110 protein-coding genes and 7 pseudogenes (1 of these 117 only partly in view) are annotated in these 109836 nt (G+C 71.1%); 46 read left to right on the top strand and 71 right to left on the bottom strand.

Annotated features, from left to right (window positions below; genetic code table 11):
• The 7 genes from AB0N07_RS06205 to AB0N07_RS06175 form a co-directional block, all read right to left on the bottom strand.
• Positions 1–1017: the 5' portion of an ionic transporter y4hA gene (locus AB0N07_RS06205; protein WP_365832581.1), read on the bottom strand. 84 nt of this gene lie to the left of the window's left edge; only the first 1017 of its 1101 coding nucleotides appear in the window; it begins with the start codon at positions 1015–1017; its stop codon lies beyond the left edge, outside the window.
• Between the two features lie 60 nt (positions 1018–1077).
• On the bottom strand, positions 1078–1392 hold the full coding sequence (locus AB0N07_RS06200) for a hypothetical protein (RefSeq protein WP_365832579.1): 315 nt from the start codon (positions 1390–1392) through the stop codon (positions 1078–1080).
• Between the two features lie 126 nt (positions 1393–1518).
• Positions 1519–2520, bottom strand: a complete 1002-nt coding sequence (locus AB0N07_RS06195; RefSeq protein ID WP_365832577.1) for a TerC family protein — start codon at positions 2518–2520, stop codon at positions 1519–1521.
• Positions 2521–2747: 227 nt separating this feature from the next.
• The gene (locus AB0N07_RS06190) at positions 2748–4748 is read right to left on the bottom strand and encodes a TerD family protein (protein ID WP_365832575.1); all 2001 of its coding nucleotides are present in this window, start codon (positions 4746–4748) and stop codon (positions 2748–2750) included.
• A gap of 84 nt (positions 4749–4832) precedes the next feature.
• Positions 4833–5411 carry a TerD family protein gene (locus AB0N07_RS06185; protein WP_030933261.1) on the bottom strand — a complete coding sequence of 193 codons (579 nt, stop codon included), beginning with the start codon at positions 5409–5411 and terminating at the stop codon, positions 4833–4835.
• Between the two features lie 159 nt (positions 5412–5570).
• Positions 5571–7709 (bottom strand): excinuclease ABC subunit UvrB, encoded by a 2139-nt coding sequence (gene uvrB, locus AB0N07_RS06180; RefSeq protein ID WP_365832573.1) that lies wholly within the window; start codon positions 7707–7709, stop codon positions 5571–5573.
• Positions 7710–7749: 40 nt separating this feature from the next.
• The gene (locus AB0N07_RS06175) at positions 7750–8616 is read right to left on the bottom strand and encodes an MHYT domain-containing protein (protein ID WP_365832571.1); all 867 of its coding nucleotides are present in this window, start codon (positions 8614–8616) and stop codon (positions 7750–7752) included.
• Between the two features lie 279 nt (positions 8617–8895).
• Between AB0N07_RS06175 and AB0N07_RS06170 the strand changes: the two genes are divergently transcribed.
• The gene (locus AB0N07_RS06170) at positions 8896–9771 is read left to right on the top strand and encodes a glycerophosphodiester phosphodiesterase family protein (RefSeq protein WP_365832569.1); all 876 of its coding nucleotides are present in this window, start codon (positions 8896–8898) and stop codon (positions 9769–9771) included.
• 46 nt (positions 9772–9817) lie between these two features.
• Positions 9818–10372: a methylated-DNA--[protein]-cysteine S-methyltransferase gene (locus tag AB0N07_RS06165; protein WP_365832567.1), complete on the top strand. Its 555-nt coding sequence runs from the start codon at positions 9818–9820 to the stop codon at positions 10370–10372.
• A 118-nt stretch (positions 10373–10490) separates the two neighbouring features.
• Here the strand turns inward: AB0N07_RS06165 and AB0N07_RS06160 are convergent, their stop codons facing one another.
• Both AB0N07_RS06160 and AB0N07_RS06155 read right to left on the bottom strand, forming a co-directional pair.
• Entirely contained in the window at positions 10491–10919 is a 429-nt protein-coding gene (locus tag AB0N07_RS06160; RefSeq protein WP_365832565.1) for a VOC family protein, read from the bottom strand.
• A 65-nt stretch (positions 10920–10984) separates the two neighbouring features.
• Positions 10985–11779 carry a methyltransferase domain-containing protein gene (locus AB0N07_RS06155; protein ID WP_365832563.1) on the bottom strand — a complete coding sequence of 265 codons (795 nt, stop codon included), beginning with the start codon at positions 11777–11779 and terminating at the stop codon, positions 10985–10987.
• A 253-nt stretch (positions 11780–12032) separates the two neighbouring features.
• On the opposite strand from AB0N07_RS06155, the gene corA reads away from it, so the two are divergent.
• Positions 12033–13160 (top strand): magnesium/cobalt transporter CorA, encoded by a 1128-nt coding sequence (corA, locus tag AB0N07_RS06150; RefSeq protein WP_365832561.1) that lies wholly within the window; start codon positions 12033–12035, stop codon positions 13158–13160.
• A gap of 18 nt (positions 13161–13178) precedes the next feature.
• Here corA and AB0N07_RS06145 read toward each other — a convergent pair whose 3' ends face one another.
• The 3 genes from AB0N07_RS06145 to AB0N07_RS06135 form a co-directional block, all read right to left on the bottom strand.
• Complete coding sequence (locus tag AB0N07_RS06145) at positions 13179–13607, bottom strand: CBS domain-containing protein (protein WP_365832559.1); 429 nt, start codon at positions 13605–13607, stop codon at positions 13179–13181.
• 143 nt (positions 13608–13750) lie between these two features.
• Positions 13751–14164 (bottom strand): PPOX class F420-dependent oxidoreductase, encoded by a 414-nt coding sequence (locus AB0N07_RS06140; protein ID WP_365832557.1) that lies wholly within the window; start codon positions 14162–14164, stop codon positions 13751–13753.
• A 71-nt stretch (positions 14165–14235) separates the two neighbouring features.
• Positions 14236–14877: a uridine kinase gene (locus AB0N07_RS06135; RefSeq protein ID WP_365832555.1), complete on the bottom strand. Its 642-nt coding sequence runs from the start codon at positions 14875–14877 to the stop codon at positions 14236–14238.
• A gap of 131 nt (positions 14878–15008) precedes the next feature.
• Here AB0N07_RS06135 and AB0N07_RS06130 point away from each other — a divergent pair, with 131 nt between their 5' ends.
• From AB0N07_RS06130 to AB0N07_RS06120, 3 genes are all read left to right on the top strand, one after another.
• Positions 15009–15704, top strand: coding sequence for a DUF2293 domain-containing protein (locus tag AB0N07_RS06130; RefSeq protein ID WP_365832553.1), 696 nt, complete (start codon positions 15009–15011; stop codon positions 15702–15704).
• Positions 15705–16300: 596 nt separating this feature from the next.
• Positions 16301–16780 (top strand): anthrone oxygenase family protein, encoded by a 480-nt coding sequence (locus AB0N07_RS06125; protein WP_365832551.1) that lies wholly within the window; start codon positions 16301–16303, stop codon positions 16778–16780.
• Between the two features lie 150 nt (positions 16781–16930).
• Positions 16931–18418: a glutamate synthase subunit beta gene (locus AB0N07_RS06120; RefSeq protein ID WP_365832549.1), complete on the top strand. Its 1488-nt coding sequence runs from the start codon at positions 16931–16933 to the stop codon at positions 18416–18418.
• Between the two features lie 15 nt (positions 18419–18433).
• Here the strand turns inward: AB0N07_RS06120 and AB0N07_RS06115 are convergent, their stop codons facing one another.
• On the bottom strand, positions 18434–18913 hold the full coding sequence (locus AB0N07_RS06115) for a carboxymuconolactone decarboxylase family protein (protein ID WP_365832547.1): 480 nt from the start codon (positions 18911–18913) through the stop codon (positions 18434–18436).
• Positions 18914–18960: 47 nt separating this feature from the next.
• Here AB0N07_RS06115 and AB0N07_RS06110 point away from each other — a divergent pair, with 47 nt between their 5' ends.
• Entirely contained in the window at positions 18961–20322 is a 1362-nt protein-coding gene (locus AB0N07_RS06110; protein ID WP_365832545.1) for a PLP-dependent aminotransferase family protein, read from the top strand.
• A 31-nt stretch (positions 20323–20353) separates the two neighbouring features.
• Here AB0N07_RS06110 and AB0N07_RS06105 read toward each other — a convergent pair.
• The 5 genes and pseudogenes from AB0N07_RS06105 to AB0N07_RS06085 all read right to left on the bottom strand — a co-directional run.
• Positions 20354–20428: pseudogene (locus AB0N07_RS06105) on the bottom strand (SAM-dependent methyltransferase); the annotation flags it as partial.
• 175 nt (positions 20429–20603) lie between these two features.
• Positions 20604–20939 (bottom strand): SAM-dependent methyltransferase, encoded by a 336-nt coding sequence (locus AB0N07_RS06100; protein WP_365832543.1) that lies wholly within the window; start codon positions 20937–20939, stop codon positions 20604–20606.
• Positions 20936–21160, bottom strand: coding sequence for an SAM-dependent methyltransferase (locus AB0N07_RS06095; protein WP_365832541.1), 225 nt, complete (start codon positions 21158–21160; stop codon positions 20936–20938). Before AB0N07_RS06095 ends, AB0N07_RS06100 begins: the two co-directional genes overlap by 4 nt.
• A gap of 76 nt (positions 21161–21236) precedes the next feature.
• Complete coding sequence (locus AB0N07_RS06090; RefSeq protein WP_351469421.1) at positions 21237–21491, bottom strand: DUF397 domain-containing protein; 255 nt, start codon at positions 21489–21491, stop codon at positions 21237–21239.
• On the bottom strand, positions 21492–22352 hold the full coding sequence (locus AB0N07_RS06085; protein WP_365832539.1) for a helix-turn-helix transcriptional regulator: 861 nt from the start codon (positions 22350–22352) through the stop codon (positions 21492–21494).
• A 200-nt stretch (positions 22353–22552) separates the two neighbouring features.
• Between AB0N07_RS06085 and AB0N07_RS06080 the strand changes: the two genes are divergently transcribed.
• The 3 genes and pseudogenes from AB0N07_RS06080 to AB0N07_RS06070 all read left to right on the top strand — a co-directional run.
• Positions 22553–23395, top strand: a complete 843-nt coding sequence (locus AB0N07_RS06080; protein WP_365832537.1) for an ATP-binding protein — start codon at positions 22553–22555, stop codon at positions 23393–23395.
• Complete coding sequence (locus AB0N07_RS06075; RefSeq protein WP_115908792.1) at positions 23386–23826, top strand: hypothetical protein; 441 nt, start codon at positions 23386–23388, stop codon at positions 23824–23826. The genes AB0N07_RS06080 and AB0N07_RS06075 overlap by 10 nt, the downstream gene beginning before the upstream one ends.
• A 139-nt stretch (positions 23827–23965) precedes the next feature.
• Positions 23966–24428 (top strand): annotated as a pseudogene (locus AB0N07_RS06070) (hypothetical protein); the annotation flags it as partial.
• A gap of 26 nt (positions 24429–24454) precedes the next feature.
• Here the strand turns inward: AB0N07_RS06070 and tcuA are convergent.
• The 6 genes from tcuA to AB0N07_RS06040 all read right to left on the bottom strand — a co-directional run bounded on the left by tcuA (position 24455) and on the right by AB0N07_RS06040 (position 32105).
• A complete protein-coding gene (gene tcuA / locus AB0N07_RS06065) occupies positions 24455–25609 on the bottom strand; it encodes an FAD-dependent tricarballylate dehydrogenase TcuA (protein WP_365832534.1) in 1155 nt (384 codons plus the stop codon).
• Positions 25610–26034: 425 nt separating this feature from the next.
• Positions 26035–26427 (bottom strand): DoxX family protein, encoded by a 393-nt coding sequence (locus AB0N07_RS06060; protein WP_365832532.1) that lies wholly within the window; start codon positions 26425–26427, stop codon positions 26035–26037.
• On the bottom strand, positions 26424–28391 hold the full coding sequence (locus AB0N07_RS06055; RefSeq protein WP_365832530.1) for an acetoacetate--CoA ligase: 1968 nt from the start codon (positions 28389–28391) through the stop codon (positions 26424–26426). Before AB0N07_RS06055 ends, AB0N07_RS06060 begins: the two co-directional genes overlap by 4 nt.
• Complete coding sequence (locus AB0N07_RS06050; RefSeq protein WP_365832528.1) at positions 28388–29968, bottom strand: bifunctional 3-(3-hydroxy-phenyl)propionate/3-hydroxycinnamic acid hydroxylase; 1581 nt, start codon at positions 29966–29968, stop codon at positions 28388–28390. The genes AB0N07_RS06055 and AB0N07_RS06050 overlap by 4 nt, the downstream gene beginning before the upstream one ends.
• A 19-nt stretch (positions 29969–29987) precedes the next feature.
• Positions 29988–30926, bottom strand: coding sequence for a fumarylacetoacetate hydrolase family protein (locus AB0N07_RS06045; protein ID WP_365832526.1), 939 nt, complete (start codon positions 30924–30926; stop codon positions 29988–29990).
• 36 nt (positions 30927–30962) lie between these two features.
• Complete coding sequence (locus AB0N07_RS06040; protein ID WP_365832524.1) at positions 30963–32105, bottom strand: VOC family protein; 1143 nt, start codon at positions 32103–32105, stop codon at positions 30963–30965.
• A 134-nt stretch (positions 32106–32239) separates the two neighbouring features.
• Here AB0N07_RS06040 and AB0N07_RS06035 point away from each other — a divergent pair, with 134 nt between their 5' ends.
• The gene (locus tag AB0N07_RS06035) at positions 32240–32875 is read left to right on the top strand and encodes a TetR/AcrR family transcriptional regulator (RefSeq protein ID WP_365832522.1); all 636 of its coding nucleotides are present in this window, start codon (positions 32240–32242) and stop codon (positions 32873–32875) included.
• A gap of 2 nt (positions 32876–32877) precedes the next feature.
• On the opposite strand, the gene AB0N07_RS06030 is transcribed toward AB0N07_RS06035, so the two are convergent.
• A complete protein-coding gene (locus tag AB0N07_RS06030) occupies positions 32878–33648 on the bottom strand; it encodes a DUF2993 domain-containing protein (protein WP_365832520.1) in 771 nt (256 codons plus the stop codon).
• 35 nt (positions 33649–33683) lie between these two features.
• Positions 33684–34322 (bottom strand): TetR/AcrR family transcriptional regulator, encoded by a 639-nt coding sequence (locus tag AB0N07_RS06025; protein WP_365832518.1) that lies wholly within the window; start codon positions 34320–34322, stop codon positions 33684–33686.
• Positions 34323–34508: 186 nt separating this feature from the next.
• Between AB0N07_RS06025 and AB0N07_RS06020 the strand changes: the two genes are divergently transcribed.
• On the top strand, positions 34509–36122 hold the full coding sequence (locus AB0N07_RS06020; protein ID WP_365832516.1) for an MFS transporter: 1614 nt from the start codon (positions 34509–34511) through the stop codon (positions 36120–36122).
• Positions 36123–36849: 727 nt separating this feature from the next.
• Here the strand turns inward: AB0N07_RS06020 and AB0N07_RS06015 are convergent.
• From AB0N07_RS06015 to AB0N07_RS06000, 4 genes are all read right to left on the bottom strand, one after another.
• Positions 36850–37920 (bottom strand): PASTA domain-containing protein, encoded by a 1071-nt coding sequence (locus tag AB0N07_RS06015; RefSeq protein ID WP_365832514.1) that lies wholly within the window; start codon positions 37918–37920, stop codon positions 36850–36852.
• Positions 37803–38714, bottom strand: a complete 912-nt coding sequence (locus AB0N07_RS06010) for a protein kinase (protein ID WP_365832512.1) — start codon at positions 38712–38714, stop codon at positions 37803–37805. The genes AB0N07_RS06015 and AB0N07_RS06010 overlap by 118 nt, the downstream gene beginning before the upstream one ends.
• A gap of 102 nt (positions 38715–38816) precedes the next feature.
• Positions 38817–39443, bottom strand: coding sequence for a helix-turn-helix domain-containing protein (locus tag AB0N07_RS06005; RefSeq protein WP_365832510.1), 627 nt, complete (start codon positions 39441–39443; stop codon positions 38817–38819).
• Between the two features lie 102 nt (positions 39444–39545).
• Positions 39546–39773, bottom strand: coding sequence for a hypothetical protein (locus AB0N07_RS06000; protein ID WP_365832508.1), 228 nt, complete (start codon positions 39771–39773; stop codon positions 39546–39548).
• A gap of 214 nt (positions 39774–39987) precedes the next feature.
• Here AB0N07_RS06000 and AB0N07_RS05995 point away from each other — a divergent pair, with 214 nt between their 5' ends.
• Complete coding sequence (locus tag AB0N07_RS05995; protein ID WP_365832505.1) at positions 39988–40587, top strand: hypothetical protein; 600 nt, start codon at positions 39988–39990, stop codon at positions 40585–40587.
• A 103-nt stretch (positions 40588–40690) separates the two neighbouring features.
• Positions 40691–41095: pseudogene (locus tag AB0N07_RS05990) on the top strand (ABC transporter ATP-binding protein); the annotation flags it as partial.
• 21 nt (positions 41096–41116) lie between these two features.
• Here AB0N07_RS05990 and AB0N07_RS05985 read toward each other — a convergent pair.
• From AB0N07_RS05985 to AB0N07_RS05975, 3 genes and pseudogenes are all read right to left on the bottom strand, one after another.
• Positions 41117–41302 carry a hypothetical protein gene (locus AB0N07_RS05985; protein WP_365832503.1) on the bottom strand — a complete coding sequence of 62 codons (186 nt, stop codon included), beginning with the start codon at positions 41300–41302 and terminating at the stop codon, positions 41117–41119.
• A 165-nt stretch (positions 41303–41467) separates the two neighbouring features.
• Positions 41468–42667, bottom strand: coding sequence for a cytochrome P450 (locus AB0N07_RS05980; RefSeq protein ID WP_365832501.1), 1200 nt, complete (start codon positions 42665–42667; stop codon positions 41468–41470).
• Between the two features lie 99 nt (positions 42668–42766).
• Positions 42767–43345: pseudogene (locus tag AB0N07_RS05975) on the bottom strand (amidohydrolase family protein); the annotation flags it as partial.
• Positions 43346–43482: 137 nt separating this feature from the next.
• Between AB0N07_RS05975 and AB0N07_RS05970 the strand changes: the two are divergent.
• On the top strand, positions 43483–44436 hold the full coding sequence (locus tag AB0N07_RS05970; protein WP_365832499.1) for an endonuclease/exonuclease/phosphatase family protein: 954 nt from the start codon (positions 43483–43485) through the stop codon (positions 44434–44436).
• 48 nt (positions 44437–44484) lie between these two features.
• Here the strand turns inward: AB0N07_RS05970 and AB0N07_RS05965 are convergent, their stop codons facing one another.
• The 4 genes from AB0N07_RS05965 to AB0N07_RS05950 all read right to left on the bottom strand — a co-directional run bounded on the left by AB0N07_RS05965 (position 44485) and on the right by AB0N07_RS05950 (position 49612).
• Positions 44485–45468, bottom strand: a complete 984-nt coding sequence (locus tag AB0N07_RS05965; RefSeq protein ID WP_365832497.1) for a hypothetical protein — start codon at positions 45466–45468, stop codon at positions 44485–44487.
• Between the two features lie 160 nt (positions 45469–45628).
• Complete coding sequence (locus tag AB0N07_RS05960) at positions 45629–47518, bottom strand: FUSC family protein (protein ID WP_365832495.1); 1890 nt, start codon at positions 47516–47518, stop codon at positions 45629–45631.
• A 533-nt stretch (positions 47519–48051) separates the two neighbouring features.
• Positions 48052–48783, bottom strand: a complete 732-nt coding sequence (locus AB0N07_RS05955) for a hypothetical protein (RefSeq protein WP_344403934.1) — start codon at positions 48781–48783, stop codon at positions 48052–48054.
• A gap of 55 nt (positions 48784–48838) precedes the next feature.
• Positions 48839–49612, bottom strand: coding sequence for a nucleotidyltransferase domain-containing protein (locus tag AB0N07_RS05950; RefSeq protein WP_365832492.1), 774 nt, complete (start codon positions 49610–49612; stop codon positions 48839–48841).
• A gap of 113 nt (positions 49613–49725) precedes the next feature.
• Here AB0N07_RS05950 and AB0N07_RS05945 point away from each other — a divergent pair, with 113 nt between their 5' ends.
• From AB0N07_RS05945 to AB0N07_RS05920, 6 genes are all read left to right on the top strand, one after another.
• Positions 49726–50385 (top strand): class I SAM-dependent methyltransferase, encoded by a 660-nt coding sequence (locus tag AB0N07_RS05945; RefSeq protein ID WP_365832490.1) that lies wholly within the window; start codon positions 49726–49728, stop codon positions 50383–50385.
• 174 nt (positions 50386–50559) lie between these two features.
• Positions 50560–51351, top strand: a complete 792-nt coding sequence (locus tag AB0N07_RS05940; protein ID WP_365832488.1) for a GNAT family N-acetyltransferase — start codon at positions 50560–50562, stop codon at positions 51349–51351.
• Positions 51348–51572, top strand: coding sequence for a translation initiation factor IF-1 (infA, locus tag AB0N07_RS05935; RefSeq protein ID WP_365832486.1), 225 nt, complete (start codon positions 51348–51350; stop codon positions 51570–51572). Before AB0N07_RS05940 ends, infA begins: the two co-directional genes overlap by 4 nt.
• A gap of 183 nt (positions 51573–51755) precedes the next feature.
• Positions 51756–52172: a RidA family protein gene (locus AB0N07_RS05930; RefSeq protein WP_365832484.1), complete on the top strand. Its 417-nt coding sequence runs from the start codon at positions 51756–51758 to the stop codon at positions 52170–52172.
• An 8-nt stretch (positions 52173–52180) separates the two neighbouring features.
• Positions 52181–52780 carry a gamma carbonic anhydrase family protein gene (locus AB0N07_RS05925; RefSeq protein WP_365832482.1) on the top strand — a complete coding sequence of 200 codons (600 nt, stop codon included), beginning with the start codon at positions 52181–52183 and terminating at the stop codon, positions 52778–52780.
• An 11-nt stretch (positions 52781–52791) separates the two neighbouring features.
• Positions 52792–53262 (top strand): GNAT family N-acetyltransferase, encoded by a 471-nt coding sequence (locus AB0N07_RS05920; protein WP_365832480.1) that lies wholly within the window; start codon positions 52792–52794, stop codon positions 53260–53262.
• A gap of 22 nt (positions 53263–53284) precedes the next feature.
• Here AB0N07_RS05920 and AB0N07_RS05915 read toward each other — a convergent pair whose 3' ends face one another.
• The 3 genes from AB0N07_RS05915 to AB0N07_RS05905 are packed head-to-tail and all read right to left on the bottom strand — an operon-like array spanning position 53285 to position 56477.
• Complete coding sequence (locus AB0N07_RS05915; RefSeq protein WP_365832478.1) at positions 53285–54256, bottom strand: MBL fold metallo-hydrolase; 972 nt, start codon at positions 54254–54256, stop codon at positions 53285–53287.
• 5 nt (positions 54257–54261) lie between these two features.
• A complete protein-coding gene (locus AB0N07_RS05910; RefSeq protein WP_365832476.1) occupies positions 54262–55008 on the bottom strand; it encodes an aspartate/glutamate racemase family protein in 747 nt (248 codons plus the stop codon).
• Between the two features lie 5 nt (positions 55009–55013).
• Positions 55014–56477 (bottom strand): NCS1 family nucleobase:cation symporter-1, encoded by a 1464-nt coding sequence (locus AB0N07_RS05905; protein ID WP_365832474.1) that lies wholly within the window; start codon positions 56475–56477, stop codon positions 55014–55016.
• A 149-nt stretch (positions 56478–56626) separates the two neighbouring features.
• On the opposite strand from AB0N07_RS05905, the gene AB0N07_RS05900 reads away from it, so the two are divergent.
• Positions 56627–57298: a GntR family transcriptional regulator gene (locus AB0N07_RS05900; protein ID WP_365832472.1), complete on the top strand. Its 672-nt coding sequence runs from the start codon at positions 56627–56629 to the stop codon at positions 57296–57298.
• A gap of 121 nt (positions 57299–57419) precedes the next feature.
• Positions 57420–58112, top strand: a complete 693-nt coding sequence (locus AB0N07_RS05895; protein WP_365832470.1) for a hypothetical protein — start codon at positions 57420–57422, stop codon at positions 58110–58112.
• Here the strand turns inward: AB0N07_RS05895 and pip are convergent.
• The gene (pip, locus tag AB0N07_RS05890; RefSeq protein ID WP_365832468.1) at positions 58066–59067 is read right to left on the bottom strand and encodes a prolyl aminopeptidase; all 1002 of its coding nucleotides are present in this window, start codon (positions 59065–59067) and stop codon (positions 58066–58068) included. The genes AB0N07_RS05895 and pip overlap by 47 nt on opposite strands.
• Positions 59068–59104: 37 nt before the next feature.
• The gene (locus AB0N07_RS05885; RefSeq protein ID WP_365832466.1) at positions 59105–59797 is read right to left on the bottom strand and encodes a uracil-DNA glycosylase; all 693 of its coding nucleotides are present in this window, start codon (positions 59795–59797) and stop codon (positions 59105–59107) included.
• Positions 59798–59870: 73 nt separating this feature from the next.
• On the opposite strand from AB0N07_RS05885, the gene AB0N07_RS05880 reads away from it, so the two are divergent.
• The 3 genes from AB0N07_RS05880 to AB0N07_RS05870 all read left to right on the top strand — a co-directional run bounded on the left by AB0N07_RS05880 (position 59871) and on the right by AB0N07_RS05870 (position 61169).
• Positions 59871–60104: a hypothetical protein gene (locus AB0N07_RS05880; RefSeq protein WP_365832464.1), complete on the top strand. Its 234-nt coding sequence runs from the start codon at positions 59871–59873 to the stop codon at positions 60102–60104.
• Positions 60105–60143: 39 nt separating this feature from the next.
• Positions 60144–60572, top strand: a complete 429-nt coding sequence (locus tag AB0N07_RS05875; protein WP_365832462.1) for an SRPBCC family protein — start codon at positions 60144–60146, stop codon at positions 60570–60572.
• A 75-nt stretch (positions 60573–60647) separates the two neighbouring features.
• Positions 60648–61169: an RNA-binding S4 domain-containing protein gene (locus AB0N07_RS05870; protein ID WP_365832460.1), complete on the top strand. Its 522-nt coding sequence runs from the start codon at positions 60648–60650 to the stop codon at positions 61167–61169.
• A gap of 54 nt (positions 61170–61223) precedes the next feature.
• On the opposite strand, the gene AB0N07_RS05865 is transcribed toward AB0N07_RS05870, so the two are convergent.
• Together AB0N07_RS05865 and AB0N07_RS05860 are read right to left on the bottom strand one after the other, a co-directional pair.
• Positions 61224–61670, bottom strand: coding sequence for a DoxX family protein (locus AB0N07_RS05865; protein WP_365832458.1), 447 nt, complete (start codon positions 61668–61670; stop codon positions 61224–61226).
• Between the two features lie 99 nt (positions 61671–61769).
• Complete coding sequence (locus AB0N07_RS05860; RefSeq protein ID WP_365832456.1) at positions 61770–62669, bottom strand: acyltransferase domain-containing protein; 900 nt, start codon at positions 62667–62669, stop codon at positions 61770–61772.
• A 69-nt stretch (positions 62670–62738) separates the two neighbouring features.
• On the opposite strand from AB0N07_RS05860, the gene AB0N07_RS05855 reads away from it, so the two are divergent.
• Positions 62739–63020: a DUF6343 family protein gene (locus AB0N07_RS05855; protein WP_365832454.1), complete on the top strand. Its 282-nt coding sequence runs from the start codon at positions 62739–62741 to the stop codon at positions 63018–63020.
• A gap of 7 nt (positions 63021–63027) precedes the next feature.
• Here AB0N07_RS05855 and AB0N07_RS05850 read toward each other — a convergent pair whose 3' ends face one another.
• The 4 genes from AB0N07_RS05850 to rpsA all read right to left on the bottom strand — a co-directional run bounded on the left by AB0N07_RS05850 (position 63028) and on the right by rpsA (position 66752).
• Positions 63028–63408, bottom strand: a complete 381-nt coding sequence (locus AB0N07_RS05850; protein WP_365832452.1) for a tetratricopeptide repeat protein — start codon at positions 63406–63408, stop codon at positions 63028–63030.
• A 50-nt stretch (positions 63409–63458) separates the two neighbouring features.
• Positions 63459–64097, bottom strand: coding sequence for a dephospho-CoA kinase (gene coaE, locus AB0N07_RS05845; RefSeq protein ID WP_365832450.1), 639 nt, complete (start codon positions 64095–64097; stop codon positions 63459–63461).
• Positions 64098–64142: 45 nt separating this feature from the next.
• Entirely contained in the window at positions 64143–65081 is a 939-nt protein-coding gene (locus AB0N07_RS05840; RefSeq protein ID WP_365832448.1) for a PAC2 family protein, read from the bottom strand.
• A gap of 174 nt (positions 65082–65255) precedes the next feature.
• Complete coding sequence (gene rpsA / locus AB0N07_RS05835) at positions 65256–66752, bottom strand: 30S ribosomal protein S1 (protein ID WP_099928071.1); 1497 nt, start codon at positions 66750–66752, stop codon at positions 65256–65258.
• A gap of 395 nt (positions 66753–67147) precedes the next feature.
• On the opposite strand from rpsA, the gene AB0N07_RS05830 reads away from it, so the two are divergent.
• The 5 genes and pseudogenes from AB0N07_RS05830 to AB0N07_RS05810 form a co-directional block, all read left to right on the top strand.
• Positions 67148–67972, top strand: a complete 825-nt coding sequence (locus AB0N07_RS05830) for a class I SAM-dependent methyltransferase (protein WP_365832684.1) — start codon at positions 67148–67150, stop codon at positions 67970–67972.
• A gap of 4 nt (positions 67973–67976) precedes the next feature.
• Positions 67977–69452, top strand: a pseudogene (locus tag AB0N07_RS05825) (helicase-related protein); the annotation flags it as partial.
• Positions 69453–69603: 151 nt separating this feature from the next.
• Positions 69604–70368: a molybdate ABC transporter permease subunit gene (gene modB, locus AB0N07_RS05820; protein ID WP_365832682.1), complete on the top strand. Its 765-nt coding sequence runs from the start codon at positions 69604–69606 to the stop codon at positions 70366–70368.
• On the top strand, positions 70365–71450 hold the full coding sequence (locus tag AB0N07_RS05815) for an ABC transporter ATP-binding protein (RefSeq protein ID WP_365832680.1): 1086 nt from the start codon (positions 70365–70367) through the stop codon (positions 71448–71450). Before modB ends, AB0N07_RS05815 begins: the two co-directional genes overlap by 4 nt.
• A 144-nt stretch (positions 71451–71594) precedes the next feature.
• Positions 71595–71705: pseudogene (locus AB0N07_RS05810) on the top strand (hypothetical protein); the annotation flags it as partial.
• Positions 71706–71877: 172 nt separating this feature from the next.
• On the opposite strand, the pseudogene AB0N07_RS05805 reads toward AB0N07_RS05810, so the two are convergent.
• From AB0N07_RS05805 to AB0N07_RS05795, 3 genes and pseudogenes are all read right to left on the bottom strand, one after another.
• Positions 71878–72039, bottom strand: a pseudogene (locus AB0N07_RS05805) (PaaX family transcriptional regulator C-terminal domain-containing protein); the annotation flags it as partial.
• A 1-nt stretch (position 72040) separates the two neighbouring features.
• Complete coding sequence (locus tag AB0N07_RS05800; RefSeq protein WP_365832446.1) at positions 72041–72244, bottom strand: hypothetical protein; 204 nt, start codon at positions 72242–72244, stop codon at positions 72041–72043.
• 74 nt (positions 72245–72318) lie between these two features.
• Positions 72319–72777, bottom strand: coding sequence for a DUF6299 family protein (locus tag AB0N07_RS05795; RefSeq protein WP_365832444.1), 459 nt, complete (start codon positions 72775–72777; stop codon positions 72319–72321).
• Between the two features lie 225 nt (positions 72778–73002).
• Here AB0N07_RS05795 and AB0N07_RS05790 point away from each other — a divergent pair, with 225 nt between their 5' ends.
• Entirely contained in the window at positions 73003–73197 is a 195-nt protein-coding gene (locus AB0N07_RS05790; RefSeq protein ID WP_365832442.1) for a DUF5999 family protein, read from the top strand.
• Between the two features lie 9 nt (positions 73198–73206).
• Here the strand turns inward: AB0N07_RS05790 and AB0N07_RS05785 are convergent, their stop codons facing one another.
• Complete coding sequence (locus AB0N07_RS05785) at positions 73207–73605, bottom strand: RidA family protein (RefSeq protein ID WP_365832440.1); 399 nt, start codon at positions 73603–73605, stop codon at positions 73207–73209.
• On the bottom strand, positions 73602–74765 hold the full coding sequence (locus tag AB0N07_RS05780; protein ID WP_365832438.1) for an acyl-CoA dehydrogenase family protein: 1164 nt from the start codon (positions 74763–74765) through the stop codon (positions 73602–73604). Before AB0N07_RS05780 ends, AB0N07_RS05785 begins: the two co-directional genes overlap by 4 nt.
• Before the next feature lie 122 nt (positions 74766–74887).
• Here AB0N07_RS05780 and AB0N07_RS05775 point away from each other — a divergent pair, with 122 nt between their 5' ends.
• Both AB0N07_RS05775 and AB0N07_RS05770 read left to right on the top strand, forming a co-directional pair.
• Positions 74888–76480: an AMP-binding protein gene (locus tag AB0N07_RS05775; protein ID WP_365832436.1), complete on the top strand. Its 1593-nt coding sequence runs from the start codon at positions 74888–74890 to the stop codon at positions 76478–76480.
• A gap of 15 nt (positions 76481–76495) precedes the next feature.
• Entirely contained in the window at positions 76496–77308 is an 813-nt protein-coding gene (locus AB0N07_RS05770) for a PaaX family transcriptional regulator C-terminal domain-containing protein (RefSeq protein WP_365832434.1), read from the top strand.
• A 34-nt stretch (positions 77309–77342) separates the two neighbouring features.
• Here the strand turns inward: AB0N07_RS05770 and AB0N07_RS05765 are convergent, their stop codons facing one another.
• Positions 77343–79661 (bottom strand): bifunctional salicylyl-CoA 5-hydroxylase/oxidoreductase, encoded by a 2319-nt coding sequence (locus tag AB0N07_RS05765; RefSeq protein WP_365832432.1) that lies wholly within the window; start codon positions 79659–79661, stop codon positions 77343–77345.
• Entirely contained in the window at positions 79646–80473 is an 828-nt protein-coding gene (locus AB0N07_RS05760) for an enoyl-CoA hydratase family protein (RefSeq protein ID WP_365832430.1), read from the bottom strand. The genes AB0N07_RS05765 and AB0N07_RS05760 overlap by 16 nt, the downstream gene beginning before the upstream one ends.
• Before the next feature lie 300 nt (positions 80474–80773).
• On the opposite strand from AB0N07_RS05760, the gene AB0N07_RS05755 reads away from it, so the two are divergent.
• Positions 80774–81232 carry an ATP-binding protein gene (locus AB0N07_RS05755; RefSeq protein WP_365832428.1) on the top strand — a complete coding sequence of 153 codons (459 nt, stop codon included), beginning with the start codon at positions 80774–80776 and terminating at the stop codon, positions 81230–81232.
• Here the strand turns inward: AB0N07_RS05755 and argF are convergent, their stop codons facing one another.
• Positions 81233–82255: an ornithine carbamoyltransferase gene (gene argF, locus AB0N07_RS05750; protein ID WP_365832426.1), complete on the bottom strand. Its 1023-nt coding sequence runs from the start codon at positions 82253–82255 to the stop codon at positions 81233–81235. It abuts the gene before it with no gap.
• 62 nt (positions 82256–82317) lie between these two features.
• Positions 82318–83541, bottom strand: a complete 1224-nt coding sequence (locus tag AB0N07_RS05745; RefSeq protein WP_365832424.1) for an arginine deiminase — start codon at positions 83539–83541, stop codon at positions 82318–82320.
• Between the two features lie 131 nt (positions 83542–83672).
• Here AB0N07_RS05745 and AB0N07_RS05740 point away from each other — a divergent pair, with 131 nt between their 5' ends.
• Together AB0N07_RS05740 and AB0N07_RS05735 are read left to right on the top strand one after the other, a co-directional pair.
• On the top strand, positions 83673–84842 hold the full coding sequence (locus AB0N07_RS05740) for an SPFH domain-containing protein (RefSeq protein WP_365832422.1): 1170 nt from the start codon (positions 83673–83675) through the stop codon (positions 84840–84842).
• 166 nt (positions 84843–85008) lie between these two features.
• Complete coding sequence (locus tag AB0N07_RS05735) at positions 85009–85902, top strand: hypothetical protein (RefSeq protein WP_365832420.1); 894 nt, start codon at positions 85009–85011, stop codon at positions 85900–85902.
• On the opposite strand, the gene AB0N07_RS05730 is transcribed toward AB0N07_RS05735, so the two are convergent.
• From AB0N07_RS05730 to AB0N07_RS05715, 4 genes are read right to left on the bottom strand one after another with little or no spacing between them, the layout of a single operon-like run.
• On the bottom strand, positions 85882–86043 hold the full coding sequence (locus AB0N07_RS05730) for a hypothetical protein (RefSeq protein ID WP_365832418.1): 162 nt from the start codon (positions 86041–86043) through the stop codon (positions 85882–85884). The two genes, AB0N07_RS05735 and AB0N07_RS05730, sit on opposite strands and share 21 nt — an antisense overlap.
• Positions 86044–86092: 49 nt before the next feature.
• The gene (locus AB0N07_RS05725; protein ID WP_365832416.1) at positions 86093–88672 is read right to left on the bottom strand and encodes a polynucleotide kinase-phosphatase; all 2580 of its coding nucleotides are present in this window, start codon (positions 88670–88672) and stop codon (positions 86093–86095) included.
• Positions 88669–90132: a 3' terminal RNA ribose 2'-O-methyltransferase Hen1 gene (locus AB0N07_RS05720; RefSeq protein ID WP_365832414.1), complete on the bottom strand. Its 1464-nt coding sequence runs from the start codon at positions 90130–90132 to the stop codon at positions 88669–88671. Before AB0N07_RS05720 ends, AB0N07_RS05725 begins: the two co-directional genes overlap by 4 nt.
• Positions 90123–90494 (bottom strand): hypothetical protein, encoded by a 372-nt coding sequence (locus AB0N07_RS05715; protein WP_365832412.1) that lies wholly within the window; start codon positions 90492–90494, stop codon positions 90123–90125. Before AB0N07_RS05715 ends, AB0N07_RS05720 begins: the two co-directional genes overlap by 10 nt.
• Positions 90495–90631: 137 nt before the next feature.
• On the opposite strand from AB0N07_RS05715, the gene AB0N07_RS05710 reads away from it, so the two are divergent.
• Together AB0N07_RS05710 and AB0N07_RS05705 are read left to right on the top strand one after the other, a co-directional pair.
• Positions 90632–91306: a TetR family transcriptional regulator gene (locus AB0N07_RS05710; RefSeq protein WP_365832410.1), complete on the top strand. Its 675-nt coding sequence runs from the start codon at positions 90632–90634 to the stop codon at positions 91304–91306.
• The gene (locus AB0N07_RS05705; RefSeq protein ID WP_365832408.1) at positions 91303–92616 is read left to right on the top strand and encodes an FAD-binding oxidoreductase; all 1314 of its coding nucleotides are present in this window, start codon (positions 91303–91305) and stop codon (positions 92614–92616) included. The genes AB0N07_RS05710 and AB0N07_RS05705 overlap by 4 nt, the downstream gene beginning before the upstream one ends.
• A gap of 6 nt (positions 92617–92622) precedes the next feature.
• Here the strand turns inward: AB0N07_RS05705 and AB0N07_RS05700 are convergent, their stop codons facing one another.
• On the bottom strand, positions 92623–93294 hold the full coding sequence (locus AB0N07_RS05700) for an NAD(P)H-dependent oxidoreductase (RefSeq protein ID WP_365832406.1): 672 nt from the start codon (positions 93292–93294) through the stop codon (positions 92623–92625).
• Between the two features lie 137 nt (positions 93295–93431).
• Here AB0N07_RS05700 and AB0N07_RS05695 point away from each other — a divergent pair, with 137 nt between their 5' ends.
• Both AB0N07_RS05695 and AB0N07_RS05690 read left to right on the top strand, forming a co-directional pair.
• A complete protein-coding gene (locus tag AB0N07_RS05695; RefSeq protein WP_365832404.1) occupies positions 93432–94385 on the top strand; it encodes a LysR family transcriptional regulator in 954 nt (317 codons plus the stop codon).
• Positions 94386–94486: 101 nt separating this feature from the next.
• Entirely contained in the window at positions 94487–94774 is a 288-nt protein-coding gene (locus AB0N07_RS05690; RefSeq protein ID WP_365832402.1) for a hypothetical protein, read from the top strand.
• On the opposite strand, the gene AB0N07_RS05685 is transcribed toward AB0N07_RS05690, so the two are convergent.
• The 4 genes from AB0N07_RS05685 to AB0N07_RS05670 form a co-directional block, all read right to left on the bottom strand.
• The gene (locus AB0N07_RS05685) at positions 94761–95165 is read right to left on the bottom strand and encodes a nuclear transport factor 2 family protein (protein WP_365832400.1); all 405 of its coding nucleotides are present in this window, start codon (positions 95163–95165) and stop codon (positions 94761–94763) included. The two genes, AB0N07_RS05690 and AB0N07_RS05685, sit on opposite strands and share 14 nt — an antisense overlap.
• A gap of 5 nt (positions 95166–95170) precedes the next feature.
• Positions 95171–96094, bottom strand: a complete 924-nt coding sequence (locus AB0N07_RS05680; protein ID WP_365832398.1) for an NAD(P)-dependent oxidoreductase — start codon at positions 96092–96094, stop codon at positions 95171–95173.
• A gap of 28 nt (positions 96095–96122) precedes the next feature.
• Positions 96123–98882, bottom strand: a complete 2760-nt coding sequence (locus tag AB0N07_RS05675; RefSeq protein WP_365832396.1) for a non-ribosomal peptide synthetase — start codon at positions 98880–98882, stop codon at positions 96123–96125.
• 595 nt (positions 98883–99477) lie between these two features.
• Positions 99478–100401 (bottom strand): LLM class F420-dependent oxidoreductase, encoded by a 924-nt coding sequence (locus tag AB0N07_RS05670; protein ID WP_365832394.1) that lies wholly within the window; start codon positions 100399–100401, stop codon positions 99478–99480.
• A gap of 238 nt (positions 100402–100639) precedes the next feature.
• On the opposite strand from AB0N07_RS05670, the gene AB0N07_RS05665 reads away from it, so the two are divergent.
• Entirely contained in the window at positions 100640–100801 is a 162-nt protein-coding gene (locus AB0N07_RS05665; RefSeq protein ID WP_365832392.1) for a hypothetical protein, read from the top strand.
• A 23-nt stretch (positions 100802–100824) separates the two neighbouring features.
• Here the strand turns inward: AB0N07_RS05665 and AB0N07_RS05660 are convergent, their stop codons facing one another.
• The 4 genes from AB0N07_RS05660 to AB0N07_RS05645 form a co-directional block, all read right to left on the bottom strand.
• Complete coding sequence (locus AB0N07_RS05660; RefSeq protein WP_344401806.1) at positions 100825–101295, bottom strand: DUF6099 family protein; 471 nt, start codon at positions 101293–101295, stop codon at positions 100825–100827.
• Positions 101296–101492: 197 nt separating this feature from the next.
• Entirely contained in the window at positions 101493–101819 is a 327-nt protein-coding gene (locus AB0N07_RS05655) for a nucleotide pyrophosphohydrolase (RefSeq protein WP_344401805.1), read from the bottom strand.
• Positions 101816–103015 carry an ATP-binding protein gene (locus AB0N07_RS05650; protein ID WP_365832389.1) on the bottom strand — a complete coding sequence of 400 codons (1200 nt, stop codon included), beginning with the start codon at positions 103013–103015 and terminating at the stop codon, positions 101816–101818. The genes AB0N07_RS05655 and AB0N07_RS05650 overlap by 4 nt, the downstream gene beginning before the upstream one ends.
• Positions 103016–103090: 75 nt before the next feature.
• Complete coding sequence (locus AB0N07_RS05645; RefSeq protein ID WP_365832387.1) at positions 103091–103480, bottom strand: cell division protein SepF; 390 nt, start codon at positions 103478–103480, stop codon at positions 103091–103093.
• Positions 103481–103766: 286 nt separating this feature from the next.
• Between AB0N07_RS05645 and AB0N07_RS05640 the strand changes: the two genes are divergently transcribed.
• Positions 103767–105455 carry a hypothetical protein gene (locus AB0N07_RS05640; RefSeq protein WP_365832678.1) on the top strand — a complete coding sequence of 563 codons (1689 nt, stop codon included), beginning with the start codon at positions 103767–103769 and terminating at the stop codon, positions 105453–105455.
• Between the two features lie 6 nt (positions 105456–105461).
• Here AB0N07_RS05640 and AB0N07_RS05635 read toward each other — a convergent pair whose 3' ends face one another.
• Positions 105462–105977, bottom strand: coding sequence for a YceI family protein (locus AB0N07_RS05635; protein ID WP_365832385.1), 516 nt, complete (start codon positions 105975–105977; stop codon positions 105462–105464).
• A 146-nt stretch (positions 105978–106123) separates the two neighbouring features.
• Between AB0N07_RS05635 and AB0N07_RS05630 the strand changes: the two genes are divergently transcribed.
• Entirely contained in the window at positions 106124–106663 is a 540-nt protein-coding gene (locus AB0N07_RS05630; RefSeq protein WP_365832383.1) for a MarR family transcriptional regulator, read from the top strand.
• Positions 106664–106728: 65 nt separating this feature from the next.
• Positions 106729–109836: FAD-binding and (Fe-S)-binding domain-containing protein (locus tag AB0N07_RS05625; RefSeq protein WP_365832381.1), on the top strand; the 3108-nt coding region annotated here is incomplete at its 3' end.

Here is a 109836-nt window from a genome sequence, read left to right as displayed (position 1 = left end):
CACCGTCAGCGAGCTCACCACCACGGTCAGGGCGAGCAGCACCATGTGCGTGGAGCCGAGGCCGAGGACGAGCGGGCCGGAGAGCCAGACGGACGCCAGGGCGACGGCGGGGATGGTCAGGCCGATGCTGGCCATGGCGGAACCCAGGGCGAGGTTCAGACTGGTCTGCACCCGGTCGCGACGGGCGGAGCGCAGGGCCGCGATCGTCTCCGGGAGCAGCACCAGCAGGGCGATGATCACGCCGACGACCGCGTGGTGCAGTCCGGCGGCCTCCACTGCGGACTCGATCGTGGGCGACACGCCCTTGGCCAGTCCGACCACGCCGATCAGCGCGAGACCGAGCAGGCCCAGACTGACCCACGCTGCGCGGACGGCCGGGGTGTCCGCGTGGTCCTCCGACGTGATCACCCCGCCCTGGCGGCTGATGGGCAGGAAGTAGTCGCGGTGCCGCACGGTCTGGGTCGCGACGAACAGACCGTAGAGGATCAGCGAGGAGATCGCTGCGAAGGTGAGCTGTACGCCCGAGAACTCCGGGCCCGGCTTGCTGGTGGTGAAGGTCGGCAGTACCAGGCTGAGCGTGGCCAGGGTGGCGACGGTGGCGAGCGCGGCGCCGGTGCCTTCGGGGTTGAAGACCGCGGTGCCGTGGCGCACGGAGGCGACCAGCAGACAGAGGCCGACGATGCCGTTGCAGGTGATCATCACCGCCGCGAAGACCGTGTCCCTGGCCAGGGTCGAGCTCTTGCCGCCGCCGTCTGCCATCAGGGTGACGATCAAGGCGACCTCGATGACCGTGACGGCGACGGCGAGCACGAGCGAACCGAAGGGTTCGCCGACCCGGTGGGCGACCACCTCGGCGTGGTGCACTGCGGCGAGGACGGCACCGGCGAGGACGAGGGTGACTACAGCGACGACTGCGGCGGGCAGATCACGCCCCCAGGTGAAGGCAAGCAACACGATCGCGAGCACCGGCACTGCGGACGTCCACTGCGTCGTGACAGACCCGAGCCGAGCGATCATGCAGCGATCGTTGCAGAGGCGTATGGGCCCCGCACTCCGGCGGTGCGGGGCCCGGGCCGGTCACTTCAGCTCGGTCATCTCCCGTACATCGCAGTCGGTGAACGACGGCGGCCGGCTGCACAGCGCGGCCATCTGCTCCGCCATCCTGCTCGTCTCCGGGTCGCTGTTGTTGCGCATGGCCTCGTCGTACGAGTCGAACTCGAGGACGACGAGATAGCGGCCCGGCTGGTTCCTGTCCTGGAGGACCAGGCGGTGCGTCGGGCCGCCGCTGCGGCTCGAGGCACGCTTGTCCGCTTCCTGGACCAGCGCACGCATCTCCTCGATGCGCTCGGTTTCGAAGTCGATGATCTGCGCGAACTTCATCGGTGCTTCCACGATGCCTCCACCCGGCAGCGGCGCTCCCGGTCGGGAGCGCTCAGCACTCAACGAAGCACCGGGAGAGGCGGTCGGCAATTCGCCGCGCACCGCTCCCGGTGCTGGTTGTTTCTACGTCCGTCGCAGTCAGGCCTGGATGCTGTCCTTCGCAGCGCCTTCGCTCTCGCCCTGCGCCGCCTGGGCCGCCGCCTGCTTCTTCGACGCCCGCAGGCTGGTGATGGTGGTGACGACGAGGACCGAGCAGATCACACCGAGCGAGACCGGGATGGAGATCTCGGGGACGTGGACGCCGGACTCGTGCAGTGCGTGCAGCACCAGCTTGACGCCGATGAATCCCAGGATGATCGACAGACCGTAGCTGAGGTGGACCAGCTTCTTCAGCAGTCCGCCGATGAGGAAGTACAGCTGCCTGAGGCCCATCAGCGCGAAGGCGTTGGCGGTGAAGACGATGTACGGGTCCTGGGTCAGGCCGAAGATCGCGGGGATCGAGTCGAGCGCGAACAGGACGTCGGTGGTGCCGATCGCGAGCATCACGACCAGCATCGGCGTCATGACCCGCTTGCCGTTCTGCTGGATCCACAGCTTGGTGCCGTGGTAGCGGTCGGCGACGCCGAAGCGGCGCTCGGCGGCCTTGAGCAGCTTGTTCTCCTCGAACTCCTCGTCCTTCTCATCGGCCCGCGCCTCCTGGATGAGCTTCCAGGCGGTCCAGATGAGGAAGGCACCGAAGAGGTAGAAGACCCACGCGAAGCTGGCGAGGATCGCCGCACCGGCGGCGATGAAGATCGCCCGCAGGACCAGGGCTATGAGGACGCCGACGAGCAGCACCCGCTGCTGGTACTGGGAGGGCACCGCGAACTTCGCCATGATCAGGACGAAGACGAAGAGGTTGTCTACGCTCAGGGACTTCTCGGTGATGAAGCCCGCGAAGAACTCGCCGCCGGCCCGGCCGCCGCCGAAGAGGAGCAGACCGAGCCCGAAGAGCCCGGCCAGGGCGATCCAGACGACCGTCCAGATCCCGGCTTCCTTGATCGAGACGTCGTGCGGCTTGCGGCCGATGAAGAAGTCGACCGCGATCAGGGCGGCAAGGCCCACGATGGTCAGGACCCACAGGGTCGGGGAAACATCCACTGTGCCTCCGGCAATACGTAACGGCAGATGGCCAGCGTCGTCGCGCTGCCGGAGGTCTCTTCCACCCAGGGTGGGCCGACGCCCCGGGATCAGCTCTGATCCGTATTGACGGGCACGCCGCAGTCGACAGGGAGTACTCCCCTCCGTGAGGACTACAGTACCCCAATCACCAAGGGGAGGTAAAGCTATTAGTAAAAGAAAGGTCAAAGAGCCAGTTCAGGGCACCTTTACCGGTACTTGGTGCGAGCCATTGTCACCTGCGCGAGCACCTGCTGGAGCACCTGGCTGCCGGGCGGCACGAGGGCAGGTTCGTAGGTCCAGGCATGGCCGACCCACGGGTCGGCGAGATGATCGTCGGGCAGCGGGGTGAGGCGCAGCAGCGAACGCCACAGGGGGTCGAGCAGAGGCCCGTAGCCGACGGCCTCCTCGCGGTCCGCCACCATCATCAGATGGACGCCCACGGCCGGGCCCTCGTCCGCGAGGTAGCGCAGCTGGGTCACCGCCCGGTCGTCGAAGCCGTGCGGGAAGTCGTTGACGATCAGGAGCTGCTCGGCGGTGTCCAGGCCGGGCGGGAGCGCGTCGGCCGCACCGCCGCGCACCGCCATCTGCACCAGGTCGACACGCTGGGTGAGTCGGGTCAGGACGTCCGCCACGCCCGCCGCGCCCAGGGCGGGCGTGGTCGCCAGCACGCCGCTTTGCACCAGCGGTGCGAGCGCCTGAGCTGCGGAGCCGGCCGGGTCGATGACCTGCCCGGTGAACTCGCCCGCCGGGTAGACCGCGAGCAGTCGTGCCGCGAGCGCCACCGCCGTGTCCATCGCAAGGCGCGCCAGCTCATCGGCGTCTGCGGACGAGTCGTCGAGTGAGGCGGGACGTCCGCTGTCGATCCACAGGCCCCGTTCGAGCGGCAGGCGGACCAGCATCGGGATGCGCAGCAGCTCGCTCTCGGGCAGCGAGAGGTCGCCCACGCGAAGGGCCATCGGGATCTCCATCGGCACCCGGTAGCCGTGCCAGACGGGGTTGTCCCAGCGTGCGTACGCGGGCGGCAACGCGGGCTCGACGACCTCGGCCTCGGCGGCGAGCTGGGCGAGGTCCCGGTCGAGTGCCGCCCTGGCCTGGTCGACGAGTTGCGCATGCTTGGTGCGGGCCGCCTCGCACGCGGCCTCGCCTTGTCCGCCGATTCTGCTGCGCGGGTCGGACAGGGCCTGGTCGAGCTCCTTCTCCATGCGCGAGTCGGCGAAGTCGACGGCGCTGCGGTAGGCGGCCGTGGTACGCGCCAAGTCCTCGAACATGCCCCAGACCTGGTTGTACAAGCGCTCGTCCATGGACCAGCCGGTCGCGTCGCCTGCGACCGGCGGCGCGGGCTGCCCGGGCGGGGCCGGGGGCACGGTCGGGGGCGGCGGTGGCGGGGCGGCGGCGTGCCGGCCCGGGTGGCTGTAGTCGACCGGGCCGCCGGCGGTGGGCGAGGACGGCTGCGTGACCGCGGAAGGATCCGCCGGGTATCCGGGCTGGGTGCCCTGTGGTCCATACGGAGATGTGGGCTGCGGAGGTACGGGGCCGGGGGCGCCCTGGGGCACCGCGGGACCGCCCTTGTCGGGTCCGTGCGCCGGTGCGGCGGCCTGGCGTGTGCGGTCCCCTTCCGCGGTGCGCTGCGGGGGTGCCGGCACCGAGCGGGCCAGTCCCCGGGCCACTGCCTCGTTGATGGTGCCCGCCAGGCGGTGGGCCTCGGTCAGGCCCTGGTCGGCGAAGAGCTCGGCGAGGCCGCCTGCGTACCCCTGGCCGACGGCACGTACCTTCCAGGCGCCCTGCCGGCGGTAGAGCTCCAGGGCGACGACGGCGCACTCGGCGTCCAGACCGGTGATCGTGTAGCTGGCGACCTCGGTGCCGTCCAGGCCGGTGACCGCCACGAAGGGGGCGGCGACCGTGCCGAAGCGGACCGGGCCTTGCCCGCCCGCCGTGGGTAGGGCGAGCAGCACATTGACCCGGTGCACGGCATCCGGCATGGCGTCCAGGTCCACCGCGAGACGGTGGTCGGCGGCCGCCTGCCTGGAGACCTCGAGCCCTGGCAGGGTGGGCGCGCCCGGGTGCGCCACCCAGTCGACGCCGCGTGCCTTGCCGTTCTCGTCGCTGAGCGTGGCCGAGGCCACGAGCGGCGTGCCGGCCGCAACCCGGATCTCCAGACGGGACTGGGAGAGCGGGTGGTTCTGCCCCCGCACCAGCTCGGCCGTCATCGCCCTCGTCCCCCTGTGTCGCTGGTGTGCCGTGTCGTGTGCCGCCAGGGCCTGTCTTCGCGGCAGGCCCTGGCGGGGTGGGTTCTACAGGTGCGGCAGGATCGCCGGCATGAGGTCCTGGAAGGTGCGGCCGTTGGCCGGGGTGCCTAGGGCCGTCATCGTCCAGCCCGGGCCCGAGCGGTGCACCTTCGCCATGATCTGGGCCGTGTAGGCGCCGCCGCCCGCCAGCGTGTAGCGGGCGAGCTCCTGGCCGTTGGTCTCGTCGACCAGACGGCAGAACGCGTTCTGCACCTCCTGGAACGTCTGGCCGGTGAAGGAGTTCACGGTGAAGACGATCTGGTCGATGTGGACCGGGATGCGCGCCAGGTCCACGAGGATCGCCTCGTCGTCGCCGCCCTGGCCCACGCCGCCGACCAGGTTGTCACCGGTGTGGCGCACGGAGCCGTCGTCGCTCACCAGATGGCGGAAGAAGACGACGTCGACCGGCTGCTTGTCGGCGAACAGGACGGCGGAGGCGTCCAGGTCGATCTCCCGGGTGCGCGAGCCGAACAGGCCGCGCCGGGGAGCCGCCTGCCAGCCGAGACCCATACGGACCGCGGTCAGGCTGCCTCCGTCGTTCTTCTGCAGACTGATGGCCTGACCCTTGGTCATGTTGACGGTCACGCGCTGTTCCCCTCTCGAACTGTCCCCTGTTGCCGCAAAGTCCGCGGTTGCCCAAAACCCTACGCAGGGCCACCGAGACTGCCGCACCCCGACCCGGACTTTGTGTCGGTCTTGCAACACTGAGCGCATGGGCCGGGGCCCGGCGGCAGGAGCGGGAGGTCAGGCCAGGCCCGCCTCCTTCATCTGGCGCAGTTCCTTCTTCATCTCGGAGACCTCGTCGCGCAGCCGGGCCGCGATCTCGAACTGGAGGTCGGCGGCGGCGGCGCGCATGCGCGCCGTCATCTCCTCGATCTGCTCGGCGAGCTCGGCGGCGGGACGGTCCGTCGGGACCGTCTCCTTGGCCTTGCCCTTGGCGGACTTGGCACCGCCGGCCGCCTTGGAGCCGAGGGCGGGCACGGGTGCCTTGGCACCCTTGCCGTCCTTCAGCTTGCGGTAGCCCGAGCCGAGCAGCTGCTCCGTATCGATGTCCTCGCGGGCGATCTGGGCGACGATGTCGTTGATCTTCTTGCGGAGCGGCTGGGGGTCGATGCCGTGAGCCGTGTTGTACGCGACCTGCTTCTCCCGGCGGCGGTTGGTCTCCTCGATGGCCTTCTCCATCGCCGGGGTGATCTTGTCGGCGTACATGTGAACCTGGCCGGAGACGTTGCGTGCGGCGCGGCCGATGGTCTGGATCAGCGACGTACCGGAACGCAGGAAGCCTTCCTTGTCGGCGTCGAGGATGGCCACCAGGGACACCTCGGGCAGGTCGAGGCCCTCGCGCAGCAGGTTGATGCCGACCAGGACGTCGAACTCGCCGGAGCGCAGTTCGCGCAGCAGCTCGACGCGGCGCAGGGTGTCGACGTCGCTGTGCAGATAGCGGACCTGGATGCCGAGCTCCAGGAAGTAGTCCGTGAGGTCCTCGGCCATCTTCTTGGTGAGGGTGGTGACCAGGACGCGCTCGTCCTTCTCGGTGCGGGTGCGGATCTCGTGCACCAGGTCGTCGATCTGGCCCTCGGTGGGCTTGACCACGACCTCCGGGTCGATCAGGCCGGTGGGGCGGATGATCTGCTCCACGGCGCCGTCCCCGCGCGAGAGCTCGTACTTGCCCGGGGTCGCCGACAGATAGACCGTCTGCCCGATGCGCTCCTGGAACTCCTCCCACTTCAGCGGCCGGTTGTCGAGGGCGGAGGGCAGCCGGAAGCCGTGGTCGACGAGGGTGCGCTTGCGGGAGGCGTCGCCCTCGTACATCGCGCCGATCTGCGGGACGGTGACGTGGGACTCGTCGATGACGAGGAGGAAGTCGTCCGGGAAGTAGTCGAGCAGGGTGTTCGGCGGGGAGCCGGGCGAACGGCCGTCGAAGTGCATCGAGTAGTTCTCGACGCCGGAGCAGGAGCCGATCTGGCGGAGCATCTCGAGGTCGTACGTGGTGCGCATCCGCAGGCGCTGGGCCTCCAGGAGCTTGCCCTGCTTCTCCAGCTCGGCCAGGCGCTCGCCGAGTTCCTTCTCGATGTCGTTGACGGCCCGCTCCAGGCGCTCCGGTCCCGCCACGTAGTGGGTGGCCGGGAAGATGTACAGCTGCTGGTCGTCGCTGATGATCTCGCCGGTGACGGGGTGGAGCGTGGAGAGCGCCTCGATCTCGTCGCCGAACATCTCGATGCGGACGGCGAGTTCCTCGTAGACCGGGAAGATCTCGATGGTGTCGCCGCGGACGCGGAAGGTGCCCCGGGTGAAGGCCAGGTCGTTGCGTGTGTACTGAATGTCGACGAAGCGGCGCAGCAGCTGGTCGCGGTCGATCTCGTCGCCGACCTTGAGGGGGACCATGCGGTCCACGTACTCCTGCGGCGTGCCGAGGCCGTAGATGCAGGAGACCGAGGCGACCACGACGACGTCGCGGCGGGTGAGCAGCGAGTTCGTGGCCGAGTGGCGCAGGCGCTCGACCTCCTCGTTGATCGAGGAGTCCTTCTCGATGTAGGTGTCCGACTGCGGGACGTAGGCCTCGGGCTGGTAGTAGTCGTAGTACGAGACGAAGTACTCGACCGCGTTGTTCGGCAGCAGCTCGCGGAATTCGTTCGCCAGCTGGGCGGCCAGGGTCTTGTTCGGCGCCATCACCAGGGTGGGACGCTGAAGCTTCTCGATCATCCACGCGGTGGTGGCGGACTTGCCGGTGCCGGTCGCGCCGAGCAGGACGACGTCCTTCTCGCCTGCCTCGATGCGCCGGGCGAGCTCGGCGATGGCCTGCGGCTGGTCGCCGCTGGGCTGGTAGGGGCTGACGACCTCGAAGGGCGCCACCGTGCGTTCGATGTTGGAAACGGGCCGCATGGAACCAACCGTACGACCCGGCACTGACAACGCGGGCCGATCAGCGGTTTTGCGGGGTGCGGGAGCTGCGTCGGCCCGGCTGCCGGGCCGGGCGGAGCGGGGGGCGGTGGGGCTGGTGGTGGACGGCCGGGTGGGCCGGGACGCCCGGCTTGTTCTCGACGGGGCTCAGGGCGGGCGTGCCCATGACCGTCAGCGGGTCGAACATCACGACCACGGCGGCGAGCAGGAGGAAGGCGAGCGGGCCCACCAGCATGGGCCACAGCAGCGCGGCGGGCGAGTCCCCGGCGGCCGTGGCCGGCGTGTCGTGGAGGTGGACGCTGAGGGCCGCCATGCCCGTGTAGTGCATGCCGCTGACGGCAAGTCCCATGACGAGGCTCGCGCCCACGCTCCACAGGAATCCCCTGACCTGTCCGGCCGCCCACAGGGCGGCGGTCGCGGCCACCATCGCGATGACGACGGAGGCCCCGACGGTCACCGTGTTGTATTCCAGCCTTCCGTTCAGGCGCATTCCGGCCATGCCCAGATAGTGCATCGAGGCGATTCCCAGGCCGGTGATCGTGCCGCCGGTGAACAGGGCCGTTCCCTTCGCGCCCTTGTAACCGACGATGAAGATCCCGACACCCACCATGACAATGGCGACGCCCAGGCTGGCGAACGTGATCGGCTTGTCGTAGTGGATCGGCGCCTGTTTGACCGTGAACCCCATCATCGCGACGAAGTGCATGGTCCATATGCCGGAGCCGATGGCCGCCGACCCGAGGGCCAGCCAGCCGGGCCGCCAGGAGCGGGCGACGAGCATGGATCTGGTCGTGCAGCGCAGCCCCAGGGCGCCACCGAGGGAGGCCATGAGATAGGCCACCACCGGTGTGACGAGTCCGTAGCTGAATCCGTCGACCGTGCCTCGCATGCGCGGCTGCCCTTCCCGCCCTCTTACATCCCGGAAATCTCTGAAATGCGCCCCCTCCCAGCACCGCCCGAGCGGTCAGGGTTGAGGCAGAGAGTATGACTCCCACCAGAATGGTCGAACGATTTTCCGGCAAAGAAACACGGCGTTGCCCCAGTTGTGCGGCCGCAGTGAGCGGACTTGGGCGACTCCATTCAATGTGTGGTCGTTCTGCACCCCACCGTCGTTGACCCTCTGCTGTCACAGTTGAGCTGTCCGTGTTCAACGACACGAGGAGTACGCATGCACGCGCGCGCAGTCGCCGCCTTCACCACCGCGCTCCTGGGGACCGCCGGCCTCCTGCTGCCCGGCTCCGCCGCGCGGGCCGGCGACGTCGGCGAACGACCGCTGGTCATCGGGCACCGGGGGGCGTCCGCCTACGCGCCCGAGAACACCCTGGCATCCATCGACAAGGCTGCCCGGCTGGGCATCCCGTGGGTGGAGAACGACGTCCAGCGCACCAAGGACGGCGAGCTCGTCGTCATCCACGACGACAGCCTGCAGCGCACGACCGACGTCGAGGAGGTCTTCCCCTGCCGGAAGTCCTGGCAGGTGAAGGACTTCACCGCGGCCGAGATCGCCCGCCTCGACGCGGGGAGCTGGTTCGGCCGCCGCTTTGCGGGCGCGCGCGTGCCGACGCTCGACGAGTACATGCGCCGGGTCGAGCACAACCACCAGAAGCTGCTGCTGGAGATCAAGAATCCCGAGCTGTATCCCGGCATCGAACAGCAGACGCTGAAGGTGCTCGGCAACGACGGCTGGCTCGACCCGCAGCACCTGGCCGACCGGCTTGTCGTCCAGAGCTTCAGCGCGGACAGCCTGCGGATCGTCCACGACCTGAAGCCCGCCGTCAGGACGAGCTTCCTCGGTACTCCGCAGTTCTCGGACCTGCCCGCCTACGCACGCTTCACCGACGGGATCAATCCCTCCGCCGGCTCGATCTCGGCGGCTTACGTCGCCGCCGTGCACGCCTTCAGGGGACCGCACGGCAAGCCGCTCAACGTCTTCACATGGACCGTGAACGACGCGGACACCGCCCGGCAGGTCACCCGGTACGGCGTGGACGGCATCATCACCAACGAGCCGGACGTGGTGCGGGCTGCGCTGCAGGAGCCCTGAGCTCCGGTGTCCAGGCGTTGTCAGTGGCGGGTCGTACGGTGGGCGCATGGACAGCGATGGGCAGTACGAACAGCAGGTCGTGTGGGCGGTGGTCGGTACCGGGATCGGTCCCCTGCTGCTGGCCGCGACCCGCGAGGGCCTGGTCAACGTCGTGTTCCACGCCACGGACGCGGTGCATGACAGGGCGCTCGAGCGGCTGGCGTCCCGGCTGGGCCGCCAGCCCGTCGAGGCACCCGGCTCGCCCCTGCTGGCCGAGGCGATACGGCAGGTCGAAGCGTATTTCGCGGGCGAGCGGCGCGACTTCGAGCTGCCGCTGGACTGGTCGCTGATCTCAGGGTTCAACCGGCAGGTGCTGCGCGAACTGGCCTCGGGGGTGCCGTACGGCGCGGTCGTGGGCTACGGCGACCTGGCCGGGCGGGTGGGGCAGCCGGGCGCGGCCCAGGCGGTGGGGGTGGCGATGGGCTCCAATCCGCTGCCGGTCGTCGTGCCCTGTCACCGGGTGGTGGAGCGCGACGGGGGCATCGGTGGGTTCGGGGGCGGGCTGGAGACCAAGCGCAAGCTGCTCGCGTTGGAGGGGGTACTGCCCGAGCCGCTGTTCTGACACAGGCTCCGGAGGCGCGCGAAGGGTGGCCGGGGCGCGGAGGCGGTAGCAGACTCCGCCATGCGGATGGGGTGCCCACGCGCGCGTGGGCACCTCGCTGATCCGCCTGGGCACCTCGCTAGTCGTAGTGCCGGGCCTCGAAGACGTTTCCGTCCGGGTCGCGGAAGTAGAAGCTGCGCCTGGCCTTTCCGCGGGCGCCGTAGGAGTCGTAGGAGAACTCGGAGACGGGGACGGCGCGTTCCTCGAGGCGGCTGTGCAGGGCGTCGAAGTCGTCGCCGGGCAGGGCCAGGCAGACGTGGTTGACGGGGTGGCCCGCGCTGTCGGCGGCGCCGGGGAGCATCTTCATGTGCTCCGCGATGGAGTGGGGCATGAGGTCGAGGATGGTCTCGTCGTTGAGCCGTACCGAGGGGAACGACGCCTTCCCCGCGGAGAATTCGGTGATCCTCAGGGGGCGCAGCCCGACTGCCTTCTCGTAGAAGTCTGCCGAGGCGACCGGGTCGTGCACCCACAGGACGACATGGTCGAGACGTGTCGTGTTGTCCGTCATGTTCTTCAGGCTGGTACTACCGCCCCCGGGCCGCAAGGGTGTGACCGGAGCTCCCGGTGGCGGGACTACGCCTTGCTCCCCCATGCCGAGATCATCGGGGCCGTGGCCAGGTCCATGCCGCCGGCCTCGATGTTCGCCAGGTGGCGGTCGATGTCCTCGTTCGTGGCGAGGTTCGCGGTGACGAGGGTGTCGCGGATCTGGCGGATCGTGGCCGACTCGAGGGCGGCGCAGGCCGGGGAGGTGAGCGGGAAGTACGCATCGGCCTCGACGCCGTGCAGGCCGGCCTCGCGAAGCAGGCGTGGCAGGCGGCGGCCGTAGGAGAGGTCGGCGCCACGGTCGGCGAGCAGCCGACGGAAGCCGTGCCGCAGACGGTTGGCGAGTCGTTGCTCGGGGCCGTGCTCGTCGGGGCAGACCAGGGGCTGCAGGGCCGGATCGGCATCCTCGATCAGGAGTCGGCCACCCGGCCGCAGGGACTTGATCATCGACTGCAACGCCCTTTCGCGGTCCGGCACATGGACGAGGACCAGCCGGGCGTGCACCAGGTCGAAGCCCTCGCCCGGCAGCTCCTCGGCGCCCACGTCGTGGACGCGCACCTCCACCGGCGGGCGGGCCACGGAGGCGAGCAGCGACGTCTCGATGTCGGTGGCGACGACCTGTCCGGTCGGGCCGACCTTCTCGGCCAGCCAGGACACCACGGAGGTGCCGCCCGCGCCGACCTCCCAGCAGCGCCAGCCGGAGTCGATGCCGAGCGCTTCGAGGTGCCGGAAGGTGGTGGGGTCGAAGAGGGTGGCGAAGGCCTCGAAGCGCTGTCCCGCCTCGGTCTGCCGGTTGTCGAGGAGATAGCCGTCGGATCGCTTCATGACGCGATCATCCCAGTTGCCCGGCTTGCCGGAAGCGGTCGACGAGTCACCTCCCGCAAGTCGGGCAGACGTTCCATGGGCAAACCTCTTCGTCCACAGGCGGGAACCAAGCGGAATGCCCTGCTCCCACAGGCTCACCCACCGCTTACACAGACCTGGCACACTGGCGCGCCAAGGCACAGACAGGCGGCTCACCACGGGGGCGAACCGCGAACCGCGCATCGAGCCCGGAGATCCACGCAAGGAGATCCATATGTCCATGGCAGGGAATCTGCGCAAGGTCACCCACCTCAGCGGGGTCGGCGGCCTGCGCAAGGTGGCACGGCTGGCCAGGCGGCGGCCACGCGTCGACCTGAGTCACCCGGCCCGGTCCCCGCTGGGCTCCTCGGTGGTGAACTGTGTGACGTACCGGGACGGCGTGCGGGTGCCCGGAGGCAGTGATCTGGTCGACGCCGTGGAACGGGTGCGAAAAAAGGGTGACGGGTTTGTGTGGCTGGGGCTGCACGAGCCGACGGACCAGGAGTTCGCGGGCATCGCCGAGCTCTTCGATCTGCATCCACTGGCGGTCGAGGACGCGGTCGAGGCCCATCAGCGCCCGAAGCTGGAGCGGTACGGCGAGACGCTGTTCGCGGTGTTCAAGACGGTCTGCTACGTCGAGCACGAGGAGCTGACGGCGACCAGCGAGGTGGTGAACACCGGCGAGATCATGGTGTTCGTCGGCGAGGACTTCGTCATCACGGTCCGGCACGGGATGCATGGTTCGCTGGGGCCGCTGCGCGAGGGGCTGGAGGCCGACCCGCAGCAGCTCGCGAAGGGGCCGGCCGCGGTGCTGCATGCGATCGCGGACCATGTGGTCGACGACTATCTGCTCGTCACCGACTCGGTGCAGGCGGACATCGACCAGGTGGAGATGGACGTGTTCGCGGAGAACGGCGCGCGGGCCGACCCCGGCCGGATCTACCAGCTCAAGCGTGAACTCCTCGAGCTGAAGCGGGCCGTGGTCCCCCTCGGCCGCCCCATCGAGGACCTGGCGACCCGGCCCATTCGCGTGGTCGATCCGGAGATACAGGCCTACTTCAGGGACGTCCTCGACCATCTCATGCGGGCGAAGGAGCAGATCGCCTCCTTCGACGAACTGCTCAACTCGATCCTGCAGGCCCATCTCGCGCAGGTCACGGTTGCGCAGAACGAGGACATGCGCAAGATCACGGCCTGGGCAGCGGTGATCGCCGTACCGACGATGGTCTGCGGTGTGTACGGCATGAACTTCGACTACATGCCGGAGCTGCACTGGAGTTTCGGATACCCCCTGGTCATAGGCGTGATGACGGTGGCGTGCCTGGCGCTGTACCGCGGTTTCCGGCGCAGCGGCTGGCTGTGAGGCCCTCCGTCGGACGGGTCAGCGCGTCGTCCCCCGCGCGTACACGCTGTGGGCGAAGTCGGCGATCTGCTCCTCCGTCAGATGCCGGGCCACGTCGGCCTCGCTGATCATGCCGACCAGCCGCTTGTTCTCGATGACGGGGAGCCGGCGGATCCGGTGGTCCTGCATCTCCCGGAGCACGTCACCGACGTCGGCGTTCGCGTCGATCCAGCGGGGGGTGCCGTGGGCCATCTCGCCGGCGGTGACCTTGGCAGGGTCGTGGCCCATGGCCACGCAGCCGATGACGATGTCACGGTCGGTGAGGATGCCGCAGAGCCGCTCGTTCTGGTCGCTGATGGGCAGGGCTCCGACGTTCAGTTCGCGCATCAGCTGGGCCGCGCGGTCCAGTGTCTCGTGGGCGGGGATCCACTGGGCGCCACGGTGCATGATGTCTCCGGCGGTGGTCATGGAGTACCTCCCGGTGCCGGACGGCCGGCGCGGTGCGGGGACGCACCGCTAGTCCCGGCGCCCTACATTGTCGCCGCGCGGCCGGGCACCTGCACCCGGAACCCGGCGGTAACGGGCGGCCGGGGAACGCCGTCCCAGAAGCGTCAGACCGAGAAACCCACGATCTTCCGCGGGACGATGCGGATGATCACACGGACCTCTTCGTCCTTCTCGCCGGGCGGGTCGATGCCGAGGTACTTGTGCGCGAGCTCGTACGGGAGTTGCTTGCTCTCGCCGGGGAGGATCTCGGCGGTGCCACGGATCTCGACCGAGGTGTAGGGGTCGGCGAGGTCGAAGACCGAGAGGCTGATGCGGGGGTCGCGGCGGAGGTTGCGCACCTTCTGGCGCCCGTCGGTGGAGGAGAAGAGCACGGTGTCGCCCTCTCGCTTGATCCAGACCACCGAGTTCTGCGGGGCGCCGTCGGGGCCGAGGGTGGCGACGCTGGCGAAGTTCTTGCCGTCGAGGAGGGCGCGGACGGCGTCGGTGAAGGGGACGGGATCACTCGAGGAGGTCGTCATGGGACCACAGTAACTACATGCGCGTGCATACAAAAGGGGCTTGCCGGTTTGCCGATCAACCCCTTGATGGATCAACCCCGCCATGCCGGATGGCGAGGATCGTCGGCTCGCACCAGGACGTCGGCCGTGCCGGCCGGGTCGGTCTCGTCCGCGTAGCGCTGGAAGGCGGGGAGTGTCCAGTGGTCGGCCTCGGGGGTGCGGCGGCGGAGGGCGCCGGATGAGAGGAGGACATGGACGGTCAGGTCGAAGGGGAACCAGTGGCGCAGCAGGAGGGGGCCGTGCAGCAACAGGAATCCGCCGGGCGGGAGTTGGGTGTAGGGGGTGCGGGTGGCGCGGTCGGTGACCGGGTCCCACAGGTCGGGCAGGACGCGTCCGTCGCCGCCGGGTTCGAGGGGGCCGAACACCTCGCGCCACAAGGCGCCGGTGTCCAACCAGCCGTCGTAATAGGCGTCGACGTCATGGTGACCGTACTCGAGACGGACGGAGGCGGGCCGCAGAAAGCCCTCCGCGCCGACGGTCAGCGAGGGGCGGCCACGTACGCGCAGGGCTTCGGCGACGCGTTCGGCCAGGTCTCCCGGGCGGGCTGCCGGGGCTCCGTCGAAGGCTATGCGGGGCCAGGGGCTGCCGTCGGCGGGCTTGAGGTCGAGCAGTCGCTCGGCCAGGAGGTCGCCGAGCCGGTCCCAGGTGATCGCTTCGAGTCGCACATCGCCCATGATGCGTCAGCCGTCGGCCGGGGTGCGCCTCGCGCCGAGGGGAGGGCGGCATGGAGGAGGAGCGGAGGGCGAGGGTGCAGTGGGCGCGATTTCGCGGTAGTCCGCAGTGCCCTCGCGGGAAGGAAACACCTATGGCACGTCTTGCAACTCCTGCGCCGCGCACCGGGATTGTCGTCTTCCAGCCGATCAAGAGACGGCACTGCGGGGAGTGTCATGCGGGGCCGTTGCCGCTGCTCGTGCTCGAGGAGGGGGCACCGCGGTGTCTCGACTGTGCCGACCTCGGGCACCTGGTGTTCCTGCCGCGCGGCGACACCGCGCTGACCCGGCGGTCGCGTGAGGAGAGTGCACTGTCGGCCGTCGTGGTGCGCTTCAACCGGCGCAAAGCACGGTACGAGCGGCAGGGCGTCCTGGTCGAGGAGGTGGGCCTCGCCCGGGCCGAGGAGCGGTGCCTGGCGGACGCGGAGGCGCGGCGGCGGCGCCGGGTGCGGGACGCCCAGCGGCGGATCGCGGAGGACCTGCGGTTCACGGAGGTGTTCGCGGCGGAGATACGACGGCTGTTTCCCGGGTGCCCGGCGGAGCGGGCCCGGGCGATCGCGGCGCATGCGTCGGTGCGGGGCAGCGGGCGGGTGGGCCGGAGCGCGGCGGGGCGGGCGCTGTCCGAGGCGGCGGTGGTCTCGGCGGTCGCGGCCTCCGTACGGCACGTGGACACGCCGTACGACCAGCTGCTGATGAGCGGAGTACCGCGGCACGAGGCTCGGCGACGGATAGCGGCGGCGGTGGAGACGGTGCTGCGGGGGTGGCGCTCGGGAGAGGCGGGGGTCGGTTGACGAAGAAGCGGGGGTCGGTTGACGCGGGTCAGGGGCCGTCGGCGAAAGGCCGGGGCCGGTGGACGAAGACCGAGGCCCGTGAGTGACAGGCCGCGGTCGACTCACGAAGGACGGGGCCGTCGGGAAAAGGCCCGGGTCGGTGGACGAGAGGCAGGGTCATTGACGCAAGACGGGGGTTCCTTGGCGAAGAACCGGACTCGGTTGTCGAACGACCGAGTCCCATTGGCGAAAGAGCCGGTCGCGCCGGCAAGAGGCTCGGGTGTGCCGGTGACAGGCCCGCGCCGGTCGGCAAGACGCACGGAAGCGTCGGTTGCAGGCACAGGGCCCCTGCCGAAGGTAGATCGGGCGGCAGCCGGCCCGTCGACGCCGAGACCGCAATCGGATGCGCCGGCAGGCGTGCGGTGGACGCCGCGGTCACCGTCGGCTGCGGCGGCAGCCGGGCCGTCGGCGCTGCGAGCGGCGGCTGCTGGATCGCGGCTGGACGCGCGCGTATGTGACCGCGTTCTTCGACCATGGTCACTGTGCTCGTACGGGAATTCACTTGTGGTGACGGGAGGTGCCGGGGAAGATCTCGGCTCTACGCGGGAGTTGACGACATGATCGCTGGGCCGTATTTCTGGCTGACGGTGCTGGGGGTGCTCGGGACCGGTCTGGTGGCCGGGGTGTTCTGCGGCTTCTCGACCTTCGTGATGAGGGGGCTCGCCGCGCTGCCGCCCGCGCAGGGCGTGGCCGCGATGAATGCGATCAATGTGACCGCGGTGATGCCGGCGTTCATGCTGGTGTTCATGGGGTCGGCGGTGCTGTGCGTGGTGCTCGCCGTGGTGACGTTCGTGCTGTGGCCGGCCGACGGGAGGGTGGAGCTGCTGGTGGGCAGCGCGCTGTATCTGTTCGGCTCGTTCGGGGTGACCATGGTCGCGAACGAGCCGCGCAACGACACGCTGGCCAAGCTGGACCCGGGCACCCCGGAAGCCGCCGCGTACTGGCCGTCGTACATACGCGAGTGGACGTTCTGGAACCACGTGCGGATGGTCGCCTCGGCCGGTTCGGCGGTGGCGTATGTGCTGGCGCTGACCTGAGCCTGCGGAGGGGGCCCAGAGGATGGGGAAGACGGGGCAGAAAGCGCTGTCGGTCCCCTCTGCGCACGGGGCCGTGGAGTCGTATCGTGGCCGAAAGAGTGCCGCCCGATGACGCACGGCTCGTCGTACGCGTAGGCAAGGAAGACGGCCATGGCCGATCCCAAGGGATTCATGACCACGCCTCGCCAGGACTGGCCCCGCCGCCCGGTCGCGGAACGGGTCCAGGACTGGGACGAGGTCTACGTCCCCGGAGCGCTGCTGCCCATCATCAACAAACAGGCCGACCGGTGCATGGACTGCGGCATACCGTTCTGCCACGACGCCTGTCCGCTCGGGAATCTGATACCGGAGTGGAACGACCTGGTCAGCCGGGACGACTGGCAGCAGGCGGCCGACCGGCTGCATGCCACGAACAACTTCCCCGAGTTCACCGGGCGGTTGTGTCCCGCGCCGTGCGAGGCGGGGTGTGTGCTCGCCATCAACCAGCCCGCGGTCACGATCAAGAACGTCGAGGTCGCCATCGCGGACCAGGCCTGGGAGCTGGGATTCGCGCCGCCGCGGCCGCCGGACCGGCTGTCCGGGCGGACCGTCGCGGTGATCGGGTCCGGGCCGACCGGGCTGGCCGCGGCCCAGCAGCTGACACGGGCCGGGCACACGGTCGCCGTGTATGAGAAGGACGACCGGCTCGGTGGGCTGATGCGGTACGGCATTCCCGAGTTCAAGATGGAGAAGCACCATCTGGACCGGCGGCTGGAGCAGATGCGCGCCGAGGGGACCAAGTTCCGCACGTCGACGGCGGTCGGGCGGGACGTCGGGGCGGCGGAGCTGCGGGCCCGGTACGACGCCGTGGTGATCGCGACGGGAGCGACCGCCTGGCGTGAACTTCCCGTTCCCGGACGGGAGTTGGCGGGGATACAGCAGGCGATGGAGTATCTGCCGCTGTCCAACCGGGTGCGCGAAGGAGACTTGGACAGCTCCCCGATGTCCGCCGCCGGGAAGCACGTCGTCATCGTCGGAGGCGGCGACACCGGGGCGGACTGTCTGGGGACCGCGGTGCGTGAAGGCGCCGCGTCCGTCACGCAGTTGGACATCTACGCCCGGCCCGGCGCCGCGCGCGACGAGGACGCCGAGCCCTGGCCGACGTACCCGAAGATCTACCGGCTGTCGGCCGCCCACGAGGAGGCCCGGGATCTGGAGACGGCGCCGGCGGCGGACGCGGACGCCCGGCTGTTCGCGGCGTCCACGCTCCGCTTCACCGGCGACGAGAGCGGACATGTGCGGTCGCTGCACCTGGTCGAGGTGGACGCCGCCCGGCGTCCACGGCCCGGCACCGGGCGGACGCTCCCCGCCGACCTCGTGCTGCTCGCGCTCGGCTTCTCCGGACCCGACCGGGAGGACGGGCTCGTCGACCAGCTGGGGCTGGCCATGGAGCCCCGCGGGACGATCACCCGGGATGCAGGGTTCGCGACGAACGTGTCCGGTGTGTTCGCTGCCGGGGACGCCGCACGCGGGCAGTCGCTGATCGTATGGGCGATCGCGGAGGGGCGGGCGGTGGCTGCGGCCGTCGACCGTTATCTGACGGGGAGTTCGCAGCTCCCGGCGCCCATTGGGCCGTACGACCGTCCGATGACGGTGTAGCAACCGTCGGCTCGTCTAGCGGCGCCGCTCGTCCGTCCCCGCCGCCTTGCCCGTCGAGAGGGCCACCCGGTTCCAGGTGTTGATCGTGAGGATCAGGGCGAGTACGTGGGCCAGTTCCTGCTCGTCGAAATGGGCTGCGGCCTGCGCGTAGACCTCATCCGGGACGCCGCCGTCGGCCACCAGTGTCACCGCTTCCGTCAGGGCGAGGGCGGCCTGTTCCCGTGCCGTGAAGAAGTGGCGGGCCTCGCGCCAGACGGCCACCATGTGCAGCCGGTCCTCGCTCTCACCGGCCTTGCGGGCGTCGCCGGTGTGCATGTGCAGACAGTACGCGCAGTGGTTGAGGTGCGAGGCCCGGATCTGGATCAGTTCGACGAGGGCCGGGTCGAGTCCCTCGCGGGCGGCGGCGTCGAATCCGATGAGCGCGCGGAAGACCTTCGGGGCGGACTTCGCGAAGTCCAGGCGGGCCGTCGTGATGTGCGTCGTGTTCGTCGTCATGTGCTTCAACCTATGCCGCGGATAGACCCACGCTAGGGTGCATTTTCATGGCGAATTCGTGGGTCAATTCGGCTGAGCGGATCGGGGCCGACCTGCATCTGGAGCTGGTCGAGGCAGGTGGGCGGCGGGCCGCGCTCATCGCGGCGCTGCGCGAGGCCGTACGGGAGGGGCGGCTTGCTCCCGGCACCCGGCTGCCGCCGTATCGCTCGCTCGCCGCCGACCTCGGTGTCGCCCGCAACACGGTGGCCGACGCGTATGCGGAGCTGGTCGCTGAGGGCTGGCTGAGTGCCCGGCAGGGCTCGGGCACCCGGGTGGCAGACCGTGCCGAACCACTGCGGCAGGCAGAGCGGACGCCCCGAAAGACACCTCCACGTGCGCGTGGCCCTCGCCACGATCTGCGCCAAGGCACCCCGGACGCGTCCGCGTTCCCGCGTGCGGCCTGGCTGTCGTCCTATCGGCGGGCTCTGCAGCAGGCGCCCAACGAGGCGTTCGGCCCTGGCGATCCCGCCGGGCGGATTGAGCTCAGGGAAGCGCTCACGGAGTATCTGGCACGCGCGCGTGGTGTGCGCACCGAGCCGGACCGGATCGTGATCTGCTCCGGTTTCGCGCACGGGCTGCGGCTGCTCTTCGGCGGGCGGACCGTACCACTCCCCCTGGACGAACAGGGCGCGCGCATGGACCGGCTGGCGCGGGAGCGGGCCGTTCTGCTCACGCCCGCGCACCAGTTCCCCACCGGCGGTCCACTGCACGCGGAGCGCCGGGCCGCGGTGGTGGACTGGGCACGCGCGCGTGGCGGAGTGGTGGTGGAGGACGACTACGACGGGGAGTTCCGTTACGACCGCAGGCCCGTCGGGGCGGTCCAGGGGCTCGACCCCGAGCGGGTGATCCTGCTCGGCTCGATCAGCAAGAGCCTGTCGCCGGCGGTGCGGCTGGGCTGGATGGTGCTGCCCGGGCGGTATGTGGACGGTGTGCTCGCGGCCAAGGGCGAGCGCGAGGCGTGGGCGAGCGTCCTCGACCAGCTGAGCCTTGCCGACTTCATCGTCTCCGGCTCGTACGACCGTCATGTGCGGCGCATGCGGCTGCGGTACCGCAGCCGCCGCGACCGCCTCGTCGCGATGCTCGCCGCGCACGCACCGCACATCGAGGTCACCGGTGTCGCGGCGGGCCTGCACGCGGTGCTGCGGCTGCCGCCCGGCACGGAACGCTCCGCCGTCAAGGCCGCCGACCGGCGGGGCGTCGCCCTGGACGGACTGGCCGAATTCCGTCACCCGGCAGCGGACGTGGCGGCCCAGGACGGCCTGGTCGTGGGGTACGCGACGCCCTCCGAGCATGCGTACGGGGCGGCGCTGGAGGCATTGTGCGAGGTGCTGCCGCCCGAGGCGGACAAGCCTCCTCGCGCCTCCCGATGACCACCGGGGTCAGGGCCTGTGTCCCACCACCCCCGTACCCCGGAATCACCCCGTCGTTCTGACCCTGAACCGGTTCCCCCGGCTCGGGATGCCACAACTGCGGCACCGACCCCGGTACCCGCACGATGGCGAGGGCACTGCCCCCGGGCGCGCCGTTCACCCACCCCGGTGCCCTCGTCAGCCAGGCCCGGCTGGACGTCGTACAAGTACACGGCCCAGCCGGTCGCGGTCGTCAACTGCCCCTGGGGCGGCAAGGGCGCACGCCGTGAAGGCCCGGGAGATCACGGACGCCTGGAAGGCGCAGCTGAAGCGGCACACGGCGCAGGACGCCCGGCTGCAGTCCTCCTGGGCCGGGTCGACCTGGGCGCGGGCCGTCGAAGAACCGCGTGAACTCCGCGCGGGAGCGCAGTGCCAGGGTGACGCCCGCGGCCTTGAGCTGCTCGGTCGCGGCCTTCGGCTCCTCGGGGGTTGGAGTCGGCGGTGGCACAGCCGGCCACCAAGCAGCTGCCGGAGGGCAGTTCTGGCAGCAGTCTGCGGACGAGTTCATGAGCGCCGTCCTCGTCGGGGACGAAGTGGAGCAGCGCGATCAGCAAAAGGGCCACGGGGCGGGCGTTCATGCATCGCGCCACGCAGTGGCCGGCCCGGCACGGTGTACGGCAGTTCCTCTGAACGCCGTCACCCGTGCCGCGCTGCAGGGCTCGGTGGGGTCGAGGGCGAGCATGCAGCGGCCCATGGCCTCGTCCACCGGGTAGTTGTCCTTGCCGCCGAGGTACCGGTCGTACATCCGGGCGGGATGCGGCTTGCTGGTGTCGATCTCAACCGTTAATGAATGATCCATCAGTTCACAATCGGACTTGGTTCACAAACAAGACAGGCAGTTGATCAAGTGTTTGAGCAGGCGCCGGACCAACACGTCACGACAGCAGGAAGTCCGCCTCCCCCGCCTTGGCGCCCTCGATGAACGCCGTCATCTCGTCGGTGGTGTAGATCAGCGCCGGCCCGTCAGGGTCGGTGGACTGACGGACGGCGATCCGGCCGTCCGCCAGCTTCATCGCCTCCAGGCAGTTGCCGCCGTTGCCGCCGCTCCACGGCTTGAGCCAGCCCTCGCTGCCCAACTCCCGTGCGGGCATGCCGTTGTAGACGCGGCCCCGCGCCTTGATGCGATCCATTCACAGCTCCTTGCGGAGATCCTCGAGGATCTCCTTCGTGCGATGTGCCGTAGCGGCCTGCGCCGCCATGCGGTCCATGACTTCGAGGTGGGTCGCCACCTCGGCACGCGCGTCGAGATAGACGGCGCCGGTCAGGTACTCGCTGTAGACCATGTCCGGCAGTTCTGACATGGCAAATCGGAACAGCACGAAGGGCCCGTACGTACCGGGGTGCGGGCCGCCCGCGAAGGGCGCGACCTGCACGGTCACGTTGGGCAGCTTCGTGGCCTCGAGCAGTCTGTCGATCTGGGCACGCATCACCTCCGGGCCGCCGACCGGGCGGCGCAGCGCGGTCTCGTCCAGGACGGCCCAGAAGTGCGGCGCATCCTGACGGGTGAGCAGTTCCTGGCGTTGTATGCGCAGGGCGACATGGCGCTCGATGTCTTCGGGGCTGGTCTGCCCGATCGCACCCGAGCGCAGGACTCCGCGGGCGTAGTCCTCGGTCTGCAGCAGGCCGGGGACGAAGTGGGGGTCGTAGGAGCGGATGAGGCTCGCGGCGCCCTCGAGGCTGACGTACATGGAGAACCAGCCGGGCAGGATGTCGTGGAACCGCTGCCACCAGCCGGGCCTGTTGGCCTCCTCGGCCAGTTGCACGAAGTCCTCGGCCTCCTCCTCGGAGACCCCGTAGGACTTCAGGAGCAGCTGGAGGTACGGGATTTTGAGGGAGACCTCGGCCATCTCCATGCGGCGGACGGTGGCGGGGGCGACCCGGAGGATGCGGGCGGCCTCCTCGCGCTTGAGGCCGGCGTGCTCCCGCAGGTCCAACAGGCGGCGGCCGAGGACGACTTGACCGACCGTCGGCGCGGACCGCGGTTCGCTCACCCTCCACCTCCCGTGGCCGCTGAGAGTCCAAAAAGCATGCTGACAGCCATACGGCGCCATTCGAAGACCTATTCGAAGATCTGTACGGTTTCGTACGGGTCTCCGTCGATCCCAAGTGGCGCCGTATGCCGTGCTGTTGCGAGCAGTGTGCCATGGCCTTCCGCACCGTCACAGGCACTCTGCAATTTTCAGAGTGACACTTGCCAAGTGTTCACGCCGGGGCGATAGTGGCAAGCGTGATTCCGTCCGCGCCCTTAGGAACAGACGCCGCCGAAGGCCTCCCCCACAGCCTCGGTGCACGCCACGCGGGGGCCACTGCCGAGCGCCGGTTCAGCTTCGAGCTGGCCGCGCACCCGGCTTCTCCGGCGCAGGCCAGACGCCTGACGAGGGCCCGGCTGGACGTCTGGTCGGTGTGCGAGGACATCTGCGACACCGCGGCTCTGGTCATCTCCGAGCTGGTCACCAACGCCCTCGTGCACACTGCTAGCAGCCACATCGTCTGCGAGCTGCACGACGGCGACGAACTGGTGCGCATAGCCGTGCGTGACGAGGGCTGCTCCCCGGGTGCGCCCCATGCGTCGCGGGCGCGGCCCGAGGAGGAGCACGGGAGGGGGCTGCTCCTCATCGACGCGCTGTGCGACGCATGGGGCGCCCATGAACACGGTCCGGGGCTGCTGGTCTGGGCGCAGCTGCCGCGCAAGGCCGACACTCCCCGCCATGACTGCGGGCCCTGCACACGAGAGAGCTGGAGGGGGCACGCCGGTGTCGAGAGCCAATGGGGGTCCCCCCGCTCGAGCGGTGCCGAGAGTGAGGGAGAAGCCGAGAGCGGGGAAGCGCGGAGGCGCGAAGCGCTGAGCACGATCGGGCTCTCGACACCGGCTGAGGCGCCCCCGGAGGCGAACGAGCCATGTAGCGACCTGGGCTGGGGTGCCCGCCCCAAGCCGGGTCCGGCCGGTGGTTCGGGTGACGAGGACGAGGCGGCCGCACCGCACGGTCGGGACGCACACCACGGGCAGCACGGGACGGGGGCCGCATGGCGGTGAGTGCTGCGTCCGGCGGCCGGGTGCTGAGCCTGGACACGCTGGTCCGCCTCGGGCGCGGAGTGCACACGCCGGGCACGCCCCGGCGGCTGCCGGTGCCGGACGGTATGACGGCCCCGATGGGCTGCGACGCGGTGGAGGTGCCGGCCCGCTTCGGCCCGCTGGTGCTGTCCCGGCTGCCGCGCGTCGGGTGCGTGTACGCCGACGCGGCGCACTGGTGGTGGCTCGTCCCGTCCGACTCCGACTACGCACTTCAGTGGCCGACGCCCGCGCAGTACGCCGCCGGGGCGCTAGTTCCGGACGCCCCGGCGGTCCCCGACCTCATCCACCGGCCGGCCGGCACGCTCCCCTACACCCCGCCGATCCCGCTGTATCTGGCCCTGTGCCGGGTGACGGGGACGACGCCGACGTGGTCACGGCCGGCCGTCGCATGACCCGCGTGGTTGCGTAAACATCGCACCCCTTGGCGGGCGTACACCCGCGCGCCCGTCCCGCAGCGCCATGCGCTCTCCCCCCGACGGTCCGGTCCCGCGACAGTGGCCGTTCGTCGACGTGGATCGGGGGAAGTCGACGATGGCGGAACCACAGGGCTCCGGCGGGCGGAAGAAGACGCAGAACCCGGGCGGGCGTGGGAAGAAGCGCGGCAAGGGCCCGCCCGAGATCTCCGAGTCGGAACAGTTGCTCTTCGGCGGGCCGTTGCATTACGACGCTGGGCTCCGGTTTCCAGCTCGCCTGGCAGGCCGACCGGCGGGCGGCGCGGATCGTGCTGGCGGCCGAGGCGGGCCGGGGTGGGGCCCAGGCGGTGGGCCTGCTCGCCATGAACAGCGTGCTGGGGCGGCTGATCAGCGGCGGCGCGATCGGGGACCGGCTGCGCGACGCCGTACCGGTGCCGGCCGCGATGGCCGCCGTGGCGCTGCTCGGGGCGGTGCTGCGTGATGCGTCGACGCATGCGACCGGACGCCTGGAACCCAAGGTGGAGCGGGTCGCGACCGAGCTGTATCTGGAGCAGGCGGCGGCCGTGGAGCCGGCCTCGATGTGATCCAACCCGTTGCGGCGTCGCCGTCAACGCGTGTCGGCGGCTGCCGAGCGCCCGGCGCGCCTGCCGAGCACCGAACCGGCGGTGAGGCCGGAGCCACCAGGGTAGTTGAACCAGAAGAGCCCGCCGACGAGTTCGCCGGCCGCGTACAGCCCAGGGACGGGGCGGCCGCTCAGGTCCAGCACGCGCGCGTCGGCGTCGATCCGCAGCCCGCCGAAGGTGAAACTGGTGCCGCAGGTCACCGGGAAGGCGACGTACGGAGGAGTGGTCAGCGGCCGGGCCCAGTTGGACTTGGGAGGGGTGATGCCCTCGGTCCGGCAGCCGTCCTTGACCGTCGGGTCGAAGCGACCGGGGACAACAGCGGCGTTGAACCGCTCAACCGTCTCCGCCAGCCGGCCCTCGTCCATGCCGAGTTCCTTGGCCAGGCCCTCCACGGTGTCGGACTCCACCCTGGTGATGCCCGCCGAGGCGTACTCCTCGGGGCGCAGCAGCAGCGCGGACGTCGCGTCGAAGAGCTGGTAGGCGACGCCGGCCGGTTGCTTGAGGATCTCGGCACCGTACTTGGCGTACGTGTAGTTGCGGAAGTCCGCTCCCTCGTCCACGAACCGTCGACCCTCGGCGTTGACCACGATGCCGAACGGGTAGCCGCCGCGAGTGAGTTGGTTGGTCAGCTCCCGGTCGCCGGTCGCTCGGGCTCGGCTGTCCCAGGCCACCGCGTGGCAGCCGCTCCAGTGGCCGTAGGGTTGCGCGCCGGCCGCCAGAGCCATGCGGATGCCCTCGCCGGTGTTGTACGGGGTTCCGCGCACCAGGGCCAGGTCCCAGCCCGCGCCCAGATAGCCGGCCCGCATCTGCGGGTTGGCCTCGAAGCCGCCGCTGGTGACTACCACGCCGTCGGTCTCGAAGCGCTGCCCGTCGGCGAGCATCACGCCGCGGACGGAGCCGTCGGATCCGGTGGCCAGGCCGGTGACGGGGCTGTCGAAGCGGACTTCGATGCCACTGCGATCGGCGGCGGCAAGATGCTGGTCGATCATTCCTTTGCCCCCGCCGACCACGCCGACGGCCAGTCCGCCCCAGAACCGGTAGCGCCCGTCCACCTCGTAGGCCTGCCGGTGGAACATGAGCTCGAATCGCAGGCCGAGGCTGCGCAGCCAGGTCATCGTCTCGCGGGGTAATGACGTCACCACCATCGACCTTGGCCCCTCGGCCCCGGTTCGCCGCATCCTGCTCACCCGGCTGCGCGACAATCCACCGACACCGTCAGCCAAGGCCATCGCGGAACTGTTCGTCGAGACCGCCGGGACACTGTGTTCATGGACAGGCGGTTCATAGACAGGCGTTCCGCGGTGTGACTGCCGGCGATCGCCGCCGTCCCGTGGGGCGTGCCCAGGACCCGTGACCGCCGAGCTGCGCGAGCGGACGCGGGCGTCGCCGTTGAGGCCTGCATGCCCTCCAGCGCCAGGCGGGGGTGATCGACCTCAGGCCGTAGAGTCCGCGCGGTCGCACGGACGGGCGTCAAGCCTCTCGCCGACCACCCGGCCTCGGGGGGAGAGGAAGGCCGGTGTGCGATGGCAGTCCGCGCGGAGCCGGGGAGGGGCAGCCGCCACCCTCACAGGGGGCTGCCCGTGCCCGGCCGTACAGGACGCGTCAGCCGGCGGTCATCGCCGTTGCCGCGTACGTCAAGGAGATCAGGGCCAGTGCGGCGGCCGGGACGGCCCGGGACGGCCCGGGACGGCGGGTCGCCGTGGCGCAGGTGGACCACCGCCGCCGCGGCCATCAGCAGCGCGAGGCCTGTCGCGGCGGCCACGCCCAGCGGCGTCCAGGTCAGCCCCGTCAGCAGACCGGCAGCCCCGGCCACCTCCAGCGCGCCGACGACGCGATAGAGCCGTACCGACATGCCGAGATGGGCCGCCGCCTGGCGCATGCACGGCGCCGAGGCGAGCTTCGCCAGCCCCAGCGGAAGGAAGGCCAGGGACAGGGCGACAGCGAGCACGGTGGTCATGAGGCGGACCTGCCCTTGCGGCGCTCCTTGCCCAGCCGGGCGTAGTGGTCGATGAGTTCGGGGCTGTCCACAGTGGCCGGATTGACGACCTGCTCCACCGCCGCGCCCTGGAGCAGTCGCTTGATCGGGACCTCCAGCTTCTTGCCGGTGCGGGTGTGCGGGATGCCCGGCACTTCGAGGATCTCGTCGGGGACGTGGCGGGGTGAGGCGCCGGTGCGGACGGCGTCGCGGATCTTCTCGCGCAGGGTGTCGTCCAGGGTCACCCCGGCCGCGGGGACCACGAACAGCGGCATCCAGTAGCCGCCGTCCGGTTCCTCCGCGCCGATGACCAGGGCTTCGGCGATCTCGGGGAGGCGTTCGACGACGTCGTGGATGTCGGCGCTGCCGAGCCGTACACCGTTGCGGTTGAGCGTCGAGTCCGAGCGGCCGTGGACGATCACCGAGCCGTGTCCCGTGACCGTGATCCAGTCGCCGTGTCGCCACACGCCGGGGTAGGAGGAGAAGTAGGCGTCGCGGTAGCGGCTGTCGTCGGGGTCGTTCCAGAAGTAAAGCGGCATCGAGGGCATGGGGCGGGTGACGACCAGCTCGCCGACCTGGTCGATGGCGGGGAAGCCCTCGGTGTCGTACGCGGCCAGCGCCACACCCAGGTGCGGTGCGGACAACTCGCCTGCCCAGACCGGGGTGTTGGGTGCGCTGCCCGCGAACCCGGAGACGATGTCGGTGCCGCCGCTGATGGAGGCCAGCAGAACGTGGTCGCCGACGTGCCCGCGGACCCAGGGATAGGCGGAGGCGGGCAGGGCCGAGCCCGTGCAGCCCACGACGCGGATCGAGGAAAGGTCGTGGACGGACGGGTCGATGCCGAACTTGGCCATGCCGAGCAGGTATTGGGGGCTGGTGCCGAAGACGGTCACGCGGTGGCGGGCGGCCAGCTCCCACAGGACGTCGAGCTTGGCGAAGGGGGCCGGGCTGCCGTCGTACGTACACGTCGTGGCACCCGTCAGCAGTGTGGAGACGACAAGGTTCCACATCATCCAGTGGGTGGTGGTGTACCAGAGCAGGCGGTCGCCGGGGCCCAAGTCCGAGTGCAGCCCGAGGATTTTGAGATGCTCCAGGAGCACACCGCCGTGGCCGTGGACGATGCCCTTGGGCAGGCCGGTGGTGCCGGAGGAGAAGACGACCCACAGCGGATGGTCGAACGGGACCGGTACGCAGGTGAGATCTTCGGTGCGGGTGGAGGCGTCCTCCCAGGGGACGACCAGCGACGGGTACGCCTGCGAGGGCCAGGGCAGGCCGACGTGGTCCACCAGCAGGGTCGCCTTCAACGTGGGGAGTGCGTGGGCGAGTTCGAGGACGGCGTCGCGGCGGTCGTGGGTGGTGCCGTTGAACAGGTAGCCGTCGGCGGCGATCAGCACGGTGGGTTCGAGCTGGGCGAACCGGTCGGCGGCGGCCTTGGCGGCGTAGTCCTGACCGCACACCGACCACACGGCGCCCAGGCTCGCAGCGGCGAGGAACGCGACGATGGCGTGCGGGGTGTTGGGCAGGTAGCCGACGACCCGGTCGCCCTTGCCGACGCCGAGGTCGCGCAGGGTCGCGGCCACGGACGCCACCAGGAGGCGCAGCCGTTCGGCCGTGAGCTGGTAGCCGGAGCCGTTCTCGTCCAGTGCGATGATCGCGGGCCGGTCGTCGGCGAGGTTGCGCAGGGCGTGGTGGGCGTAGTTGAGGGTGGCGCCGGTGAACCAGCGGGCGCCGGGCATCCGTTCCTCGGCCAGCACCTGCTCGTACGGGGTGTCCGCGTCGATGTCGAAGTACTCCCACACCGCGCCCCAGAAGCCCTCCAGGTCGGTGACCGACCAGCGGTGCAGGGCCGCGTAGTCCTCCGGGTCCATGCCCTGACACTGGGCGAAGTCCGCGATGCGACTGGCGGCGGCCGTCTGCGGATCGGGTGTGAAGAAGGGCGTGCTCATCGCGTCGTACTCCTCAACAGGCTTTTCCGAGCAGTCCGTTCGAAAGGGACCGGGCTTCGTGTGGTGTGCAGGAGAGGTGCCCAGGCGGCGGGCGACGTGAAGTCGCGGCCGCCTGCCGGGACGATGTCCATCACGACGCGGTCGGGCCGCAGCAGGACCGCATCCGCGCGTCCGGCACGCAGCCAGGCGGCGAGGGTGCCGTCGTCGCCGAGGTCGGCCACCGGGATCGCGTGCACGCCGAGACCGTGCGCGAGCGCGGTCAGGGAGGGGCTGGGTGCTGTGGCGGTCAGCACGGCGAAGGAATCGCCGAGCGCCTCGTCGAGACGGGTACGTCGTCCACCGACGCTCACCCACGGTTGCGGACCGTGTGTGCCCGCCAGGCGTCGGCGGACACTGCGCCGCACGAGCGGTCCGGCGGTGAGGGGTGGGCTGAGGTCGCGGCCGACCAGCTCGGTCAGGCCGGGTATGCGGCAGGCGGCGGCCAGCGCTCGGCGGCGGATCGCGGCGGCGCCGTCCTGGCCGCCGGTCATGGCCCAGCCCATGGCGACCGCGAGGCGGACCACATGCCGTGCATGCGGCCTGCGTTCGCTCTCGTAGGTGTCCAACAGCCGTTCGTCGCCGCCCTGCTGGAGGACGCGGGCGAGTTTCCAGGTGAGGTTGTAGGCGTCCCGCAGCCCCGAGCACAGGCCCTGTCCGATGAACGGCGGAGTGAGGTGGGCGGCGTCGCCGAGCAGGAAGACCCGGCCGTGGCGCCAGCGGTCGGCGACGCGCGCCCGGAAGGTGTACTGGGTCTCGCGGACCACCTCGAAGTCCCCGTCGTACGAGGACGGCAGCCACGGGGCGACCAGCTCACGGACCGTCTCTTGTCCCTCCCCGAGCCGGAACTCCCAGCGGTAGCGGCTCTCGCTCACGCGCATGAAGGTGGCCGGCCGGGCCGGGTCGCAGATCTGGTCGACGCCTTCCCAGCAGCGGACGGGGCCCGTCGTGTCGACGTCGATGACCTTCCAGAGTTCCTCGAAGCGCAGGTCCTCCCAGGCGCTGCCGATGGCTTTGCGGGTGAAGCTGCCCGCGCCGTCGCAGCCGAGGACCGCGTCGGCCCACAGCTCGTGATCACCCGTGTCGTCGCGGTAGGTGACACGGACGGGGCCGGTGGAGCCCGGGCCGACGCCGGTGACCTCCACGCCGCCGCGCAGTTCGCACTCGGGGCGCCGGGCCAGGGCGTCGCGCAGCACGCGCTCCAGCTCGGGCTGGTCGAACATGCTGGTCTGCGGATAGCCGTGGTGGCCGTGCTCGGTGCGCCGGAACTCGGCCATCACCCGGTGCCGGCCATCCAGCAGCCGCAGCCCCTTCGCCGGGCGGGCAATTGCGGCGAACTCCTCACCGACGCCCGCAGCCTGAAGGATCCGGTGGATCTCGTCGTCGCCTGCGACGGCGCGCGGCAGCGGGTAGATGTCCCGGTGGCGTTCGAGGACGACACTGCGGACTCCGTGCCGGGCCAGGAGAAGGGCGGCGGTCACGCCCACCGGCCCGGCCCCGACGATCACGACGGGCACGCGCGCGGCTTCATCGACGGTCATGTGCGGCTCACCTCGGGGTTCAGTTCGCGGCCGCGACGGGCGTGCGCTGCTCGCCGAGGTCGATGCGGCCGTCGGGGGTCGCGATCGTCGCCGTGATCACGTCGCCCGGGTTCAGGTAGTGCGGGTTCTTGGCCTGGCTCTTGAAGAACGCCTTCCACTTCACGGCGGGCGGCAGCAGCGCGCCGATCTTCTCGACGGCCTTCGGCGGCGCCTTCAGGGCCGTGCCGCCGGGGGTGCCGGTGAGCAGCAGGTCGCCGGCGTCCAGGGTCTGGAAGCGGGCCAGCAGGGTGAGCGCCTTGGCCGGGCGGACGATCATGTCGGCCAGGGTGCGGTCCTGACGCAGCTCGCCGTTGACACTCAGCTTCAGCCGCAGGTCCAGGAGATGGGTGAAGTCCTCCGGCTCCAGGAGCGTGAGGTGCGGGCCGGTGGGCGTGAAGGTGGGGTACGACTTGCTCTCGTAGAACTGCGTCTTGGTCAGCTGCACCTCACGGGCGCTGACATCGTTGGTGATCACCAGTCCGGCGACGTACGACGGCAGGTCCCCCTCCTCGACCACGGTGCCGACGGGCAGGGGCGCGCCCATGACGAGCCCGAGTTCGATCTCGTAGTCGAGGAACTTCACGTGGGAGGGGCGGACGACGGCGTCGCCGGGGCCGCTGACCGAGCCGGACGCCTTGCGGAAGAACGCGGGCGGGATGTCGCCCTTGAAACCCGAATCGCGGGCGTGGCTGCGGTAGTTGACCATCTGGGCGACCACCCGGCAGGGGGTGGTGACCGGCGAGAGCGCCACCAGGTCGACGACGGGCGTGCCCGGTTCGCCGGAGGCGGCGGCCTCGCGGACAGCCGGCCGGTCGGCCAGCAGCTCGGCGGTCGTCACGGCCTTGGTGTCGACCGGGACGGCCCGGTCGCCAAGGACGACCCACCAGCCGTCGGCGGTGCGCAGGACATTGGTGCTCATGTCAGTGCCTTTGTGAGGGGGATTCGCATGCAGGGGTCAGGAGTTGGCGGCCTTGAGCAGGCCGAACAGTCGTGCCGGGTCCATCTCGTTGTCGCCGCGCAGGGCCTCGATGACATCGCGGACCCGCTGCGGGGAGGGGCTCGCGCCGAGGAAGTCGCGGGTGGCCGGCGGGCCCCACTGGGCCAGACCGCTGGTCGACATGGGCGCCCAGCCGGGCTCGACGTCGCAGGAGAACAGGTCGCCGTCGGCGAAGTGCTCCAGCATGAAGTGGTCGGGGTCGCGCCAGTAGTCGAAGAGCTGACTGCCCTGGATGTGCCGGCCGATGCCCCAACTGCGCTTGTAGCCGCGCTCCTTGAGATACTCGCCGCCGGTGGCGATCGAATCCAGGTCGGTGACCTGGTAGGCGGAGTGGACATACCCCGTCCCCGGCCCCAGATGCATCGCGAGGGTGTGGTGGTCGGCGGGCACACCGCCCAGGTCGCAGCGGATGAACGCCATCGTCGGCCCGCGCCCGCGCTGCCCGTCCAGGAACAGGAAGTCCGACACGATCATCCCGAGCGTGTCCAGGTACCAGTCCAGGGCCCGGCCGAATACCCGCGTCTCCAGCACCACGTGGCCGAGCCGCTGGATGCGGGACGGCTCGCGCGGCGGCCGCTGGGTGGCGTTGTTACGACGGTGATCCGTGCCGAAGTTGAGGAGCAGCGGCTGCTGTTCCGGCAGCGCGGGGAGCTGTTCGCCGCAGTGCACGACCCGGACCGGGAAGCCGGACGGGTCGAGCAGGTCGACCACCTTGCCGCCGCCGGGCACGTCGGAGTCCCGTACGGACGATCCGGTGGCGCGGGCCAGCCGGTCCAGATCGCCCCGCTCGGCGGCTCGGAACGCCGGACCGATGAAGCAGGACGTGCGGCCGCGCCGGATCACCATGCAGGGCGAGCCGGCGAAGGTGCCCCGCAGCCACAGCTCGCTCGCGGTGCGGGCGGCGACACCGAAGCCGAAGTCGCGGGCGAAGACCTCCGCCCGGTCCAGGTCGGGCTTCTCGAACTCCAGCCAGGCCAGGTCCGCCACCTTGATCACGGGATTCCGGGAGCGGCCGGGGTGTTCGCCGCGCAGTGCGCCCTGCTCGCTGTGGAGGTCCTGGTGGGCCGTGATGACGTCCCCGTTGACGCGCGTTTCAGACATGGTGCCCTCCGAGCAACATTGCCGTAATGAGGAAATCATCAACTGTGACAGTTCCGTCGTCAAGGCGTTCGCCGCAGGAAATGATGAATTCATCAGGACTGCGATCTACATTGGGTAACCGTTAGACTCTCTGCATGTCTACGTCAGCCCCGCCCAGCAACCGGTTCGAGCGACGTCGCGCAGAGACCCGTGGAGCTCTTGTACGAGCGGCCCGGCAGATACTCGCCGAGACCGGCGACACCAGCGCGAGCATCCAGGCGATCGCCGAGCGCGCGGACGTGGGCTTCGGCTCCTTCTACAACCACTTCGGCTCCAAGGCGGAGTTGTTCGAGACGGCAGTGATCGACGCCTTCGAGGAGTTCGGGCAGGCCTTCGACGAGCGTCTGACGGGGATCGACGACCCGGCGGAGCTGCTCGCGGCGGGCTTCCGGCTCAGTGCCCGCATGGCCGACTCCCACCCGGAGCTGATGCAGGTCCTGCGCCGCCGTGGCCTCGGGCACATCCACTCGGGCAACGGCCTGGCCCGACGCGCCCTGCGCGATCTCCAGGTCGGCATCGCCTCCGGCCGCTTCACGCCCGTCGACCCCGTGGTCGCCCTGTCCGCACTGGGCGGCACCCTGCTGTCCCTGGTGGAACTGCGGTTCGCCCGCCCCGAGGTGGACGGCGACGAGGCCGCGGTCAACCTCGCCGAGATGGTCCTACGGATGCTGGGCCTGCCCGCGGACGACGCGCACGAGGTCGCCCGACGCCCCTTGCCCGACGCCGTCTGACCTCACGCGGACGACGCGTCCGGGTGGAACGTGACCGAGCGGCCGGTGAAGCGGGCGTCGACTCCGTCCTCGCTGGTGGTGACCGACCGCAGCGTGAGCCCTTCGGGCACGTTCTGCAGCGGAATGGGCTCGTCCAGGGCCTTGTCGAGCAGCGATTTCAGCAGAGGGAGCAGTTCACCCCGCTCCGCGCGTACGTCCGTGAAGGCGATGCGGTTGCCGCCGGCCGCCGAGACGGCCGCGCTCACGGTCACGTCGCCGACGAGCGGCAGACTCGCGGTCGCGTCGACCCTGCCGGACTCGTCCCCTTGTGACACCTGCACGCCGAGCGCGCTCGACACGTCCGCGTACGACAGGAACGCAGTCGCTGTGACGCCGTCCGCGTGCGCCTCGTCGGCGCTCCCCGAGGTCCTCAGCCCGTCCATCCCGACCGTCAGCCTCGTCACCGGGAGCGGCCGGGTGCTGCCGCCGGCCGGAATGTCGTGGGCGGTCAGGTCCACATGGTCCAAGCTCCCCGCAGCCAGTTGGTTCAGTACGGGAAAGCCCCTGACGTGCACCGACGGCCGATCGGCGGTTCCCATTCCGTCCTGGAACGCCTTGGCCGTACGGCTCTCCGCGCGAGCTGCGGCGATCCGGTCGACCGCGACTCCGCCGACCAGCAGGGCCACCAGGGACGCAGCGGCGATGATCACGCGCCGCCCGGTCCGGGTCGAGGGGCTCACGTACACGGAGCCGTCGCCGTAGTAGGGCTCCTCGTCGCGGTGGGACTGATACATCGTTCTCCTCTTCAAGTGGTGCTCGGGAAGTGCGCCTACGCTGCGTCGCCCTCGGACCGGACAAGCCCGTGGACGCACGCCGCAGCACTGTCTCCGGCCACGCCCATCGCGATCAGGGCGGCGGTCGCGGTGCCGGTGCCGTCGTCGCTCCAGACCCCGCCGTTCACGCAGTCCAGAAGCCCTAGCAGGTACCCCTCCAGTGCCCTGGTCAGGACGACCGGGGAGACGCCGGTCTGGAAGGCGCCCTGCCGCTGCCCCCGGCCGATGATCGCCTCCGCCATGTCCCGCGCGGGAGCCAGGACTTCAGCGACCCGATCGGCCCCGAGGTCCTGGGGGGCGAGGCGGAGCAGGATGCGGTAGCGATCTCCGACGGGCCACACCGCGAGGACGAAGCGCGCCAGCTCCGTGACAGCGTCCGCCACCGGCGCGCGCGGGACCGCGAGCGCCTGCCGCAAGGCCCACGTGGCCTCCCCCACCAGCCCCTCCATCAGTGCGGCCCGGCCGTTGAAGTGGCCATAGACCGTGCGGCGCACCACCCCTGCCGCCTCGGCGATGTCACCGAGGCTGCTGTCGGGGTCGCGTCCGAGTTCCTGCCGGGCCGCTTCGAGGATGCGGGCCCGCGTGAGCAGAGTGCGTCTGCGTTCCGGGGCGGCTGTCACGTATGCGTGGATCATGTCGAACCTCCGGTGGACGGGCGAGGTCGACTCGATAGTTGCACACCAGTGGGCAATAAACTAGTCTGCACATCAACGGGCAATTAGCTGCCCCTGGTGCCGGGCCCCTCTTGGCCCCGCGTGCACCGATCCCATCGATTCCGCACCCCGAAGCCTGCGCTTCACCTCCTGCCGAGGAGCCTGACCATGCCGCTCTTTCCGAACACACCCGTCGAGAAGATGACGGAGCCCTATCACCGGCGCTGGTGGGCCCTGCTGGTCCTGTGCCTGAGCCTGCTGATCGTCGTCATGGCGAACACATCGCTGATCGTGGCCGCCCCCGACATGACCAAGGACCTGGGGCTGTCCAGCAGTGACCTGCAGTGGGTCATCGACGGCTACACCGTCCCCTACGCCGCCCTGATGCTCGTGCTCGGCGCGATCGGCGACAAGTACAGCCGCCGCGGTGCCCTCGTCCTCGGCCTGCTGATCTTCGCCGGAGGTGCGGTGATGGGCGGCCTGGTCGACGAGACGAACCTGGTCATCACAGCCCGCGCGATCATGGGTGTCGGTGCCGCCGTGGTCATGCCGGCCACCCTGTCGCTGCTGGTCGCGATGTTCCCACGCGCCGAGCGCGCCAAGGCCATCACCGCCTGGTCCGCGACCTCCGGCCTCGCCATCGCCGCCGGCCCGCTCGCCGCCGGCTGGCTGCTGGAGAACCACGCCTGGGGCTCGACGTTCCTGATGAACGTCCCGATCGCCGTCCTCGCCGTCGTCGGCACGCTGCTCCTGGTCCCGCCGTCGAAGGCGGCGGACATGGGCCGCATCGACTACGTCGGTGGCCTGCTGTCCATCGTCTCGGTCGGCTCCCTGGTCTACGCGACCATCGAGGGCCCGCACTTCGGCTGGGGCGTCGGCCCCATCACCGCGGCCGTCGTCGCCGGCGTGGGCCTGCTGGCCTTCGTGGCCTGGGAGTTGAAGCACCCCAACCCCATGCTGGACGTGCGCAAGTTCACCGAGCGCCCCTTCGGCGGCTCGATGATGGCGGTGCTGTTCTTCTTCTTCGGCACCTTCGGCTCGATCTACTACTCCACCCAGTTCCTGCAGTTCGTCCTCGGCTACAACGCCCTGGAGACCGGCATCCGCCTGCTGCCGCTGGCCGGAGCCGTGTTCGTCGGCGCCGCCGTCACCGGCAAGCTGGCTCCGAAGCTCGGTGTGAAGATCGTGGTGGGCACCGGCATGGTGATCGGCACCGTGGGCGTCTTCCTGCTCACCCGGATCGACTCCGGCTCCGCCTACACCGACTTCCTGGCCCCGCTGCTGCTGCTCGGCTTCGCCATCGGCCTGAGCCTGTCCCCGGCCACCGACACCATCATGGGCTCCTTCCCCGAGTCGGAGCTGGGCGTCGGCGGCGGCGCCAACGACACCGCCCTGGAACTCGGCGCCTCGCTGGGCATCGCCATCCTCGGCTCGCTGCTGGCCACCTCGTACAAGGACAAGCTGACCGACCTGGTCGGCAGCCACCTCCCGGCCGAGGCCATGGACACCGCCAAGGACTCCGTCGGCGGCGGCATCGCGGTCGCCGAGCAGGTCGCCAAGAACCCCCAGGGCGGCGCCCAGCAGGCCCAGACCCTGCTGGGCGCGGTCCACGAGTCCTTCGCCCACGCCATCGCCCACACCAGCCTCATCGGCGGCATCATCATGGCCGCCGGAACCCTGATCGTCATCGCCGTCCTGCCCGGCCGGGGGCACACCGCCAAGCAGGGTGAGGAAGAGGCGGCACCGGCTACCGAGGAGCAGACCGAGACCGTGGGCGCCTGAGCCCTGCATACCGGAGGCCGGAACCCCGATTCCGGCCTCCCCATCACCCCCTGAACGGGCCGTGCCTTGAGCGGCACACGGCCCCGGGACGGTGCCGGGAGGGGACACCCGGCACCGTCCCCCTTTTTTTCTGTCCGCCGAGCTGGGCGGTGCAGCGTCGGGGAGCTGGTGGTCAAGCCGTTCTGGGAGGGGCTGGGCAGGTGTGGGGGATCTGGGAAGAGACGCCGCGCGGTTGAGTTCCGGGTGTGGCGCTGTGGATGGTTGGCGTGGTGCTGCTCGGCCTGGGCTGGTGGCGAGATCACGCGGGATTCTGGGCGGACAAGGCGTTCCTCACCCATGTCTCCTCGTCCGTGACGACGCTTCGTTCGGCGTTCCGTTGGCCCTGGTGATCCTCAACAGGGTCGCGATGCTGCAGGCCGAGGCGGTGGAAGCGCGTGCCTGGCGGCGTCTGGCCATGCGGGTGGCCGGCCAGTGTGCCGCGTCCGTGCCCTTGCAGTTCCACGGCCCTGCGGCTCGTCTTGAAGATGCGTTTGCCGGGCTGCTCCCGGTGGAGCGCACTGCGCAGGCACCATTCATGGGCCGGGCGCCCGGGCGCCCTTCGAGCGTTCATTCCCCGGCACCCTGGCCCCGGTCATCGACTGAGTGACCTTCCCGAGGAAGACAGCAAAGGGCCCTCAACCGGGCATGGCCGGTTGAGGGCTCGATGCTGTCCGGTGTCTGCAACGTCTCACTGGCCGCCGTTCGTCGCCCCCGGCGTCGTCGCCGTGTCCTCGGCGGGTGTCCCGTCGTCCGACGACGGGTCCTGGGCCTCCTCGGTGACGACGACCACCGTGCTGCCCGCCTCGACCTCGCTCCCCGCCGCCGGGGTGCTGGAGGTGACCACGGCGTCGGAGGCCTGGGAGTACCCGGAGGCGACGGTCGCCTGGAGGCCGAGTCCACCCAGTTCGTTCTGGACCTCCGCCAGGGTCTTGCCGACGATGTCCGTCGGGATCTGCACCGTCTGCACCGACTTGGCGATCTGGACGTCGACCGACGAACCGGGCTCGACCTCGTGTCCCGCGGCGGCGCTCTGTTCGACGACGGTCCCTGCTGCCTCGCTGCTGTCCACCTCGGTGGTGTCGCCCAGCTCGAGGTCGTGCTCGGCGAGCAGCTTGCGGGCCACGCTCAGGGTGCTGCCGGTGAGGTCGGGAACCGTGGCCTTCTCGGCTTTCTTGGTCACCGTGAGGGTGATCTCGGTGCCCTTCTCGACGCTGTCGCCGCCTGCCGGGTCCTGCTCCAGGACGGTCCCGGCGTCCTTGGTGGACACCTTGTGCCGGAGCTTCACCTCGAAGCCCTTGTCCTCCAGAATGCGGGACGCGTCGTCCTCGTTCTTGTCCGTGACGTCCGGCACCTCCACCTTCGGAGCGCCGCTGGAGACGGTGACCGACACCGCCTCTCCCTTGTCGAGCCGGCCGTCCAGTGGGGTCTGCTCGCAGATGTGCCCCTTGGGCTGGTCCGCGCAGGGCTCCTTCTTGGTGACGGTGAGCGTGAGTCCGACGTTGTCCGCCGTGCGCCGGGCCTCCTCCAGGGACTGGCCGACGAGATCGGGTACGTCCGCCTTGCCGTCGTCGGCCGTACCGCGCCCGAACATGAACCAGCCGAGCACGAGTGCCGCGACGACGACCGCGACACCCATCCCGATCAGCGCGGCTCTGCCTCTGCGGCGACCGCTCTCCGCCGGGACATCGCCGTCCGGCTCCTCCTCGTCACCGCCGTCGAACGCCCGGTCCAGGACGGTCCGCGCCCCGAGGGCATCCACGTCGGCGAGCATCTCCTGCGCGGACTGGTAGCGGTACGCGGGGTCCTTCGACAGTGCCCGCAGGACGATCGCGTCGACCTGCGGTCCGACCTCGGGGTTGTGGAGGCTCGGCGGTCGCGGTTCCTCCTGGACGTGTACTCGGTGGGCTGCCTCCTGTACGAACTCAGGTCGGAGCGGGCGTCGGTGGCGTGTCCCATCGCCTGTTCCGGGGAGAGGTACTGCGCGGTGCCGATCACCAGGGAGGTCTGGGTCATGCCGACGTCCCGTGCGTCACGGGCGATGCCGAAGTCCATGACCTTGACCTGGCCGGACCAGGTCACCATGACGTTGGCCGGCTTGATGTCCCGGTGCACGATGCCGTGCTGGTGGGAATGAGCGAGCGCCTCCAGGACGCCGGCCGTCACCTCCAAGGCGCGTTCGACGGTCAGCGGTGGTCCGGAGTACAGGGCCTCGCGCAGGGTCATGCCGTCGACGTACTCCATCACGAGGTACGGCAACTGCGCCCCGTACGAGAGGTGTTCGCCCGTGTCGTAGACCGCGGCGATGGCCGGGCGGTTGAGCGAGGCGGTGGACTGGGCCTCCCGCCGGAACCGCTCCTGGAGTGCCGGATCGTGGGCGAGGTCGGTGCGCGGAGTCTTCACCGCGACGCCGCGGTCGAGCCGGAGATCGTGCGCGAGATGCACCTCGGCCATGCCTTCGGAGCCGAGCAGCAGCCGCAGTTCGTACCTGTCACCGAGGACCGCCACCGGCGCAGGCCGGGAGAAGGCCAGATCGTCTGGTCCACCGAAGTTCATGCCCAAGATAATTGCACATCTAGGGGTAACTAAAGAAGTGGGGGCGGACACGGAAAGACCCCGGTGCGTCGCACCGGGGTCACGTCGGACTGCAGGGGGATCTCAGCCCTCGGCGGCGGCCACCTCGTCGACGACGATCTGCGCCCGCTTCTCCGGCACACCGGCCGCGATGAGCGTGGTGATGGCCACCCGGGTGCCGTCGTCCTCCAGCGCCCCGGTGTTGACCTCTTCCAGCAGGGCGACCGTCATCGCCTCCAGACCGGCGCTCAGCACCGGGGCCGGCAGGTGGGTGTGGAAGATCCCGTCCCGTTGTCCCTGCTCCAGGATGGCCGCGACCCTGATCCGGGCGGGCTCCAGGATCCCGGCGACACGGTCCATGCCGAGGTCCCGTCGGGCCAGCGCCAGGAGCATCCGGTAGCGGTCGCCCACGGGCCAGAGCGCCAACGTGAAGTGGGCGAGCGCCCGGTCCGCCGGTTCCGTCGCGCCTGCTCCTACTGCAACGGCGGCGTGGAGCGCCTCGGTGGCCTCCTCGGCCAGTGCATCCAGGAGCGCGGCCCGGCCGGGGAAGTGCCCGAACAGCGTGCGCCGTACGACACCGGAGGCGCGGGCGAGCTCCTCCAGGGTGATGTCGGGATTCCGCCCCAACTCCTGGCGCGCGGTGGCCAGGATGCGCGCCCGGTTGGACCGTGCGTTGCGTCGCTGGGGCACACGACCCACGGGCTGGGACACGAAAGGAACCTCGAAGAAGACAGGGCGGAGAAGGGACTTCTCCATTCTGGCACGCGAGTCCCGACCGACCCGCGGCCGCATCCGGGGTCGGTCGGGACCTGGTCAGGCGGGCAGCTCCTTGATGTCGGACGGCTCCTGCGGCTCGATGCCGTTGAAGCGGTGCCGGAAGTCGCTGGAGGCGGGGTACGCGGCGCGGCGGGAGCGCATGATCGGGCCCAGCGGGCGGTGGACCTCCAGGGCGTGCCAGGGGCTGAAGGAAAGGACGTCGTCGGCGTAGCGGCGGCGGGCGTCGCTGTAGGCGCCCTGGGCGGACAGATGCAGCACGGCCACGGTCTGGTGCGGTGACAGTTCCCCGGGCCCGGGCCCGGGCCCGGGCGACCCTGCACCGATTCGCAGCGGCCATGTCCGACCTCGACGCTGCGGACCGAGCAGGCGCGCGACCGGACGGCCTGGCCGCGGAACGAGCGGCGATCATGCAGGCGGTCGGCTGCTACGGCGAGGCTCACCTTCTGCTGAGGGAGGCAGCCCCGCACCGGACTTCGCCATGCTGAGCGCCCTCGCCGTCCTCCATGCGGAAAGCGGCAACATCGCGGAGGCGGTGCACGTCTTCCGGGAGGCCCGGAACGCCTACCGGGGCGTCTCGCCCTTCCCTCTCGCCCAACTGGACTTCCGGCGCGGGGTGATGTGGCTGCGCGAGGGTGAACTGCCCGCGGCCCGCGAAGCGTTCGACGGCCCCCGATACCGAGTGCCCGGTTACGCCCCTGCCATCGGCCACCTCGCCGAGGTGGAACTCCTGTGCGGAGACGCCGATGCGGCCGCCAACCGCCTGCGTCCCCTGGCGGAGACGAGTGACGACCCCGAGTACGCCTCCCACCTTGCACTCGCCCTGCACGCCGTCGGCCGTCACCAGGAGGCTCAGCCGTGGCGGGACCGGGCGGCGGAACGCTACGACGAGTTGGTGCCGCGCCACCCGGAGGCCTACTCCGACCATGCCTGCGACTTCTGGCTCCAGGTGGGAGCCGATGTCGACCGGGGCCTGCAACTCGCCCTGCAGACCCTGGTCATGCGCCAGACGACCCGCTCGTACGCCTCGGTCCAGCGTGCCCGGGCGGCAGGCAGCCAGTCGGCGCAGGACACGCCCTGACCGCGACGGCACCGCCGTCCGCAGAAGTCACCATGAACGACATCGCCGCGATCCCGGCACCACACGGCATCCCTCTCGCGGGCAACACTCCACAGATCCCGCCGTGGTGGCCGATCTGCCGCGTGGCCTGGACACCCTGCCGGCCCGCCAGTTCAACGGCGGCCATGAGCTGTCCGGCGGCCAGTGGCAGCGGCTCGGCGTGGCACGGGCCGCCTACCGGCGCGGCCGGATCCTGGTCGTGGACCAGCCGACGGCGGCCCTGGATGCGCGGGCCGAGCTGGAGGTCTTCGAGAAGATCCGCGCCCTGGCCTCGGCCGGGCAGACCGTCGTGCTGATCACCCACCGGCTGGCGTCGGTGCGCCACGCGGACCTGGTGCACGTCCTCGACCAGGGCCTCCTGGCGGAGTCCGGCACTCCGGACGAGTTGCTGGCGAGCGGCGGTATCTACGCGGAGCTGCACTCGCTCCAGGCCGAGCAGTACTCGGCGCCGGTGCCGAAGGCCGGTTGAACCGGCGCCGCTGCGGAGCGGTCAGGCGACCGCGTCGACGGTCGCCTCGCTGCGCACGACTACGAGAAATGTGTCCGTAGCCAGGTCCATGACGACCTCGGCGGCCAGCCCTTCCATGCGCCGCGCATGCGCGAACTCCTCGGCCGGCCACGATCCCCGCGGCCCGCCCGCGGGAAAGCGTTCGAGCACTGTTCGCCCGTTCACCATCCTGCACCTCCAGAAAGCGTCGTACTTGTAGGAGTTAACGCCTTCCAGGGGCCGAACGCCTCGCTCAGTTGCCGGACTGAGACGTAGTTGACACTCGTTCACCGCGGACTGTGAGGGTCCGGTCACTTAGTGAAGATCCCGACCGCGTTTCGACTACTTTCTGTTTCATTCCTTGCACTCGACGTAATGCCCCTTTGTATACGTCACCGGGAGCTCGACCAGGCCGCGGGCGCGCAGGGAGCGGCGCCACCGCAGGTCGTCGTCCGCGAGTTCGAGTTCGGGGAAGCGTTGCAGGAGGGCGGCGACGGCGATCTCGGTCTCGGCGCGGGCCAGGGGTGCGCCCAGGCAGTAGTGGATGCCGTGGCCGAGGGCGAGGTGGCCGGAGGCGTCGCGGGTCAGGTCGAGGCGGTCGGGGTCGGGGAAACGGGCGGGGTCGCGGTCGGCGGCGGACGGGGAGACCCAGACCGTCTCGCCGGCGGGGATCGTGACCCCGCCGATGGTCACGTCCGTCACGGGGAAGCGCCGGATGGCGAGCAGCGCGGGGCCTTCGTAGCGCAGAAGCTCCTGTACCGCGGCGGGGAGCCGGGTCGGGTCCTTGCGCAGGGCGACCAGTTGCTCGGGGTGTTGCAGCAGGGCGAGGACGGCGTTGCCGATGAGCTGCACCGTGTTCTCGTAACCGGCGAAGAGGATGAGGAAGGCGAGGGACATCAGCTCGTCCTCGCTGAGCCGGTCACCCTCCTCGCGCACGGCGATCAGATCGGAGAGCAGGTCGTCGGCGGGCTCGCTGCGCTTGTCCGCGAGGAGCCGGGTGAAGTAGCCGAGCATCGCCACCACCGCCTCTTTGGCGGCCTCGGGCCCGGCGTCCGGGGCCGGGGCGACGAGGGTGTCGGTCCAGATCCGGAAGTCGAGGCGGTGCTGGTCCGGGATGCCGAGCAGATCGCAGATGACGGTGATGGGCAGCGGCGCGGCGTAGGCGGCGATCAGATCCACGGTGCCGTGCGCACCGAGCGCGTCGAGGAGCCGGTCGGCGGTGCGGCGGATCGGCGTACGGAGCTGCTCGACGCGACGCGTGGTGAAGGCGCGGCCGACCAGGCGGCGCACGCGGGTGTGGTCGGGCGGGTCCATGTTGAGGAGGTTGGCGTCGAGCGCCGGCGGCAGCGAGAAGCCCTTGTAGGTGCCCGCGACGGCATACCGCTTGTCGAGCGAGAGCCGCGGGTCGGCGAGGGCGGCGCGTACGTCGTCGTAGCGGGTGACGAGCCAGGCGGGGGTGCCGTCCGGTCCGGCGATGCGGTGCACGGGCGCGGTCTCGCGCAGCCGCCGGTAGACGTCGTAGGGGTGGTCGAGGAGGCCGTCGGCGGGATCCATGGGGTCAGCGTAGGGCGCCGGGGCTCACGGTTTGGGGGCCGACTGCGTCACCCTCTGGGCGAGTTGACCGGCGAAGTGGAAGACGCCCCGGCCGAAGGCGGTAGGCGGCGCGTGCGGAGCGAGCGCGGTGGTGATGCGGCCGTCGGCGCCACCCCGGTGTCGTAGCGCGAACTCCTCGGACTTCTCCCGGCCTTGGGGTCCCTGGGCGGAGAAGTACGCCTCTCCCCGACGGGCCCGGATCCCGCACTCCTCGACGACGGCGGCGACCGCGTCCATGGCGAAGTAGTGGTCGGCGAAGCAGGTGACGCCGCCGCGGATCAGCTCGGCGCGGGCGAGCCGCGCCCCCAACTCCACGTCCCTCTCGGTGAGGTTGGACTCGACCGGCCGGACGACGTCGTTGAACCACTGCTCGGTGGGCAGGTCCTCGGCGGCGCCGCGCAGCGCGACCATCGGCGCGTGCGTGTGGCAGTCGATCAGGCCGGGCATCGCGACCCGGCCACGCCCGTCGATGCGCTCGGCCGCGGCGAGATGCTCGACCGCGAAGGCGGCCGTCACCGACTCGGCGACCCCGCCCCGTACCACGACGGCGGCGCCCTCCTCGAACCCGACCCCTTCCTGATCGTCGTGCACGAGGACGGTGCAGCCGGTGATGACGAGATCGGCGGGAGAGTCGGTCATCCCGCCGACGTAGGACGCCGTCGTCGGCCGGCGTGAGCCGATCCGCGCATCCGGTCCCGTCCGGTCGCGGAACCGGCCGGCCTCGGGGACCCTGTCCTCACCACAGCTCGCCGCACGGCTTCTGGAAGGGGCCCGGCATGCTCCTCGGCACCTGGAACCTGGAGAACCTGTACCGGCCCGGCGGCCCCTTCGGGCCCAAGGACAAGGCCGCCTACGAGACGAAGCTCGCCTCCCTCGCCGCCGTGATCACGGAGCTCGACCCGGCGCTGCTCGGCGTGCAGGAGGTCGGCGAGCCCGAGGCGCTGGACGACCTGGTCGGCATGCTGGACGGCGACTGGCATGTCGCGCTCTCCGGGCATCCGGACGGCCGGGGCATCCGGGTCGGCTTCCTCAGCCGTACGGCGGTGGAGGTGGTGGCCGACACGAACACGTTCCCGGCGGAGCTGCGGCCGGTGCAGGAGGACGACTCCGGTGCGCCGGTGTCGGCGGCGGGGCGCGGTTTCCTGGCCGTCGAGGTCGCGACGGACTTCGGCCCGCTGCGGGTGGCCGTGGCCCACCTCAAGTCGAAGCTGCCGGCCTATCCGGGGAACCGTTTCTTCCCCCATGACGAGGGTGAACGGGCCCGCTACGGCGCCTACGCCCTGTACCGGCGGGCCGCCGAGGCGACAGCCCTGCGCGCGCTGGCCGACACCCTGCTGGCCGGGGACGGACGCGAACGGGACGTAGCGGTACTGGGCGATCTGAACGACGAGGTGCAGGCCGCGACCACGCAGATCCTGCTCGGCCCGCCCGGCTCCGAGATCGGCACTCCGGGCTACGGCCATCCCGACCAGGGCGATGCGGAACGGCTGTGGGACGTGGCCCCGCTGATCCCCGCCGAGCAGCGCTACTCCCGCATCAGCTCCGGGCGCCGGGAACTGATCGACCACATCCTGGTCAGCCACCGTCTGCTCCTGCGGGTGACGGCGGCGGGGACGGGCCTGCCGGGCGACGGGACGCTGCGGCTGCCGTCGGTGGGACCGGACCCGGCGGACCGGCAGGGAAAGCCCGGGTCGGACCATGCGCCGGTGTGGGTGCGAGTGGGGCAGTGATCCGCTCGGCGGGGCGCGCCGGAACGGCATGCCCCGCCGCCGGGCTCGCTAGCAGCCCAGGTGGGCGACGAGCAGGTTCGGGTCCTGCTGGGTGAAGTACGCGGCGCTGTTGACGTAGAGAGTGTTGCCGCGCACCGCCACGGAAGTCGGGTTGGACAGCCCGTCCGCCTTTGTGAGGACGACGGAGTGGGTGCCGTCCGGGCGTACCTCGACGAGCTCGCTGACGCCGATCAGGGCGGCGAGAACGGTGTCGTCGTGCGGTCCGGGGAAGGCGAAGTCGTCGACGTTGGTGAGCCCGGTCGCCCGGGTCTCGACCGCGCCCGCGGAGCCGTTCGGCCGTACGGGAATGCGCAGCAGCGTGCCCCGGTCGCTGTTGGACACCCATACGGCTCCGCCGTGGACCTTGACTCCGTTGGCACCGAATCCGGCGCCCGTGACCGGGACCGGATCGAGGGCGGTGTCCTTGGCCCACACGGTCGGCGTGCCCCCGGCCTGCGGAACCCGCCACACGATGCCCTGCGCCGAGTCGGCGGCGTAGAGCACGCCGTGGCGCTCGTCGAGGGCGAGGCCGTTGGGCAGTGCGGTCGTCGGCAGCTGCGCGATCTGCCGGGGTGCGCTGCCGTCGGGCGCGATGCGCCAGACGCCGGTCTTGTCGGTGCCGGTGGCGTAGTCGACGTAGAGCGTGCCGTCGTGGGCGCGGGCGATGCCGAAGGCGGTCGCGGCCTTCAGTACGGGGGTGTTCGGGTTCGGCTCGTCGGGCAGGGTCGCACGGATCGTGGTGCTCCCGTCCCGGGTGACGTGGGCGACCTGCCGGGCGGAGGCGAAGGTCAGATCGGCGGAGCCGTCGGGCTCGACGGCGATGTTCTCCGGCGACTGCCCTGCGGCGAGGTCGAAGTGGGCGACGACACGGGGCCGGGACACGGTCGGTTCGTCCGCGGACGCGGGAGCGGTCGCGAGCACCGCCAGAGCGACGGCGGCCGTGGTGGCACCGGCCAAATGCGGGAGTCTGGGCAGGAACCTGTGCTTGGACATGAACCTCTCCTGGAACTGGGGCACGAAGGCACACGAAGGCACCAGTGTGCGTCGCAGGACAGGAACTGTCGTACGAATTTTCGTTCACCGCCCGTGAGTTCACCTCGCGGCCATCCGGATCTTCGACTGCCCGTGCGGCAAATCGGGGGGAGAGCGGGTGCTACACGGCGATGGGCAGCCCGGGCAGGCGTAGCCCCGTCCGTTCACGCCCCTTTTCGAACTGCGCTAGCAGATCGGTGAGTTGCTCCCGCTGGCGAGCGGACAGACGTCCCGAGTCGTCGAGTTGAACGGCACAGGCGGTGGTCGTGTCGACGAGCTCTTCGAGGATGGCGACGACCTCGTCCGCGCCCTCCGAGTGCCGGGCGAGTGCGGGGAGTTCGGCGGCGGCGAGGGCGATGGCGGTCCCGGCTTCGGCGAGTGTGCGGTAGGCCTCGCGCCGCAGGGTCCAGCGCGTGGCCCGGGAGTCGGGGCCGGCCATGGGGTCGCGGGCCTCACGCAGAACATGGGCGAGGTAGGCGTGCGCGGCGCTGCCCGCCGCGACGAGCCGGGCCTGCACCGTCCCGCCCCGCTGCCCCGGCATCGGCAGATGCCCGACGATGAGGACGATCGCACAGGCCAGCAGGGTCTCACCGATCCGGCTGGCGGAGGCCTGCGGCTCCCCGCCGACCATCACCAGGGCGAGCACGAGCACGGTCACGACGGCGGTCTGCGCGGCGAAGTGCCGGGTGGCGACGGGGATGAGGGCCCCGCTGACGGCCACCAGCGCGATGAGCCCTTCGGGCCGGGGCAGTACGGCGGCGAACCCGGCGAAGACAAGAGCCCCGAGCACGGTGCCGGCCGCCCGGCACAGCACCCGCGAGACCAGCGGCCCGAGGTCGGGCTTGACCAGGAAGACGGCGGTGGCGGGCAGCCAGTACCAGTGCGCGTGCTGCCCGTACCAGCGGGCGTGGTGCAGGGCCTGCGCCACCCCCGCGCCGGCCCCGAAGCACAGGGCGACCCGCAGCCCGTACTCCCGCCCACCGGCCCCGAAGGCGAGGCGGAACTGATCCCTGGCCGTACGCCGCCGGGTGTGCAGGTCGCCCCCTTCCCCCTGGTCGAAGGCGTCGGCGGCATGGAGCAGGGCGTCGTCTAGGGCGCGCAGGGCGGGAGCCGAGCGGTGGGGTGCGGGCAGCGGCCCGGTGTGCGTGTCCTCCCGTACGGCGGCCGCGAGCCGCCGTGGCCCTTCGGACGCCCGCCCGGGAACGGCCTCCCCGGCCCAGGCGAGCGCGGTCGCGGCCTCAGCGAGGGGGAGGGCGGCGGCGTACTGCGCGTGCACCCGTCGCTCCGCGGAGGAGGAGGCGTAACGCCTCAGCCGGGGGCCGGCGAGGGCGTCCTGCGCATGGTCGAGGGCCGCGGTCAGCGCGGCCCGGCGCGCGATGCCGTCCTCGGTCCCCGCCGCCTCGAGCAGATCGGCGACGGCGTCGTACACGGCCGCCACGGCATCCCGCTCCCCGTCGAACCGGAAGTCACCGGCGGTGGCACCGGGCGTGGGGAGCACCAGCCGCAGGGCGAGCAGCCACCCGGCGCCCGCGAGGAAGGCCAGGGCACGCAGCCAGCCCGCCTCCGGGACCGGCATCCCGGCCCCGATGGCGGAGGCGACGAGCAACTGCGTCCCCGCGCCGGAGGCGACGGGCCCGATGGCGCTGATGCCTCCGGCGAGCAGCCCGACGCCGGTGAGCAGGAGAGTGAGCACGACCGCTCCGACATGCTCACCGGCAAATGTCCCGACGAGCAGCCCACCGGCCCCCGCGAGCGCGGGCACCCCGAGCCGCTTGACGGAGGCGCGACGACTGCCGGGCCGGTCGTTGATCCCGGCGAGCATGGCGGCGATGGCGGCGACGACGCCGAGGGAGGTGCGACCGATGAGTACCGCGGTGAGGAGAAGCGGCCCGGCGGCAAGAGCACCGCGCACGACGGCGCTCCAGGGGATGGGTCCGCGCTGGGCGCGAAGGGCGTGGGCGAGCCAGGGCGGCAGCGCGAGGTGACGGGTTTCAGAGCCGGTGCGGGACACGGGGGCTGGGCTCCTGTACGGACGAGGGCGGGGTGTGCCTTCGGGCGACGGTGGCCGAGTTTCGGGGTGTGGTGCCCACGGTAGATCGCGTTCCTGGAGGGAACGGGACGATTGTGTTTCCGGGGTGTGACGGTTGGCCGGAAGGGCGCGTTCTTTATGAACGCAATTCCCGGATGAACGCAGGCGGGCCCGGGGGCGTAGCCTGCCCCCGGGCCCTGGGATGCCGTCCATATTCACACGCCGGCACGCTTGAGAACCCAGATCAGTCGTTAGGTCGTCGCGTCCTGCCTTTGGACCACCGCACATCGAGCTGTGCGGACTGGACTTGAACCAGCATTTCGACGCGCTGGGGCCTGGGCCCGGTCGATCCGGCGATCGACGGCGAATGCTGAGTCTGGAGCGATAGTCTTAGTTTGATCGCGGCCCACCCCTGATGTCTTTGGCGGGTGCGGACCGCTGAGTCACGACAAGCTTCAGCTTCAGCTTGCGCTCTTCGCGCACCCCGGCCGCAAAGGACCGGGGAGTCTCAAAGGCTACCCGAACAGGTAGCCGAACACGGCGTCACCGACCCGCTGGTCGACGACATCGGTGCCGTTCGCCTCCTCACGCGCGAACTTCACTGCCTGCTGCAACTTCTCCACGCGGTCGAGGAGTTCATTGACGCGGCGGGCGGGAAGGGCGCCGGAGAACTTCACGGTGGTCCAGTACCCGACGGGAATGTCCTCGTAGTAGACCTCGACCTGGGCGGGATGCTTCTCGGTCGCCTCGGCCTTGACGTGGTTCCGCGGCACCTTCTTGGTCCGCAGCGTCCGTACCGGCTCGGTCTTCCAGGCATCCGTGGACGGGTCCTGCACCCACGACTCGGAGGCGTCGAGAACGGGAAGCTTCCGTACGAAGGTGTTGAGATCGACGAGCTGCTTCTCGAGAAAGAGCAGATAGGAGACGGGCACGTCGGCCACCAGCACCCGCCCGTCCACCTTCACATCGGCACGGGCGGTGCAGTTGGCCCAGTCCTTCGTGGCGGTCACGTCGAACAGCCGGGTCAGGGTCGCGGCGGTCTCCCGCAGCACGTCCTCGGCCTGCACCTGCACCCGCGTCGACTCGGGCGGCAGCTGCTCGCCCTCTTCGTCCTTCGGCTGGTACGTACGCGAGATACCGGCCAACAAAGCGGGCTTCTGCAGCCCGTGATGAGCGGCCGTCAGGTCCTGGTGCGCCTTGGACTTGATGCCCTTCTCCACTGCGATGATCTGATTGAGTTTCGCCACGTCCGGGACGGTAGCAGCGACAACTGCTCAATCTCGAAGGATTATTCGCCGCCGATCAGGGGTGCATTGCAGAAGAGAAGAGCGCCTCCGCGTCATCGATCACCCGTACCAACACGTCCGGGTCCGGTTCCAGTTGCTCAAGTACCGCGTCAATTCCCCGCAGTCCGGCCCGCTCCAGCAACCGCTTCTCATTCGTCACCCACTCCCCTCGCGCCGCCAGCACCGCATGCCCGGTCTGTACGGCGGCCGTGGCGACGGTTCCGGCGACCTCCGCGAGGCGGCCGTGCGGGGCGTGGTTGGCCTTCGCATAGGCGAGCGTGACGTGGGCGGTGCCCCGCCAGCTCTCGGCGGCGGAGGCCCGCAGCTTCTGCGGGTACGCGGCCGACCGGGGCGCCTCGCCCCGAAGCACCCGGTTGACCGCCAGTTCGGCAACGACCAGATAGCTCGGAATCCCGGCGAGATGGAACATCAACGGCTCCACCCGGAACCGCCCTTCCTCCGCCTCCGCCAACTCGTGCTCGACGATGTCGAGATCGCGGTAGTGGACGTCGACGCGCCGGCCGTCGATCGTCAGCCAGGCACCTCCGTTGAAGACGCCGCCGCCCCAGCCGCCGACCTCCGAGACCTCGCCCTCCCAGCCGAGGGCCCGAAGACCGTCCGGGTCGAACGGCCCGCGGTAGTAGACGGCCAGGTCCCAGTCGCTGTCGGGCCGGTCCGTGCCCTCAGCGCGGGAACCGCCGAGGGCGACGGCCCGGACAGTGGGAAGGGCGGCGAGCCGGTCGGCGACGGTGTCGAGGAACCCCTGATCGTCCTTGGTCGTCTCCGCCATGCCGGCCATCCTGCCAGGGCGTGACCGACACCACCTCATCGGCGCGGGCAGCCGCCGCAGCGCCTGCGGCACGCTCACCCTGTACGCGGACGACCGCCATCGAGGGGAACAGCATGCAGACCGAAGACGGAGACGTACTGGCGCAGTTGGAGCAGGCTCTCCAGCCTGCAGCCCCCATCCCGCCGGGTGACAACTGGGCCGCAGCCCCCGATCTGCTGCTGTACCTGGTGGAGCAGATACGGTCGCGGCGCCCCGCACTCGTCGTCGAACTGGGCAGTGGCACCTCGACGTTGTGGCTTGCGACGGCCCTGCGCGCCTTCGGCATACCGGGCCGCGTGGTGAGCCTGGAACACGATCCCGGCTATCACGCGCAGACCGCGCAGGGGCTCGACCGCCTGGATCTCGGTGAGTACGCCGAGGTGCGGCTCGCTCCGCTGGAGCAGTTCACCATCCAGGGTGAGACCTGGCCCTGGTACGCCGAAGCGGCCTGGCGCGATCTGAGGGATTGCGGCCTGCTGTTTGTGGACGGCCCTCCCGGATGGTCCGCGCCGCTCGCCCGCTACCCGGCCGTACCCCTGCTCACCGACGCCCTCTCCCCCGCAGCTGCGGTCCTCCTCGACGACCACGATCGCCCCGATGAGCAGGCCATAGTTGCGCGCTGGCGCCAGCAGCACCCCACCTGGTCCCTCGAACGGCTCGCACACCGGAAGGGAACGGCGGTGCTGCACCTCCCGGGGACGGAACCGAGTGGCGAGCGCTCAGAAATGGTTTGAGCGAGGCCGAGCCCCGCTGCTACGTTCCTGATGGACCGTGAAGTCGTCGTATGGAGGTGAGCCCCGTGAACGCAGTTACCCGTGGGTGCTCCCTCAACCCGTCACGGTCCGGCGGCTGACGTTCGGTGTCGCCAGGAGCGCCTGAGATCGAGGCACTCCTGGAGGGAGACTCCGATGAACACAAAGCCTTTCACATCCGGCCCGGGCGAGAACGCAGCGGTGATCACGCGCGTCGCGGACCGGCAATGGCATGCACTGGACGACGACCTGGTGGTCGGCCGCGGGCATGCGGAGCACCGGCCCGACGGACGCCTGTTCGTCAGCATCGACGCCTGGCACGACGCCACCTTCGACCGGCTCGCCGAGGCGATGCTGGCGGAACTTCCGGCGCCGCTGTACACGGTGGTCGACGAAGCCGACGTCGAGCTGACGGCAGGCTGGCGGCGGGCCGGTTTCACGATCCGGCGCCGCGAGTGGGAGTACGCCGTGCCGACCGACCCGCAGGTCACCGGGCTCGAAGCGGTCCTGCCGCCCTCGGGCGTGACGATCGTGCCCGCCGGTCGGGCGGACGAGGGCCTGCTGCGGGCGGTGGACCGCGTGATCCGTGCCGAGGTCGAGGCGAGTGTCGGATGGCATTCGATGCCCGCGGAGGTCATTCGCCGCCCCGCTGACGACACCATCGTCGACCCGTCGAAATACACGGTGGCCGCGGCGCCGGACCGCTACCTGGGTCTGATCCGGGTGGTGACGGTGATCCGGCCGCGCATCGGGCTGGTCGCGGTGCCGGCCGGTGAACAGCGCCGCGGCATCGCGCGGGCGCTGCTCGCCCACGCGCTGGGGACGCTGCACCGCTCCGGCTTCACCACGGCCTGGACCGAGGTCCAGGAGTCCAACCGAGCGGCCTCGGCACTGTTCGAGGCCATCGGCGCCCGGCCGGCGAGCAGCAACCTGGAGCTGGTGCGATGACAAGGAACAAAAACGTCATCGAAGTCGAGGGCAAGGTCGTCGAGTGCCTGCGCAGCGCCATGTTCACCGTGCAACTCGACAACGGCCACCAGGTGCTCGCGCACATCAGCGGCAAGATCCGCAAGAACTACATCAAGATCATGCTGGAGGACCGGGTGCTGGTTGAGCTCCCGCCGTACGACCTGACGCGCGGCCGGATCGTGTTCCGGTACCGGAACTAGGACCTGTCGTTTGGACCAGCCCGGCGTCGCGGCAGCCGGGAAGCACTGTTGGCTATAGCCGACCTGATCCAAACGACAGGCCCTAGCGGCGCCCCGGGCGGGACGGAGGGAAATTGGGATGCGCTCCCGGCGGCCGGACCGGACGATCGGTGAGTTGTCCGCCGCCGGCCAAGGAGCTGCTTCGTGATCCGACGAGTCACTGTCCCTTCCCTCTTCCCGCCGCCCCTCTACTCCCACGCCTCCGTCGTCGAAGCCGGCACCAGGCTCGCCTTCCTCGCCGGCTCCGTCCCCCTCGACGCCGGGGGAAAGCTGGTCGGCGAGGGCGATCCGGTGCGGCAGGCCGAGCAGGTGCTGGCGAATCTCGAGGAGCAACTGCAAGCGGTCGGCAGCGACTCGGCGCATGTCGTCGCCACCGATGTGTACGTCGTCAGCAGTGAGACCGCCGTGCTCTCCGCCGTCTGGGACGTCGTCGAGGCGTCCGGGCTCGGTGTCGGGCCGCACTCGTCGACGCTGATCGGCGTGGCGTGTCTGGGGTACACGGGGCAGCTGGTGGAGATTACCGCCACCGCCGTAGTTCCCGAGGTTTCCCACGTTTCGTAAGGGGTTGCATGTTGATCGAGCATCGCGGGCGGCGTCCCGTCGTCCCCGATTCCGCGTACGTCGCCCCGACGGCTGTCCTGTGTGGTGCCGTGACCCTCGGCGAGCGGGCCAGGGTGCTGCACGGTGCCGTGCTCACCGCCGAGGACGGGGAGGTCCGCGTCGGCTCGGACGTCGTCGTCATGGAGAACGCGCTGGTGCGCGGGCGGGCCGGGCACCCCGCCTTCATCGGTGACGCCGTACTCGTCGGACCGCACGCCCATGTCAACGGCGCGACCATCGAGGACGAGGTGTTCGTCGCCACCGGGGCCTCCGTCTTCCCGGGGGCCGTCGCGGGCGCCGGCTCCGAGCTGCGGATCAACAGCGTGCTGCACGTCAACTCGGTACTGCCGCCCGGCACCGTCCTGCCCATCGGCTGGATCGCGGCCGGGACGCCCACGGCTCGGCTCTTCGCGCCCGGCGAGCACGACGAACTATGGGCAGTACAGCAGGAGTTGGACTTCCCCGGCACGCTCTACGGAGTCCCGCGCGGCACCTCCATGCGGGACATCATGGCGCGCCAGGTCGACTACTACGGCGCCCATCACCACGACCTCACCCTCAACGACTGACGGGATCTCACTTGCCTTCCGAAGCCTCTCCCACAACGCTCCGCCGAGCCGCCTCGGCCCCCGATGCCGCCGCGGCGGCCGACGTCTGGCTGACCTCCTTCGCCGCCGCCCTGCCCACGGTCGTCAGCCCCCGCTCCGCCGACGACGTGCGCAACTACTTCCGGGACGTCGTCGTACCCCTGCGCGAGACCTGGGTCGCAGACACCGGAGCCGAGGGCGGCATCGTCGGCGTGATGGTGCTCCACGACGACGAGCTCTCCCAGCTGTACCTGCGTCCCGACTGGCGTGGGCGCGGCATCGGTGACCGTTTCGTCGCGCTCGCCAAGGAGCGGAGGCCCGGCGGGCTCAGCCTGTGGACCTTCCAGGTCAACAAGCCGGCCCACCGGTTCTACGAGCGGCACGGCTTCGTCGCCGTCGAGTACACGGACGGCAGCGGGAACGAGGAGCAGGAGCCGGACGTGCAGTATGTGTGGCGCCCCTGAGCGCCTCTGAACGCCTTGGTGTTCAGGGCCTGCCAGGACCGTGGTCCCGGTACGCCCAGGCCGCCGCCTGCGCCGCGAGCCCGACCACGTCCACCTCTGCGGTGTCGCCGTCGAGGTGCCGGTATTCGACCGCCGTGAGGATCACTACCCGTTCGCGCAGGCCCAAGTGGTCGTGGAAGCCGGAGGCGAGGATGTCGGCGGCGGCCTCGCCCGCGGGGACGCCGGCCGCGTGGCGGGCGTGGACGAGGGCTTCCAGCTCCCGCAGGTAGGTGACGTAACCGCGGACGTCCTCGGTGCTCATCACTGGCCCGTGTCCGGGAATCACCACCCCGGGCTCCAGGGCCAGGATCGTCTCGCAGGCCGCGGCGACCCGGGCGAGCGGGCCGTCCCAGTGGACGGGGTGGTCCTCGGCGAACAGGACGTCCCCGGCACACACGACCCGCTGCCCGGGCAGGTGGACCATGAGGTCACCGGCCGAGTGCGCGGGGCCCACCTCGATCAGTTCGGCCTCGATGTCGCCCACCGTCAGGGCGTACCGGCCGGAGAAGGTGGTGGTGGGCGGGACGGCCTCGACACCCTCGTACGTAAAACGGCCGAAGTGCTCGCGCGCATACCAGCCCAGCGGCTGGTCGGCGGGTGTCTGGTGGGTGAGGAAGTGCATCTGCTGCGGGGAGGGTTCGCGGCAGAGGTGTTCCGCGCTCGCCTTCGTGGCGATGATCTCGGCTCCCGGGAAGCAGCCGTTCCCGAACGTGTGGTCGCCGTTGACGTGGGTGTTGACGATCGTCGTCACGGCGGCCGCGCCCGCGGGCAGGACCGGGCGGGCCGCGGCGAGCAGGGCCTCGGTCATCGGCCGGTCGTAGGGGGTGTCGACCAGGGCCGCCTGCTCGCCGGAGGTGATGAGCAGGCAGTTCGCGAAGCCCCAGGTGCCCGCGTGGCCCGGGGACCACAGGTGGAGTCCGTCGGCGACCGGGACGAGTCCGTCAGGAAGGTTCATGGCGCTCATTGTCGGGGACGGTGATCACGAGTTGTGCGGTCGGGTGCGCCCCACGTTCGCGTCTTCGGCACCGGCTTCGCATAGCTGCCCGCCCGGCTGGTCGTCAGCTCCAACGCCACCAGCGACTCCGCCAGTTTGACGGCCGCCCCGACCCCGTCCACCACCGGCAGCCCGAGCTTCTCCCCCACCACCCGCTGCAGTCCGGTCATCCCGGCGCACCCGAGCACCAGGACCTCGGCCCCGGCCTCCCGCGCCCGTTCGGCAGCCGTAAGGAAAGCGGCCTCCGCGCGGTCGGCGTCGCCCAGGTCGAGGACTCCCAGGCCGGTCCCGACGACAGCGGCGCAGTTGCGCCCGACCCCCGCCAGCTCCAGGCTGTCCTCGATCTGGCCGCACGACCGCTCCAGCGTCGTCACGACCCCGTACCGGCGCCCCAGCAGGCAGGCCAGATGGGCCGCGGCCTCCGTGATGTCGACGACGGGTACGTCGACCAACTCCCTTACGCCTTCCCGCCCGTGCTCCCCGAAGCCGGCCAGCACTACGGCGTCGTACGACGGGCCCTCGTAGGTGCGCAGCAGGTCGATGACGGCCGTGGCCGAGAGGTAGCTGTCCAGCCAGCCCTCCGCCGACTCCGGTCCCCACGCGGGCGTCAGGCCGAGCACGGTGGTGCCCGGGCCTGCGGCGGCCCGGGCACCTCGTACGATCTCCTCGGTCATCTCCTGCGTGGTGTTGCAGTTGGTGACGACGATCCGCACGGTCGTCAGACCTCCACGGGAGTCGGTTCGGTGGCGCGCTCGGACCTGCAGATCAGCAGGTACAGGCCGGCGCCCAGGGCCGTGCCGATGAACCAGGAGTAGGGGGCGATGTCGCTGAAGGTCTTCACCAGGGCGAGTACCGCCGCGACCGCCGCCGAGGGCAGGAACGCCCACAGCGCCTTGGGGTTGACGCCCTTGCGGTAGTAGTAGCGGGAGCCGGGGCGGGCGTCGAAGAGCTCGTCCATGTCGACGCGGCCGCGCTTGACGAGGTAGTAGTCGACCATGATCACGCCGAACAGCGGGCCGAGGAAGGCGCCGAGGCCGCCGAGGAAGTAGTTGACGACCGTGGGGTTGGAGAACAGGTTCCACGGGGTCACGACCAGGGCCGCCACCGTGCTGATCATGCCGCCGACCTTGAAGGTGATCTTCTGCGGCCAGACGTTGGCCAGGTCGTACGCCGGTGAGACGAAGTTGGCGACGATGTTGACGCCCATGGTGGCGACGGCGAAGGTGAACGCGGCCACGACCAGCACCCAGGTGTTGCCCACCTTCGCCACCAGCTCGGCGGGGTCCGTGATCGCCTGGCCGAACACCTTCAGCGAGCCGGCCGTGACGATCACCGACACGACCACGAAGGCCGTGGAGTTGATGGGCAGGCCCCAGAAGTTGCCGCGGCGGACCGTCTTGTAGTCGGGCGCGAAGCGGGAGAAGTCACAGAAGTTGAGCATCAGCGTGCCGTAGGTGGCGAGGATCAGGCCGATCGCACCGAACCACTGCCGCCACTGCTCGCCGGTCGACACCGGGTGCGGGGTGGAGGTGAGGGAGATGCTCCAGTCCGCCTTCGACAGGACCCAGATCGCCAGCGCGATCATCACGAGCCAGATCGCCGGGCCGCAGAAGTCCTGGAACTTGCGCACGGACTCCATGCCCTGGCTGATGATCAGCGCCTGGATCAGCCACAGCGACAGGAACGACACCCAGCCGAGCGCATTGAGGCCCAGGAAGGAGTGGTGCGTCCAGGACTCCAGGCCCGGCCAGGCGGCCAGCAGCATCACGTTGACGGCGACGGAGGCGAGGTAGGTCTGGATGCCATACCACATGATGGCGATCACGGCCCGGATGAGGGCCGGGATGTTGGCGCCCCAGACACCGAAGCTGATGCGGCTGACGACCGGGAAGGGCACGCCGTGGCGCTGGCCGATCCTCCCCATCCAGTTCATGCCGATGTAGATCAGCACGAAGCCGACGAGCAGGGAGGTGAAGACCTGCCACACGTTCATTCCGAGGACCAGCAGTCCGGCGGCGAAGGTGTAGTTGCCGAGGTTGTGGACGTCGGACATCCACATGGCGAAGAGGTCGAAGACCTTCCAGTTCCGCTTCTCGGCGGGCGCGAGGTCTTCGTTGGTGAGCCGGGGATCGGGGACGAACGCTGGTGCGCCGGTGGCTTCGGCGCGGTCTGCGAGGGACACGGGGCCTCCATGGGACGGGAGCGGAGGGTGGAGACGGCAACCGTTTGGTATACCAAACTGCGGCCATGGTCCCGCCGTCAAGCATTCCGACCGATGTCGTCATCGTTAACGCTCGGTAAAACAGCCCCGGTCTCGGAGAAGATGGCTCCATGAGCTCCACGACGACGAAGATCGAACCCCTGGGCGCGGTCCGCGAGCGGGTCCTGGCGAGTCTGCGGCAGGAGATCATCGCGGGCAGTCTGCGGCCTGGCGACCGGTTGGTCGAGCGGGAGCTGGCCGACCGTTTCGGGGTCTCCCGGGTGCCGGTCCGCGAGGCGATCCGCGCGCTGGTCGCCGAGGGGTTCGTCCACTTCGAGACGCCCCGCCGCACGGTCGTACGCCGCCTCACCCCGCACGACGTCCAGGAGCTCTTCGAACTGCGGGAGGCCCTGGAGGTCTACGCCGCCGGACTCGCCGCGGCCCGCGCGACACCGCAGGACCTGGCCCAGGTCGAGGAACTGCTCGACCTCGCGGCCACCGCGACCGAGGCGGGGGACGCGGAAGTGATCACGGACGTCAACAGCCGTCTGCACGACCGCATCGTGGCGATGGCCGCCAACAGCCTGCTGACCGAGGCTCTGGAGCCGGTCGCCGGCCGGCTGCGGTGGATGACCCGGCGGAACGAGGAGTGGCCCCAACTCCTCGTGGAGCACCGCGAGTTGTATGAGGCCATCGCCTCCGGCGACCCGGACCGCGCCCGTGCCCACGCCCTCGCCCATGTGCGGACCAACTACCGCTCCACGGTGCGGCATCTGTTCGGCGAGGCCGGGATGCCCGACTGACCTCGCGCCGCAAAATCCCGCCCCGACTCGACCGTGGACGCTCTACTCTGCTGCTCGACGATCAATAGGGCGGGGGACCACAGTGGCGCGTGCGGCAGGACTCGGCGGCATTTCCATTGCCATGCTCATGGCCTTCGGCCTGCTGGCCGCATGCGGATCCGGGGGCGACTCGCAGCAAGGCGCCGCGCCGGACAGGACGGCGAGGACCGGGACGTCCGGTGCCCGAGCCGGAACGCTGACCGCGAAGGCCCTGGAGAAGGCCGCGGTCAAGGGGACCGACCTCGACGGGTACGAGGTGGAGCGCTCGTTCACGTCCGTCGGCTCGTCGCACAAGGCGACGGTTCCCGAGGAGTGCGCTCCCGTGATGCACGCGGTGGGGGGAGGCAGCGGTTTCACCGCCACCGCGCGGGTCGGCCGGTTCGTCCACGCGAACAAGGCCGGCCTGCCGACACGGTTGACCCTCTCGTCGCACAGTGTCGCGGACGCGCTGCAGGTGATGGACCGGCTGCGGACGGCCGCCGCGAAGTGCGGCGGCTTCAAGGACGTCACCGCGGACCTCGCCTACGAAGGCGTCAAGGTCCAGCCCGACGCCGGTTACGGCGACGAATCCGTGTCCCTGCGCCTGACGCAGCTCGTCACGGGAGCCGGATACGACGACGTCGTCCGGGTTCCTTACGCGCTGGTGGCCGTCCGGCAGGGGGCGACGGTCGCCATGTTCAGCACGTCGAGCCGGGGCAGGAAAGCGGCCGTCGTACCGGACTCGGTCGTCAGCGCCCAGCTGAAGAAGCTTCGCGCGCAGGTCGCCTCCGGCTGACCGCGTACTTGTCCGTCGCCGCCACCAGCGCGTCGGCGACTCCCGGCACCCGCGTGTCGTGACCGACCTCGTCGACGACGGTCAGCTCGCTGCCCGGCCAGGCGTGGTGCAGCCGCCAGACGGTGCCGAGGAGATTGCCGAAGTCGAGGCTGCCCTGGACCAGGGTGCCGGGAATGTCCTTGAGCAGGGGCGCGTCCCGCAGGACCACGCCTTCGTCGTTGCCCTCGCCGAAGAAGCAGTCGTGGCCCCAGTAGTGCGTGACCGTCCGGGCGAAGCCCATGCGGAACTCCGGGTCCTCGAAACGCTCCACCGAGCGCGGCGGCGCGGGAATGGTCGCCGTCTCCCAGTCGGTCCAGGCGCGCGCCGCCCGCTCCCGTACGGCGGGGTCGGGGGACTCCAGGAGGCGGTTGTACGCGGCGGCGAGATTGCCGTCCCGGTCGTCGGCGGGAAGTTCGGCCAGGAACCGCTCGAAGGCTTCCGGGAAGATCTTCCCCAGCCCCCGGGTCAGCAGCGCGTGCTCCGCGTCGGCGCCGGTGGCGACGAGGGTCAGGACCAGCTCGGACACCGCCGCCGAATGCGTCTGCGCGTACCGCAGCCCGAGCACCGAGCCCCACGACGCGCCCCACACCAGCCAGCGCTCGATCCCCAGGTGAGCACGGAGCAGCTCCAGGTCCGCGATGAGATGAGCCGTCGTGTTGACACTCATGTCGGTGTCGAACGCGCTCGCATGCGGCGTCGAACGTCCGCAGCCGCGCTGGTCGAGCAGCACGATCCGGTAGGCGGCAGGGTCGAAAAGGCGCCGTGACCAGGGGGTGCAGCCGGAGCCCGGCCCGCCGTGCAGCACGAGTGCGGGCTTGCCGTGCGGGTTGCCGCTGGTCTCCCAGTGCACGCGGTTGCCGTCACCGACGTCGAGCATGCCGTGGTCGTAGGGCTCGATGTCCGGGTAGAGGGGCATCCGGGCACCGTAACGCTCCAACGGCCGTCCCCGCCCCTCATTTCACAGGCAGTCCCGCCGCCTCCCCCGCCCTGCGCAGCACGTCCCGCAGCATCTCGGGGGTGAGCTTGCCGGTGAAGGTGTTGCGCTGGCTGACGTGGAAGCAGGCGAAGAGGTCCAGGCCGTCGAGCGGCACGCGTGCGCCGTGGGCGAAGACGGGCCGTGGCCGGGGCACCGTCCAGCCCGCCTCGGTGAACGCGGGCAGCGCGGCCTGCCAGCCGAAGGCGCCGAGCACCACGACCGCCCGCAGCGTCGGCCGCAGCAGCGTGAGCTCCTGGACCAGCCAGGGGCGGCAGGTGTCGCGCTCCCCGGGGGTGGGCTTGTTCTCGGGCGGGGCGCAGTGCACGGGCGCGGTGACGCGGACGCCGTGCAGCTCCAGGCCGTCGTCCGCGGCCACCGACGTGGGCTGCGAGGCGAGGCCGACGTCGTACATCGCCCGGTACAGCACGTCTCCGGAGCGGTCGCCGGTGAACATACGGCCGGTGCGGTTGCCGCCGTGGGCGGCAGGCGCGAGGCCGATGATCAGGAGCGAGGCGTCGGCGGGACCGAAGCCGGGCACCGGGCGCGCCCAGTACGTCCAGTCCTGGAAGGCCGCGCGCTTCGTCCGCCCGACCTCCTCCCGCCACTCCACGAGCCGAGGGCACGCGGAGCAGCCCGCCATACGGGTGTCGAGCTCGGCCAGGCTGTCCATGCCCCCACGGTATGACCACCGGATGGGCGGCCGTCGAGCGGCGGGTCCGCCGATACCGGCCCATGCTGGAGTCATGGACGTGCAACCCCCTGTCGTCCCTCCTGTTGTCGTGCTTGCGCCGCAGGCGGACGGCGGACGGCGCGTGACGATCCGCGGCAAGCGCGTCGGCACCGCCTACACCCTCTTCGACGTGCTGGACTTCCTGCACAGTGCGGGCCTGCCCGCGGACGAGGACCGGGCCGTCGACGATCCCGAGCTGATCGAATGGCGTGGCGGCGGGCCGTACGTGTGGAACGGCACGACCTAGCCGCCGGCATGCGCCATGAGCCGAACCTGGAGGTGGGCCATGAGCACCCTCGAAGAACACGTCGATGTCGGAGTTCCCATCGACAAGGCCTGGGACAGCCTGCACCGGGTGGAGAACTACTCACGCTTCATGGAGGGAGTGCGCGACGCCCGCGCAGAGCCGGAAGGGCGGGCGCATCTGGACGTCGAGGCCGGTGGCCGGGGCCGGGAGGTCGACGCCGAGGTCTCCGACCGCGGGGAACGCGTGATGCAATGGCACACCATGGGCACCCCCGAGCTGACGGGCTCCTTCTCCCTGCAGCCGATCGACCGGAACCGCACCCGGATCCAGGCCCGCCTCGAGTACGACCCCGACGCCCTCAGGGCGGCCTTCGGCGGCCCGCGGGGATTCGCCCAGGCGAGCACGATCGAACGGATCGTCCGCACCGATCTGCAGCACTTCAAGAAGTACGTGGAACGCAGGCGCTGACCCGCGGCTGGCACCGGGCGCGGTCCTCCGCGGTGCCGGTCGGTTCACCCGCTTCGGAGGGCTAAGGTCGGGAGCATGGCTTCCGAAGCTGACGAGGAGAGGGGCGGGCCCGGCCCCGCCGATCAGGCCGCGCCCGAGGCGGTCGATCCCAAGATCGCGGCTGCCATCGCCGCAGCAGAGGCCGCGGGCCCGGCGGACGGCGTGAACGTGCGGATCGACAGCTGGATCTGGGCCGTACGTCTGGCCAAGACCCGCTCGGTCGGCGCGGCCGCCTGCAAGGGCGGGCATGTGCAGGTGAACGGGGTGCGTGTGAAGCCCGCGCACACCGTGCGGATCGGCGACGAGGTGCGTGTACGGCAGGAGGGCTGGGAGCGGATCGTCGTCGTCAAGCGGCTGATCCGCAAGCGGGTGGGCGCACCCGTGGCCGCCCAGTGCTACGTCGACAACTCCCCGCCCCCGCCGCCCCGCGCGCCCTTCGCCGCCCCGGCCGGCATCCGCGACCGTGGCACGGGCCGCCCGACCAAGCGGGACCGCCGCGACATGGAACGCCTGCGGGGGCTCATGGAAGGCAGCAAGCCGAGGCCGAGCGGACGCTGACATACGCAGGTGGCGTCCGGCTCGGGCCGGACGCCACCTGCGGTCTGTCGGGGCTCACACCCGTCGTCGTACGAGCTTCAGCAGTTCCCCGGTGGATCCGCGCCGGGCCCAGGCGATGAGGGCCAGCGGCACGATCAGGATCAGCGGGGTCGCGGCGTTCTCGCCGTCGAAGACGGTGGTCTGGACGACGAACGCGCCCACCATCAGCCCGCTCAGTGCGATCGCCGCAACCGACTGCAGCACCGGGACCAACAGGGCTACCGCACCGGCCAGTTCGAGGGCACCGATGGTGTACATGCCCGTGCTGCCCCAGCCGATCTTTGCGAAGGCGTCGACGGCGTAGTGGTTCCCGATCAGCTTGGGCAGAGCGCTCGCGATGCCGTAGAAGAGGGCGAGCAGCACCTGCAGGGTGCACAGGGCGATCCGGGCGCGGCGGCCGCGGACGGTGGCGGACTCGGCGACGACGGGGGCGGAAGCGACGCGGGCGGTGGTCTCGGACACGGGGTTCTCCTGTGGTGAGCGGTTCGTCGTGCTGTCACAGGGGTAGACCGGCCACCGCTCGGGAACTCATCGCCGTCGAGCGGACTTTCGTGGAATTCCCTACAACGGGAACCAGCCGTGCCCGATGTACCAGTGGCGGCCCGCCCTCAGGTGGTCGCCGACCGCCCGCTCCACCGCCGTACGCCGGGGCAGGCTCTCCACGGGCAACTCCGGGTCGCCGAACACGAACTGGACGGGTTCCTTGTCGGCCGGCTCCCGGTCCTCGCGGGCGACGCGGAAGCGGTCCTGGAACCGCACGATGTTGGAGTCCGCCGGCAGATACTCCTTCAACTGCGCATCCAGCAGCCAGGAGTGGCAGAGCGCGGCCCGGTACTTCTCCTCGGGGTAGTGCCGTGCGAAGAACTCCGTCGCCAGCGCCAGCGAGCGCTCGCAGGCCGCCGGTGCCAGCGGGCCGAGGTGGTCGGGGATGTGGACGTTCAGACAGGGCGTGCCCGGCGCCACGTCCAGTCCGGCCGCCGCCAGCACCCGCGAGGTGCGCTGCCCGTGCCGCGCCCGCTCGAACTGCAGCCGGCCGAGCTGGTACAGCTCGCCCCGAAAGTGGTGGGTGAGCCACCACGGCGCCTGCACACCCGCCCGGCGGTGCCGCCTGCGGTGCACGGCCATGTTCCGTCCGAGGTCGGCGAGGGTACGCCGGGAGACGTCGTCCGGGACGCCCCGCGCACGGTGGTACGCGCGCGTGTACGGCAGCGCGGCCACGAACACGTACACGGGAAAGCAGCGCTGCAGCGGCCCCGACGCCCAGTCCAGCTGGGGCAGGTCGACGGCGGTGCCGACCTCGCCCATCCCCCGGACGAGTTCCTCCACCGACCCTTCGAGGGCACGCAGCAGCTCCGGGTCGTCCGTCACACGTCGGCCCATCCGTACGAGCTGGTTGATGTCCTCGTGCGGTACGGCGAGGTCCAGCAGCACCTCGGCGAGCTCATCGGCATCCGGCAGCACGCGGCGACCCCCTAGTCCCGTTCCCCTTGGTGAACGTCCGTCCCGAAGAGTACGTTGCAAACAGGAGCGATGATCCCGATGCGTACGGGCAGTGAGCCTACGACCGCGCGCAGTGCACTGCGGGCGCGGTTCTGGCTGAGCTTGTGGGGACTGGTCTGGGCGATCTTCGGCACGGCCGCGTTCGCCCTGGTGGGGCGCCCCGGGTGGGCCGCCGCGTGCGGTGTGCTGTGGCTGGTGGTCACGGTCGACATGACCGTCATCCTCAAACACATGCACGAGGGCCCGCACTATCAGCCGGGCCGGGACATACCCCCGTACCGGCCGCCGGAAAGCCGGCCTCGGCCCCGCTAGCCGATGCTCACGAGTCGAACCGTGCCGCCTTCAGGTACTGCGGGTTGGGGTCGAGCGCGGCCGCCAGTCGGAAATGGCGTTTGGCCTGATCGGTCTCGCCCCGGCGCTCGTAGGTCCGGGCGAGCGCGAAGTGCGCGAACGCGTTGTCCGGCTCGCGCTCCAGGACGATCGTGAACTCCAGCTCGGCGGGCCGCAGTTGCGCGGCGGCGAAGAAGGCACGCGCGCGCAGCAGCCGGGCCGCGGTGTTCTCCGGGTGGGCGGCGATGACGGAGTCGAGCAGCTTCACCGCGCCCCGCGGGTCCCGTGCGTTGAGCAACTGCTCGGCGGCACGGAAGTCGATGACATGCGTCTCCGGAGTACGTCCGGTGGAACCGCTGGTCTCGGGCACGGCAGAGTCCTTCCCTCACTCGAAGGGTTCAACGCCCCGATCAGGAAACCCTATTCCTGCGGCGACCGTGGCGTACCGGAAGGCCCGGACGCGGCCTGCGCTCTGCGTACGAGGTCCGCCCAGACGTCCTTCACCCGGCGCTGCAGGTCTTCCAGCGGTACGTCGTTGTCGATCACGACATCGGCGATCTCCCGGCGCTTGTCGCGGGTCGCCTGCGCGGCCATGCGCGCGCGTGCGTCCTCCTCGGTCATGCCGCGCAGCCGTACCAGCCGGTCGAGCTGGGTCTCGGGGCTCGCGTCGACGACGATCACGACGTCGTACAGCGGCGCGAGGCCGTTCTCCGCGAGCAGCGGCACGTCGTGGACGACGACCGCGTCCTCGGCGGCCGCCGCCTCGAGTTCACGGGAGCGGGCGCCCACCAGGGGATGCACGATCGAGTTCAGGACGGCCAGCTTCTCCGGGTCGGCGAAGACGATCGAGCCCAGCTTCGGCCGGTCGAGACCGCCGTCGGCGCCGAGCACCTCCTCGCCGAAGGCCTCCACGACCGCCGCCAGCCCGGGCGTCCGCGGCGCGACGACCTCGCGCGCGATCCGGTCGGCGTCGATCAGCACGGCACCGCACTCGACGAGCAGCCGCGACACCTCGCTCTTGCCGGCTCCGATCCCGCCGGTCAGCCCCACAGTCAGCATGAGCGGAAGCTTAGGGCCTGGTACTGACAGCGGGACCGCCGGAGGTCAGTTGTCGCCTTCCCGTTCGGCCAGGAAGCGCTCGAACTCCAGGCCGATCTCGTCCGCCGACGGGATGTCGACGGGCTCGGCCAGCATGTTGCCCCGGCTCTCGGCGCCCGCGACCGCGTCGTACTGGTTCTCCAGGCCGGCGACGAGGGTGGTGAGCTCCTCGTCGCCCTCCTGGATCTGGCGGTCGATCTCGGTCTGGGTGCGGTGGGCGTCCGTGCGCAGGGAGTGCGCGATGCTCGGGAGCACCAGGCCGGTGGCCGCGGTGATGGCCTCCAGGACGGTCAGGGCGGCGTCCGGGTACGGGGACCGGGCGATGTAGTGCGGCACGTGCGCGGCGACACCGAGGACGTCGAAGCCGGCCTCCATGAGGCGGTACTCGACCAGGGACTCGGCGCTGCCGGGGACCTGCGCCTCGTCGAAGGGGCTGCGGTGGCCCGGGACGAGGTCGGTACGGTTGCCGTGCGGGGTCAGGCCCACGGGGCGGGTGTGCGGAACGCCCATCGGAATGCCGTGGAAGTTCACGGACAGGCGCACGCCCAGCCGCTCCACGATCTGCTGGACGGCCGCGGCGAACCGCTCCCACTCCACGTCCGGCTCCGGGCCGGACAGCAGCAGGAAGGGCGCCCCGGTGGTGTCCTGGACGAGCCGCACGTCGATGGTGGGCTCCTCGTACTCGGTCCACCGGTCGCGCTTGAAGGTCAGCAGCGGACGGCGGGCACGGTAGTCCACGAGCCGGTCGTGGTCGAAGCGGGCGACGACCTGGTGGGGCTGCGAGTCGAGGATCCGGTCGACGATCTGGTCGCCGGTCTCGCCCGCGTCGATGTATCCGTCGAAGTGGTAGAGCATGACAAGACCGGCCGACTCCTGGGCAAGCGCCATGTCGACGACAGCCAGCCCCTTCGGCTCCCATGCGTACAAACCCTGCGGATCAAGCACAGTGACCGCTCCTCCTCGTGTTCGTACGTTCCAACGCCCCCTGGAGGAAGGGCATTCCCGCCGGTACGCCTGATCAGCCATCTCTTACGGCCTTTTCATGGCCCGGGGCAGCACTGAGGGGCCGCACCTCGGAAGGTACGGCCCCTCAGCCAGGAGCTACTGCTCAGTGAGCGTTCAGCTCTGGCCACCCGCGAGCTTCTCGCGGAGAGCGGCCAGCGCCTCGTCCGACGCCAGCGCACCGGAGGTGTCCGCGCCCTCGGAGGAGTACGAGCCACCGCCCGCGGCCGGAGCCGCACCCGCAGCCTCGCCGCCCTCGGCGGCAGCGGCGGCGTCGGCCTCGCGGCTCTTGATGACCTGCTGCTGGTGCTGCTCGAAGCGGGTCTGCGCCTCGGCGTACTGGCGCTCCCACTCCTCGCGCTGCTTCTCGTAGCCCTCGAGCCAGTCGTTGGTCTCGGGGTCGAAGCCCTCGGGGTAGATGTAGTTGCCCTGGTCGTCGTACGAGGCAGCCATGCCGTACAGAGTCGGGTCGAACTCGACCGAGGCCGGGTCGGCACCGAAGGACTCGTTGGCCTGCTTCAGCGAGAGGCTGATGCGACGACGCTCGAGGTCGATGTCGATGACCTTGACGAAGATCTCGTCGTTGACCTGGACGACCTGCTCCGGGATCTCCACGTGGCGCTCGGCCAGCTCGGAGATGTGGACCAGACCCTCGATGCCCTCGTCCACGCGGACGAACGCACCGAACGGAACCAGCTTCGTGACCTTGCCGGGCACGACCTGGCCGATCTGGTGCGTGCGGGCGAACTGCTGCCACGGGTCTTCCTGGGTCGCCTTCAGCGACAGGGAGACACGCTCGCGGTCCATGTCGACGTCAAGGACCTCGACGGTGACTTCCTGGCCGACCTCGACAACCTCGGAGGGGTGGTCGATGTGCTTCCAGGAGAGCTCGGAGACGTGGACCAGACCGTCGACGCCACCCAGGTCCACGAAGGCACCGAAGTTGACGATCGAGGAGACCACACCGGAGCGGACCTGACCCTTCTGGAGGGTCGTGAGGAACGTCTGGCGGACCTCGGACTGGGTCTGCTCCAGCCAGGCACGGCGGGACAGGACCACGTTGTTGCGGTTCTTGTCCAGCTCGATGATCTTGGCCTCGAGCTCCTTGCCCACGTAGGGCTGGAGGTCGCGGACGCGGCGCATCTCGACCAGGGAGGCCGGGAGGAAGCCACGGAGGCCGATGTCGAGGATGAGACCACCCTTGACGACCTCGATGACGGTACCGGTGACGATGCCGTCCTCTTCCTTGATCTTCTCGATCGTGCCCCAGGCGCGCTCGTACTGGGCGCGCTTCTTCGAGAGGATCAGGCGGCCTTCCTTGTCCTCCTTCTGGAGAACAAGGGCTTCGATCTCGTCACCGACGGCGACGACCTCGTTCGGGTCGACGTCGTGCTTGATCGAGAGCTCGCGGCTCGGGATGACACCTTCGGTCTTGTAACCGATGTCGAGGAGAACCTCGTCCCGGTCAACCTTGACGATGACGCCGTCGACGATGTCGCCATCGTTGAAGTACTTGATCGTCTCGTCGATAGCGGCGAGGAAGGCTTCCTCGTTACCGATGTCGTTGACCGCAACCTGCGGGGTGGTGGCGGTGGTCTCGGTGCTGCTCGTCATGTGGGAAAGGGCTCCGGTACGGACATTGAAGTCGTAGGTACTGCTACGCCGGGAGCCCGTATCGCTCTGAAGAAGCCGGACAGCCAAGGAAGCGCCCCAACAGCCAACTGGAAACCCAGATACTGGTGATGGCGCCTCGACAACCGAGGGGACATACAACAGATGCGAGCGCAGCCTGCTACGTCTGAGGTGCGCAGGCCCGCAGCGCAACTTGTAGCATACGGGGGCAGCCGGACAGGGTCAATGCGCGAAGGCGCACACCCGGGGCGGATCGCCGCATACCCGGCACAAGAACTGTCTCTGGAGGCCACGCAGGCCTGAGAGACCTCTTCCGTGACGCCGTCGAGAGGCCGACTGCGCCACAAGGGTGACGGAAGAGTACGACGAGGGAGCCGATCATCCAAGAGCCCGTATCTTCCGATTCCGCGTTCGAGCCGGAGGCCACCCGCCGCGCGTCCGACGTCACGGAGAGCGCCCGCGCCAACCGGGGCTGGTGGGACCGGAACGCGGACGAGTACCAGGTCGAACACGGCACCTTCCTGGGCGACGACCGTTTCGTGTGGGGTCCCGAGGGCCTCGACGAGGTGGAGGCGGAGCTGCTCGGCCCGCCGGAGGACCTCAAGGGCAGGGACGTCCTGGAGATCGGCGCCGGTGCGGCCCAGTGCGCGCGCTGGCTGGCCGTCCAGGGGGCCCGCCCGGTCGCCCTGGACATCTCGCACCGTCAGCTGCAGCACGCGCTGCGCATCGGCGGAACGTTCCCTCTGGTGTGTGCCGACGCAGGTGCGCTGCCGTTCGCGGACGGCTCCTTCGATCTGGCGTGCTCGGCGTACGGGGCGCTGCCTTTCGTCGCCGAGCCCGTGCGGGTCCTCACGGAGGTGCGGCGAGTGCTGCGCCCGGGCGGGCGTTTCGTCTTCTCGGTGACCCATCCGATCCGCTGGGCGTTCCCGGACGAGCCGGGCCCCGAGGGCCTGTCCGTCTCCGCCTCCTATTTCGACCGCACGCCCTATGTCGAGCAGGACGAGGAGGGCCGCGCGGTCTACGTCGAGCACCACAGGACGCTCGGTGACCGGGTCCGGGACATCGTCGCGTCGGGTTTCCGGCTGGTGGACCTGGTCGAGCCGGAGTGGCCGGCCTGGAACACGTCCGAGTGGGGCGGCTGGTCGCCGTTGCGCGGGAATCTGATCCCGGGGACTGCGATCTTCGTGTGCGTACGAGACTGAGTGCGTGATCCGTTACGACGCCCTGGACGCGCTGCCGGTACGTGGTGCGCTGCCTGCCCTGAGTGATGCGCTGGAGGGGCACGGCACCGCTGTCCTGGTGGCGCCCCCCGGTACCGGCAAGACGACGCTGGTGCCGTTGGCGCTGGCCGGGCTGCTCGGGGACGGGCCCGCACGCCGCGTGGTCGTGGCCGAGCCGCGTCGTATCGCGGCCCGTGCCGCTGCCCGGCGCATGGCCTGGCTGCTGGGTGAGAAGGCCGGCGGGAGCGTCGGGTACACCGTGCGCGGCGAGCGGGTCGTCGGGCCACGCGCGCGCGTGGAGGTCGTGACGACCGGGGTGCTGCTGCAGCGGCTGCAGCGCGATCAGGAGCTGGCCGGTGTGGACGTGGTGGTGCTCGACGAGTGCCATGAGCGGCATCTGGACGCGGACACCGCGGCGGCCTTCCTGTGGGACGTACGGGAGACGCTGCGGCCGGAGCTGCGGCTGGTGGCCGCGTCGGCGACCACGGACGCCGAGGGGTGGGCACGGCTGCTGGGCGGGGCGCCCGTGGTCGAGGCCGAGGGCGTCTCGCATCCGGTGGAGGTGGTGTGGTCGCCGCCGGCCCGTCCGGTGCGGCCGCCGCACGGCATGCGGGTCGATCCGGCGCTGCTGACGCAGGTGGCGTCGGTGGTGCGGCGGGCGCTGGCCGAGCGGGACGGGGACGTGCTGTGCTTCCTGCCGGGCGTGGGCGAGATCGCGCGCGTGACGGGGCAGTTGGGGGACCTGGGCGGCGTCGAGGTGCTGCAGGTGCACGGGAGGGCGCCGGCCGCCGTGCAGGACGCCGTGCTGGCGCCGGGCGAACGGCGCAGGGTCGTGCTTGCCACCTCGGTGGCCGAGTCGTCGCTGACGGTTCCGGGCGTGCGGGTGGTCGTCGACTCGGGGCTGGCGCGCGAGCCGCGTGTCGACCACGCCCGCGGGCTGAGCGCACTGACGACCGTGCGGGCCTCGCAGGCGGCCGGGCGGCAGCGGGCGGGGCGGGCCGGGCGTGAGGCGCCGGGGACGGTGTACCGGTGCTGGACGGAGGCCGAGGACGCCCGCCTGCCGCGTTTCCCGGCGCCGGAGATCAAGCTGGCCGACCTGACGGCGTTCGCCCTGCAGACGGCGTGCTGGGGCGATCCGGAGGCGACCGGGCTGGCGCTCCTGGACCCGCCGCCGGGCGGTGCGATGGCGGCGGCGCGGGCCGTCCTGACGGCGATCGGGGCGGTGGACCCCGCGGGTCGGGCCACGGAGCGGGGCGCCGCACTGGCCCGGCTCGGCGTGCATCCGCGGCTGGGCCGGGCCCTGCTGGACACGGCCGGCGAGGGCGCCGAGGCGGTGGCGCTGCTCTCCGAAGAGCCGCCACGCGACTACGGCGACGACCTGACCACCGCCCTGCGCACCGCGCGCCGCGGCGGCGACGCCTACGCAACGCGGTGGCGCACGGAGGTACAGCGCCTGCGGGCCGTCGCGAAGGAGCCCGCACGGCGATCGGCCACAGGGCCTGTTCCGGGTGCGGGAGCCGTCGGGGGGGCGCCGCCCCCCGCCCGGCGGGCCGCGCGGGCCCCCCCGCCCCGGGGCCCCGCGGCGCCGCCGTGTCCTCAGGGGCGGTGCTCCGCTGCCTCTCCTCGTACCCGCGCTGATCGGCCTCGCGTTCCTGGTCCTGCCGCTCGTCGCCCTGCTCATCAGGGCCCCGTGGCGGAGCATGTCCGACCTGCTGACCAGTACCGAGGTGTGGCAGGCACTCCAGCTGTCCCTGGTCTGTGCGACGGCGGCGACCGCGGTGAGCCTGGTGCTCGGGGTGCCGCTGGCCTGGCTGCTGGCCCGCGTCGAGTTCCCGGGACGCGGTGTCGTACGGGCCCTGGTGACCCTGCCGCTCGTGCTGCCGCCGGTGGTGGGTGGCGTCGCGCTGCTGATGGCGCTCGGGCGCAACGGGGTCGTGGGGAAGTGGCTGGACTCCTGGTTCGGCGTCACCCTCCCCTTCACCACCGCCGGAGTCGTGGTCGCCGAAGCCTTCGTGGCCATGCCGTTCCTCGTCATCAGCGTCGAGGGCACCCTGCGCGCCGCCGACCCGCGTTACGAGGAGGCGGCGACCACGCTCGGCGCCTCCCGCTTCACCGCGTTCCGCCGGGTCACCCTGCCGCTCATCGCGCCCGGCGTCGCCGCGGGCGCCGTGCTGGCCTGGGCCCGGGCCCTCGGCGAGTTCGGTGCGACGATCACCTTCGCCGGGAACTTCCCGGGCCGCACCCAGACCATGCCCCTCGCCGTCTACCTCGCCCTCCAGAACGACCCGGAGACGGCGATCGCCCTCAGCCTGGTCCTGCTGGCGGTGTCGATCGCCGTACTGGCGGGGCTGCGAGACCGCTGGATGACCCCCTCATGACCGACATCGACAAGGCCGCCCTGGGCGCCGCCACCCGCAGCGGCGAGGGCCTCGACGCCCGGCTGCTGGTCGAGCGCGGCTCCTTCCGCCTCGACGTGACGCTGAGCGCGGCGCCCGGTGACGTGGTCGCCCTCCTCGGCCCCAACGGCGCCGGCAAGACCACCGCCCTGCGCGCCCTGGCCGGGCTCGTCCCGCTCAACGGCGGCCATCTGCGGCTGGACGGCGAGCAGTTGGACCGTACACCGCCCGAGTCCCGCCCGGTCGGTGTCGTCTTCCAGGACTACCTGCTCTTCCCTCATCTGACCGCGCTGGACAACGTGGCCTTCGGGCCGCGGTGCCACGGCGCCACCAAGGCCGAGGCCCGCGCCGCGGCCGCCGTGTGGCTGGAGCGCATGGGCCTGAGCGACCACGCCGGGGTCAAACCCCGCCGTCTCTCCGGCGGCCAGGCCCAGCGCGTCGCCCTGGCCCGCGCCCTGGCCACCCACCCCCGCCTGCTGCTCCTGGACGAACCGCTGGCCGCCCTCGACGCCCGTACCCGCCTGGACGTCCGGGCCCAGCTCCGCCACCACCTGGCGGACTTCGAGGCCGTCGCCGTACTCGTCACGCACGACCCCCTGGACGCCATGGTCCTGGCCGACCGCCTGGTCGTCGTCGAGGACGGCCGCATCGTCCAGGAGGGCACCCCCGCGCACATCGCCCGCCACCCCCGCACCGACTACATCGCCCACCTGGTCGGCCTGAACCTGTACCGGGGAGAGGCCGAAGGCCACACGGTCCGTCTCGACGGCGGCCCCGGCATCACGACCGGGGAGGACCTCGCCGGACCCGTCTTCGTGGCCTTCCCGCCAGGCGCGGTCACCCTCTACCGGGACCGCCCCACCGGCGCCAGCGCCCGCAACCTCTGGCGTTGCGAGGTGGCCGGGCTGGAGACCCACGGCGACCAGATCCGCGCCGCCCTCACCGGGGAACTCTCCCTCGCCGCCGACCTGACCACGGTCGCCGCGGCGGAACTCGACCTGCACCCCGGCGCCACGGTCTGGGCGACGGTGAAGGCGGCTCAGACACACGCCTATCCCGCCTGAGGCCCCCGTGCCCGACGGCCGGGTGATGGTGCGTACTGGGCGCCGTCCTCGCGGGAGTTGCGGACCTCCCGCGAGGACGGCGCGGCCTATCCCACCTGGCCGGACTCCCCCGCCCTGCGGCTCTGGCTGCCCGCCCACCCGGACGTGGCAGAGGTTGCGGTGGTCGGAGGGCGGGACGCGGAGGGGCTGGACATGCCGGTCGCGTGCGTGGTGCCGCGCGCCGGCCGCGAGGTCGACGAGGCTGCACTCCTCGCCTGGTGCCGGGAAGGTCCGGCCGCGTTGCGCGGCGGAGCCGCAAATCAGACACAGCCCCGCGCCCCTTGGAGGCCGCTGCCGAACCCTGGCCTTCGAGCTGCTCCCAGCGTCCGCGCGCCGCCGCCCCCCATTCCGCATGCCTGCCATGGAACAGCTCCGTCGCCCGGGCGCGGCTCCAGGCCGTGGGCAGCAGCTTCGGGGGCAGGCGCGGGTCGAGGTAGGGGAAGCGGCGCCATTCGTGCACCAGCTTGGTCAGGTCGTGCAGGACGGCGTCACCGTCCGCCGGGTGCAGGCCGGTGAACTCGTCGATGAACGCCTCGTACTGCTCCTCCACCTCAGGAGCCGAAGCCGGCCCGGCTGAGCCGGGTGCGGACGCGGTGGCGCAGATCGCGCTTGGACTCCGGTACGGAGACGAGGACCAGCAGCCAGGTGCCGTCCCAGACGTGCTCCCCGCTGCCGAAGTCGTAGATGCGCTGCGCGCCCTCGGTCAGCAGCCGCCGCCCCGGCGGAGTGAGCGCCCAGCGCACCCGGCGGTCCACCGGCTCCGAGGCCGGCCGGCCCTCCGCGGCGGTGCGCGCCGCCGGACGGGTCCGGCAGCGCGCACGGGCGGCGGTCAGGCCTTGGTCAGGGTGACCTCGTGCCGCTCGTCGGCGTGGATGCGGGGCAGCGGCAGGATCCCCTCGAAGCGGAGTTCCGCGACCGTGGCCTCGACGCTGACCTTGCCCGGGCCGATGGCCGGGGACGGTCTACTCGTGTTCTCCCAGCGGTGTGTCACGCCGTCGCACACGGCGACCGTGCCGCCGATGCCCTGGATCAGGGTCGAGGTGCCGTGGGTCGCGGAGGCCTTCGTGGTGCTCACGGAGGAGCTGACGAACGCCGCGCCCGTACTGTCCGTGCAGCGGTAGGTGCCGGAGAGGGTGACGGTGCCGTCCGCGGAGACGTGGCCCGTCGGGTCGACGGTCACCGTCTCCTCCAGCTCCGCGGCCGTGTACGGGGCCGCGGTCACGGCAGGAGCGGCGAGCAGGAGCAGGGCGGCACCGGCGGCGAGGGCCAGGGCGGGTCGCTTGAACATCGGAAACCTCCTGTAGGTGGGGCTTCCACTGGTACCCGGCGGACACGCCCTGGGCCGTGACCGTCACCCACTCGGTGGCGAGTCCGCCCCGACGGTCGTGGAACCGTCCTGGTGTTGTCCGCGTGTTGTCACGCTTCACGCCTGGATGTTCCGATGAGTTCGGGACGGGAGCATGGTCTACCCATAGGGACCGGCGGACGGTCCCGACCGACGTGGAGGTGCGCCATGTGTTCCCACCAGACTTCGTGCCCTTCCTTCGACGAGCTCGCCGTGCACGTCGTCGCCGCCCACCCCGAACAGGGCTGGAACCTCCTGTGCGACGGCGCGATCGTGTTCGACGACAGCGGCGAGCTGACGCCCGACGGCAGGGCCGTCGCGCCGCACCGGGCACCGGCGGAGCGACTGGCTGTCGCCGCCTGATCAGCACGCCTAGGGCAGGACGGCGAACCCGTCCAGTTCCACCATCGCCTCCTCGTCCCACAGGCGTACGACCTCCACGACCGCCATCGCCGGGTAGTCACGGCCCGCCAACTCCCGCCAGAGGCGCCCCAGTTCGGGGGCGTGGGTGCGGTAGGCGGCGACATCGGTGGCGTAGACCGTGACGCGGGCGAGGTCCGCGGGGGTGCCGCCCGCCGCACGCAGGGCGCTGAGGAGGTTCGTCAGGGCCCGCTCGAACTGGGCGAGGAGGGTGTCGCCGGTGACCTTGCCGTCGGTGTCGAGCGCGGTCTGACCGGCCAGGAAGACCACACGCGTGCCGGTGGCGACGACGGCGTGGGAGAAGCCGGCGGGCGGGGAGAGGTCGGGCGGGTTGACGCGCTCGGTGCTCACTGGGGTGCCTCCACGTCGGCGGCCGGCTCGCTGTCCAAGTCCTTGTACGACTCCTTCGCGATGATGCCTCGTTGGACCTCGCTGGCGCCCTCGTAGATGCGAGGGGCGCGCACCTCGCGGTAGAGGTGTTCGAGGAGGTGGCCGCGGCGCAGGGCGCGGGCGCCGTGCAGCTGGACGGCCTGGTCGACGACGTACTGCGCGGTCTCGGTGGCGAGCAGCTTCGCCATCGCCGCACGCTTCGGGACATCGGGGGCGTTCTCGTCGTACGCCGTCGCCGCCGCGTACACCATGAGACGGGCCGCTTCGGTGCGCAGCGCCATCTCGGCGACCTGGTGGGCGACGGTCTGCAGGTCCTTCAGCTTGCCGCCGAACGCGTCCCGCCGGGCCGTGTGGGCGAGGGTCGCGTCCAGCGCCGCCTGCGCCATGCCGACCGCGAACGCGCCGACGCTGGGGCGGAAGAGGTTGAGGGTTCCCATGGCGACCCGGAAACCGCGGTCCACCTCACCGAGCACATCGTCCGCCGTGACGGGTACGGCGTCGAAGTCGAGGGCGCCGATGGGGTGCGGCGAGAGCATGTCGAGGGCCCTGCCGGTCAGGCCGGGACGGTCGGCGGGCACCAGGAAGGCGGTCACCCCGCGAGCGCCGGCGCCGGGGGTGGTGCGCGCGAAGACGGTGTAGAAGTCGGCCTCGGGGGCGTTGGAGATCCAGCACTTCTCGCCGGTGAGCCGCCAGCGGCCGGGGCCGTCGGGACGGGCTGTCAGCGACAGCGCCGCCGCATCCGAGCCCGCCCCCGGCTCGCTCAGTGCGAAGGCGGCGACCGCGCTCCCCTCGCTCACCCGGGGCAGCCAGCGCTCCCGCTGGGCGGGCGTGCCGTACGCATGGACCGGACGGGCGCCCAGCCCCTGCAGCGCGAGGGCCGTCTCCGCCTGAGTGCAGGCGTACGCGAGCGACTCCCGCATCAGACAGAGGTCGAGGGCCCCCGAGGTGAACAGCCGCCCAAGGAGGCCGAGTTGGCCGAGCTCGGCGACCAAGGGGCGGTTGACGTGCCCCTGCTCGCCCCTCTCCGCCTTCTCCACGAGCGGGCACAGCCGGTCGGCGGCGAGGGCGCGCAGCTCGGCACACCAGGCGGTTTGTGCGGGATCGAGCGAGAATGCGGGCATTGGCGGTCCCCTCTCTCGACGTGACCCCTCGACGATATCGCGCACCGTTGACTGTCGTCACCAACACGATACGCTCGAACGAGCCCACCAGGACGCCCACAACGGCAAGGGGGCGCACCGCCATGCACGTCTCGGCCCACGTCGACACCTTCGCGCGCGATCACCTCCCGCCGCCCGAGGAATGGCCGGAACTCCGGTTCGAGCTGCCGGAGCTGCGTTACCCCGATCGGCTGAACTGCGCCGCCGAGCTGCTGGACCACGCCGACCCCGGCCGCCCGGTGTTCCACACCCCTGCCGGGCCTTCGTGGACGTACGGCGATCTGCGGGCGCACGTCGACCGCATCGCCCATGTCCTGACCGGGGACCTCGGCATCGTCCCCGGCAATCGCGTCCTGCTGCGCGGGCCGACCACGCCCTGGCTCGCGGCCTGCTGGCTGGCGGTGCTGAAGGCGGGCGCGATCGCGGTCACCGTGCTGGCCCAGCAGCGGCCGCACGAGCTGGAAGTCATCTGTGACATGGCACTGATCCGGCACGCCCTGTGCGACATACGCGCCGTCGACGACCTCGCCAAGGCCGAGATACCGGGCCTGCAGATCACCACGTACGGCGGCGACGCCCCCGACGACCTCCTGCACCGACCGGCGCCCGACACCCCGTACCCGACCGTCGCGACCGCGGCCGACGACGTCGCGCTGATCGCGTTCACCTCGGGCACGACCGGCCGCCCCAAGGGGTGCATGCACTTCCACCGGGATGTGCTCGCCATAGCCGACACCTTCGCCAAGCATGTGCTGCAGCCCCAGGCTGACGACGTCTTCGCGGGCAGCCCGCCGCTCGGCTTCACCTTCGGGCTCGGCGGTCTTGTCGTCTTCCCGATGCGGGTCGGCGCGAGCGCGCTCCTGCTCGAACAGGCCCATCCCCGGCAGTTGTTGGCGGCGGTCGCCGAGCACCGGGTCTCCGTGCTGTTCACCGCGCCGACGGCCTACCGAGCGATGCTCGACGAGCTCGACGCCCACGACACCTCGTCCCTGCGCCGCTGCGTCTCGGCCGGCGAGAACCTGCCCGCCGCCACCTGGCAGGCCTGGTACGAGCGGACCGGGCTGCGCCTCATCAACGGCATCGGCGCCACCGAGCTGCTGCACATCTTCATCTCCGCGGCCGACGAGCACATCAGGCCCGGCACGACGGGCGTGCCCGTACCCGGCTGGCACGCGCGCGTGCAGGACGAGAACGGCCGGCCCGTGCCCGACGGACGGCCGGGGCTGCTCGCGGTGCGTGGGCCCGTCGGCTGCCGCTACCTCACCGACCCGCGCCAGCGCATCTATGTACGCGACGGATGGAACGTCACCGGTGACACATACGTCCGCGAGAGCGACGGCTACTTCCGGTATGTCGCCCGCGCCGACGACATGATCATCTCGGCCGGGTACAACATCGCGGGACCGGAGGTGGAGGACGCACTGCTCCGCCACCCGGACGTGGCGGAGGCGGCCGTGGTGGGACGGCCCGACGAGGCGCGCGGGCAGGTCGTCGTGGCCCATGTCGTCCTCAGGGAGGGCACCGAGCGGGACGCCGAGGCCTTGCGCGCCTTCGTCAAGTCCGAGCTGGCGCCCTACAAGTGTCCCCGCGAGATCGTCTTCCTGGACGCCCTGCCCCGCACGGCCACCGGCAAGCTGCAGCGCTTCAGGCTGCGCACCGAAGGTGACCAGCACTGATGCCGAAGACCTAAGATGATCAACGTGTCCGACCAGCATGCACCACGGTCTCTCATCGTCACGCTCTACGGCGCGTACGGCCGCTTCGCGCCGGGCCCCGTGCCCGTCGCCGAACTGATCCGGCTGCTGGCCGCGGTCGGTGTGGACGCACCCTCGGTGCGCTCGTCGGTCTCCCGCCTCAAACGGCGCGGACTGCTGCTGCCGGCCCGTACGGCGCAGGGCGCGGCCGGGTACGAACTGTCGCCGGACGCCCGCCAGTTGCTCGACGACGGCGACCGGCGCATCTACTCCACCGCCCCGCCCGAGGACGAGGGATGGGTGCTCGCCGTGTTCTCGGTGCCGGAGTCGGAGCGGCAGAAGCGGCACGTGCTGCGCTCCCGGCTGGCCGGGCTCGGGTTCGGCACGGCGACGCCCGGGGTGTGGATCGCTCCCGCCCGGCTGTACGAGGAGACCCGGCACACCCTCCAGCGACTGCGTCTCGACCCGTACGTCGACCTGTTCCGCGGCGAGCACCTCGGGTTCGCCGCGACCGAGGAGGCGGTCGCCCGCTGGTGGGACCTGGCCGCGATCGCCAAGGAGCACGAGGCCTTCCTCGACCGGCACGCGCCCGTGCTGGACGAGTGGGAGCACCGGTCGGACACCCCGCCGGAGGAGGCCTACCGCGACTACCTCCTCGCCCTGGACTCCTGGCGCCACCTCCCCTACACGGACCCCGGCCTGCCCGCCCGCCTCCTCCCCGAGGACTGGCCCGGTGTGTGCTCGGCGGCCGTCTTCCGGGAGCTGCATGCACGGCTGAGGGACGCGGGGGCCGAGTTCGCGGGCGTATGACCCCCGAGGTCCTCGCACGTGACGGCGCGCTCTGTCAGGTCTCCAGTGTCAGGCGGGGTTTGGGGGCGTCCGTGCGGCCGGTCTGGGGGCGGCGGCTGCCCGCACGGTACGGGGCCGGCCAGACGACGCCGGGGCCGTCATAGCCCTGCTCGGCCGCCGCGTGCAGGGTCCAGTGCGGGTCGTAGAGGTGGGGACGGGCGAGCGCGCACAGGTCCGTACGCCCGGCCAGGATCAGGGAGTTGACGTCGTCCCAGGAGGAGATCGCGCCGACCGCGATCACGGGGAGGCCGGTGGTGTGACGGATGCGGTCGGCGTACGGCGTCTGGTACGAGCGCCCGAACTCCGGGTGGTCGTCGGCCACGACCTGCCCGGTCGACACGTCGATGGCGTCGACGCCGTGCGCGGCGAAGGCGCGGGCGATCTCGACGGCGTCCTCGGCCGTCGTACCGCCCTCGGCCCAGTCGGTGGCCGAGATACGGACGGTCATGGGCTTCTCCTCGGGCCACACCGCGCGTACCGCGTCGAAGACCTCCAGCGGGAAGCGGAGTCGTTTCTCCAGCGAGCCGCCATAGGCGTCGGTACGACGGTTGGTGAGCGGGGAGAGGAAGCCGGAGAGCAGATAGCCGTGGGCGCAGTGGAGTTCGAGGAGGTCGAAGCCCGCGCGGGCGGCCCGCCAGGCGGCGGCGGTGAACTGCTCGCGGATGTCGGTGAGCTGGGCGCGGGTCAGCTCGCGCGGAATCCGGCTGCCCGGCTTGTACGGCAGCGGTGAGGCGGCCACCAGGGGCCAGTTGCCGTCGGGCAGCGGTTCGTCCATGCCCTCCCACATCAGCCTGGTCGAGCCCTTGCGGCCGGAGTGGCCGAGCTGCACGCCGATCGCGGTGCCGGGCGAGTGGGCGTGCACGAACTCGGTGATCCGTTTCCAGGACTCGGCCTGCCGTCCGGTGTAGAGGCCGGTGCAGCCGGGGGTGATCCGGCCCTCCGCGCTGACGCACACCATCTCGGTCATCACCAGGCCGGCGCCGCCGAGCGCCCGTGCGCCGAGGTGGACGAGGTGGAAGTCGCCGGGGACGCCGTCGACCGCCGAGTACATGTCCATGGGCGAGACGACGACCCGGTTGCGCAGGGTCAGACCGCGCAGCCGGAACGGGGTGAACATGGGCGGCGTACCGGGCGGGCAGCCGAACTCGCGCTCCACGGCTCCGGTGAAGCGGGCGTCGCGCAGCCGCAGGTTGTCGTGGGTGACGCGGCGGCTGCGGGTGAGCAGGTTGAAGGCGAACTGGCGGGGCGGCTGGTCGAGATGGAGCCGCAGGTTCTCGAACCACTCCAGGCTGGCGCGGGCCGCGCGCTGGGTGGAGGCGACGACGGGTTTGCGTTCCTCCTCGTAGGCCGCGAGCGCCTCGGCCAGTGTGGGCTGTTCCTCCAGGCAGGCGGCGAGTGCGAGGGCGTCCTCGACGGCGAGCTTGGTGCCGGAGCCGATGGAGAAGTGGGCGGTGTGGGCGGCGTCGCCGAGCAGGACCACGTTGCCGTGGGACCAGCGCTCGTTGACGACCGTGCGGAAGGTGGTCCACGCCGACTTGTTGGAGCGCAGCGGGCGGCCGCGGAGCGCTTCCGCGAAGATCTTGGCGCAGCGTTCGACGGACTCCGCCTCGTCCAGGTCCTCGAATCCGGCGGCCCGCCAGACGTCCTCGTGCATCTCGACGATCACGGTGGAGGCGTCGGGAGAGTACGGGTAGCCGTGCAGCTGCATCACGCCGTGTTCGGTCTCGGCGATCTCGAAGCGGAAGGCGTCGAAGGCGAAGTCGGCGGCGAGCCAGATGTAGCGGCAGCGGTGGGTGGCCACCCGGGGGCGGAACACATCCGCGTAGGCCTCGCGGGTGGTGCTGTTGACTCCGTCGGCGGCGACGACCAGGTCGTACGACTGTGCCAGCCAGTCGGGGTACGGGGCTTCCGAACGGAAGCGGAGTTCCACGCCGAGGGCGCGGCAGCGATCGTGGAGGATCTCCAGGAGGCGTTTTCTGCCGAGGGCGGCGAAGCCGTGTCCTGAGGAGGTCTGGAGGTTGTTTCGGTGGACGATGTCGATGTCGTCCCAGCGGGTGAAGTGTTCTTGCAGGGCCTCGTAGACGACCGGGTCGGCGTGTTCGATGCCGCCCAGGGTTTCGTCGGAGAGGACCACTCCGAAGCCGAAGGTGTCGTCGGGGGCGTTGCGTTCCCAGACGGTGATGTCGCGCTGCGGGTCGAGCCTTTTCAGGAGGGCGGCGGCGTACAGGCCGCCGGGGCCGCCGCCGATGATCGCGATGCGTTGGGGCGCCCCTTGGGGCGGTGTCACTGGGGTCGGCATCATCGGCCCTGCCATTTCGGTGGACGCTTCTCGGTGAACGCCGCGTGGAACTCTGCGTAGTCCTCGCCGTTCATCAGCAGCGCCTGGGTCGAGGCGTCCAGTTCGACCGATGCCGCCAGTGGCATGTCCAGCTCGGCCGTGAGCAGGGCCTTCGTCTGGGCGTATGCCAGGGCCGGGCCGTCGGCCAGGCGGTGGGCCAGGTCCTGTGCCGCCTCGTCGGCGCGGCCCTCGTCGGTCAGTTCGCTGATCAGGCCGATGCGTTCCGCCTCAGGGGCGCGGACCGGTTCGCCCAGCATGAGCAGGCGGGTCGCGTGGCCCAGGCCGACGACCCTCGGCAGCAGATATGCCGCGCCCATGTCGCCGCCGGACAGGCCGACCCTGGTGAACAGGAACGCGAACCTGGCGGACGGGTCCGCGACGCGGAAGTCCGCCGCCAGGGCGAGGACCGCGCCGGCGCCCGCCGCGACCCCGTGCACCGCCGCGATCACCGGGAACGGGCACTCCCGTATCGCCCGCACGGTGTGACCGGTCATCCGGTTGAAGTCGAGGAGCTGGGCGGTGTCCATGGACAGGGTCGCGCCGATGATCTCGTCGACGTCGCCGCCCGAGCAGAAGCCGCGGCCCTCGCCGGCCAGGACCAGCGCCCGTACGGACCGCTCGCGGGAGAGTTCGGCGAGCAGGTCGCGCAGGTCGGCGTAGGCGCCGAAGGTGAGCGCGTTGAGTTTCTCGGGGCGGGCGAGGGTGACCGTGGCGACCCCGTCGGCGTGCTCCACGCGCAGATGCCGCCAGTCGGAGGTGCGGGCGGCGGAGCCGGTGAAGGGACTCATGACGTGCGGCCTCCTCGGGGGGCGGGCACTGCCTCACTGAGCTCTACCCTTCGAAGCTATCACCTATCTGTGACTGTCGTCATGACGGCGCGATAGACCTGTCCGGATGTGACCCGGCTCGGTCACATCCGTCACGGCTCGTCGACAGAGCGGCTACGACGGGAGCGGCGCGGCTAGGCAAGCCGTTGCTACGGGTAAGCCGCCCGTCAGCGGGGCCGAAGGGCCCGCACGGTGCCCGCCGGGCCTCTCGTCGGGCGGCGCCGTACCATTCGTAAAAGTTGAAAGCAGGACAGCCTGCTCATGAACGGACCCGCCTTGTACGACCGCCCCTCCGCGTCCGCCGCCTCCTGGCGCATCGCACTGCCGCACTCCGCAGCGGCCGTGCCCGTGGCCCGTGCACTCGTGCGCACGGCGCTGGCCGAGCTGGAGCACGGGGCCGACCGCGACACCGCGGAACTGCTCACGGCGGAGCTGGTCGCGAACGCCGTGGAGCACACCGTCGTCGGGGGCTCCCCGATAGAGCTCGTGGTGGAGCTGCTGCCGAGCGGCTGCCGGGTCGAGGTGCACGACCCCGACCCGGTGCCGCCGTTCGATCTCACCTGGCCGGGCACGGAGCCGCCCGATCCCTGGCAGGAGCACGGGCGCGGGCTGCTGCTGATCCGCGCGCTCAGTTCGTCCTGCGGTCACCGGCCGACGACGTCCGGCAAGGCCGTGTGGTTCCGCCTGCCGGTGGTGCCCCGGCAGCGGCGTTCCGCCTGATCAAGAGGCCGGGCGGCACGCCAGGGTCGCGACCAGGACCGCCTTGATGGTGTGCATACGGTTCTCGGCCTCGTCGAAGACCACGGAGTGCTCCGACTCGAACACCTCGTCGGTGACCTCCAGCTCGGTCAGGCCGTGCCGCTCGTGGACCTCGCGGCCGACACGTGTGCCGAGGTCGTGGAAGGCCGGCAGGCAGTGCATGAACTTCACATCGGGGTTGCCGGTGGCGCGCAGCACGTCCATGGTCACCGCGTAGGGGCCGAGCAGCGCTATGCGCTCGTCCCAGACCTCCTTGGGCTCCCCCATCGACACCCAGACATCGGTGGCGACGAAGTCGGCGTCACGCACGCCCTCCTTCACGTCCTCGGTGAGGGTGACCTGCCCGCCGGAGGCGGCGGCGAGCTGCTGGGCCACCTCGACGATCGTCTCGTCCGGCCACAGCACCCGGGGCGCGACGATACGGACGTCCATGCCGAGCAGGGCGCCGGTGACCAGGTAGGAGTTGCCCATGTTGTAGCGGGAGTCGCCGAGGTAGGCGAAGACCGTCCCGCTGAGCGGCTTGCCGCTGTGCTCGGTCATGGTGAGCACGTCGGCGAGCATCTGGGTGGGGTGCCACTCGTCGGTGAGGCCGTTGTAGACGGGGACCCCGGCGTATGCGGCCAGTTCCTCTACGACGCCCTGTCCGTGACCGCGGTACTCGATCGCGTCGTACATCCGCCCCAGCACGCGCGCGGTGTCCTTGACGGACTCCTTGTGCCCGATCTGCGAGCCCGCGGGGTCGAGGTAGGTCGTCGAGGCGCCCTGGTCGGCGGCGGCGACCTCGAAGGCGCAGCGCGTGCGTGTCGAGGTCTTCTCGAAGATCAGCGCGATGTTCCGGCCCCGCAGGTACTGGGTCTCGGTCCCGGCCTTCTTGGCGGCCTTCAGCTCGGCGGCCAGCTCGATCAGACCGAGGAACTCCTGCTGGGAGAAGTCGAGCTCCTTGAGGAAGTGGCGGCCGGCGAGGGCGGTCGGGACTGTCGCCATGGGGGGCGCTCCAGGAATGCGGGGACGTATACCGCTGGAAGTCTATACGAAGAATTGCATTTCTATACGGCATCCCGTTCGACGGGACAGCTCATGCAGCGCGGGCCGCCCCTGCCTCGGCCCAGTTCGCTGCCGGGGATCTCGATGACCTCGATGCCCTGCTTGCGCAGATGGGTGTTGGTGGTGGCGTTGCGTTCGTAGGCGACGACGACGCCCGGCTCGACGGCGAGGACGTTGCAGCCGTCGTCCCACTGCTCGCGCTCGGCGGCGTGCACGTCCTGGGTGGCGGTCAGGACGCGGATCCCGCTCAGACCGAGGGCGGCGGCGATCGCGCGGTGCATGTGCTCCGGCGGGTGGTCGATGACCTTGAGTTCCTTGTCTCCGGCGCCCGGCTCGATGGTGTACGAGCGGAGCATGCCGAGGCCCGCGTACTGGGTGAAGGTGTCGCCGTCGACCATCGTCATCACGGTGTCGAGGTGCATGAAGGCGCGCCGCTTCGGCATGTCGAGGGCCACGATCGTCTGCGCGGAGCCGGCCTCGAACAGCTTGTGCGCCAGCATCTCCACCGCCTGCGGGGTGGTGCGCTCGCTCATGCCGATCAGGACGGCGCCGTTGCCGATGACCAGGACGTCGCCGCCCTCGATGGTGGACGGGTAGTCGGCCTGCCCCTCGGACCAGACGCGGAAGTCCCCTTCACGGAAGAGGGGGTGGTGCCGGTAGATCGCCTCGAAGTGCACCGTCTCGCGCTGCCGGGCGGGCCAGCGCATGGCGTTGACGGCGACACCGTCGTAGATCCAGGCGGAGGTGTCGCGGGTGAAGAGGTGGTTGGGGAGCGGCGCGAGGAGGAAGTCGTCGAGGTCCATGACGTGGAAGCGGACGGAGGTGGGCTCCGTGTGGGCGTCCAGGAACTCGCGCTTGGTCATGCCGCCCACCAGGGCCTCGGCCAGTTCCTGGGCGGGCAGGGTCTCGAAGGCGGCTCTGAGGTGGTCGGTGGCGAGGACGCCGTACTCCTTCTCGTCGAAGACCCGGTCCAGGACGAGCTTTCTGGCCGCCGCGATCTCCAGGGCCTCGGTGAGCAGGTCGCCGAAGAGATGGACGGCGACCCCGCGGTCGCGCAGCACGTCGGCGAAGCCGTCGTGCTCGGCGCGTGCGCGGCGCACCCAGAGCACGTCGTCGAAGAGGAGGGCGTCCTTGTTGCTCGGGGTGAGCCTTTTGAGCTCGAGATCCGGCCGGTGGAGTATGACGCGGCGCAGCCGCCCGGCCTCGGAGTCGACATGCATTCCCATGCCTCCATCCTGACCATCCGGGGGCTTGTTGACCCGCCGGTCGACGGTTTCTTCGCCTTCTTGTTTTCGTCCTCTTGACGATAATCGCTCGCGGCGATTATCGTCGAGTGGACGAGAACCGAGGGGGTTCGATGGCCGACATCACACGACGTCTGGGCTGGCGCCATCTGCGCGGGGCGCCGACGGCGCACATCCGGCACCAGCGTGCCGGGAAGCTGCTGCACGACGGGCCGGGGCTCAGCTTCTGGTTCCGTGCGCTGACCGCTGCGCTGTCCGAAGTCCCGGTCGACGACCGGGAGTTGGCGATGACCTTCCATGCCCGCACGTCCGACTTCCAGGACGTGGCGGTGCAGGCGACGGTGACGTACCGGATCAGCGACCCGGCGCTCGCCGCCGCCCGTCTTGACTTCTCCGTCGACCCGGACACGGGGGTGTGGCGGGGTGCGCCGCTGGAGCAGCTGGGGACGCTGCTGACGGAGACGGCGCAGCAGCATGCGCTGGACGTCCTTGCCCGTACGTCACTTTCGTCGGCGCTGGTGGACGGCGTGGCGGCGGTGCGGGAGCGGGTCGCGGCGGGGCTGGGCGCCGAGCCGCGGCTGCCGGCGACCGGTATCGAGGTGGTCGCCGTCCGTGTGGTGGCGCTGCGTCCGGAGCCGGAGGTGGAGCGGGCCCTGCGCACGCCCGCCCGCGAGCAGATCCAGCAGGAGGCAGACCGGGCGACGTACGAGCGGCGGGCCGTGGCCGTCGAGCGGGAGCGGGCCATCGCCGAGAACGAACTGGCCAGCCAGATCGAACTCGCCCGCCGCGAGGAGCAGTTGGTCGAACAGCGCGGTACGAACGCCCGGCGGGAGGCCGAGGAGCACGCGGCGGCGGACGCGGTGCGGGCCGAGGCGGAGGCGGCGCGGACGGTGAAGCTGGCGCAGGCGGAGGCGGACCGCTCGCTTCGGCTGGCCGACGCGGAGGCCACGCGGTCCGTGCAGCTCGCGGACGCCGAGGCGCGGCGCACCGAGCGGCTGGCGGAGGCGGAGGCGGCGCGGACGGTGCGGATGGCCGATGCCGAGGCGGTGCGGTCCGTCCGGCTGGCGCGGGCGGAGGCCGAAGGCGCGCGCGAGGTCGGCGAGGCGCGGGCGCAGGCGCAGGCGGCCTGGCTGCGGGTGCATGCCGACGTGGACGTCGCGACCCTGCACGCCCTCGCCGGGACCCGGCTGGCGGAGAACCTGCCGAACATCGACAGCGTGACCATCTCGCCGGACGTGCTGACGGGACTGCTCGCCCGGCTCGGCAACGGGGAGCGGGCGTGAAGGCGGGAGCCGGGCGGACCGGATTCCCGGGAGCGAGGGTGACCGGCCCGTCGTCGGCCGCCCCGGCCAGGTTCCGCGACGCGGACCCGGGTGCCGGGCAGCCACCGTCCGCCGCCGGGCCGACGGGGATCCCGTCCCGGCCCGTCCTCTGCGCGGAGCGCTCCGCGTGAGCCTCGCGCCGCGCGTCGTCCTCGTACATCGGACCACGGAGTACGAGGAGTTGGTGGCCCACCACGGTACGCACGGGCAGGCCGCCTTCTTCCTCTCCTCCCGGGGCCGGGACATCGCGGAGGTGGCCGAGCGGCACCGCCGCACCCGGCGTGCGCTCGCCGAGGTGACCGCCGCGATTCCGCTGACCTGGCGTCAGACCATGGTGGAGCGGGTCGACTTGTACCGTTTCCTGTTCGCGCCGGAGGACGTCGTGGTGGTCGTCGGGCAGGACGGGCTGGTGGCGAACGTCGCCAAGTACCTGGCCGGGCAGCCGGTGGTGGGCATCGACACGGACCCCGGGCGCAACCCGGGCGTCCTGGTGCGGCACCGCCCCGCGGACGCGGCGGCGCTGCTTCCGGCGGTCCGCACGAGCGCCGTGGACGAACTCACCATGGTCGAGGCGGTCGCCGACGACACCCAGCGGATCGTCGCGCTCAACGAGATCTACCTGGGCGCCGCCGGACATCAGACGGCCAGATACCGCCTGGGCCTCGAGGGCGACGGGGGTGTCGTCGAGGCCCAGGCTTCGTCCGGGGTGCTGGTGGGGACGGGGACCGGCGCGACGGGATGGATCCGCTCGGTGTGGCAGGAGCGGGGCGCCGCCCAGTCGCTGCCGCGCCCGACCGACGACCGGCTGCTGTGGTTCGTACGGGAGGCGTGGCCGTCACCGGCCACCGGGACGTCCTTGGTCGCAGGCGAACTCGCCGCCTCGGCCCGTCTCACCCTCACCGTCGAGTCCGAGCGGCTGATCGCCTTCGGAGACGGGATGGAGGGGGACGCGCTGCAGCTGACGTGGGGGCAGTCGGTGCGGGTGGGCGTGGCGGGGACATCATTGCGCCTGGTCGGGTAGCGGCAGCATCCGCGCCCACAGCATCGCACCGGAGGGCAGTGCGGTCGTCGCTGCCGCCGGCAGCACCGGTACGGTGCCCAGCGCTGCCGCCGGTGCTCCGCCGCCCAGTGCGCCGACCGGCACCGTCGTCAGGAGTGCCACCAACAGGCCCAGCTGCAGCGAGGGCAGATCGATCGGATGCCAGGGTGGCTCAAAGCCGCGGGTCCACCGGCTCCGACTCCAGCGCCAGCACCCCGAACACCGTTTCGTGCACCCGCCACAGCGGCTCGCCCTCCGCCAGCCGGTCCAGGGCCTCCAGGCCCAGGGCGTACTCGCGGATCGCCAGCGACCGCTTGTGGTTCAGGAAGCGGCTGCGCAGCCGGACGAGGTTGTCCGGGCGGGTGTACTCCGGACCGTAGATGATCCGCAGGTACTCGCGGCCCCGGCACTTGATGCCGGGCTGCACGAGCCGCCCCTCCTCGCTGCGCACCAGGGCGTCCAGCGGCTTGACGACCATGCCCTCGCCGCCGCGGCCGGTCATCTCCAGCCACCAGTCGACGCCGGCCCGCACCGATGCCGGGTCACCGGTGTCGACGTAGAGCCGTCGGGTGGTCTGCAGCAGGCCGCTGCCGTCGTGCTCGACGAGCCGGTCGAGCAGGGCGAGCTGCTCGTCGTGCGGCAGGCCGGCGAGGCTGCGGCCCTGGACAGCCAGGATCTGGAAGGGGGCGAGTCGTACGCCGTCCAGGCCCTCGGTCGTCCAGCAGTAGCGGCGGTACGCCGCCGTGAACGCGGCCGCGTTCGACGCCCGCTCCCGCTGGCGCGCCAGCAGGTCGGTCACCTCGACGCCCCGGGACGCGGCACCCTCCAGCGCGGCGAGCGCACCCGGGAACACCGCGCCGGACGCCGCGCCGACGGCCGCGTACTGGGACCTGAGCAGCCCGGAGGCCTTCAGCGACCAGGGCATCAGCTCGGCGTCCAACAGCAGCCAGTCCGTGTCGAGTTCGCCCCAGAGGCCCGCTTCGGTGACGGCCGTGCGGACGCGACCGAGGATCTCCTCGGTCACCGCCCGGTCGTCGAAGAACGGCCGTCCGGTACGGGTGTACAGCGAGCCCGTCGGACCTCCCCCACTCTCGGCTTCGCTCGAGCGGGAGGTGCCCCCACCGCCGAACCGCTTGCGAGCCGCCTCGGCGTCCCGGCACACCAGCGCCACCGCCCGCGAGCCCATGTGCTTCTCCTCGCACACGACCCGCGCCACCCCGTCGGCCGCGTACTGCGCGAAGGCCTCGACCGGGTGCTCCAGATAGCCCTCGACCTGCGAGGTGGCGGTCGGCGCCATGGTGGGCGGCAGGTACGGCAGCAGACGGGGGTCAATGGCGAACCGGCTCATGACCTCCAGGGCCGCGGCCGCGTTCTCCTCGCGGACGGACACCCGGCCCGAGTGCCGGGTCTCCACGACCCGGCGGCCGTGCACGTCGCTCAGGTCCAGCGGCCGGCCGTCGTGCCCGCCGGGCGCCTCGGTCAGCAACGGCCTCGCCGGCTCGTACCAGACCTGCTCGGCCGGTACGTCGACCAGCTCACGCTCCGGCCAGCGCAGCGCGGTGAGCTTGCCGCCGAAGACGGCACCGGTGTCCAGACAGATGGTGTTGTTGAGCCAAGTGGCCTCCGGGACGGGAGTGTGGCCGTAGACGACCGCCGCCCGGCCCCGGTAGTCCTCCGCCCACGGGTAGCGCACCGGCAGCCCGAACTCGTCGGTCTCGCCGGTGGTGTCGCCGTACAGCGCGTGCGAGCGGACCCGGCCGGAGGTGCGGCCGTGGTACTTCTCGGGCAGACCGGCGTGGCAGACCACCAGCCGGCCGCCGTCGAGGACGTAGTGGCTGACCAGCCCGTCGATGAACTCCCGTACCTCGGCCCGGAACTCGTCACTCTCGCCTTCCATCTGCTCGATGGTCTCGGCGAGGCCGTGGGTGTGCTGGACCTTGCGGCCCTTGAGATACCGGCCGTACTTGTTCTCGTGGTTGCCGGGTACGCACAGCGCGCTGCCGGACTTGACCATCGACATCACGCGGCGCAGTACGCCCGGGCTGTCCGGGCCGCGGTCGACGAGGTCGCCGACGAACACGGCCGTACGGCCCTCCGGGTGGACGCCGTCGGTGTAGCCCAGCTTGCCGAGCAGCGACTCCAGCTCGAAGGCGCAGCCGTGGATGTCGCCGATGATGTCGAAGGGGCCGGTGAGGTGGGTCAGGTCGTTGAAGCGCTTCTCGGTGACGACGGTGGCGTTCTCGATGTCCTCCACCCCGCGCAGGACGTGGACCTTGCGGAAGCCCTCACGCTCCAAGTGCCTGATGGATCGGCGCAGTTCGCGGATGTGGCGCTGGATGACCCGGCGCGGCATGTCGGACCGGTCGGTGCGGGCCGCGTTGCGCTCGGCGCACACCTCCTCCGGTACGTCCAGCACGATGGCGATGGGCAGCACGTCGTACTGCTTGGCCAGGTCGATCAGCTGACGGCGGGCGTCCTGCTGCACGCTGGTCGCGTCGACGACGGTACGGCGGCCGGCCGCCAGGCGCTTGCCCGCGACGTAGTGCAGGACGTCGAAGGCGTCCTTCGTGGCGCTCTGGTCGTTCTCGTCGTCGCTGACCAGGCCGCGGCAGAAGTCGGAGGAGATCACCTCGGTCGGCTTGAAGTGCCGGCGGGCGAAGGTGGACTTGCCGGAGCCGGAGGCGCCGACGAGGACGACGAGGGAGAGGTCGGTGACGGGGAGGACCCGTCCCTGCTGCTGTGTCCCGGTCATGCTGCCTTCGCCTCCTTCTCGGTCCTCATACGGAAAACAGCCATCTGGGTCGGCGGTCCGACCTCCGGGTCGTCGGGGCCGACGGGGACGAACTCCACGCCGTACCCGTGCCGTTCGGCCACCTTGTGCGCCCAGCTGCGGAACTCCTCGCGGGTCCACTCGAAGCGGTGGTCGCCGTGCCGGACGTGGCCGGCCGGGAGGGACTCCCAGCGGACGTTGTACTCGACGTTGGGGGTCGTCACCAGGACAGTCCGCGGGCGGGCCGCGCCGAACACCGCGTACTCCAGCGCGGGCAGCCGCGGCAGGTCGAGGTGTTCCACGACCTCGCTGAGCACGGCGGCGTCGTACCCTTTGAGCCGCTTGTCGGTGTACGCGAGCGAGCCCTGGAGGAGCTTGACGCGCGAGGCCTGCCGCTCCCCCATGCGGTCGAGCTTCAGCCGCCGCGAGGCGATGGTCAGCGCCCGCATCGACACGTCGACGCCGACGATCTCGGTGAACCGCGGGTCCTTGAGCAGCGCCTGCACCAACTGGCCCTGTCCGCAGCCGAGGTCGAGCACCCGGGCGGCGCCGGACGCGCCGAGCGCGGCGATGATCGCCTCGCGCCGCTGCACGGCGAGCGGGGTCGGCTTCTCCTCCGTCTCGGTCTCCGCCTCGACGGCGTTGTCGATGTCCTCGACCTCGCTGTCGTCCGCCTCCGCGAGCCGCACCAGCTCAAGGCGTTCCATCGCCTCACGCGTCAGCGACCAGCGGCGCGAGAGGTAACGGCTGGTGATCAGCTTCTGCTCCGGGTGGTCGGGCAGCCAGCCCTCGCCGGCCCGCAGCAGCTTGTCGACCTCGTCGGAGGCCACCCAGTAGTGCTTGGCGTCGTCGAGGACCGGCAGCAGGACGTAGAGGTGGCGCAGGGCCTCGGCGAGGGTGAGGGTCTCGCCCTCCAGGACGAGCCGCACATACCGTGAGTCGCCCCACTCGGGGAACTCGGTGTCCAGCGCCACCGGTTCGACGGTGACGCTCCAGCCCAGCGGTTCGAAGAGCCGTCGTACCAGCTCCGGGCCGCCGCGGGCGGGCAGCGCGGGCACCTCGATGCGCAGCGGCAGCGGCTGCGCGGCACGCTCCGGGCGGGCGTGGCACACGCCGCGGATCGCGCTGGAGAACACGCTGCTCAGTGCCACCGCGAGCAGCGAGGAGGCTGCGTACGGACGGTCGTTGACGTACTGCGCGAGCGCCGCGTCGGGGGCGCCGCCGCGTCCCTTGCCCTTCCCCCGCCGCACCAGCGCCACCGCGTCGACCTCCAGCAGCAGCGCCGCCGTGCAGCGCTCGGCATCGGCCTCGGGGTAGAGGACGTGCGCCGTGCCGTAGGAGGTGGAGAACGCCTGCGCCCTGTCGGGGTGCTTGTGCAGCAGGAAGCCGAGGTCGGTGGCCGGTGAGGCGGCGGTGCCGCGCGTGGAGATCGTCAGGAACACATGTCCGAGTCTCCCGGCTGTGCCCCGACTGTGACCACCGGTTTTCCCGGTTCGGCGGTCCACGGGCCGCGCCCGGCGATGAGTTGTCCGGCGTGATGGCCGAGGTCCTCGGCGCTGAGCCGGCTCGGGCTGTCCGCGCCCATGGCGGCGCGCGGGCGGGTTCTGATCGGACCGGTGACGAGTTCGTGGATGCGCGGGCCCTTGCCGCCGAGTTCGGCGGTCAGCGCGCGCAGCAGGGACTTCTTGGCGGCGCCGACGGTGCTGTCGGGTCCGACACATCGATGACGTGGGTGTGCAGGGTGCCGGGCGCGGTGTGCCCCCGCGAGGAGGCGCGGCCGGTCCGCGTCATGCCCCCCCCACACCGCCGGTCGCGCCGACGACGAGCACGTGGCGGCCGCGCACGAACGGCTCTCCGAACTCGGCAAACCCCGGTGCGCGACTGGTCATTGGCCCGAGCGCAGCTCCGCGGAACACTAATGACCAGATGTACATTAGGCGGGTGAACAAGGAGATCACGGCCTCCGGGCCGCTGGGCGCCGCCCCGGCCCGGAAGCGGGTACGGGCCCCCGAGGCGCATCGGGAGGCGATCCTCGCCGCGGCACGTGCCGCTTTCGCCGAGCGGGGCTACGCGCGCGCCACCATCCGGGAGATCGCCGGCCGGGCCGGGGTCACCCACGGCCTGGTCATGCGCCACTTCGGCTCGAAGGAACGTCTGTTCCTGGCCGCCGTGCCCGGCACCCGGGACCTGCCGGAGCTGGTGTCCGGGCAGCCCGGCACACTGCCCGACCGGATCGCCCGAGCGTTCGTCGAGCGCATGGAGCGCGCCGACGGCAGCGATCCGTTCCTCGCGCTGATCCGCAGCGCCGCCTCCGACGAGGGCGCGGCGACCGCGCTGTACACGGCGATGCGGGACAGCAGCATGGCGGCGTACCGCACGGTGCTGACCGGGCCGGACGCGGACGAGCGCATCGACCTGGTCGGCGTGCAGCTCATCGGGGTCGCCTTCAGCCGGTACGTGCTGCGCAGCGGGCCGGTGGCGGAGATGGGGCCGGAGCGGCTGGTGCGGTATCTGACGCGGGCCCTGCGCTGCGCACTGGAGCCGCTCGACGAAGCGGAAGAGCCCGGCGAAACCGAAGGGTCCGATGAAGCCCACCGAGGGAGATCGCCGTCATGACGTCCACGCTGCCGCCGGTGCCGCAGTCCCTGGCCGGGCGGATCGTCGTGCCGGACGACGCACGGTACGAGCGGGTACGGCACTGCTATGTGCACCGGGGCTCCCCCGCCGCGGTACTGCTGCCCGAGACCGCACGGGAGACCGCCGAGGCGCTGAGGTACGCGCGTGCGCTGGGCTCGGTGGTCTCCGTGCGCAGCGGCGGGCACGGCATCAGCGGCCGCTCGACCAACGACGGAGGTGTCGTCGTCGACGTGTCGCGCCTGGACGGAATACGGGTCCTGGACCGGGCCCGGCGGCGGATACGGATCGGGGCGGGCGCCCGCTGGGGGCAGGTGGCGCAGGCCCTCGAGCCGCACGGGCTCGCCATCGGCTCGGGGGACACCGGAGACGTGGGGGTGGGCGGGCTGGTCACCGCGGGCGGCATCGGCTGGTTCGCGCGCCTGCACGGGATGACCGTCGACCATGTCACGGCGGTCGAACTCGTCCTGGCCGACGGCAAGTCGGTACGGGCGGACGCCGAGCGGGAGCCCGATCTGCTGTGGGCCGTGCGCGGCGCCGGCGGCAACTTCGGCGTGGTCACCGCGGTGGAGCTGGAAGCGTACGAGACGGGTGACGTGGTCTTCGCCGACCTCGTCTTCGACGCACGGGACGCGGCCGCGCTGATCGAGGAGTGGGGCGCGGTCCTCGATGCGGCGCCCCGCGAGCTGACCAGCTTCCTGACCTTCATGCCCGCCGGGCCGGGCCGTCCGTGTCTGGCCCATGTCGCCGCTGTGTACGCGGGCGAACACAGCGCCGCCGAGCGGGTGCTGGCCCCGCTGCTCCGGGTGGGGCCGCCGCTGCGGCAGCGGGCGGTGCTCGCGCCGTACTCGGGTCTTGTGCCGGTGAGCGGTGCCCCGCACCACGGGCAGCAACAGCTCGGCGCCACCCGCTCCGGCCTGCTGGACCACCTCACCGCGGACGCGGCGCGGGCGGTGGCGGCCGCCCTGGAGTCCGGGCAGGTGCTGATGGAGCAGTTCCGCTCGGTGGGTGGGGCGGTCAATGACCTGGATCCGGCGGCGACCGCCTACGCCCACCGCACCCAGAACTTCTCGCTGCTCTCCGCGACCGTCCCGGAGCTGGAGCAGGCGCTGGACGCGCACTGGGCCCGGCTCGCCCCGCACCTGAACGGCATGTACCTCAGTTTCGACACCCGGCGCACCCCGGACGTGCTCTGCGAGGCGTTCCCCGAGCCGACCCTGACCCGGCTGCGCGAGCTCAAGGACCGGTACGACCCGGAGAACGTCTTCGACCGCAACTTCCCGCTGCGGTGAGGGATTTCAGGCGGCCCCGTGGGTACGGGCGCCCTCCAGCGCCGCCTGGTACGACGCGGCGGCCATCTCCTGGAACTGGGCGAGCCGCGGCACATGCGCCGACTTGGTCAGCTCGGCGTGCAGGAAGGTGAGGTCGGCCGCAAGGCCGACCATGCCGAGGGCCGCCTTGAGATACCGCTCCTGGTGGTCGCTGTCGTGGCGGGGCGTGCCGGGGCCATAGGCACCGCCGCGCGCCGAGGCCACGACGACCTTCTTGCCCGAGAGCGGGCCCTGGCCGGTGGCCGGGTCGGCGATCAGCGGGGCGATCAGGACCCGGTCGAACCACGCCTTGAAGGTGGACGGCACCGAGAAGTTGTACATCGGCACACCGAGCAGGATGGTGTCGGCGGCGAGAAGCTCCTCGATCAGCGGCCAGGTCACCGCCCAACTCGCCTTCTCCTCGGGCGTCTGCGCCGCGGTGCGGGCGACGGCGAGGTCGCGCACGCCCTCCGTCTCCAGGCGGTGCATCACCTCGATCTGCGCGTCGTCGACATGCGGAACGTGGTCGGCGGCCAGGTCGCGGTAGACGTAGGTGCCCTCGGGGTTGGCCTTGCGCCAGGCCTCGGCGAACTCGCCCGAGATCTGACGGGAGACGGAGCCCGCGCGCGGGCTGGAGTCGAGGTGGAGCAGCGTCGGCATGGTGGAGTTCCCCTGTCTGATCAGGTCGTTCGGGTCGGGCCGAGAACCGCGGTCGGGCCGAGCTCCATTGAAAGTCCCGGCGGAACCGTTGTCCCGTAACCTGGCGTGACAGTTTGTAACCAGAAGCGTTAGCGAGGATGACGGTGCTGGACGTACGGAAACTGGTACTGCTGCGCGAGGTCGGCGTCCGTGGCTCCATCGCCGCGGCCGCGCAGGCCCTCAACTACACCCGTTCCGCGGTCTCCCAGCAGCTCTCCGCCCTGGAGGCGGAGACCGGCACGGCCTTGCTGGACCGCGGTAGCAGGCGGGCCGAACTCACCCCGGCCGGGCGGTTGCTGGTGTCCCACACCGACCGGATCCTGGCCCAACTGGAGGCCGCCGAGGCGCAGTTGCGTGCCCGCGACGGGCGGATCAGCGGTGAACTGCGGGTCGGCGTGCCTCTGCACGAGGGGCCCGCGCTGCTGGTGCCGGCGCTCAACCGGCTGCGCCAGGACCATCCACAGCTGCGCATCAGTCTGCACGGCGTGGCCCCCGACGAGGGCCGGCAGACCGTGCGGCTCGGCCGGCTGGACGCCGTGCTGGCCACCGGCTATCCGCAGGTGCCCGAGCCCCGGGTGCCGGGGCTGTACGAGGAGGAGGTGCTCAGCGACCGCCTCCGCCTCGTCGTCGCCCCCGGACATCCGCTGGCCGCCGGTGAACTCCCGCGCCGCCTTGAGGAGTTCGCGGGGGAACCCTGGTTGCTCGACCGGACCTCGCGGCTCGGCCGGCTGGCCCTGCACGCCTGCGCCGGGGCCGGTTTCGTGCCCGACATCGTCTCCGACATCGGGGATATGCAGGCGGTGTTCGGGCTGGTCTCGCTGGGCTGGGGCGTGGCGCTCGTCCCCGACCTGGTGCCCGGCCGACCGGGTCATCCGGTCGCCCGGGTCACGCTGGAGGGGCCCGAACTGGCCCGCCGCATCACCCTCGTGGTGCGCGAGGGCGCCCTGGGGACTCCGCCGGTGGCGGCACTGCTGCCGGCCGTGCGGGAGGCCGCGGCAGAGCTGAGCAGCTCGCCGGCGGGGCATCAGGACGTGGCCGACCAGCGGGGATAGCCTCCGAGGAACCGCACCTCCACGTCCAGCGCCTCGACATCCGCCATGGCGAGCCGCAGCCGGCGGTTGTCGATGTGCGCGTCGACGTCCACGAAGAGGTGGTGGCGGCCGAGCCTCTGGCCGGTGGGCCGGGGCTGGATCCAGGACAGGGCGACCGCGCGGGCACGGAAGGCCTGCGGGACGTCGGGCAGCAGCGCGGGGCCACCGACCCGAACCGGGGCACCGCCCCGGCCTCATGGGCGGCCGCCGTGACGGAGGCGGCGGTCCGGGTGCGGGCGCCGGGCAGCCGCGCGCGGCGAGTCCTCGCACTGGCCGAGTGCGTGCGGATGGCTGAGCACCTCGGCGGCCGAGACGGCCGTAGGCCGTCGCGGGCCGTCAGCTCTCGATGACGCGGTGGAAGGCGACGGTGTCGAAGATGTCCTCCATCCGCACGGCACGGCCGTCACGCAGCACCCAGGAGTGCACGAACCGCTGGGTCTCGGTGTGGCCGCGCAGCGAGGTGATGTCCCGGTGGCCGAAGACGACCACCCGCTCGCCCTCGCGGACGAACTCCTCGGGGTACAGCTTCATCCCGCCCAGCACGGTCGGTACGTGCGCCAGGAACTCCTTGACACCGGCGTGCCCGTGCTTGGTGCCGCCGAGGCCGTACTCGGCCATGCCCTCGGGGTGCACCCACTCGATGTCCGGGTCGAAGGCGTCGAGCAGCGCGCCCACGTCCCGGGCGGCGAAGGCAGCGTAGGCGGCGTGGATCGGGGCCAGCGGATCGGTGCTGTCGGTCATGTGTGTCACCCCTTGAGGTGTTCGGGATACAGCGCGGCCAGGGTCCGTCGGATGCCCTCGCGCCAGGGCACCTTGCAGGGGCCGGTGAGGGAGCGGCGCAGGGTGGGGTCGAACTGATAGGTCTCGCGGGTGACCTCGCTCGGGACGAGGTTCGCCGTCACCCCGGTGAGCTCCTCCAGATACCGGACGCAGTCGGTGATGCCGACCGGCTCGTCGCCGCCCCAGTTGGTCAGGGTCACCGGGACGCTCGCCGCGTTCCACAGGTGCGGGACCTGCTCGACGAGGTCGTCGGTGTACAGCAGGGAGCACCAGTTCTGCCCCTCGACGGGAACCGGGATGGGCTCGCCGGCGAGCATCCGCTTGAAGTAGAGCATCGGGACGCCGCCGTAACCGCCGGGCCCGTAGGCGATGTTGAGGCGGGCGATGACGGTGGGCAGACCGAGGGTCCGGGCGAAGGCGCGGACCGTGCCCTCGGCGGCGATCTTGACAACGGGGTAGGCGGGCAGCCAGTCCGCCCTGCCGTCCAGCGGGTCGGTCTCGGTGTACTTGTGGTCGAGGGTCTGCCGGGCGTAGAGGGCGCCCGTGGAGACGTACAGGAACGCCTCGGCGGTACGGCAGTGGGTCATCAGGCGGCCCGCCGCGACCGAGTTGACTTCGACGGCCGCGTTGAAGTCACCGTCCTCGCCGCGCCGGACGGCCGAGTGGAAGACATGGGTGAAGTCCTCCGGCAGGCCCTTGAGGGAGTCCTCGCCGGTGTCGTCCATGTCCCAGCGGAAGGTGCGGATGCCGTGCCGGGTGAGGTCCTCCTCGGCGCCGGGACTGCCGAAGCGGCCCAGTGCCCATACCTCGTTGCCCTGGGCGAGGGTTTTGGCCACTGGTCCGGCGACCTGTCCGGTCGCGCCGGTGACCAGGATCTTCTTGCCGTTCACTGGATGCTCTCCTGGGGAGTGGTAGGGGTCAGGCGTCGCCGAGGGCGCGGTCGAGTTCCCTGCGGAGGATGGACTGGAAGGCCGCCACGTGCTGCGGTCCCATCAGGGTGTAGTGCTCGCCGGGTACGTCGATGTAACGGTTCTCCTCGGTGGTGTGCTCGTCCCAGCGGCGCAGCTCGTTCTCGAGCCAGTCCTCCTTGGTGCCGCGCAGCGGGATCGCGTAGAAGACGCTCATCGAGCGGACCTTGCCGCTGGGCGCGTAGCTGCGGCCCAGGTCGGTGAGGCTGTCGGCCAGTTCGGCCCAGGCCTTGAACTTCTCGAAGGTCAGGTCGAGTTCGGCGAGTCGGCCTTCGGGCGCGTGGTCGATGAAGTACGCCAGCTGCTCGTCCTTGGTCAACGGCCGCAGCCGGTCGGGGAGTTCCAGGGACTGCTTCTTGTCGATGAGCTCCAGGAAGAACGCAAGGTTGGCGGCGGTCTCGACGAAGTCCAGTTCGTCCATGCGGTACTTGATGTGCGGGGGCAGGTTGAAGCTGCCGACGAAGTCGACGCGTTCACCCTGGTCCTGGAGCACCTTGGCGATCTCGAAGGCGACGGCACCTCCGTAGGAGTATCCGGCGACGGCGTACGGGCCGTGCGGCCGGCGTGCGCGGATCGCCCGCACGTAGGTGTCGACCATCTCGGCGAAGCTGGTGAAGGGCGTCTCGCCGGGGTTGAAGCCACGGGCGCGCAGGGCGTAGAAGGGCCGGTCGCCGACGAAGTACTTGGCGAGGTTGACGAAGACGAGGACCTCGCCGACGCCTGGGTGGACGCAGAACAGCGGTGTCTTGTCGCCACTGACCTGCATGGGCACGATCGGGTCGTACTCCTGCTCGCCGCTCGCGGCACCGTCGAGGTGGGCGGCGAGGGCCCGCACGGTCGGGGACCGCAGCACGGTGATGATCTGGAGGTCGGCGGCGCCGAGGCGCTGGGCCACCAGTGAGCGCAGCCGCAGGATGTCCAGCGAGGTGCCGCCGAGGTCGAAGAAGTTGGCGGTGGCGCTCAGCCGCTCCGGGTCGGTGTCGAACATCTCGGCGTAGATGCCGGCGAGGACCTTCTCGGTGTCGCCCTCGGGCGCGTTGTAGCCGCCGAGCCGGCGGAGCACCAGGTCGTCGACGGCGGCCCGGATCTCGTCGTAGACCCCCGTCTCCAGGCGTTTGCGCATCAGAGAGCGCTGGATCTTGCCGAGGCTGGTCTTGGGGAAGGCGTCCTCGGGCAGGGGCAGGATGAGGGCGGGCCTGAAGCCCCAGTGCATGACGACGCTGCTGCGGACGGCGGTCAGCACCCGGTAGAGGGCGAGTTCGTCGCCGGCTGCGCACTCCGGGTGGAAGGCGATGACCAGTTGCTCGGTGTCACTGCCGGGGGCGCGGGTGGGGAAGGCGGCGACATAGGAGCGGGCCACGTCGTCAAGGTCTTCGAGGACCGACTCGATGTCGTGGCTGAAGTAGTTGACGCCGTTGACGATGATGCTGTCCTTGCTGCGCCCGACCAGGGTGAGCCGGCCGTCGTCGATGCGACCGAGGTCGCCGCTGCGGAACCAGCCGTCGGGGGTGAAGGCGTCCCGGGTTGCCTGCTCGTTGTTGTAATAACCGGCCGTGATCATCGGGCCGTTGAGCTGGAGTTCGCCCACCTCGCCCATGCCCAGCTCGTGGTGGTCCTCCTCATCGGCGATCCGGATGCGCAGCCCCTCGACGGGACGGCCCAGGTTGGCGAACTCCTGGCCCTGGTCGGCCGCCGGGAACTGGGTGGAGTAGATGCTGCCGGCGCAGGTCTCCGACATGCCGAAGGCGGGCCAGAGGGCGTCGGCGCGCAGTCCATGAGCGGCGAAGCGGCTGAGGAACGTCTCGCCGGTGGTGCGGACGACGGCCTCGCCGCCGCTGATGATGTGCCGCAGCCGGGACAGGTCGAGGGCCTCACCGTCCTCCTCGTCGAGCCGGTCGGCCTGCGCATTGATCAGCCCCAGCAGGAAGTTGGGCGTAAAGGTCATGGTGACGCCGTAGCGGGAGACGATCCGCAGGAAGTTCAGCGGCTCCTGAAGGATGACGGGTGCCTCCACGTGCAGCTGGGTGCTGCCGGCGTACAGCGGGAGCATGTGGCACTCCAGCAGGGCGGCGACGTGATCGAAGGAGACCCAGTTGAGGCTGGTGTCCTCGTCGGTCAGCCGGTGGTAGCCGTTCTTGCCGGCCATGGAGGCGAGCAGGTTGGCGTGCGAGAGCATCACGGCTTTGGAGTTGCCGGTGGAGCCGGAGGTCAGCACCAGGACGGCGGTGTCCTTGGGGTCGGCCTCGTGGCAGGTGCCGTCGGGCTTCTCGGCGTACAGCTGCTCCAGGGCGGCCACCGACAGGTTCTCGGCGCGCGGGAGTTCGGCGGCGATGGTCTCGCTGGTGACGATCAGCGGGTGGTCGAGGAGGGTGTCGACGTGGGCGAGCTGAGCGGCCCAGCGCTCCGGGTCGCCGCCGAGCGCGGCCATCGGGCAGGGTATGAAGCCGCCCAGCTGGCAGGCCCAGAACGCGGCGAGGAACTCCTTCGGCTTGTCAAGGAGCAGCACGACCTTGTCCCCGACGGCGAGACCGTGTCCGCGCAGGCCGCCGAGCACGGAGCGGGCCGCGTCGAGGAGTTCGGCATAGCTCTGGAAGGGCGCGTCGGGGTCGGTCGCGCTCCGGGGGTAGCGCAGCCCGGATGCCGGGTGGTTCCGGGCTGCGTCGCGCAGCAGATCCACGATGGTCCGTGTGGTCGGAAGGGCTGTGGTCATGTCGAGGCCTTCTCTTCCTGTCGCGCCGGTGGCCGGGTTGTGGTGGCCGTGGACGGGTAGGGCACGGATGACGGCCACGGGTGGTGACCGCGACGCCTTGGCGGTACGGCGGGTCGAATGGCATGCGGGGGCCTGTACTCAACGGCGCGCGACGCACCGTTCAACTGGGGAGGCCGGGCCGCGAAAATCTCCGGAAAAGCGCACCGGAACAGCGCACGCGCAGGCTACGACGGAACCCCGACAAGAGAGATCGAGCGTTCCGGAACACTGGGCAAGTACCTGTACATCGTCCCCCACCGACCAGGTCAGTACCGAGAGCCACGACGCCGGGGCTCTGAATACCCGCCGAGAATAGAAACCGGCACACCGGCTTGTCAAAGGAGCCTGGGAATGCGGCAGAAAAAACCGGAAGGGGCCGGGGAGCACAGCGCCTTCAACTCAATCCCGCATTTCCGCGACTTGCCGCCCGTTACATTACGCCCAGAAGGCCCTGAATTACGTCGGAGCAATTTTTCCTTACGGGCGGTGTAAGCAATCAAGACGCGACGGGAAATGGAACCGCCCCGACCCTGAGGCCGGGGCGGAGGGAGGGCAGCTACGACAGCTGTGCTTGCACCCGGGACGAGATCAGCTCCAGGTGGTCCAGGTCGGCGAGGTCGAGGATCTGGAGGTAGAGGCGGCCGGCGCCGGTCTCCGCGTAGCGGCCGATCTTGTCGACGACCTCGGACGGGGTGCCCGCCAGGCCGTTGGCCTTCAGTTCGTCGACCTCGCGGCCGATCGCGGCGGCCCGGCGGGCGACCTCCTGGTCGTCCTTGCCGACGCAGACGACCAGGGCGTTGGAGTAGACGAGTTCCTCGGGCCGCCGGCCGGCCTCCTCGGCGGCGGCGCGCACCCGGGCGAACTGGCGCTCGCTGTCCTCGATCGAGGCGAACGGCATGTTGAACTCGTCGGCGTACCGGGCTGCCAGCCGCGGGGTGCGACTCGCGCCGTGACCGCCGATCAGGACCGGGATCTTCTGCTGGGCGGGCTTGGGCAGCGCGGGCGAGTCGGTGAGGTCGTAGTACTTGCCGTGGAAGTCGAAGGTGTCGCCGACCTTGGTCTGCCACAGGCCCGTGACGATCTCGAGCTGCTCCTCGAGCCGGCCGATCTTCTCCTTCGGGAACGGAATGCCGTACGCCTTGTGCTCCTCCTCGAACCAGCCGGCGCCGAGGCCCAGCTCGACGCGGCCGCCGGACATCTGGTCGACCTGCGCGACCTGGATGGCGAGCACGCCGGGCAGGCGGAAGGTACCGGCGGTCATGAGGGTGCCCAGGCGGATGCGCTTGGTCTCGCGGGCCAGTCCCGCGAGGGTGATCCAGGCGTCGGTGGGGCCGGGCAGGCCGTCCACGGAGCCCATGCGGAGATAGTGGTCGGAGCGGAAGAAGGCGTCGAAGCCCAGGTCCTCGGTGGCCTTGGCCACCGCGAGCAGCGTGTCGTAGGAGGCCCCCTGCTGGGGCTCGGTGAAGATGCGAAGATCCATACCTCCATCCTGCACGCCACGGTGCCGGTCAACCCCACCGGTCCCGCCGGGCACTCCCGTCCACGGTCGGGTGAAAATCCGTGGTCACCCGGCCTGCGGCGGACCTGGCCAGTGACCCGTTCCGGTGGTGGTCGTTGGCTCGTGCGGAGCCGGACCGCCCGGCACCCGCGCCGGCGGCCGTCGCCGGGATGTCACTCGTTCGGCCTCCCCGCGGGGGCCTGGGGCCGAGGAGGCCGTCATGTCCGAAGAGTCCGTGCCGCAGCAGGGCGGCGCCGGCCGGCCGAAGGGCTTGCTGCAGCAGATGGAGGAGCTGATGGCGGCACTGAACGCGGACCTGTCGGCCCTCGACGCGGATCTGCAGTCCGCGGGGCGGGGCGTCGAGGAGGGCGAGGCGGGCTGAGGCCCGGGCCCCTTCAGCCTGTGCTAACCCGCCTCCCTCTCGGGTAACGCCTCTTCCCGGTCCGCGAGTCTGCGCAGCATCTCCCGGACCCGGTCCCTGGACTCGTCCGCCGCGTCGATGGCCTCCATGCACTGCCAGTAGGTGCTCTCGTCGTCCGCGGCGCAGGCGAGTCCCACCAGGGCGATGCCCACCTCGCCCAGGAGGCCGCCGAGGCAGAGCAGGGCCTGGCGTGCGTCGCCCAGGTCGGTGAGCTGGGCCGCGCGCAGGTCCTCGGTGGCGAGGTGCGGGGTGTCGAGGACTCCGCAGCCGCGGCCCGCCAGCTCTGTCAACCCCAGTGCCTCGCCGCGCAGTTCGGGCGGGCCGGAGACCGCGAGGCGGCTGCCTATCGCCTGCGCCAGGGCCTGCGCCTGCCACACCTCGGTCATGGTCTCCGGAGCGTCGCCGCTCCCTGCAAGGGCACGTCTGCTCGTCACGATGAGCCGCACAGCGTCCATGCCGCTGCCCCCGTCTGTCTGGACGCACTGCCCGCACGTCCGCCCGAACTCCGCTGTCCACTACCCAGAGTGAGGGCGTGCGGGACGGAAAGCCAGAGGAAGACCGAAATCTGTGGACAACAAATCGGTTTCGGGCCGGTTTTTGACTCCGGAGAGTGAAAGTGGACTGAACCACTCCCGGCAGCCGCCCTGTTCGACTACGGCGCCGGGAACCTCCGTTCGTTGCGGTCGATCTTCGCGTCCAGCGCCGCGAGCGGGTCGATGTCCAGTACGTCGCACAGCTGCAGCAAGTAGGCGAGCACGTCCGCGACTTCGTCCGTCACGCGGTGCGCGGTGTCCGGGTCGTCCATGACGCGGGCCGACTCCTCCGGCGTCAACCACTGGAAGATCTCGACCAGTTCGGAGGCCTCCACGCTGAGCGCGGCGACGAGGTTCTTGGGGGTGTGGTACTGCCGCCAGTCGCGGGCGGCGGCGAAGTCGGCCAGCCTGCGCTGCAGTTTCGCCACGTCGAGATGATCGGTCACGGCTCCAGGTGTACCACCGTGACGGGCTCCGGCCCGGCCACTCCGGTGGCCCACGAGGCGTCGCTGACCGCGGCCACGACCCGGATGTGGCCGCGGCCGGCGGTCCGCAGGGCCAGCCGCAGCAGTTCCCGTCGCTGCCGTGGGTCCAGTGAGCGGTCGAAGCCGTCGGCGAGGACGGTGAGCGTCTGCATGGCCGCGGGCACCTCCCCGGCGGTGTCCACCTCCAGGACGCCCGGCCCGGTCAGCAGGACCAGCGCGAGGGCGAGGTATCTGAGCTCGCCGTCGCCCAGCCGCCGCAGAGCTGTCCGGAAACCGTCGCCGCGGTCGAGCAGTGCCTGCACGGTCCCGTCGCCCAGCGGCTCGGCGAGCACGTCGGCCACCGGCCCCGCGCATCCGGCGCGCACCACCTCGACGAGCAGCGCGTGCCGTCGCGTGCACTCGGCGCGGGTGCGCCACAGGACGTCGGCTAGGTTGTCGCAGCCGCCGAGGAGCAGTCCGGAGCCGAGCGGGGCGGGGGCCCGCATCCGGCCGGGGCGCGGATCGCAGGCGAAGACGGACCGCAGGGCGACCACCATCTGTTCGGCGGCGGCGAGCACCCGGCGCTGTCCGTCGGTCTTGCCGGCCACCCGCAGCGGCAGCAGCGCGGTGCCGAGCCGGTCGTCGGGCAGCGGCGCCCGCGTCACCGGCGCCGATCCCGCGGTGTGCCAGGCGGCCTGCACGGTCCGGCGGGAGGGGTCGCGCAGGGCGGTCTCCAGGAGCACAAGACCGCCCGCGGTCAACCGCTCGCCCACGATGCGCAGTTCGGGCTCCGCCTGCACGGCGACGTCGAGCCGGACCGGCCCCTCGGGCCCGTCGGCCGTACAGCCGATACGGAATCCGCGCCGCCGCTGCGCATCGGGCCGCGCCCGCTCGGGCACGCAGTCGGCCGCGTCGGGGAACACCTCCCCGAGCTCTGCACCGCCACCGAGCCGGGCCAGCGCCTCGTACGCCCGCAGCGCACTCGTCTTCCCGCAGCCGCTGCCCCCGGCGAAGAGGGTGACCGGCCCGAGCACGAAGGCGGCCCGCCGGTGTCCGGCGAAGGCGGACAGCCGCAGCTCGGTGACGCAGGGCCGGTCCGGGCGCGAGCGGTCCGTGAGGGTTCGCAGCGGGGACGACGTATCGGAGTTCGCCGCGGGCGGCACGGATGACACGGTCATGTCCGGACCGTAGGGCCATGTCCGGAAGGTGAACCGTTACGGCGTCGGGAGCTTCCTACGATCGGGGGACCAGGGTCAGGAGCCGGCCGCCGAGGCGCTCGCCACCAGGTCGGTGACCTCGGTGTCCGCGGGGGCCAGCAGGAAGACGTTGCGGTCGACGCGGTGCATGCCGCTCGCGAGGCCGAAGACGACTCCGGTGCTGAAGTCGAGGACGCGCTTGGCGACCTCGGCCTCCGCACCGCTCAGGTCGAGCAGCACGGGAACGCCGGCCATCAGGGTCTCGGCGACCTCTCGGGCGTCGGCGAAGACATTGACCCTGAGGACGACGAAACGGCGCCGGGCTTCCGTCAGCGCTTCCGGGTGCGCGCGGTGGTCCACCGAGGACGGCCAGGCGTCGCGCCCACGCAGCGGCACGACCTGGGCGAGCCCTTCCCACTGTTCATCGGTGACGTCGTGGCTGTTCACCGGCTCCCCCCGAACTGACTCGCACTCATTGCCTGCACCAGCCAATTCTTACGCCAAGTCACCCGTTCGGCCCAACAGCGACACGGTCCGCGACGGTCACAACCGTTTCGCGGTGACGAGAACCAGTCAGGCAGGGACCGGTTCCTGCCGAACCGTCCTCTTACCCGCCTCACACCGGACTCTTCACCTCCGGCCACGTACTGCTCACCGGGCGCGACTAGCGTGCCCCGACGTGCACTTGGCAGAAACCCAGCTGGTGACACCCGGCCGGCGGACGCAGTCGGCGGTGTCCGCCCCACCGGAACCTCCCGCGCAGTGGCATCGCGTGCTGACACTGCTGGCGAACGTCAGCCTGTTCATCGGTACGCGCACGGTGTGGACGCAGGCGGCGAGTCACCGGCCGACCGTGGCCGCCGTCATCTCGGTGTGTTACGCCTCGATCCTGGTGTGCGGGGTGCTGGCGCTCGTCGTGCGCCGGGCCCGGTCGCTCGCGCGGCTCGACGCGGTCGTGCTGGTGACCGCCGTGGTCCTCGCCCTGTGCGCCTGGGCCATGAACCACGGCGGCTCGGACGAGGCGGTGCTGACCACCCAGGCCGCCAAGGAGCTGGTCGCGGGCCACACCGTCTACGGGCATCCGTGGCCCTGGCTCTTCCAGAAGGGCATCGCCCTCACCACGACCTTCGACGGCGGCTACGACTACACCTACGGCTATCCCCCGCTCGCCACCCTGCTCACCGCACCCCTGCTGTGGATCGGCCACGGCGGCGCCCCCGCGACGGCGGTCAGCACGGGCGCGCTGATCGTCGGCACGGTCGTGCTGTGGCGGATGCTGCCGGTGCAGTGGCGGTCGGCGGCGACCATGGCGTGCCTGGGCTTCGGGTTTCTGCCGACCTACGGCCGTGAGGGCTACCCGGCGATCACCGCGCTGGCCCTGCTGATCCCGGTGGTGGTGCGCTGGCCGCGGATCGGACAGGGCGGGCGGCTCGGGGCGGCCGGTGTCGCACGGGCCGCATGCCTGGGTGCCGCGTGTGCCGCACAGCAGCTGCCCTGGTTCCTGACGCCGTTCCTGCTGGCCGGTATCTACGCGGTGCGCCGTGGTGAGCTGGGCGGACGGGCGGCGACGCTGGTGGTGGCGCGGATCGCCGGGATCGCCGCGGCCGTGTGGCTGCTGATCAACACGTACTTCATCGTGAGCGAGCCGAGCACCTGGGTCGGTGGCATCGCGCTGCCGCTGACCCAGGGGGCGACCCTGCACGGGCAGGGCCTCGTGGGCGTGTCGCTGTACTACACGAACGGCAGCGACCGGGTCGAGTGGTACGGACATGCGAGCATGCTGCTGGCCGCGGCCCTGCTCGGGCTGCTGATCCTGTTCATGCGCCGGCTGGGGCCCGCGGCGACCGTCCTGCCCTGGTGCGCCTTCTATCTGGCGACCCGGTCCCAGGACGGCTACTACCTGATGATGACGCCGCTGTGGCTGGCGACCGCCATCACCGCGCCGCCGTCCGAGTTCGTACGGGCCTGGCAGCCGCGCCCGGGCCTGCTGACCGGCCCCCGCCGGCGCCCGGCGCTGGCCGCGACGGCCGCGCTGCTGGTCGCCCCGGCGCTGGTGAGCGCCGTCGTGGCGGTCACCGGGAAGCCGCCGCTCAGGATGGAGATCGCCTCCGTGCGGCGGACGGCGGCGGACGCGAACGTCCTCACCCGGCTCAGTCTGCGGGTCACCAACAAGGACGACAGCGCCCTGGAACCGCACTTCATGCTCACCGTCGGCCAGGGCCTGCGGCAGTACTGGACGGTCCTGAAGGGACCGGCCACGCTGCCCGCGCACGCCTCGGCCGACTATGTGATCCGGCCGCCGGCCGACGGGAAGTTCACCCTGCCGGGCCCGAAGGCCCGGCTCCGGCTGCGGGTCTTCACACCCACCCCGCAGACGCTGTCCAGCATGGACCTCCACCTGCGGGCGCGCGGCACCCGCTGACGCGCGTCAGGCCGCCGTACGCACGAAGCGGAGCGTGGCGGCGACCGTGGTCAGGCCGCGGATCATGCCCAGCTGGTTCCAGCCCAGGCCGAACTCGCCGCGGTCCACGGTGAACTCCGTGTCCAGCGTGAGCGCGTCGGCGTCCGCACCGGCGAGGCGGGCGGTGAGGGTCTGCGGGCGGCTGATGCCGCGCACGGTCAGCTGACCGGAGACCTCGACGGTGTCGCCGGCGCCGGCCTTCGCGCTGCGGACCGCGAAGGTGATCTCGGGGTGGTTCGCGGTGTCGAAGAAGTCGGCCGAGCGCAGGTGCTCGTCCCGCTTCTTGTTCTTGGTGTCGAGGGTGGCGGCGTCCAGGGTCAGGGTGCCGGTGGCGGAGCCGTCGGGCTGTACCTCGCCCTGTCCGCCGACGGCGCCGAAGGTTCCCTTGACGGTGACGAGACCCCACATCGTCTTGTGGCGCAGGGCGACGGTGGAAGCGGCGGCGTCGAGCTGCCAGACACCGGTTTCGACGGCGACGGTCATGATCTTCTCCAGTGAGCAGTGAGCGGGGATCCGGGGGGATCCGAGGGAAACAAGTACTTCAAATTTGGATGACTACGACGGTAGACCATTATCCAAATCTGGACAACCCTCCGGTCCAAATTTGAACAACAGGTAGACTCGACACCATGGCCGACCCCGAGGAGCACCCCACCGACCTGCCCGAATGCCCGTCCGCGCAGGGTGGCGGACTGCTGCCCAAGGAGCTGCGGGCCTGGATGGTGATGCTCGGGGCAGTGGGGGCGGTGGAGCAGGAACTGCGGTCGGTAGTGAAGGAACGCCTCGACGTCTCGCACGACGAGTTCCTGATCCTGTGCCTGCTCGCCGAGCAGCCCAGGACAGGGCTGCGCATGACGCGGATCGCGGAGCTCCTCGGCCGCCCGAAGACCCGGCTCACCTACCAGATCGCCTGTCTCCAGCACGCCGGGCTGGTCACCCGCCAGTCGGTCTGCGGCGACAAGCGGGGTATCGAGGTGGCCCTCACCGACAAGGCCCGCCGCCTCCTGGAGGAGGCCTCCGGCACCCTCGCCTCGACGGTCACGCGGGCCCTGACCCATGTGATGGGCCCGGACCAGCACGAGGCGATGTGCGGCCTGCTGCCCGAGCCGGCCAAGGAGGCCGAACCCACCGGGGAATCCGCGCTCGCCGAGCAGTCCGAGCGGCCGTAGCGCGTGGTGACCCGCGCGCTCCTGGGTACTCGGCCATCCCGTGCCGGCGATCGCAGGAGGGCTCCATGGGCGCACTGGACCTGCCCGAACCCGTCGTCCGCAGTGGAGCCGCGCCGCCGGTCGACTCTGCGGGGCTGGAAGCCGCGCTGCGTGAGAGGGTCGACGGCGAAGTCCGCTTCGACGCCGGGAGCCGGGCCGCGTACTCCACCGACGCCTCCAACTTCCGGCAGACCCCGATCGGCGTCGTCGTGCCCCGCACCCCGGAGGCGGCCGCGGAGGCGGTGGCCGTCGCCCGCGAGTACGACGCGCCCGTCCTGTCGCGCGGCGGCGGGACCAGCCTCGCCGGGCAGTGCACCAACGCGGGCGTGGTGATCGACTGGTCGAAGTACTGCCACCGGCTGGAGTCCGTGGACCCGGACGCCCGTACCTGCGTCGTCCAGCCCGGCATCGTCCTCGACGAACTGAACCGGCAGCTCGCCCCTACCGGCCTGCGCTACGGCCCCGAGCCCGCCACCCACATGAACTGCACCATCGGCGGCATGATCGGCAACAACTCCTGCGGCGCCACCGCCCAGGCCACCGGCAAGGTCGTCGACAACATCGCCCGTCTGGAGGTGCTGCTCTACGACGGCACCCGCTTCTGGTGCGGTGAGACGAGCGACGAGCAGTACGCCGAGATCGAGCGGCACGGCGACCTGCGGGCCGCCCTCTACCGGCAGTTGCGCGCCCTGCGGGACCGGTACGGCGACGAGGTCCGCCGCCGCTACCCGGACATCCCGCGCCGGGTCTCCGGCTACAACCTGGACTCGCTGCTGCCCGAGCACGGCTTCGACGTCGCGGGACTGCTCGTGGGCAGCGAGTCGACGCTGGTCACCGTCCTGCGGGCGGAGCTGGAGCTGGTGCCCGTGGTCAAGGAACGGACGCTGGTCGTGCTCGGGTTCCCGGAGATCGCCGTGGCCGCCGACGCCGTACCGGCGATCCTGCCGTACGAGCCGATGGCGCTGGAGGGCGTCGATGCGCGGCTCATCAGGGACGAGCGGATCAAGCGCCTCAATCCGAAGGCGCGCGCCCAGATGCCCGAGGGCAACGCCTTCTTGATGGTGCAGTTCGGCGGGGACACCGTCGAGGAGTCCGACGAGCGGGCGCACCGGATGCTCGACGGGCTGCACGAGTCCGAGCACGAGGCCGCGGTGGCCTTCCTCGACGACCCCGCCCACGAGGAGGAGCTGTGGCAGGTGCGCGAGTCCGGCCTCGGTGCCACCGCGCACGTCCCGGGCAGGCCCGACACCTTCGAGGGCTGGGAGGACTCGGCGGTGGCGCCGGAGCGGCTCGGCGACTATCTGCGCCGACTGCGCCGCCTCTACGACGAGTTCGGGTATCTCAGCGACACCGGGCCCAGCCTCTACGGCCACTTCGGGCAGGGCTGTGTGCACACCCGGATCCCCTTCGACCTGTACTCGGCCGACGGGGTGGCCACCTATCGGCGGTTCATGGAACGGGCGGCCGATCTGGTCGCCGAGTTCGGCGGGTCCTTCTCCGGGGAGCACGGGGACGGGCAGAGCCGCGGTGAGCTGCTGCCGCGGATGTTCGGCGAGGAGCTGGTCGAGGCCTTCGGGCGGCTGAAGGCGGTGTTCGACCCGCTCGACCGGATGAACCCGGGCAAGGTCGTGGAGCCGTACCGGCTGGACGAGAATCTGCGCCTGGGCGGCGACTGGGCCCCGTACGCGCCCCGTGAGCTGCACTTCCGCTTCCCGGACGACGGGGGGTCCTTCGCCGAGGCCGCCAACCGGTGCGTCGGCGTGGGCAAGTGCCGGCAGCTGACCAACAAGGGCGGCGCGGTGATGTGCCCCTCGTACCAGGTGACCCGGGAGGAGGAGCACTCCACGCGGGGGCGGGCGCGGCTGCTGTTCGAGATGCTCGACGGGCACGGCGACAGCGCGATCCGGGACGGCTGGCGGTCGGAAGCGGTACGGGACGCGCTCGACCTCTGTCTGGCCTGCAAGGGCTGCAAGAAGGACTGCCCCGCCGATGTGGACATGGCGACCTACAAGGCGGAGTTCCTGTCGCACCACTACGAGGGCAGGCCCTGGCGCAGGCCCCGCTCCGACCTGTCCATGGGCTGGCTGCCGGCCGTCGCCCAGGCCGTCGGCCGGGCCGGGCTGGGGCCGCTCGTCAACGCGCTCACCCACACCCCGCCGCTGTCCCGGGCGGCCGTGGCGGCGGCCGGTGTCGAGAACCGGGAGATACCGCTGTTCGCGGGGCGGACGCTGCAGCAGTGGTTCGCAAGCCGTCGTGAGTCGTACGGCGACGGGTCCCGCGGGAGCGTCCTGCTGTGGCCGGACACGTTCACCAACTTCTTCCACCCGCATGTCGGGCAGGCGGCCGTGGAGGTACTGGAGCACGCGGGTTGGCGGGTCGAGCTGCCGCGCGAACCGCTGTGCTGCGGGCTGACGTGGATCTCCACCGGTCAACTCTCCGTCGCCGAGCGGGTGTTGAGCCGAACGGTGCGTCGTCTCGCCGGGCATGTCCGGGCGGGCGGGCTGGTGGTCGGCCTGGAGCCGAGCTGCACCACCGTGTTCCGTTCGGACATGGGCGAGCTCTTCCCCGGCGACCGTGACGTGCGCAGGCTCCGCGACCAGACGGTGACGCTCGCCGAGCTGCTCACCGAGCACTCCCCCGGCTACCAGCCACCGCAGGTGCCGGACCGTTCCGCGCGGGCGCTGGCGCAGGTGCACTGCCACCAGCATGCGGTGCTCGGCTGGGACGCCGACCGCGAACTGCTCGGCCGGGCCGGCGTCGACGCGGAGCAACTGGAGTCGGGCTGCTGCGGACTGGCCGGCAACTTCGGCTTCGAACGCGGCCACCTGGACGTCAGCGAGGCCTGCGCGGAACGCGTGCTGCTGCCCCGGCTGCGCGAGACCGACCCCGCGACGGTACTGCTGGCCGACGGCTTCAGCTGCCGCACCCAGGTCCACGAGTTCGACAGCGGCGGCCACGAGGCGGTGCACCTCGCGGAACTGCTGGCCTCGGCGCTGCCCGACGGTGCGCACGGCAGCGCCTACGGCGTCGGTGCGGGCGTACGGCCGGCCCCGCCGGACCGCCGCGCCCAGTCCCTCGCCCTGGCCGGGGTGGGGCTTGGCGCGGCGGCCGCCGCAGCAGGCGTGACCCGCCTG

It is taken from the genome of Streptomyces sp. NPDC051172 (genome assembly GCF_040682555.1).
Classification (GTDB): domain Bacteria; phylum Actinomycetota; class Actinomycetes; order Streptomycetales; family Streptomycetaceae; genus Streptomyces.
Note: the sequence above shows the minus strand (reverse complement) of the source record. Positions and strands in the feature narration are given on the sequence as shown.

What these genes read in the sequence shown, in the direction of transcription:
- AB0N07_RS06190 (WP_365832575.1), bottom strand. Translation starts at nt 4,748, where the DNA reads ATGACGGCCGAGCTGGTGCGGGGGCAGAACCACCCGCTCTCCCAGTCC.
- uvrB (WP_365832573.1), bottom strand. Translation starts at nt 7,709, where the DNA reads ATGCGGCCCGTTTCCAACATCGAACGCACGGTGGCGCCCTTCGAGGTC.
- AB0N07_RS06175 (WP_365832571.1), bottom strand. Translation starts at nt 8,616, where the DNA reads ATGCGAGGCACGGTCGACGGATTCAGCTACGGACTCGTCACACCGGTG.
- AB0N07_RS06170 (WP_365832569.1), top strand. Translation starts at nt 8,896, where the DNA reads ATGCACGCGCGCGCAGTCGCCGCCTTCACCACCGCGCTCCTGGGGACC.
- AB0N07_RS06165 (WP_365832567.1), top strand. Translation starts at nt 9,818, where the DNA reads ATGGACAGCGATGGGCAGTACGAACAGCAGGTCGTGTGGGCGGTGGTC.
- AB0N07_RS06160 (WP_365832565.1), bottom strand. Translation starts at nt 10,919, where the DNA reads ATGACGGACAACACGACACGTCTCGACCATGTCGTCCTGTGGGTGCAC.
- AB0N07_RS06155 (WP_365832563.1), bottom strand. Translation starts at nt 11,779, where the DNA reads ATGAAGCGATCCGACGGCTATCTCCTCGACAACCGGCAGACCGAGGCG.
- corA (WP_365832561.1), top strand. Translation starts at nt 12,033, where the DNA reads ATGTCCATGGCAGGGAATCTGCGCAAGGTCACCCACCTCAGCGGGGTC.
- AB0N07_RS06145 (WP_365832559.1), bottom strand. Translation starts at nt 13,607, where the DNA reads ATGACCACCGCCGGAGACATCATGCACCGTGGCGCCCAGTGGATCCCC.
- AB0N07_RS06140 (WP_365832557.1), bottom strand. Translation starts at nt 14,164, where the DNA reads ATGACGACCTCCTCGAGTGATCCCGTCCCCTTCACCGACGCCGTCCGC.
- AB0N07_RS06135 (WP_365832555.1), bottom strand. Translation starts at nt 14,877, where the DNA reads ATGGGCGATGTGCGACTCGAAGCGATCACCTGGGACCGGCTCGGCGAC.
- AB0N07_RS06130 (WP_365832553.1), top strand. Translation starts at nt 15,009, where the DNA reads ATGGCACGTCTTGCAACTCCTGCGCCGCGCACCGGGATTGTCGTCTTC.
- AB0N07_RS06125 (WP_365832551.1), top strand. Translation starts at nt 16,301, where the DNA reads ATGATCGCTGGGCCGTATTTCTGGCTGACGGTGCTGGGGGTGCTCGGG.
- AB0N07_RS06120 (WP_365832549.1), top strand. Translation starts at nt 16,931, where the DNA reads ATGGCCGATCCCAAGGGATTCATGACCACGCCTCGCCAGGACTGGCCC.
- AB0N07_RS06115 (WP_365832547.1), bottom strand. Translation starts at nt 18,913, where the DNA reads ATGACGACGAACACGACGCACATCACGACGGCCCGCCTGGACTTCGCG.
- AB0N07_RS06110 (WP_365832545.1), top strand. Translation starts at nt 18,961, where the DNA reads ATGGCGAATTCGTGGGTCAATTCGGCTGAGCGGATCGGGGCCGACCTG.
- AB0N07_RS06100 (WP_365832543.1), bottom strand. Translation starts at nt 20,939, where the DNA reads ATGAACGCCCGCCCCGTGGCCCTTTTGCTGATCGCGCTGCTCCACTTC.
- AB0N07_RS06095 (WP_365832541.1), bottom strand. Translation starts at nt 21,160, where the DNA reads ATGGATCATTCATTAACGGTTGAGATCGACACCAGCAAGCCGCATCCC.
- AB0N07_RS06090 (WP_351469421.1), bottom strand. Translation starts at nt 21,491, where the DNA reads ATGGATCGCATCAAGGCGCGGGGCCGCGTCTACAACGGCATGCCCGCA.
- AB0N07_RS06075 (WP_115908792.1), top strand. Translation starts at nt 23,386, where the DNA reads ATGGCGGTGAGTGCTGCGTCCGGCGGCCGGGTGCTGAGCCTGGACACG.
- AB0N07_RS06060 (WP_365832532.1), bottom strand. Translation starts at nt 26,427, where the DNA reads ATGACCACCGTGCTCGCTGTCGCCCTGTCCCTGGCCTTCCTTCCGCTG.
- AB0N07_RS06055 (WP_365832530.1), bottom strand. Translation starts at nt 28,391, where the DNA reads ATGAGCACGCCCTTCTTCACACCCGATCCGCAGACGGCCGCCGCCAGT.
- AB0N07_RS06050 (WP_365832528.1), bottom strand. Translation starts at nt 29,968, where the DNA reads ATGACCGTCGATGAAGCCGCGCGCGTGCCCGTCGTGATCGTCGGGGCC.
- AB0N07_RS06045 (WP_365832526.1), bottom strand. Translation starts at nt 30,926, where the DNA reads ATGAGCACCAATGTCCTGCGCACCGCCGACGGCTGGTGGGTCGTCCTT.
- AB0N07_RS06040 (WP_365832524.1), bottom strand. Translation starts at nt 32,105, where the DNA reads ATGTCTGAAACGCGCGTCAACGGGGACGTCATCACGGCCCACCAGGAC.
- AB0N07_RS06035 (WP_365832522.1), top strand. Translation starts at nt 32,240, where the DNA reads ATGTCTACGTCAGCCCCGCCCAGCAACCGGTTCGAGCGACGTCGCGCA.
- AB0N07_RS06030 (WP_365832520.1), bottom strand. Translation starts at nt 33,648, where the DNA reads ATGTATCAGTCCCACCGCGACGAGGAGCCCTACTACGGCGACGGCTCC.
- AB0N07_RS06025 (WP_365832518.1), bottom strand. Translation starts at nt 34,322, where the DNA reads ATGATCCACGCATACGTGACAGCCGCCCCGGAACGCAGACGCACTCTG.
- AB0N07_RS06020 (WP_365832516.1), top strand. Translation starts at nt 34,509, where the DNA reads ATGCCGCTCTTTCCGAACACACCCGTCGAGAAGATGACGGAGCCCTAT.
- AB0N07_RS06010 (WP_365832512.1), bottom strand. Translation starts at nt 38,714, where the DNA reads ATGAACTTCGGTGGACCAGACGATCTGGCCTTCTCCCGGCCTGCGCCG.
- AB0N07_RS05995 (WP_365832505.1), top strand. Translation starts at nt 39,988, where the DNA reads ATGCTGAGCGCCCTCGCCGTCCTCCATGCGGAAAGCGGCAACATCGCG.
- AB0N07_RS05985 (WP_365832503.1), bottom strand. Translation starts at nt 41,302, where the DNA reads ATGGTGAACGGGCGAACAGTGCTCGAACGCTTTCCCGCGGGCGGGCCG.
- AB0N07_RS05980 (WP_365832501.1), bottom strand. Translation starts at nt 42,667, where the DNA reads ATGGATCCCGCCGACGGCCTCCTCGACCACCCCTACGACGTCTACCGG.
- AB0N07_RS05970 (WP_365832499.1), top strand. Translation starts at nt 43,483, where the DNA reads ATGCTCCTCGGCACCTGGAACCTGGAGAACCTGTACCGGCCCGGCGGC.
- AB0N07_RS05965 (WP_365832497.1), bottom strand. Translation starts at nt 45,468, where the DNA reads ATGTCCAAGCACAGGTTCCTGCCCAGACTCCCGCATTTGGCCGGTGCC.
- AB0N07_RS05950 (WP_365832492.1), bottom strand. Translation starts at nt 49,612, where the DNA reads ATGGCGGAGACGACCAAGGACGATCAGGGGTTCCTCGACACCGTCGCC.
- AB0N07_RS05945 (WP_365832490.1), top strand. Translation starts at nt 49,726, where the DNA reads ATGCAGACCGAAGACGGAGACGTACTGGCGCAGTTGGAGCAGGCTCTC.
- AB0N07_RS05940 (WP_365832488.1), top strand. Translation starts at nt 50,560, where the DNA reads ATGAACACAAAGCCTTTCACATCCGGCCCGGGCGAGAACGCAGCGGTG.
- infA (WP_365832486.1), top strand. Translation starts at nt 51,348, where the DNA reads ATGACAAGGAACAAAAACGTCATCGAAGTCGAGGGCAAGGTCGTCGAG.
- AB0N07_RS05925 (WP_365832482.1), top strand. Translation starts at nt 52,181, where the DNA reads ATGTTGATCGAGCATCGCGGGCGGCGTCCCGTCGTCCCCGATTCCGCG.
- AB0N07_RS05915 (WP_365832478.1), bottom strand. Translation starts at nt 54,256, where the DNA reads ATGAACCTTCCTGACGGACTCGTCCCGGTCGCCGACGGACTCCACCTG.
- AB0N07_RS05900 (WP_365832472.1), top strand. Translation starts at nt 56,627, where the DNA reads ATGAGCTCCACGACGACGAAGATCGAACCCCTGGGCGCGGTCCGCGAG.
- AB0N07_RS05895 (WP_365832470.1), top strand. Translation starts at nt 57,420, where the DNA reads ATGCTCATGGCCTTCGGCCTGCTGGCCGCATGCGGATCCGGGGGCGAC.
- pip (WP_365832468.1), bottom strand. Translation starts at nt 59,067, where the DNA reads ATGCCCCTCTACCCGGACATCGAGCCCTACGACCACGGCATGCTCGAC.
- AB0N07_RS05885 (WP_365832466.1), bottom strand. Translation starts at nt 59,797, where the DNA reads ATGGACAGCCTGGCCGAGCTCGACACCCGTATGGCGGGCTGCTCCGCG.
- AB0N07_RS05880 (WP_365832464.1), top strand. Translation starts at nt 59,871, where the DNA reads ATGGACGTGCAACCCCCTGTCGTCCCTCCTGTTGTCGTGCTTGCGCCG.
- AB0N07_RS05875 (WP_365832462.1), top strand. Translation starts at nt 60,144, where the DNA reads ATGAGCACCCTCGAAGAACACGTCGATGTCGGAGTTCCCATCGACAAG.
- AB0N07_RS05870 (WP_365832460.1), top strand. Translation starts at nt 60,648, where the DNA reads ATGGCTTCCGAAGCTGACGAGGAGAGGGGCGGGCCCGGCCCCGCCGAT.
- AB0N07_RS05855 (WP_365832454.1), top strand. Translation starts at nt 62,739, where the DNA reads ATGATCCCGATGCGTACGGGCAGTGAGCCTACGACCGCGCGCAGTGCA.
- coaE (WP_365832450.1), bottom strand. Translation starts at nt 64,097, where the DNA reads ATGCTGACTGTGGGGCTGACCGGCGGGATCGGAGCCGGCAAGAGCGAG.
- rpsA (WP_099928071.1), bottom strand. Translation starts at nt 66,752, where the DNA reads ATGACGAGCAGCACCGAGACCACCGCCACCACCCCGCAGGTTGCGGTC.
- AB0N07_RS05815 (WP_365832680.1), top strand. Translation starts at nt 70,365, where the DNA reads ATGACCGACATCGACAAGGCCGCCCTGGGCGCCGCCACCCGCAGCGGC.
- AB0N07_RS05795 (WP_365832444.1), bottom strand. Translation starts at nt 72,777, where the DNA reads ATGTTCAAGCGACCCGCCCTGGCCCTCGCCGCCGGTGCCGCCCTGCTC.
- AB0N07_RS05790 (WP_365832442.1), top strand. Translation starts at nt 73,003, where the DNA reads ATGTGTTCCCACCAGACTTCGTGCCCTTCCTTCGACGAGCTCGCCGTG.
- AB0N07_RS05780 (WP_365832438.1), bottom strand. Translation starts at nt 74,765, where the DNA reads ATGCCCGCATTCTCGCTCGATCCCGCACAAACCGCCTGGTGTGCCGAG.
- AB0N07_RS05775 (WP_365832436.1), top strand. Translation starts at nt 74,888, where the DNA reads ATGCACGTCTCGGCCCACGTCGACACCTTCGCGCGCGATCACCTCCCG.
- AB0N07_RS05770 (WP_365832434.1), top strand. Translation starts at nt 76,496, where the DNA reads ATGATCAACGTGTCCGACCAGCATGCACCACGGTCTCTCATCGTCACG.
- AB0N07_RS05765 (WP_365832432.1), bottom strand. Translation starts at nt 79,661, where the DNA reads ATGGCAGGGCCGATGATGCCGACCCCAGTGACACCGCCCCAAGGGGCG.
- AB0N07_RS05760 (WP_365832430.1), bottom strand. Translation starts at nt 80,473, where the DNA reads ATGAGTCCCTTCACCGGCTCCGCCGCCCGCACCTCCGACTGGCGGCAT.
- AB0N07_RS05755 (WP_365832428.1), top strand. Translation starts at nt 80,774, where the DNA reads ATGAACGGACCCGCCTTGTACGACCGCCCCTCCGCGTCCGCCGCCTCC.
- argF (WP_365832426.1), bottom strand. Translation starts at nt 82,255, where the DNA reads ATGGCGACAGTCCCGACCGCCCTCGCCGGCCGCCACTTCCTCAAGGAG.
- AB0N07_RS05745 (WP_365832424.1), bottom strand. Translation starts at nt 83,541, where the DNA reads ATGGGAATGCATGTCGACTCCGAGGCCGGGCGGCTGCGCCGCGTCATA.
- AB0N07_RS05740 (WP_365832422.1), top strand. Translation starts at nt 83,673, where the DNA reads ATGGCCGACATCACACGACGTCTGGGCTGGCGCCATCTGCGCGGGGCG.
- AB0N07_RS05725 (WP_365832416.1), bottom strand. Translation starts at nt 88,672, where the DNA reads ATGACCGGGACACAGCAGCAGGGACGGGTCCTCCCCGTCACCGACCTC.
- AB0N07_RS05705 (WP_365832408.1), top strand. Translation starts at nt 91,303, where the DNA reads ATGACGTCCACGCTGCCGCCGGTGCCGCAGTCCCTGGCCGGGCGGATC.
- AB0N07_RS05700 (WP_365832406.1), bottom strand. Translation starts at nt 93,294, where the DNA reads ATGCCGACGCTGCTCCACCTCGACTCCAGCCCGCGCGCGGGCTCCGTC.
- AB0N07_RS05695 (WP_365832404.1), top strand. Translation starts at nt 93,432, where the DNA reads ATGACGGTGCTGGACGTACGGAAACTGGTACTGCTGCGCGAGGTCGGC.
- AB0N07_RS05685 (WP_365832400.1), bottom strand. Translation starts at nt 95,165, where the DNA reads ATGACCGACAGCACCGATCCGCTGGCCCCGATCCACGCCGCCTACGCT.
- AB0N07_RS05675 (WP_365832396.1), bottom strand. Translation starts at nt 98,882, where the DNA reads ATGACCACAGCCCTTCCGACCACACGGACCATCGTGGATCTGCTGCGC.
- AB0N07_RS05670 (WP_365832394.1), bottom strand. Translation starts at nt 100,401, where the DNA reads ATGGATCTTCGCATCTTCACCGAGCCCCAGCAGGGGGCCTCCTACGAC.
- AB0N07_RS05665 (WP_365832392.1), top strand. Translation starts at nt 100,640, where the DNA reads ATGTCCGAAGAGTCCGTGCCGCAGCAGGGCGGCGCCGGCCGGCCGAAG.
- AB0N07_RS05660 (WP_344401806.1), bottom strand. Translation starts at nt 101,295, where the DNA reads ATGGACGCTGTGCGGCTCATCGTGACGAGCAGACGTGCCCTTGCAGGG.
- AB0N07_RS05650 (WP_365832389.1), bottom strand. Translation starts at nt 103,015, where the DNA reads ATGACCGTGTCATCCGTGCCGCCCGCGGCGAACTCCGATACGTCGTCC.
- AB0N07_RS05635 (WP_365832385.1), bottom strand. Translation starts at nt 105,977, where the DNA reads ATGACCGTCGCCGTCGAAACCGGTGTCTGGCAGCTCGACGCCGCCGCT.
- AB0N07_RS05630 (WP_365832383.1), top strand. Translation starts at nt 106,124, where the DNA reads ATGGCCGACCCCGAGGAGCACCCCACCGACCTGCCCGAATGCCCGTCC.